This window comes from Streptomyces sp. NPDC037203, assembly GCF_055605065.1.
The window spans coordinates 1-111643 of record NZ_JBVJUC010000005.1 but is presented as its reverse complement, the minus strand read 5'-3'; the positions used below and the strand labels follow the sequence as shown (position 1 = coordinate 111643).

Here is a 111643-nt window from a genome sequence, read left to right as displayed (position 1 = left end):
AGCTGGGCGTAGCGGAAGCCGAAGCGCCCCTTGTCGCAGATCCACTCCTCGTTGACCTCGGGGTCGTTGGCCGCGAGCCGCCGCATGACCTTGCCGCGCCGGTGGTCGGTGCGGGTGGCGCAGCCGCCCGCGCAGTGCTCGCACACCGAGGGCGAGGAGACCAGGTCGAAGGGGCGGGAGCGGAAGCGGTACGCCGCCGAGGTGAGCGCTCCCACGGGGCAGATCTGGATGGTGTTCCCGGAGAAGTACGACTCGAAGGGGTCGCCTTCGCCGGTGCCGACCTGCTGGAGCGCGCCCCGCTCGATCAGCTCGATCATCGGGTCGCCCGCGATCTGGTTCGAGAAGCGGGTGCAGCGCGCGCACAGCACGCAGCGTTCGCGGTCCAGGAGCACCTGGGTGGAGATCGGGACCGGCTTCTCGTAGGTGCGCTTGCGGCCCTCGAAGCGGGAGTCCGCGTTGCCGTGCGACATGGCCTGGTTCTGCAGCGGGCACTCGCCGCCCTTGTCGCAGACCGGGCAGTCCAGCGGGTGGTTGATGAGCAGCAGCTCCATCACCCCGTGCTGGGCCTTCTCGGCGACCGGGGAGGTCAGCTGGGTGCGCACCACCATGCCGTCGGTGCAGGTGATGGTGCAGGAGGCCATCGGCTTGCGCTGGCCCTCCACCTCCACGATGCACTGCCGGCAGGCGCCGGCCGGGTCCAGCAGCGGGTGGTCGCAGAAGCGGGGGATCTCGATGCCGAGCTGTTCGGCGGCCCGGATGACCAGGGTGCCCTTGGGCACGCTGATCTCGATGCCGTCGATCGTCAGCGTGACGAGGTCTTCCGGCGGGAGGGCCGCCTCTCCGCCACCCGCGGGGGCGTTGGTGGTCACGGTCATGCGTTCACCTCCGGGCGGTCCGCCCAGGCCGTCGACTTGGCCGGGTCGAAGGGGCAGCCCCGGCCCGTGATGTGCTGCTCGTACTCCTCGCGGAAGTACTTCAGCGAGGAGAAGATCGGGGAGGCCGCGCCGTCGCCGAGGGCGCAGAAGGACTTGCCGTTGATGTTGTCGGCGATGTCCGCGAGCTTGTCCAGGTCGGACTTGGCTCCCTTGCCCGCCTCGATGTCCCGCAGCAACTGCACCAGCCAGTACGTCCCTTCGCGGCAGGGCGTGCACTTGCCGCAGGACTCGTGGGCGTAGAACTCGGTCCAGCGGGTGACCGCGCGGACCACGCAGGTGGTCTCGTCGAAGCACTGGAGGGCCTTGGTGCCGAGCATGGAGCCGGCGGCGCCGACGCCCTCGTAGTCGAGCGGCACATCCAGGTGTTCGGCGGTGAACATCGGCGTGGAGGAGCCGCCCGGCGTCCAGAACTTCAGCCGGTGCCCCGGCCGCATCCCGCCGCTCATCTCCAGGAGCTGGCGCAGGGTGACGCCGAGCGGGGCCTCGTACTGGCCGGGGCTCGCGACGTGGCCGCTGAGCGAGTAGAGCGTGAAGCCCGGCGACTTCTCGCTGCCCATCGCCCTGAACCACTCTTTCCCGTTCTTCAGGATCGCGGGAACCGAGGCGATGGACTCGACGTTGTTCACCACGGTGGGGCAGGCGTAGAGCCCCTCGACGGCGGGGAAGGGGGGACGCAGCCGCGGCTGGCCGCGGCGGCCTTCGAGCGAGTCGAGCAGCGCGGTCTCCTCGCCGCAGATGTACGCGCCGGCGCCGGCGTGCACGGTGACGTCGAGGTTCAGACCGCTGCCGAGGATGTTCTCGCCGAGGTACCCGGCCGCGTAGGCCTCGCGCACGGCCTCGTGCAAGCGGCGCAGGACCGGGACCACTTCACCCCGGAGGTAGATGAAGGCATGCGACGACCGGATGGCGTAGCACGCGATCACGATCCCCTCGATGAGGCTGTGCGGGTTCGCGTACAGGAGCGGGATGTCCTTGCAGGTGCCCGGCTCCGACTCGTCGGCGTTGACGACGAGATAGTGCGGCTTGCCGTCGCCCTGCGGGATGAACTGCCACTTCATGCCGGTCGGGAAGCCGGCGCCGCCGCGACCGCGCAGCCCGGATTCCTTGACGTAGGCGATCAGGTCGTCCGGTGGCATGGCGAGCGCCTTGCGCAGCCCCTCGTACCCCTCGTGCCGCCGGTAGACGTCCAGGGACCAGGAGCGGTCCTCGTCCCAGAAGGCCGACAGCACCGGTGCGAGCAGCTTCTCCGGGCTGGAGTCCTTGAGTTCTGCTGCCACGCTCATCACTCCCCCTCCTCGGCGGCGGGCCCTGCCGGGTGGGCGGGGTCGGAGGCCGACGTCTGGTGCGGCGCGTCATGGGAACTGAGGTGTTCGGCCGGCGACGGCTCGTGCACCGCGGTCCCCGCCTCGTCGTGCGGACCGCCGTCCCGTGGATGGACCACGCGCGCGGGCTCCGACTCGCCCTTGGCCAGGCGCAGTCCGACCAGCGAGGCGGGTCCGGCGCTGCCACCCTCCTCGACGGCTCCGGGCCGCGGGTCCGGGAAGCCGGCCAGGATGCGGGCGGTCTCCTTGAAGGTGCACAGCCGCGCCCCGCGGGTGGGCTGTACGGCCCGTCCGGCGCGCAGGTCGTCCACCAGGTGCCGGGCGCTGGTGGGCGTCTGGTTGTCGAAGAACTCCCAGTTGACCATCACGACCGGCGCGAAGTCGCAGGCCGCGTTGCACTCGATGTGCTCCAGGGTGACCTTGCCGTCCTCGGTGGTCTCCCCGTTGCCCACGCCCAGGTGTTCCTGGAGGGATTCGAAGATCGCGTCGCCGCCCATCACCGCGCACAGCGTGTTGGTGCACACCCCGACCTGGTAGTCGCCGGAGGGGCGGCGCCGGTACATGGTGTAGAAGGTGGCCACCGCGGTGACCTCGGCCGTGGTCAGGCCGAGCGTCTCCGCGCAGAAGCGCAATCCGGTGCGCGTGACATGGCCCTCCTCGGACTGCACGAGGTGGAGCAGCGGCAGCAGGGCGGAGCGGGAGTCCGGGTAGCGGGCGACGATCTCGCGCGCGTCGGCCGCCAGCCGCTCCCGTACGTCGTCCGGGTAGGCGGGCGCGGGCGGTTCGGGCATGCCCAGGCTGACGCCGCGCTCCGAAGAAGAGGTGGTCACCGGTCGACGCCTCCCATCACGGGGTCGATGGACGCGACGGCGACGATCACGTCGGCGACCTGGCCGCCCTCGCACATCGCCGCCATGGCCTGAAGATTGGTGAAGGACGGGTCGCGGAAGTGGACCCGGTAGGGGCGGGTGCCGCCGTCGGACACGGCGTGCACGCCGAGTTCGCCCTTGGGGGACTCGACGGCCGCGTACGCCTGGCCCGGCGGGACCCGGAAGCCCTCGGTGACCAGCTTGAAGTGGTGGATCAGGGCCTCCATGGAGGTGCCCATGATCTTCTTGATGTGGTCGAGGGAGTTGCCGAGTCCGTCCGGGCCGAGGGCCAGCTGGGCGGGCCAGGCGATCTTCTTGTCGGCGACCATGACCGGACCGGGCGCCAGCCGGTCCAGGCACTGTTCGATGATCCCGAGCGACTGGCGCATCTCCTCCAGGCGGATCAGGAAGCGGCCGTAGGCGTCGCAGCTGTCGGCGGTCGGGACCTCGAAGTCGTACGTCTCGTAGCCGCAGTACGGCTGGGCCTTGCGCAGGTCGTGCGGCAGGCCGGTGGCGCGCAGGATGGGGCCGGTGGCGCCGAGCGCCATGCAGCCGGCCAGGTCGAGGTAGCCGATGTCGCCCATGCGGGCCTTGAAGATGGGGTTCCCGGTGGCGAGCTTGTCGTACTCCGGGAGGTTGCGGCGCATCTTCTTGACGAACTCGCGGATCTGGTCGACCGCGCCGGGCGGCAGGTCCTGGGCGAGTCCGCCGGGGCGGATGTACGCGTGGTTCATCCGCAGGCCGGTGATCAGCTCGTAGAGGTCGAGAATCATTTCACGATCACGGAAGCCGTAGATCATGATCGTGGTCGCGCCCAGCTCCATGCCACCGGTGGCGATGCACACCAGGTGGGAGGAGAGCCGGTTCAGCTCCATCAGGAGCACCCGGATGATCTTGGCGCGGTCGGTGATGTCGTCCTCGATGCCGAGGAGTTTCTCGACGGCGAGGCAGTAGGCGGTCTCGTTGAAGAAGGACGTCAGGTAGTCCATGCGCGTGACGAAGGTGGTGCCCTGCGTCCACGTGCGGAATTCGAGGTTCTTCTCGATGCCGGTGTGCAGGTAGCCGATCCCGCAGCGGGCCTCGGTGACCGTCTCGCCGTCGATCTCCAGGATCAGCCGGAGCACCCCGTGGGTGGAGGGGTGCTGGGGACCCATGTTGACGACGATGCGCTCGTCGTCGGAGCGGGCCGCGGACTGGACGACCTCGTCCCAGTCGCCACCGGTGACCGTGTAGACGGTGCCCTCGGTGGTTTCGCGCGCCGATGCGGATTCAGTGCTCACGAGTACGACCTCCGCTGGTCCGGAGCCGGGATCTGGGCGCCCTTGTACTCGACGGGGATGCCGCCGAGCGGGTAGTCCTTGCGCTGCGGGTGGCCCTGCCAGTCGTCCGGCATCATGATCCGGGTCAGGGCCGGGTGGCCGTCGAAGACGATCCCGAAGAAGTCGTACGCCTCGCGTTCGTGCCAGTCGTTGGTGGGATAGACGGACACCAGGGACGGGATGCGCGGGTCGGCGTCGGGGGCGCTGACCTCCAGCCGGATCAGCCGGTTGTGGGTGATCGAGCGCAGGTGGTAGACGGCGTGCAGCTCGCGGCCCTTGTCTCCGGGGTAGTGCACCCCGCTCACCCCGGTGCACAGCTCGAAGCGCAGGGCGGGGTCGTCGCGCAGGGTGCGGGCGACGCGCAGCAGGTGCTCGCGCTCGATGTGGAGGGTGAGTTCGCCGCGGTCGACGACCGTCTTCTCGATCGCGTTGTCCGGTAGCAGGCCCTGTTCCTCCAGGGCGCCTTCCAGCTCGTCCGCGACCTCGTCGAACCAGCCGCCGTAGGGCCGGCTCGCGGGTCCGGGCAGCCGGACCGAGCGGACCAGGCCCCCGTAGCCGGAGGTGTCGCCGCCGTTGTTCGCGCCGAACATGCCGCGCTGGACGCGGATCTCCTCGCCGCCCCGGCCGCGCTGGCCGGGGAGGTTGGAGGCGGAGAGGTCCTTCTCGGGGTTCACCCCGTTCGCCCCGTCGCCGTGGGTGCCGTTCGCGTCGCTCACCGCAGCAGCCCCTTCATCTCGATGGTGGGCAGGGCCTTGAGCGCCGCCTCTTCCGCCTCGCGGGCCGCTTCCTCGGCGTTCACGCCGAGCTTGCCGGACTGGATCTTCTGGTGGAGCTTGAGGATCGCGTCCATCAGCATCTCGGGCCGGGGCGGGCAGCCGGGCAGGTAGATGTCGACCGGCACGATGTGGTCGACGCCCTGGACGATCGCGTAGTTGTTGAACATGCCGCCCGAGGAGGCGCAGACGCCCATGGAGATCACCCACTTGGGGTTGGGCATCTGGTCGTAGACCTGCCGCAGGACCGGCGCCATCTTCTGGCTGACCCGGCCGGCCACGATCATCAGGTCCGCCTGTCGGGGTGAGCCGCGGAACACCTCCATGCCGAAGCGCGCGAGGTCGTAGCGCCCGGCGCCGGTGGTCATCATCTCGATGGCGCAGCAGGCCAGGCCGAAGGTGGCCGGGAAGACGGATGCCTTGCGCACCCAGCCCGCGGCCTGTTCCACGGTGGTCAGCAGGAAGCCGCTCGGCAGCTTTTCTTCGAGTCCCATGTCTGTATTGGCCCCTCAGTCCCATTCCAGGCCGCCGCGCCGCCATACGTACGCGTACGCGACGAAGACGGTGAGCACGAAGAGGAGCATCTCCACGAGCCCGAAAAGCCCCAGGGCGTCGAAGGTGACGGCCCAGGGGTAGAGGAAGACGATCTCGATGTCGAAGACGATGAACAACATCGCCGTCAGGTAGTACTTGATGGGGAAGCGCCCGCCGCCGGCCGGCGTGGGGGTCGGCTCGATGCCGCACTCGTAGGCTTCGAGTTTGGCGCGGTTGTACCGCTTCGGACCGATCAGCGTGGCCATGACCACGGAGAAGATCGCAAAGCCTGCCCCGAGGGCTCCCAGTACGAGGATGGGCGCATACGCGTTCACCGCTCCTCGCTCCTCTCAGTCGGCACTGACTGCTGGCGGTTGGCTGGGCCGATGAAGATCGAGAACATGTGAAGCAGGTCACAAGCCCAACTGCTCCGCATCTTATGCCCGCCGATCTGTGATCTGCGACACGGGGTATTCCACAAGCTTTGTGATCTCCACCACCTGACGAACGATCATCAAGTCGGATGATGGCTGATCTTCATACACGAAGCGTTCAGTTGATCACTAGAAGTGACAATTTCGCCCGTCATCGCAGGCCAACGGGGGCGTCTCAATATCAAGAGAGTTCGCCTGCGTGCAAATTGGCGCTGGTCGCCCGATCTTGATAGAGGGCCGCGTTCACACCTCGGAGGGAGGCGGGAGGCGTGATGTGGACAGGGGTGGACACGTGTGCGCGCGTTCACGAGCCCCGCCCGCGCGGGACGCCGGTCCCCCGGTGACCGTTCCGTGACCTCCGTCACAACCACAGGCGCCTCTCAGGAACCGGGGTTGGCCAATCGCATCAACCGATGGTAGGCGCGGGGCAATTCGGACTTAATGATCAAAGACCGTGATCAAGCCCTTGATCACGGGCGTCCGCAATGTCCGTTACGGCGTCAATAAAGGGCGACACGCCCGAGGTTTGAGGTCTCGATTGAGCAACTGTGGCGCAGCACACGTTTCTTGAAGATATGGAGGAGCCCCTGATACCGGTTGTTCCCATGTCCCACACCGCTCACATACGCAGCCACCGGAAGCCCCGCCGCAGCGCGTCGTCCCTCGCGATGCGGACCGGAGTTGCCGGTGGCGTCCTCAGCACCCTGGCCGTCGCCGGGGCCGCCGGTTCGGCCAGCGCCGCCGAGCCGGTGACGCAGACCCTCGAACTGCCCACCCTGACGGCCGACCTGGCCACCCAGGCCGCCCAGTCCGCGGACGCCACCCAGCAGGCCGCGGCCAACTACCAGCTCCAGGCCGAGCGCGACGCGGCCGCCGCGAAGGCCGCGAAGCAGGCCAAGGCGGACCTCGCCGAGGCCAAGCAGAAGGCGGCCGAGGCCAAGAAGAAGGCCGAGGCGACCGCCCGCGAGGAGGCCGCCGCCCGCGCCTCGCGCGGCACGGCCCGTACGACCCTCGCCGCGAGCGACACCTCCGGCTCCACGGCCACGAGCACCGGCAGCAGCACCGGTTCCTCCACCGCCACCGGTTCCGCCGCGGCCGTCGTCAGCTTCGTCAAGTCGCAGCTGGGCAAGGCGTACGTCTCCGGCGCCACCGGCCCCTCCGCGTACGACTGCTCGGGCCTGGTGCAGACCGCCTTCAAGCAGGTCGGCGTGAGCCTGCCGCGCGTCTCCCAGGACCAGTCGACCGCCGGCACCCAGGTCTCGCTGAGCGACCTCCAGCCGGGCGACATCCTGTACTGGGGCAGCGCGGGCAGCGCGTACCACGTCGCGGTGTACGTGGGCGACGGCATGTTCGTCGGCGCGCAGAACCCGTCCTCCGGCGTCTCGGAGCACCCGCTGTCGTACGACGAGCCGACGGGTGCCGTGCGCGTACTCTGAGGTATCCCGTACCGTTTCGCATACTTGGGGCGCGTTTCGTGCCTCACGCAGGGCCGCAGCCGCTCGGGGGCAGCGGCCCTGCGGCGTCTCCTGGCATCCTCGGGGCGGACCGCCGTACGGCGGTTCCGTCCACGAGTGAAGGAGAAGACGCGATGCCACGCGTGTTCGTACAGGGCGCCCCTGTCGCCGAGTTCCCCCGGTACGCCCCCGAGGCCGGGCGCGGCGCGGTGCGCCGGGTGACCGAGGTCGGCGAGGCGGTGCTGCACAAGCCGTGCCGGGACGTCACGGAGTTCGGGCCCGACCTCGCCGCGCTCATCGACGACATGTTCCGCACGATGTACGTCGCCGAGGGCGCCGGGCTCGCGGCGAATCAGGTCGGTGTCGATCTGCGCCTCTTCGTGTACGACTGCCCCGACGACGACGGAAACCGGCATGTCGGACACATCGTCAACCCCGTGCTGGAAACGCCCCTCGGCGGGCGGCGGCTGCTGGACGAGGGCGAGGGGTGCCTGTCGGTGCCGGGCGCGGTGATGGCGCTGCCGCGGCCCGACCGGGCGGTCGTGCGCGGCCTGGACCGGGACGGGCGCCCGCTCACGGTGGAGGGCACGGGCTACTTCGCGCGCTGCCTCGCGCACGAGACGGATCACACCAACGGGTACATCTATCTCGACCGGTTGACCAAGCGGGAGAAAAAGGACGCCCTGCGGCAGATGGCGGACCGCCGCGACGAGGTGTACGCCCGCCGGTCCGCCAAAGAGGCCGCGCTCAGCGTCTGATCACGCCTTCGGGGTCACCTTCGTCAGGCCGTTGATGATCCGGTCCATCGCGTCGCCGCCGGTCGGGTCGGTCAGGTTGGCCAGGAGTTTGAGGGTGAACTTCATCAGAACCGGGTGGGTCAGGCCGCGCTGGGCGGCGATCTGCATGACCTTGGGGTTGCCGATGAGCTTCACGAAGGCGCGGCCGAGGTTGTAGTAGCCGCCGTAGGTGTCCTTCAGGACGCGCGGGTAGCGCTGGAGGGCGATCTCCCGCTGTGCCGGCGTCGCCCGCGCGTGCGCCTGGACGATGACGTCGGCGGCGATCTGGCCGGACTCCATGGCGTAGGCGATGCCCTCGCCGTTGAAGGGGTTCACCAGGCCGCCGGCGTCGCCGACCAGCAGCAGCCCCTTGGTGTAGTGCGGCTGGCGGTTGAAGGCCATCGGCAGCGCGGCACCGCGGATCGGCCCGGTCATGTTCTCGGGGGTGTAGCCCCAGTCCTCCGGCATGGACGCGCACCAGGCCTTGAGGATCTCCCGCCAGTCCAGTTCCTTGAAGGAGGCGGAGGTGTTGAGGACCCCGAGACCGACGTTGGACGTGCCGTCGCCCATGCCGAAGATCCAGCCGTAGCCGGGCAGCAGCCGCTCCTGCGCGCCGCGCCGGTCCCACAACTCCAGCCAGGACTCCAGGTAGTCGTCGTCATGGCGCGGCGAGGTGAAGTACGTGCGCACCGCGACGCCCATCGGGCGGTCCTCGCGGCGGTGCAGGCCCATCGCCAGGGACAGGCGCGTGGAGTTGCCGTCGGCCGCGACGACGAGCGGCGCGTGATACCTGGCCTCACGCTTCTCCTCGCCGACCTTGGCCGTCACGCCGGTGATGCGGCCGGTGCGCTCGTCCACGATCGGCCCGGAGACATTGCAGCGCTCGTACAGCCGCGCGCCCGCCTTCTGCGCGTTGCGGGCCAGGGTCTCGTCGAAGTCGTCGCGCTTGCGCACGAGTCCGTAGTTCGGGTAGGCCGCGAGATCCGGCCAGTCGAGCTGGAGCCGGGAACCGCCACCGATGATCCGCAGGCCCTTGTTGCGCAGCCAGCCGGCCTCCTCGGAGATGTCGATGCCCATCGCGACGAGCTGCTTGACCGCGCGGGGCGTGAGGCCGTCGCCGCACACCTTCTCGCGCGGGAACTCCGTCTTCTCCAGGAGCAGTACGTCGAGACCGGCCTTGGCCAGGTGGTACGCGGTCGCGGAGCCGGCTGGGCCCGCGCCCACGACGATCACATCGGCGGAGTGGTCGGAGAGGGGCTCGGTCACGGCGGGATCTCCCCAAGTTCGAAATCTGCGTGCCGACCGGCACTGGACATGGGCAGTCTATTCAGCGGAATAGATCACCCGGCTGAAGGGCTGCCCTGTGAACCGACCTCTGCCCGCGATCCGGCTGCGCGTCCCCACCCACGAGGACGCGATCAGCTGGCACCGCCTCTTCGCCGATCCCGAGGTGATGGAGTTCTTCCCCGGCGGCCCCGCCGCGCTGTCGGTGTACGAGGAACTCACCGCGCGCCAGCGGCGGCACGACGCGGAACTCGGCTACTGCCTCTGGACCGTCCTGGACGAGTCCGGCGAGGTCCTCGGCTTCACCGGCGCCCAGCCCTGGCCGCGCGACTGGGGCCCGGTGGGCGAGGTGGAGATCGGCTGGCGGCTCGGCCGGGCGCACTGGGGCAAGGGGTACGTCATCGCCGCCGCGCGGGAGGCCCTGCGGCGGGTGCGGGCGGCGGGGGTGCCGGGGGTGGTGGCGATCGTACGGCCGGGCAACGAGCGTTCCGTGTCGGTGGCCCGGCGGCTCGGCATGCGGTCCGCGGAGACCTACCGGCGCCCGAACCTGGACGAGGAGTCGCTCTGCTTCCGCCTGGACCTCGACTCCGGAGTCAGTGACGCAGCGTAGCCGTCTGTCACAGTACGACACCGAATCCTTCCGGCCGGAGGGCACCGGGGTTACCCTTCCAGTACCGCTGGGGGTGACATCTGTGCACACAACACCCAAAGCACCCGATGTGCGTGTGCCGCGGCTGGTCGGTCTGATGGCCGTGGACGCCCGCGAGACCGCACGGACCCGGGGGCTGTTCCTGACCGCGCCGGACCGCCCGGACTTCCACCGGGCGGTCGTGGACTACGTCGTACGCCAGTACCCGCCGCCCGGAGCGGAGGTGCCGGCGGACTCGGTGGTCTACGTGTGGTTCGACTTCGCGGACGGCGAGGGCGGCGGGGGCGTGCGCGAACCACGCGTCCCCCGGCCGCCGGCGGGCGGGCTCCAGCGGGAACTGCGGGAGGCGGGGGACGCGTTCGAGACGATCGGCCGGTGACACCCCGGCCGGGGCTCAGTCCTTGAAACCCCGGTGCAGGGCGACGACACCACCGGTGAGATTGCGCCAGGCGACCCTGGACCAGCCGGCCTTGCGCAGGTGCCCGGCGAGACCGGGCTGGTTCGGCCAGGCGCGGATGGACTCGGCGAGGTAGACGTACGCGTCCGGGTTCGAGGAGACCGCGCGGGCGACCGGGGGCAGGGCGCGCATCAGGTACTCGGTGTAGACGGTGCGGAAGGGCGCCCAGGTGGGGTGCGAGAACTCGCAGATGACGACGCGGCCGCCGGGCTTGGTGACGCGGTGCATCTCGCGCAGCGCGGCGTCGAAGTCCTGCACGTTGCGCAGGCCGAAGGAGATGGTCACGGCGTCGAAGGTGTCGTCCTTGAACGGCAGCTTCGTCGCGTCCCCCGCGGTGAACGGCAGCCAGGTGTGGCGCTTCTTGCCTACCTGGAGCATGCCGAGCGAGAAGTCGCAGGGCACGACGTAGGCGCCGGTGCGGGCGAAGGGGAGGGAGGAGGTGGCGGTGCCGGCGGCGAGGTCCAGGACCTTCTGCGCCGGGCGGGCGTCGACGGCCTGTGCGACTTCCTTGCGCCAGCGGCGGTCCTGCCCCAGGGACAGCACGTCGTTGGTCAGGTCGTACCGTTCCGCCACGTTGTCGAACATCGAGGCGACTTCGTGCGGCTGCTTGTCCAGGGATGCGCGGGTCACGTCATCATTGTCGCAGCCCGGCACCGCAGAGCTGCGGCGGGCTTGCGGATGACAGGCGCCGCTCGCCGCGAGGTGCCGCGCGGCTACCGGCGTCTGTAGAGCAGCCGGCCCCGGATGACCGTCGCCACACACGTCGACGCCCCCCGCGCCAGCAGCTCCTGCTCGTCCGCGACGTCGAACACGGCGAACGACGCGACCGACCCCCGCTCCCGGCGCGGCCGGACCTCCGGAGGAAGTCCGCACGCCGGCGGGTCCAGGGACGGCGCCCCTGCGGCCCGCCCGGACCGGGGCAGCACGTCGAGCCCGGTGCGCCGTACCGCGTCCAGCACGGCCGGCCGGCGCAGCGTGCCCGCCACCGCCACCGTCCCGTGCGCCAGCATCCGCTGCACCCCCCGCCGCGCGCTCCCGCCCCACCGGACGTCGTCCAGCGCGAGACGGGCGAGCGCGTCGCCGGACAGCGGCTCGGTGCCCAGCTCCCCGGCCTCGCGCGGGTCGGGGTGGTACGCCTCCTCCAGCAGCTCGGGGCCATGGAGGTTGACGAATCCGGGCGTGAGGATGCCGGGCCACCGCCGCACCCGCGCCCGCGGGCGGTCGTCGGCCAGCGCGTCCAACTCCCCCGTGCCGACGACCAGCTCCCCCTCGACGACGAGCGCGTGCCCCCTGGAGTCGGCGTGAATCGTCAGCACGGCGCGCTCAGTTGGCGGAGAGCAGCTTCAGCTCGGGATGCGCGGTGCCGCCCTCGATCGCCGTGGAGGAGATGTGCGAGACCACGCGGTCGTCCACGGGGTCGTTCGCCGGGTCCTCGTGCACGACCAGGTGCTCGTACGTCGTCGCGCGCTGCGCCGGCACCCGCCCCGCCTTGCGGATGAGGTCGATGATCTCCAGCCGGTTGGAGCGGTGCTTCGCGCCCGCCGAGGAGACCACGTTCTCCTCCAGCATGATCGAGCCGAGGTCGTCCGCGCCGTAGTGCAGGGACAGCTGGCCGACCTCCTTGCCCGTGGTGAGCCAGGAGCCCTGGATGTGCCGCACGTTGTCGAGGAACAGCCGGGCGATGGCGATCATCCGCAGGTACTCGAAGATCGTCGCCTGCGTACGGCCCTTGAGGTGGTTGTTCTCGGGCTGGTACGTGTACGGGATGAACGCGCGGAAGCCGCCCGTGCGGTCCTGTACGTCGCGGATCATCCGCAGGTGCTCGATGCGTTCGGCGTTGGTCTCGCCGGTGCCCATCAGCATGGTGGAGGTGGACTCCACGCCCAGGTTGTGCGCGGTCTCCATGATCTCCAGCCAGCGCTCGCCGCTCTCCTTGAGCGGGGCGATGGCCTTGCGCGGCCGCTCGGGCAGCAGCTCCGCGCCGGCTCCGGCGAAGGAGTCGAGACCGGCCGCGTGGATCCGGGTGATGGCCTCCTCGACCGACACCCCGCTGATCCGGGCCATGTGCTCGACCTCGGACGCGCCCAGCGAGTGGATCACAAGCTGCGGGAAGGCGTCCTTGATGGCCTTGAAGTGCTTCTCGTAGTACTCGACGCCGTAGTCCGGGTGGTGGCCGCCCTGGAACATGATCTGGGTGCCGCCCAGTTCGACGGTCTCCGCGCAGCGGCGCAGGATGTCGTCGAGGTCGCGGGTCCAGCCCTTGGCGGTGTCCTTGGGTGCCGCGTAGAACGCGCAGAACTTGCACGCCGTGACACACACGTTCGTGTAGTTGATGTTGCGCTCGATGATGTACGTCGCGATGTGCTCGATACCGGCGTATTCGCGGCGGCGTACGGCGTCGGCGGCGGCGCCCAGCGCGTGCAGCGGGGCGTCGCGGTAGAGGGCGACGGCCTCGTCGGGGGTGATCCGCCCACCGGCGGCCGCACGGTCGAGGACGGACTGGAGGTCGGCCTTCTCGGTCACCGGGGCGTCCCTTTCATAAGGGGATGATTCATGGCAGTGCGCGAAGCGCTCGTACAGGGTGGTGGGGGGAGACGGGTGGGCGGACCGGACCAGCCTACGACAGCGCCGTATACGCGCCGATCAGCACCCCGGCGAGGGTTCCGGCCAGCAGGAACGGACCGAACGCGACGCCCGTCTTCCGCGAGGCCCGCCGCACGGCGACGAGCGCGCCGCCGTACAGCGCGCCGGACAGGACCGCGGTGAACGAACCGAGCAGTACCGCGGGCCAGCCGTACCACCCGAGCGCGGCCCCCGCCGACAGGGCCAGCTTCGCGTCCCCGAAGCCCATTCCGGCCGGGTTGACCAGGTGCAGCACGGTGTACGCCGTGCCGAGGGCGAGGGCCCCGTACAGCGCGGTGGGCCAGTGCCCGGCGTGGCCGGGGAGGAGCGCGGCGATGCCCAGCAGCGCGAGGGTGGCGGCGGCGAGCGGCAGGGTCAGCACGTCGGGCAGCCGCCGCACCCGGAGGTCGATCACCCCCAGCAGCACCCCCGCCGGGGCGAGCAGCGACCAGACCGCCAGCTCGGGCCGGGGGCCGGTCGCGGCGGCGAGGGCGGCGCAGACCAGGGCGGTGAGGAGGGGAACACGGGAAAGACTGGGGAGACGGGGAAGACGGCGACCGGCCGCCGCCGCGCACCGCCCGCACGGCGTCCACCCCAGCCACCCCCGCACCGCGTGCCCGCCCTCGCACCGCGCCCGCCGGGGTTCGCCGTCCGGTACGGCCAGACGGTGGGCGGCGCGGGGCAGCAGCGCGCCGGCGAGCGCGCCCCACAGCAGGGCGCCGAGCGCGAGCAGCGCGGTCACTCCTCGTCCCCCGCGAGCGGCCGCACGGCCCCACCTCTCCCCCGTGGACCACGCGCAAGCGTAGTGATCACGGCTGGAGCAGTTCCACCTTCACGTCGGCCGGGAAGCCGGTCGTGGGGCCGATCCGGCGGGCGAACTCGGCGACGGCGTGCAGCTGCGGCTCGCCGAAGCTGAAGTCCAGGGTGGTGAAGTACTTCGCGAGGGTCTCCGCGTCGAACGCCTCCCAGTGGGCGGCCTGTTCCGCGACCTTTCCGACCTCCTCCAGGGAGATCTTCTTGGAGTCCAGGAACGCCTGGTGCACCTGGTGGGTGATGAGCGGCTCGCGCTCCAGGTAGTCCTTCCGGGCCGCCCACACCGCGAAGACGAACGGCAGGCCCGTCCACTCCTTCCACAGCGTGCCCAGGTCGTGCACGTCGAGGCCGTAGCGCGGGCCGTCGTGCAGGTTGGCGCGCAGGGCCGCGTCCCCGATCAGTACGGCGGCGTCGGCCTCCCGCATCATCAGGCCGAGGTCGGGCGGGCACGTGTAGTACTCCGGCTGGACCCCGAACCGCTCGGACAGCAGGAGCTGGGCGAGCCGGACGGAGGTGCGGGAGGTCGAGCCGAGGGCGACCTTCGCGCCGTCCAGCCGCTCCAGCGGGACCTGGGAGACGATCACGCAGGACATCACGGGGCCGTCGCAGCCGACGGCGATGTCCGGGAAGGCGACCAGGTCGTCCGAGTTCTTCAGGTACTCGACCAGGGTGACCGGGGCGACGTCGAGCTCCCCCCTGATCAACTGCTCGCTGAGCTTCTCCGGCGTGTCCTTGGTCAGCTGGAAGTCGAGGAGGGTGCCGGTTCTCGCGAGCCCCCAGTAGAGGGGCAGGCAGTTCAGGAACTGGATGTGGCCGACGCGCGGCCGGGTGCGAGAAATGTCCACATCGCGGGACTCTAGCCCTCGGCTGGTACGGTGCTCGGACCGGCCCCACCGTCAAACGGGTTACCGGCTTTCAAACATCCGGGTGAAGTGATCTTGCCCTCTATTGCTTTCGGCTGCCTGCATGCTAGGCTCGCCGCAAGTTGCAGTTTGGTTTCCCTTGCAGTACAGAGCCTGCGGAGCATGTGACCGCGGGCTCTCGTCGTTTTCAGACGAATGCAGTGGTGCAGCACGTTTTCGCACTTGCAGGTTCTGGAGCAGGGCAAACCCTTTTGAGCCCAAGGAGGGCTTATGGCTACCGGAACCGTTAAGTGGTTCAACGCCGAAAAGGGCTTTGGCTTCATCGCCCAGGAGGGCGGCGGCCCCGACGTCTTCGTTCACTACTCCGCGATCAACGCCACCGGCTTCCGCTCCCTCGAGGAGAACCAGCAGGTGTCCTTCGACGTGACGCAGGGCCCGAAGGGCCCGCAGGCGGAGAACGTCACCCCCGTCTGATCACTGCCTGATCGCAGAACCTGAGAGCAGTACCCAAGGAGCCCCGCGCCGTCCCCGGCGACGGGGCTCCTGCCTTGCCCACTACGTTCCCCGTCATGACCGCTCGCCGCGTTCGCGGAACGGGTGGGCCCCAAAGCCGCCGTCGCGGACCTCGGCTGCGGTCCCGGCGCCGTCACCGGGCATCTCGCCGCCCTGGGCCTGGACGCCCGGGGCCTGGACCTCCCGCTGCCCGACGGCGCCCTCGCCGGTGCCGTCTCCTGGTACTCCTCCATCCACACCCCCGACGAGCGGCTCCCGGACCTGTTCGCCGAGCTGTACCGCGTCCTGGCGCCCGGCGGGCGGCTGCTGCTGGCCTTCCAGAGCGGCGGGGAGCCGCGCAGGCCGGAGGACCCCTGGGGCCACCCGGTCCGCCTGGACTTCCGGCGCCGGCGGCCCGAGGACATGATCCCGCTGCTGGCGGACGCGGGGTTCACGCTCGTGTTCCGAGCCGTCCGCGAGCCCGACGACACCCTCGGCGCGGGTGTCGCCCCTGTCCCCCAGGGCTTCCTGGAAGTCGTGCGGCCCGGCTGACACCCGCCCGACACCCATGCTGAGCTGCGCGGCCGGGCGGTACTACCGACGGCCTCCCCGGACCGGGTACCAGGCGGGGACAGCTTGGGGACCGCTTGCCCCAAACATCGGTCGTGGCGTCGGGGAGAGCCCGGCGACCGGATCACGGTCCGTCTCTCACAAGGGGTTGCTCATGCGTTCCATCGCGCTGCGTACGAAGACGGTTCTGGTGGCCCTGGCCGGCGCGGGTGTCCTCGCCCTGGGTGCCGCCGCGGCGCTGCCCGCCACCGGGCTGCACCAGGCCGTCGTGCACGGCACCGGCAGCCACTCCGGATCCGTCCTGGCCGACGACCGCGGTCCGGGTGTCGTCCACTCCTGACGACCGGCCCGGCGCGGCTTCCCACCGCCGACGCGAGCTTCCCCCCACCGACGCGAGCATCCCCCCACGAGCACCGACGGCACCGGCCGGGTACCACGCCCACCGGTGCCGTCGCCGTATACGCCGGTACGGCGGGCCCGGCGGCCGGCCCTACAGCCGCCGTCCCGGCTCCGTGACCCCCATCGCGTCGTACAGCGCCCGCGCCCGCGCGTGGTGCAGCTCGGCCGTCTTCTCGTCGTCCAGGGCCCGCGCGGCCTGCGCCATCCCGTGCAGGGCGTGCGCGATCTCGATCCGGTACCCGTGCCGGGAGGCCAGTTCATGGGCCTGCCCGTGCAGTTCCATGGCCCGCTCGGGGGCCCCGCTGCGCAGGTGGACCATGCCGACCACGTTGGACACCGTCGCCTGCCGCAGCGCCGTGCCCTCCGCGGAGACCAGGTCGAGCGCCCGCTCGGCGTGCTCCGCGGCCGAGCGCACATCGCCGAGCCGCTGGCAGACCCGTGCCCAGTGGGCGAGGACCACCGCGACGTTGGCGGGCTGGCGGGACTCGTCGCACAGCTCCAGGGCCTGGGCGAGGCAGGCGCGGGCCCGTTCGTCCTCGCCGCTGCCGAGGTGGGCGAGGGCGAGGAAGGTCAGCGAGTGGATCTCGTTGCTGCGCTCGCCCAGGCGGCGGTTGAGCTCGGTGGCGCGGGCCGCGTTGCGGGCGCCCTCGGCGTGGTGCCCGGTCCAGATCTGCACGGTGGCGAGATTGACCAGCGCCTCCGCCTCCATCCGCGCCACGCCCAGTTCGCGGTGGAGCGCGATGCCCTCGTCCAGGTAGGCGCGGGCCTCCTCGAAGTTGCCGAGGGAGCCGTGCAGCAGCCCGAGCATGTCCAGGCACATCGCCTCGGAGCGCGGGTCGCTGCCGCGGGACAGCTCCAGCCCCTCCTGGGCGGTGGTGATGCCGTCCTGGAAGTCGCCGAGCCACCAGTGCGCCACGGCCAGGTTGCACAGGCTGATGCCGAGCAGTCCGGGGTCCTCCAGCTGGCGGCAGGCGGCCACCCCGATCCGGCCGACGACCCGGAACTCCTCGTACCGGCCGCGCAGGTCCAGGTAGAAGAGGAGGTTGCGGGCGAGCAGGGCGGCCGGGCGGTGCAGGCCCTGGGTGCCGGCCTGGGCGACCACCGCGAGCAGCGCCTCGTACTCCCGGTCGAACCAGCGCAGCGCCTGCTCCCCGTCGTCCAGCCGGGGCAGGGCCGGTTCGCCCGTGCCCGGCGCGTCGCTGTAGTGGTTGCGGCCGGGGAACAGGGTCTCGCAGGCCCGGTCGGTGCTCTGGATGTAGTACGCGACCAGGCGCTCGATGGCGGCCTCCTCGTCGTCCTCCACCTCCCGCACGCTGAGCGCGTACGTGCGCACCAGGTCGTGGAAGCCGTACAGCCCCGCCTCGTGCTGCTCCAGCAGATGGGCGTCGAGCAGGCACTCCAGCAGGTCCTCGGCGTCGTGGCCGTCGGTGCCGAGCAGAGCGGCGGCGGAGGGCACGTCGATGGCGCTGCCGGGGTGCAGCCCGAGCAGCCGGAAGGCGCCGCGCTGGTCCTCGTCCATCGCCTGGTACGACAGCCTGAGCGTGGCCTCGACGCTGCGTTCCCCGGCGCTCAGCTCGCGCAGCCGCCGGGTCTCGTCGGCGAGCCGGTCGACCAGGTACTGCACCGTCCAGCGGGGCCGGTTGCGCAGCCGGGCGGTGGTGATCCGCAAGGCGAGCGGCAGCCCGCCGCACAGCTGGGCCAGCCGGTCCACGGCCCGCGGTTCGGCGGCGGTGCGGTCGGCCCCCAGCATCCGGGTGAGCAGGGTGGCGCTGTCGCCGGCCGACAGCAGGCCAAGCGACAGCCACTCGGAGCCGTCGAGGTCGAGCATCCGCACCCGGCTGGTGACGATGGCGAGGCAGTCCTCGGAGGCCGGCAGCAGCGGCCACACCTGGGCGGCGTCGGCGGCGTTGTCCAGCAGGAGGAGCAGCTTCCGCTGGGCGGAAACGGTTCGCCAGAAGGTGGTGCGACGTTCCAGATCGTCCGGTATCCGATCGTCCGGAATGCCCAGTGTGTGGAGTAAGGAGTGCAGGACCGCCCCCGGCTCCTGGGCCTTCTCGCCGGGGCTGAAGCCGCGCAGGTCCACGAACAGCTGGCCGTCGGGGTACTCGGGGGCCAGCAGATGGGCGGCGTGCACCGCGAGCGCGGTCTTGCCGCTGCCGCCCATGCCGTCCACCCCGACGATCCGGGTGCCGCCGGTGGCCGGCGCGCAGCCCACGGTGACCAGCCGGGCCAGCTCCTCGTCCCGCCCGGTGAAGTCCGGCAGGTCGTAGGGCAGGGTGCACGGCGCGGGCTCGGTGCCGGAGCTCTGGGTGGTGTAGGGCGCGGGGACCAGCAGGGCGGCGCGGTCGGACACCGACTGCGGTACGCGGGCGGCGACTTCGGGGCTGTCGCGCAGGATCGCCTCGTAGAGCCGGGTGAGTTCGGCACCCGGATCGATGCCCAGCTCCTCCACCAGCAGGTCGCGCACCCGCCCGAACTCCTCCAGCGCCTCGGCCTGCCGCCCGGCCCGGTACAGCGCCAGCATCAGCCGTCCGCGCAGCGTCTCCCGCAGCGGGTGGGCGGTGACCAGCTCGCGCAGCGGGCCGATCAGTTCCGCGGACTGGCCCAGCTCAAGCTGGAGTTCGAAGTACTGCTCGGCGACCGCCATGTGGCGTTCTTCGAGCGCCGCGGAGGCCGCGCTGATCACGGAGCCGCCCGAGCCCGCCATCACCGGGCCCCGCCACAGCTCCAGGCAGGAGCGCAGATGCCCGACGGCGTCCTCGGGCCGGCCGGCCGCGACCGCCTGCCGGGCCTGCCTGGACCGCTCGGTGAACTCGTAGAGGTCCAGCTGGTTTTCGTCCAGCATGGCGCGGTACCCGGCGCCGTCGGTGACGATCAGCGCCGCGCCGTCCGGGATGTGGGTGCGCAGGGCGGCAACGCACTTGCGGATCTGGTGACTTGCCGTCTGCGGCGGCTCGTCGTCCCAGGCCGCGGCGATCAGCCGGGACATCGGCACCATGCGGCCGGGTTCGAGCAGCAGGGTGACCAGCACCCGTTCCTGGGTCGGACTGCCGAGCCTCAACCGGCGCTGCCCGCACCAGCCTTCGAGCGAGCCGAGGATGTTGAAGCGCACGACAGGACGACCGGATGCCGCCGATTCCACGAACCCGTCCCCTCCGCCCCGCCCCGCCGCCCGGCCCGAGATGTTCGGGACCACCCTAGGTTGTACCCGAACGGGCAACACGGAGGAGGCGATTCCGGCTACCTGGGGTCTTTCTCGGCCCTGGCGAACAGGCTAACCACCTCAAGCGATCTGGAGGAGGGTGGAACGCGCATCCCTCACGAGGGCAGGGTCATGACGCAAGATAGCGCTCTCAACGCGGCGCAGCGCGGGCGAGGGCTGGATGCCGAGTTCCTCGTCCAGCTGGCGGCGCATCCGGCGGAACACGTCGAGCGCGTCCGCCTGCCGGCCCGAGCAGTACAGAGCGATCATCAGCTGCTCGCAGAACCGCTCGCGCAGCGGGTAGTGGGTGTGCGCCTCGGCCAGCTCCGCGAGCACCGCCGCATGCCCTCCGAGCCGCAGTTCCGCGTCGAAACGCAGCTCCATGGCCCGCATCCGGTACTCCTCGTACCGGGCCCCGGCGAGCTGGCACAGGGGTCCGCCGGGGAACCCGCCGAACACCGGCCCCCGCCACAGCGCGAGCGCCCGGCCGAGCATCCGGGCGGTGCCCTCCGCGTCGTACGCGGACGCCGTTTCCGCCTCCCGTACGGTCCGTACGAACTCGGCGGCGTCCACCTCTCCCTCCTCCACGGTCAGCCGGTATCCGGAGGGATGAATCGTCACTCGGGATACCGGACGACCTGGTTCCAGGGCTTTCAGCTTGCGCCGGAGCCTGCTCACGTGCGCTTGGAGGGCGTTGGCCTGGTTGTCGGGTACGGCCTCACCCCACATCTCCTCGACCAGGCTCTCCCCGGAGACCGGCTGCCCCTCGCTGACCAGCAGCGTCTGTACGAGGGTGCGCTGGAGGTCGCCGCTGATCTCCGCCGGGCCGGACACGGTACGGACCTGTAGTGCCCCGAGGATCGAGAACTTCAGCATCCTTGCTCCGCCTCCTGTTGACGTCGCTGGCGTCGTCGTCCTTCTTCCGGCGACGTAGCAACAGTGGGGCGTGCCTCTACCGGTTCGATACCGATCCGGTCCCCGCGGCTGGAATCAGCCCGCACCGCCCGCGACCAGCTCGCCCAGCGAGGTCACCCGCTGGGCGGCGCGCGCCGGGGACTCGGCCTGCACCACGATGTATCCCGGCAGGCATCCGCCATGTACCGGCACGAACCGGACATCGGGCGGCGACTGCGGGGCGGTGGGCGGGCGGCTGGATTCCGCCGCCGCGGCGAATCGTTCCGGCCGCACCGCCTCCACGAGCTTTCCGGCCAGTACCCGGACGGCTCCGGCGGCGAGGTCGAATCCCCCGGCGACCCTGAGGAGTTCGGGGATCGGATCGTCCCCGAGCCCCGCCCGGCACCCGGTGATCACCGGTCCCTGCCGGGTCAGCGTGACCCCGGTGTGCGCGGGACCGTACTGGTACCCGGTCAGGTCGAGCAGGGCGGTCACCACGGCCCGTACCTCCGCCGCGGTGTCCTCCGTGAGCGGCGCCGGGGAGAGCAGGCCGTACGGCATCCGGGCCGTGATCCCCACGGTCTGGTGCATGCCGTGCACGCTCAGCGTCTCCACGGTCAGCCGGGGCGCGGCGGAGACCGCGCCGGGGTCCGGCGACAGCCGGTTGTCCCGGACCAGGCGCTGTACGGCGTCCTGGTCCGCCAGCAGCCGCAGGGCGCGCGCGGGGTTGACGAACAGCCCGGCCGCCGCGGCCTCCTTCAGGAGGGGCCGCAGCGCGGACTCGTCGTGCGTGTCGGCCCAGGCCGACCGCACTTGAACACCGGCCCGCTGCGCCTCCCGCAGGAGGCGCGCTTCCGGGTTCAGCAGGAAGATCCGGCTGACGTCGTTGTCTTCTTTCATACCTCTGCTCGGATGACGAAGTCGGCGAGGGTGGAACGGCAGGCTACGAGCGGGTGGTACCGATCCGGTCCCGGACGGTTCCCCGGCCATGGGTTGCGGGCATAACGCCCCGTACGCTACCGGTCCCCTCCCCTCGCCGACCCGTCAATGCCTCACCTCGCCGGTACGCGGGCAACTGTCAGAAAGGATGCCCAGGTTGCGGGGGTGACAGTGAGGTGGGCTGCGGGAGATTTGGAGTCGCGGATGTGGATGGCGGCGGGGTGCGCGGCGACCTCGACGCACTCACCGCCCTCGCCATCGCTGTAGCTCGACTTGTGCCAGTTGTAAGCGAGTTCGACGCACTCGCCGCCCTCACCACCGCTGTAGCTGGACTTGAACCAGGCCCGGCTGTCGGTGTTCATAGCTTCTCCACTTTCTCCGCGATCAGAGCGCGGGATTCCTTGGGAGTCAGTGCCATCGCGCGCATGATCCCATAGCGGTCCGCGATCTTCCGGACGTCGTCGCGGTTGATGATCAGCTGGGGATGACCTTGCGCTTCTAGATAGGCCACCTGCTCATGTCCCTTCGGGACCAAAAGGTTGAACGAGCTCCCCAGGCTGGGGTGTTCCTCAACTTTGGTCGGCATCACTTGGATCTCGACGTTCTGCCTCTCCCCGACAGCCAGCAGGCGGCGCAGCTGATCGGCGTGGACACGCGGCCCGCCAATCGGCCGGTCGAGCATCACCTCTTCCAGAACGTAGCTGACAATCGGCGCTGGCCAGCGCTCGAAGATCTGCTGGCGCGAGAGTCGGTCGGCCACCCGCTTCTCGATGATCTCCTCGCTGAGGAACGGCCGCCGCTTGGCGAACACAGCACGCGCGTAGTCCTCCGTCTGCAAGAGGCCCGGTACTGCCTGGTTCGCGTAGAAGTGCAGCTCCACCGCCTCCCTCTCCATCTCGGCCTGGCCCCGATACCAGTCCGGATGCCGGGTCCGCGCCCGGCGCATGGCCTCCTCCACGTCGGGGAGGACGGTGGTCAGCATCCCCTGGGCGTCGAGGATGGTGTCGGCCTTGACCAGGAACTCCGGCCTGGGGGTGCGTACGCCCCGCTCCATGGCCGAGATGTGGTCGGGGCCGTAGCCGACCCGGTTCCCGAACTCCGTCTGGCTGAGCCCCGCCCGCTCCCTCAGTAACTTCAGCTGCCTGCCCAGCGCGGTGAAGACACCGGCCGATCCGTTCTCCTGCGCAGGAGTGTCCGGCCGCCGCTCCTTCTCGTCTACCACTCCGTCCTCCGTTCATCCCGTACACGCGCCGACACGTGCCCGTACGACTACGCAGAGTCGCCGGGTATCTCCTGGTCAGCGTAGGGAGAACCGGCCACGCTCGGTGATGTGAATCTGGAAATCTCCACCCCCCTGAAAGAGTTGATCCAGCGCATGAGCGCCACCCCGCGCGGGGCGCGACTGGCCCGACGGCTCACCGGCACCTCGCTCGACACCTGGGGTTATCCCTATGACGGCGTACTGAACACCACCGCCCAGCTCCTCGCCTCGGAGCTGGCGACCAACGCCGTCGTCCACGGCCGGGTGCCGGGCCGGGACTTCGAGCTGCGGCTGACTCTGCTGCCGCATGAGGACACGCTGCGCATCGAGGTGAGCGATACGCGGGGCGACCGGCCCCTGCGCGTCCTGCGGGCGGCGCCGGGGGACGAGCACGGCCGGGGCCTGGTGGTCGTGGACGCGCTGGCCCGGACGTGGGGCGTGCGCGAACGCGTCGTGGGCAAGACGGTGTGGGCCGAGATCCCGCTCGCCGGGCCGCCCCGCTGAGACGGGCCCCCGCGGGCGCCGGTCGCCGTCCTGGTGGCGGCGGTCGCGGCGGTCCTCGCCGGCAGGGGCGTGGCCGGGTGCGGGCCTCGGGTGACGGGCGGGCGCCAAAACGGACGGTCGATGACGGCGGCGCCGAGGCAGCCGAGCGCGCCGACGCAGAAGGCGGTCCGGACGGCGTGGGCGATCTGCCAGCGGTCGCGGACGTCCGCCCAGTCCGCCGGGGGCGTCGACCGCGAACGTGACGACCGGGGACAGCACCGGCAGGACGAGCGGGTCCTGCCGGAGGCGGCGGCCCGGCAGGGAGGCGCCGCTCGGGCCCGGAACCGAACGGGCGGGTGGTGTGGGCGCGGGAGCGGGTGGACTACCGCGCGATGCTGGTCCAGGACCGCATCGGCGCCCTGACCGCCATGTACGACCGCAGGGCGGTCCAGCACGTCCCTGGCGGCGGCGAGGCCGTCGATGGCCTCCATCCCGGAGGCGGAGCGCTACGTGCGCAAGTACACCGTGTCCCACCCGGTCCCCGCCGGGGAACCACCCGCCCCGACAGCCGGAAACGGCCCACCGGGGCGGCGGCGGACGTCGTCGTCCGGCGCCGCCCCGGTGGTACAGGGGCCGGGTCAGCTGTGGTTGTAGGTGACCGAGAAGTTCTCGCCGCCGCTCAGCGCGGAGGTGGTCGCCTTGGTGGTGCTGCCCGACGCCATGTCGATCTTGTCCGGCGAGTAGTTGCCGATCGCCTGGCCGTTGGCGGTGGCGTTGGTGAAGCTCGCGGTGCCGAAGTTCGACAGCGGCAGCACACCGGTGGAGCTGGACGGCGCCTCGGCTATGACCTCGGCGGATGCGTTGGACAGACCGCTCTGCGTCTTGGTGGTGGTCTTCGTCCAGCCCTTGGTGGTGTCCTTCAGGGTGAGCGTGTACGTGGAGCCGCTGCGGGTGATCGTGGAGGTGAAGTGGTCGCCCGCGCTCACCGCGTTGCTGTAGTTGACGGGGTACGCCGGGTACATCTCGTACCAGGACGAGTACACCGCCTGGCCGCTGGAGCAGTCCGCCTCGGTGCCCGTCTGCTCCACGGAGTTGCTGCCGTCGCCGTCGATGCCGATCCAGAACGACGAGTACGTGGTCTTGCTGGTGCAGCTGACCGCCGGCTGCACCCAGCTCGCGGAGACACTGGTGAACGTCGTACCGGTCGCCGCGTAGCCGGCCCAGTTGGAGCTGGTGCTGTTCCTGATGCCACCGACCAGGTGGTGGCTGGTGATGTGACCGCTGACCGGGGTCATGCGCAGCGCCGGCGCGGCGACGGCGGCCGCGGGGGAGGTCGCCAGGGCCGACAGGACGGCGGCGGCGACGGCTGTGGCTGCGGTGAGGCGGATCGTGGCAGACATGCTGCTCCTTATCGCGGGTCTCGCGGTGCAGACGTGACTGGCGGCCACCAGTGGGGGGAACGTGCGCCCGTGGTTGTCAGTGTGCAGTCAACGCGTGTCCCGTTGTCACCCGGCATCCGGGTTTTCACAGCAAAGGTCCTGCCAAGAGCCTTCTACAAAAGGAGTGTTGAAGGAGAAACCGGCCAGGTGCGCCGGGGCACCGGGGCGTTCACACCCCGTCGTACAGCCCCTCCACCTCCCGGCGGAAGTCCGCGAGGATCCGCGCGCGCCGGAGCTTCATGGAGGGCGTGAGATGGCCGGCCTCCTCCGTGAAGTCGACGGGCAGGACGGTGAAGCGGCGGATGGACTCGGGGCGGGACACGAGCCGGTTGGCGTCGTCCACGGCACGCTGGAGCACGGCCCGCAACTCGGGGTCGTCCGCGACCAGTTCGGGCGGCACGGGGTGCTTCCCGTTCATCCGCCGCCAGTGCGTGACGCCCTCGGCGTCGAGGGTGAGCAGCGCCGCGACGTACGGGCGGTCGTCGCCGACCAGGATCACCTGGGAGATCAGCGGGTGCTGGCGCAGCCAGTTCTCCAGCGGGGCGGGGGCGACCGACTTGCCGCCGGAGGTGATGAGGAGTTCCTTCTTGCGGCCGGTGATGGTGAGGTAGCCGTCGTCGTCCAGCTCGCCCAAGTCCCCGGTGTGCAGCCAGCCTTCGCGGGTGGCGGGGACGACACCGCCGGCCTGCGGGTCCCAGTAGCCGCGCAGCACGTGATCGCCGCAGACCAGGATCTCCCCGTCGGCGGCGATCCGCACCCGCGTGCCGGGCAGCGGCCAGCCCACGGTGCCGGGACGGGGTTTGAGCGGGGGCGTGACGGTGGTCGCGCCGGTGGTCTCCGTGAGGCCGTACCCCTCGTAGATCTCGATGCCCGCACCGGCGTAGAACGCGGCCAGGCGGCGCCCGAGCGGGGAGCCGCCGCAGATGACGTGCCGGACCCGGCCGCCCAGCGCCGCGCGGATGCGGCGGTAGACGAGGGGGTCGTAGAAGCCGCGCTGGGTCTTCAGGGCGGTGCCGGGGCCGCCGCCGGTGCCGCTCCGGCGGGCCTGGACCGCCTCGCCGTAGCGCCGGGCGACGGCGGCGGCGCGGTCGAAGACGGCCCCCCGGCCACCCGACTGGGCCTGCGCGCGGGCCGAGTTGAAGACCTTCTCCAGCATGTAGGGGATGGTCAGCAGGGCGGTGGGCCGGAAGGCGGCGAGGTCGGGCAGCAGGTCCGCGGCCTTGAGGCTGGGCGCGTGCCCGAGGCGGACGCGGGCGCGGACGCAGGCGATGGCGACCATGCGCCCGAAGACGTGCGAGAGGGGGAGGAAGAGGAGGACGGACGGATCGTCGTCGTGCTGCCGGAAGACGGGGTGGAGGAGTTCGATCGCGTTGTCCACCTCGGCGAAGAAGTTGCCGTGCGTCAGGGCGCAGCCCTTGGGGCGGCCGGTGGTGCCGGAGGTGTAGACGAGGGTGGCCAGGGTGTCGGGCCCGAGCATGCCGCGCCGCACCCCGGTCTCGCCGTCCGGTACCGGCACCCCCGCGTCGGCCAGCCGCTCCACGTGCCCCTTGTCCATGACCCACAAGTGCCGCAGGTCCGGCAGGTGTTGCAGCTCGGGACCGAGCGCGGCGGCCTGCGCCGCGGTCTCGGTCACCAGGGCGACGGCGCCGGAGTCGTGCAGGATCCACCGGGTCTGGAAGACGGACGAGGTGGGGTAGACGGGGACGGTGACGAGGCCCGCGGCCCAGGCGGCGAAGTCGAGCAGCGTCCACTCGTACCTCGTGCGCGCCATGATCGCGATCCGGTCGCCGGGCGTCAGCCCCTCGGCGATCAGCCCCTTGGCGACGGCCAGCACCTCCCCGGCGAACCGCGCGGCGGTGACGTCCTCCCAGCGGCCGTCTGCGAGCCTGCGTCCGAGCACCACCGCGTCCGGGTCCCCGGCGGCGTTGTCGAACGGCAGGTCGGCCAGCGACCCGTGGGTCACCGGCGCCGCCACGGGCGGTACGACGGCCTCCCGTACGGCCCCGTCGAGGCGCCGGGTGCGGGGCGCGACGAGCAGCGGGCGGCCGTCGTAGTCGACGGCGCGGGCAGGGGAGTTGGCGGGGTGGGGGGACACGAGCGGCTCCTCGGGCGTGCGGCGAGGCGTTCACCGGCGGCCGGACGCGCGGCGAACGAGCTGGGGAGGTGTTACCGCCGGTCAGGCGAGTGATCGTACGGGCCCGTTGTGGGGGTCTCGTGCGGTTCCGGGGTTGGTCCGGGGACGGGGCTGTGCGGGGCTGTTGCAGCTTCCGGCACTGGCCCACCTCGACTTACCTGCGGTAACTTTACCGCCGGGCAAGCGATCCGTTCCCGTCTTCGGGGGGTTTGATGCCGACCGTCCTCGACAGGGCACCGGCGCTGGGGCCGCTGCTGCTGGCCGGCGCGGTGCGCTCGCTGGGCAAGCGGCCGTCGGCGGGGGCGCCGTACCCGGACACGCGGCTGGTGCTGCGCGGGGCGCGCGCGGAGGCGGACCGGCTGGCGCGGTACACCCGCCTGTGCGGTTTCCCCGCCGCCGGCACCCTCCCGCTCCCCTACCTCCATGTCCTCGCGTTCCCCCTGGCCATGCGGCTGCTCGGCGCACGGGACTTCCCGCTCCCGCTGCCGGGGCTGGTGCACACCTCGATCGCTCTCGTCCGGCACGCGCCGCTGCCCGCGCGGGAGTCGTACGAACTCACCGCACACGTCTCGGGGCTGGCCCCGCACCGGCGCGGTACGGAGGCGACGGTGGTGACGCGGGCGCGGCGGGCGGGGGCGCTGGTGTGGGAGTCGTCCAGCACGTATCTGTCCCGGCACCGGACGGGGGAGGACGGCACGCCCACGACCCGTCCGGCCCAGGCGGCTCCGCCCTCGGCGGACGCGGCTGCGCTCCCGGCCCTCGCGGAGTGGTCCCTGCCCGCGAACCTGGGCCGCGCCTACGCCGCCGTCTCGGGCGACCGCAACCCCATCCACCTCACCCGCCTCACCGCCCGCCCCTTCGGCTTCCGCCGCGCCATCGCGCACGGCATGTGGACGGCGGCACGGTGCGTGGCGGAGCACGGGGACGCCGACTCGGTACGGGTGGAGTTCCGGGCGCCGGTGCCGCTGCCGGGGGTGGTGCGGTACGGGGCGTCGCCGGAGGGCGACCGGTTCGAACTGCGGGGCGGGGACGGCCGGGTGCATGTGTCGGGGAGGGTGGGCGGGGTGCCGTAGGAGGGGGAAGGCCGGTCGGGGCGACCGGGGCTGGTCGGGGCCCGGCGGGGCCGGTCGGGGCGAGCGGTCAGAGGTGCCCCACGTACCCTCGTCCCCATGCTGCTAGCCGCCATCCCCTCCCCCTCGGTGAACGGTTTCCACCTGGGCCCCCTGTACATCCACGTCTACGGCCTGATGTACGTCGTGGGCATCGGCCTCGCCGTCCACCTCGGCCGGCGCCGCTGGCAGGCCGCGGGCGGCGATCCGGCGCTGGTGGAGGACGTCGCGATCTGGGGCGTGCCGTTCGGCATCCTCGGCGGCCGGATCTACTTCGACCTGACGACACCGGCGGCCATCCCCCCGCACTGGTGGGGCCCGCTGGCGGTGTGGGACGGCGGTCTGGGCATCTGGGGCGGCGTCGCCCTGGCCACGGCCGTCTGCGTATGGCGGCTGCGCCGGGCCGGCGCCTCGGTCCCCGGCATGATGGACGCGCTGGCCCCCTGCCTGCTGACCGCGCAGGCCATCGGCCGTATCGGCAACTACTTCAACCAGGAGCTGTTCGGCGGCCCGACCAGCCTCCCCTGGGGCCTGGAGATCGACCCCGCGCACCGCCCCGCGGGCTACCTCCAGGACGCCACCTTCCACCCCACCTTCCTCTACGAACTGATCTGGGACCTGCTCCTCGCGGCCGTCCTGATCCGCCTGGGCCGCGGCGGCAGGGTCCGCCCCGGCGGCCTGTTCCCGCTGTACGTCACCGGCTACTCCGCCTTCCGCATCTTCGAGGAGTCCCTGCGCGTCGACTACTCCCAGTACTTCCTGGGACTGCGCCTCAACTTCTACATCGCGGCCCTGGTGGCGCTCGCCGGCCTGGTGTGGTTCGTCCTGCTGCAACGCCGCAGGCCGCCGCGGGAGGCGGACACGGAGATCGCGGAGCCCGCGGGTGCCGGGGAGACCGGGGTCAGGGCCGGCTGAGCGGCGCCACGCCCGGCGGGGCCCAGCGGTTGCCGGACATCAGGTTGCCCAGGCCGGACCAGGCGAAGTCCATCAGGGTCTCGGAGGCTCGGGCGGCGGTGGCGGACGGGGTGGTGTTGGTCCAGTCGGCCAGGGATTCCGCCGCGCCGACCAGGGCGACGGCGAGGCCGGCGAGTTCGTGGGCCGAGAGGTCGCGGGAGTGCGGGGACTCCCGGACGGCCGCCGCGATCAGGCGGGTGACGAACGCGGTCATCTCCCCGCGCAGGGCGTCGGCCTCGGCGGCGAACCTCGGGCCGTGGGTGCGGGCCTGGAGGTGCAGGACCGTCCAGCCGTCGGGGTGCTCGGCGGTGTAGGCGAAGAACGCCCGGACACCGTCCCAGAGTTGGCGGTCGGCGGGCAGGCCGGGGCGGACCGCCGCGCGTACGGCCCGCGTCAGGGCGGCGGCCTCGCGGCGGATGCACGCGGTGAAGAGGTCGTCCTTGGAGTGGAGGTAGAGGTACACCAACGGCTTGGAGACGCCGGCGAGTTCGGCTATCTCGTCCATCGACGCGGCGGTGTATCCGTGCCGCGCGATGATCCGCACGGCGGCGTCGAGCATCTGCCGCTCGCGCTCCGCCCTCGGCATCCGTCTGGTCCTGCCGCCGCCCATGGGAGCAAGACTAGGGTCTGCCGGGACCGCGGCCCGTTCCTTTGACGATCCTCATATTCCCGGTGCCTGCTACGACGCCTGGCTCTGGGCCCGCGCGGTGTCGTCGGCGAAGTCCTCCTGGCTGCGGTTCGCCTCCAGGTTCGCCTTCATGCGGTCGACCCGGCCGACGACCTTCATCGAGGCCCGCTCCCGCTCCTTGCGCAGCACCACCCAGCTGATCGGCGCCGAGATGATCAGGGCGAGCAGGGCGATCCACAGGCCGTTGGACTTGCCGAAGCCGCGCGGGAAGATGCCGGAGTACACGGCTCCCCAGACGACCAGGAGGCAGCCCGCGAAGATACCGAGGCGCATCAGCGTGTAGCGGAGCATCTCAATCCACTCGTCCGATTCCAAAAGGGGTCATCGTCCAGTGAAGCACGCCTCATGGGCGATCATGCAGCGGGGTCGGCGGGCCGGGCGGTCACCCGAGCGGCAGCAGCATGAAGATCTCGTCGCGGTCGTCGCCGGGGGCGACGCGGACGGCACCGGGGACGCGGCCGACCTCCTTGTAGCCGCAGGAGCCGTAGAACCGCTCCAGCCCGTGGCCGCCCCGGCAGGACAGGCGGATCGCCTCGATGCCCTCGCTCGCGCGGGCCGCGTCCTCGGCGGCGGCCAGCAGAGCGCGGCCGTACCCCTTGCCCTGGTGGCGGGGGTGGACCATGACGGAGTACAGCGAGAGCCAGTGGGCGGCCAGGTGCTGCGGGTTCCCGGTGAGGAACGCGGCGGCGAGGATTCCGCCGCGCTCGTCCTGGCCGACGAGGAGCCGGGTACGGCCCTCGGCCATGTGGACGAGATGACGCACCAGCTCGGGCCGTATCTCCTCCCGGTCCACGGGAGCGACGAAGCCGACGGCACCGCCGGCGTTCGTCACGTCCGCCCAGAGATCGAGGAGGCCGTCGCGCAGGGCGGGGGTGAGGGGCGGTTCCAGGGTGAAAGTAAGGGCCACCGGGGCAGTGTAATCATTACCCCAGGGTGCGGGCGGCGACTTTCAGATCGGCGAGGAAGCCCTGGTAGGCGGCGTCGCGGTCGTCGGCGCGCAGCACGGACGACGGGTGGACGGTGGGGAGCAGGCGCTCGGGGCGGCCGTGGACGTCCCGCTCGACGACGGTGCCGCGGACCTGGCCGACCCGGAAGCCGGAGCCGAGGAGCGCCTTGCCCGCGGTGGCACCGAGGACGATGATCAGCTCGGGCTCCACGAGCGCGAGTTCCCGCGCGAGCCAGGGGGCGCAGGCGGTCATCTCCCTGAGGCTGGGGGCGCGGTGGATCCGCCGCTTGCGGGGCTCGGTCTGCGCGAACTTGAAGTGCTTGACCGCGTTGGTGACGTACGCCTGCGCCGGGTCGATGCCCGCCTCTTCGAGCGCCTTGTGCAGCAGGTGCCCGGCCGGCCCCACGAAGGGCCTGCCCTGCCGGTCCTCCTGGTCACCGGGCTGCTCCCCCACGAGCATCACCCGTGCGCCCTCGTCGCCCTCCCCGAACACCGTCTGCGTGGCGGGCCCGTGCAACGGACACCCCCGGCACCCGGCCGCCGCCTCCCGCAACACCCTGAGCCCCCCACGAGCCGGCACGAAGGGGGCGGCGGTGTAGGCGTCCTCGGGGGCGGGATCGGGGGTCATGCCCGCCGAGTACCCGGGCGGGCGGGGCGTCGAACGGCGGGGCCCCGCCCGCCCGGCCGGGTCAGAGGCGCATCGGCTGGGGGGAGTCCCGGCGGGTGGGGTCGGCGGCGGGGTACTCGCGGATGATCTCGTAGCGCGTGTTGCGCTCCACGGGGCGGAAGCCGGCGTCGCGGATCAGGTCCAGGAGGTCCTCGCGGGTCAGCTTGTTCGGGGTGCCGTAGTTGTCCGCGTCGTGGGTGATCTTGTACTCCACCACCGAGCCGTCCATGTCGTCCGCGCCGTGCTGGAGGGCCAGCTGCGCGGTCTGGACGCCGTGCATGACCCAGAACACCTTCACGTGCGGGACGTTGTCGAACAGCAGCCGGGAGACCGCGAAGGTCTTCAGCGCCTCCGCGCCCGTCGCCATCGTCGTCCGCGCCTGGAGCCGGTTGCGGACCTTGCCGTCCTTCATGTCCACGAAGTCGTGCTGGTAACGCAGCGGGATGAAGACCTGGAAGCCGCCGGTCTCGTCCTGGAGCTCGCGCAGGCGCAGGACGTGGTCCACCCGGTGGCGCGGCTCCTCGATGTGGCCGTACAGCATCGTGGCCGGGGTCTTCAGACCCTTCTCGTGCGCCAGCCGGTGGATCCGGGACCAGTCCTCCCAGTGCGTCCTGTGGTCCACGATGTGCTGGCGGACCTCCCAGTCGAAGATCTCCGCGCCGCCGCCGGTCAGCGACTCCAGCCCCGCGTCGATCAGCTCGTCCAGGATCTCGGAGGCCGTGAGACCGGAGATCGTCTCGAAGTGGTGGATCTCCGTCGCCGTGAACGCCTTGAGCGAGACGTTCGGCAGGGCCGCCTTCAGCTCGCGCAGCGACCGGGGGTAGTAGCGCCAGGGCAGGTTCGGGTGCAGGCCGTTGACGATGTGCAGCTCGGTGAGGTTCTCCGACTCCATCGCCTTCGCGAGCTTCACGGCCTCCTCGATCCGCATCGTGTACGCGTCCTTCTCCCCCGGCTTGCGCTGGAAGGAGCAGTACGCGCAGGAGGCCGTGCACACGTTCGTCATGTTCAGGTGCCGGTTGACGTTGAAGTGCACGACGTCGCCGTTCTTGCGCGTCCGCACCTCGTGCGCCAGACCGCCGAGCCAGGCCAGATCGTCCGACTCGTACAGCGCGATGCCGTCCTCGCGGGTCAGCCGCTCACCGGAGCGGACCTTCTCCTCCAGCGCGCGCTTGAGCCCGACGTCCATGCCAACACCTTTCTACGACAGCTCGGCCTACGGTATCCCTAGACCTCTTCGGGCAGTTCCCCGACCCGGTTCTCCCACTTCGTGGACAGCACGATGGTGGTACGGGTGCGCGAGACGCCCTTGGTCCCGCTGAGCCGGCGGATGATCCGCTCCAGGCCGTCCACGTCGGTCGCGCGCGCCTTGAGCATGAAGGAGTCGTCGCCGGCGATGAACCAGCAGTCCTCGATCTCCTTGAGGTCCCGCAGCCGCTGCGCCACGTCCTCGTGGTCGGCCGCGTCGGAGAGCGAGATGCCGATCAGAGCGGTGACGCCGAGGCCGAGGGAGGCCGCGTCGACCGTGGCGCGGTAGCCGGTGATCACACCGGCCGCCTCCAGCCGGTTGATGCGGTCGGTGACGCTGGGTCCCGACAGTCCGACGAGGCGCCCCAGCTCCGCGTAGGAGGCCCGGCCGTTCTCCCTCAGGGCCTGGATGAGCTGCCTGTCCACCGCGTCCATGCGATCGAAGCCTTCCGCTGAAGAGTTCTCGAGTGATGAGGGGTAGAGCGCTACTGCTGGGTGGTGCCGATGCCGGGTGCTGCCGCTGCCGAGTGCTGCCGGGTGCCGCTCACTGCCCGCTGCCGCCGCCCAGCTCACCCCGCCAGCGCCGGTACAGCCCGTGCGGGACGCCCGCCGCGTCCAGCACCCGCCCGGCGACGAAGTCCACCAGGTCCTGGATGTGCGTGGCACCCGCGTAGAAGGCGGGCGAGGCGGGGACGACCGAGGCGCCGGCGTCGTCCAGGGCGACGAGGTGGCGCAGGGTCTGGCCGTTCAGCGGGGTCTCCCGTACGGCGACGACGAGCCTCCGGCGCTCCTTCAGGGTGACGCTCGCCGTCCGCTGGAGCAGATCCTTGGACAGCCCCAGCGCGACCCCCGCCACACAGGCCGTGGAGGCGGGCACGATGAGCATGCCCTTCGCCGGGTACGACCCCGAGGACGGGCCCGCCGCGAGGTCGCCCGCGCTCCAGTACCGCACCCCGCTGACGTCCGTGTCGAAGGTCCCCGGCTTGCCGTCGGCGCCACGGGCCAGCCATTCCCGCAGGTCGTCCTGCCAGTGGGCGTCCCGGAACGAGATCCCCGTCTCGTCCAGCAGCGTCAGCCGGGAGGCCCGGCTGACCACCAGGTCCACGGCCTCCCCCGCCGCCAGCAAAGCGCGCAGCACGGCAGCCGCATACGGCGTCCCGGAAGCACCGGACACCCCCACGATCCAAGGCACGCGCCGCGTTTCTCCTGCGTTCACACCTTGAGCGTACCGGCGTGCCCGGCCGGGACCGGGCCGGGTGGGGGGCAAGCGGGGGGCGGGGACACCCGGTTCAGACGGTCAGGCCCCGCACCAGCAGGTCCAGCAGGGCACACACGAAAAGGGCGATCCCGATGAAACCGTTGACGCTGAAGAAGGCCCGGTTGAGCCGGGACAGGTCGTGCGGGCGCACGATCCGGTGCTCGTACAGGAACGCGCCGGCCACGATCACCAGGCCGAGCCAGAAGAAGACGCCCGCGTGGGTGGCGAGGGCGTACCAGACGAACAGCGCGGTGGTGACCGTGTGGCAGGCGCGGGCGCCCCGGATGGCGGCCGGGATGCCGAAGCGGGCCGGGACCGACTTCACTCCGATGGCGCGGTCGGTCTCCACGTCCTGGCAGGCGTAGATCAGGTCGAAGCCGCCGATCCAGACGCCGACGGCGAGGCCCAGGATCACCGCGTCCCAGGACCAGCTGCCGGAGATCGCCAGCCAGCCGCCGATGGGGCCCATGGCCTGGGCGATGCCCAGGATGGCCTGCGGGAAGTTCGTGAACCGCTTCCCGTAGGGGTAGACCACCATCGGGATCACCGCGAGGGGCGCGAGGGCCAGGCAGAGCGGGTTCAGGAGCGCCGCGGCGCCCAGGAAGACCACCAGCGCGACCAGCGCGCCGGTCCAGGCGTGCCGTACCGACATCGCGCCGGTCACCAGCTCGCGGTGGGCCGTGCGCGGGTTGCGGGCGTCGATCTCCCGGTCGATGATCCGGTTCACGGCCATCGCGAAGGTGCGCAGGCCGACCATGCAGACGGTGACCAGGAGCAGCCGGACCCAGTGGATGTTCCCGTCCAGCTCGTACATCGCCGTCAGGGCGGCGATGTAGGCGAAGGGGAGCGCGAAGACCGAGTGCTCGATCATCACCAGGCGCAGGAAGGCGCGCGTGCGGCCCGGCCGCGGGATCGTCGGGGCAGCGGTGCTCACAGTCCGTATTCCTTCCAGCGGCGGTCGACCAGGGCCGCCGTATCCGGGTCCGACAGGACCATCTCCGGCCACCCGCCGTCGCGCGTGTAGCCCTCCTCCGGCCATTTCCGGGTGGCGTCGATCCCGGCCTTGCCGCCCCAGAACTGCTGGTAGGAGGCGTGGTCGAGGTGGTCGACGGGGCCTTCCACGACCGTGAGGTCACGGGCGTAGTCGGTGTTGCCGAGGGCGCGCCAGGCGACCTCGTGCAGATCGTGGACGTCGCAGTCGGCGTCCACGACCACGATCAGCTTGGTGAGGGACATCATGTGCGCCCCCCAGACGGCGTGCATGACCTTCTGCGCGTGCTTCGGGTACTTCTTGTCGATCGAGACGATCGCGCAGTTGTGGAAGCCGCCGGCCTCGGGCAGGTGGTAGTCCACGATGTCCGGGATGATGATCTTCAGCAGGGGGAGGAAGAAGCGTTCCGTGGCGCGGCCGAGCGGGCCGTCCTCCGTGGGGGGCCGTCCCACCACGATCGACTGGAGCAGCGGGCGCTTGCGCATCGTCACGCAGTCGATCTTCAGCGCGGGGAACGGCTCCCGGGGGGTGTAGAAGCCGGTGTGGTCGCCGAAGGGGCCCTCGGGCAGCATCTCGCCCGGCTCCAGCCAGCCCTCCAGGACGACCTCGGCGTGGGCGGGGACCTGGAGCGGGACGGTCTTGCAGTCGACCATCTCGATCCGCTTGCCCGCGATGAACCCGGCGAACAGGTACTCGTCGATGTCGCCGGGCAGCGGCGCGGTGGAGGCGTAGGTGACGGCCGGGGGGCAGCCGAAGGCGATGGCCACGGGCAGCCGCTCGCCCCGGCGCGCGGCCACCTGGTAGTGGTTGCGGCTGTCCTTGTGGATCTGCCAGTGCATGCCGATGGTGCGCTTGTCGTGGCGCTGGAGGCGGTACAGGCCGAGGTTGCGGACGCCGCTCTCGGGGTCCTTGGTGTGGGTCAGGCCCAGGTTGAAGAAGGAGCCGCCGTCCTCGGGCCAGGTGAACAGCGCGGGGAGCCGGTCGAGGTCGACGTCGTCGCCGTGCAGCACGACCTCCTGCACGGGCGCTTCCTTGATCTTGCGCGGCGGCACGTGCGCCATCGCGCCCAGCTTGCCGAACGCCTCGCGCACGCCGACGAAGCCGTGCGGCAGCTCGGGGCGCAGCAGCCCGCCGATCTTCCCGGAGATCTCGTCGTACGACGTCAGGCCCAGCGCCTTCAGCAGGCGGCGGTCGGTGCCGAAGACGTTCATGGCCAGCGGCATCGCCGAGCCTTTGACGTTCTCGAACAGCAGCGCCGGGCCGCCGGACTTCTGCACCCGGTCGACGATCTCCCCGATTTCCAGGTAGGGGTCGACCTCGGCCTTGATGCGCTTGAGGTCTCCCTCGCGCTCCAGGGCCCGGAGCAGGGAGCGAAGATCGTCGTAAGCCATGCCTCCCAGTATCGGCCACCCGCCCCCCGGCCCCCGTCACCGGGCCCGGCCCTGGAGGAAGCGGGTGCACCCGTACCGCCATGGTCACTGTCCGTTAATCACTTCCCCGTTCGGCCTGCCACCCGTTCCGTTGAAATGGAACCGACGGGCATGTCTCCGCCGCCTCCCACGGCATTGCCTTGGAGGGGGGCCCTATTCAGCAGGGCCCCTTCTTCGATGGGAGACGCGTGCGAATCACTGACATCCAGCGCTGCGGGGTACGGCCGGGACGGCTCGTCGAGTGGACGCTGAGCCCGGCCACCGTGGCGGCGGCGACCCGGCTGCCGGAGGACTCCCGGCCGCCGGCCTACATCCAGGAGTCGCACATCCGGACCGCCAAGTGCGTACGGGACGACGGCCTGTTCGTGCCGACCTGGCTCGGCACCGCCTTCGACCTGCCGGGCCGGGCCGACCTCGACGCGCTCCAGGAGGCCCTGCGCTCCTGGACGCTGCGGCACGAGACGCTGCGCAGCGGCTTCCGCTGGGCCGGTGACGAACTGCGCCGGTTCACCCTCGACCCCGCCGATGTGTCCCTGCACCGGGAGGACGCCGGCGAGTTCACCGACGCGGACCGGCTCGTCGCCCATCTCCAGGACCGGTTCGACGCCGTCGCCGACGCCCTGCGCTGGCCGAACCTCATCTACACCGCCGTCGTCCGCGAGGACTCCACCAGCGTCTACATGGCCTTCGACCACAGCAATGTGGACGCCTACTCGCTGACCCGGATCGCCGCCGAGGTGCACGAGCTGTACACCGCGATCACGCAGGGGCGGCCGGCCGACTGTCCCGCGCCGGCCGCCAGTTACGTGGACTTCTGCGAGATCGAACGGGCCGACGCGGACCGGCTGGACGGCGGGCACGACATCGTGGCGCGCTGGCGGGAGTTCATCCGGCGCGGCGGCGGCACCCTGCCCGCCTTCCCGGTGGACCTCGGCCTCGCCCCCGGCGATCCGCTCCCCCGGCAGGCGATGCTGTGCGAGCCGCTCGCGGACGCGGAGGCGGCGGCCGCGTTCGAGGCGTACTGCCGGCCCTACGGCGGGGGCCTGGTCGGCGTGCTCGCGGCGACCGCGCTCAGCGTGCAGGAGCTGGGCGGGCAGTCGGTGTACCGGACGGTCGTCCCGTTCCACACCCGTGTGCGCTCGCGCTGGACCGACTCGGTGGGCTGGTACGTGGGCGGCGCCCCCATCGAGGTGCCGCTCACCGGCACCCGCGGCTTCCCGGACGTCCTGCGGGCCGTACGGGCGGAGCTGGGCGCGGCCCGCAAGCTGGCCCGGATGCCGCTGGCGCGGGTCCTCGCGCTGCTCGGCGCGGACTTCCGGCCCACCTCGCCCGACCTGTACTCGATCGTCTCCTACGTCGACACCCGCACGGTGCCCGGCGCCGACCGCTGGACGGACATGCGGGCGCACGCGCTGCTGCGGGTGTCGTACGGCGACCAGGTGTGCGTCTGGGTGAACCGGCAGCACGAGGGGCTGTGGCTGGCCAGCCGCTACCCGGACACCGACGTCGCCGCGAAGAACATGCGGCTGTACGTGGAGCGGCTGCGGGACCACATCGCCTCGGTGGGCCCCGGCCGGCTCTCCGCGGTCTCGTGAGCGCAGCGCGGTGCCGTGCGCACACATCGTTACCCAACCGGGCACCACTGGCCCTGGCACCGAGCAACTTCCCCTTCTTACACTGCTGTTGAGGGGGGAGATGTGGTGCACACACGGTTGCACGGACGGGGGGCACTCTTCGACGCGGATCCGGCCGGCCTGGCGCCACGCCTGGTGGGGCTGGTCCCCGGACACCACCGCGCCCATCCGCCGGAACACCCGGACGGGCCTCCGTTCGTGGTGCTCACCGGCGCTCGGGGGCTGGGCAAGAGCGCGGTGCTGGGCGCGCTGCGGGACGCCTACCAGGGGCATACGCCGGTCGCGCTGATCGACTGCGCGGCGCGCCAGTTCGCCGAGCCGCCCGGCGGCCGGCCCGCCGAGTCCTGGTCGCCGACGGCCCAGGCGCTGCTGGTGATCGCCGAGCAGCTGGCCGAGCCGGTGACCGGCGCCGGGCGGATCACCTTCCCGCGCCTGATGTCGGGCCTGGTCGCGGTGGCCGCGGGCGGCTGGGGCGACGCCGACTCGGAGCGCATCCGCCGGGAGGTCGAACGGATCCTGCTGCTGAACGAACGGGGCGCGAAATTCGGCGCGTTCGCCGGCAAGTGGGCGGGCAAGGTCGCGGCGAAGGTGGTCGCGGCCGCCACCGGCGCGGGCCCGCTGGTCTCGGGCGCCATCGAGGCCACCCTGGAGTCCGTCGCCGAGGGGTTCACCGGGCACCGGCAGCAGAAGGCGTCCGAGTGGTACCGGTCGTACCCGAACGCGGGCGGCAACGCGCAGCGCGGGCTGATCCTGCTGTCCCAGCACTTCCGGGACGGCGACGGCTCGCGCGAGCACGCGGAGCGGTACCTGGTGCGGGCCCTGCTGACCGACCTCGGCGAGGCGTACACCGGGTTCATGGCGAAGATGCAGCGCCTGGGCCGCCCCCTGGTGCTGCTCGACAACGCCCAGACGACGCCGGGCCCGGAGCTGACCGCGGCCGTGCTGCGCGACCGCGCCGAGGGCACCGGCGACCGGGTGGTGTTCGTGGCCGCCCGGCGCGGCGAGGGCCGCGCGGAGCTGCCCGGCGCCCGGCGCAGGCAGCTCGCGGAGGTCGCCCGGCGCACCGACTGGGCACCGGACGCGTCCCCCTCCTCGCGGGCGCTGCTGGTCGCGCTGCCGCCGCTGAGCGCGGACGACACCCTGCACATCGTCGGCGCGCTCTGCTCGGACACCGCCGTGCCCGCCCATCTCCCGGCTGCCGCCCACCGGTTGACGGGCGGCAACCCGCTGGGCGTGGTGCTGCTCGCCGGGGCGGCCGCGCAGCACCTGCCCGAGGTGACCTCGCTGGGCGGACTGCTCACCGCGGAGTTCCGGCCCGCCGAGGACCGGCCGGGCTCACCCGTCCACCAGGCGCTGCTGGACCGGCTGGTGCCGGCCGCCTACCTGGAGGAGCTGACCGTGCTGGCCGCCGCCCACGACCACGGCTCGGCGTGCGCGCTGGCCGCGGCGCTGCTCCCGGACACCTTCGGACCCGCCGACGTACGGGCCCTGCAGACGCTGCTCGCCGAGGAGGGGCTGCCCGTCGTGCCGGGCCAGTTCGTCGGCGACCCGTTCGTGCGGACGCTGCTGCTGCTGCGGCTGCATCTGCGCGACGCGGACCACGCGTCGTGGCGCCGGGCGCACGAGACGCTGATCGCGCACTACGCGGAGCCGGAGCAGGCGCCCTACCGGCTCCACCACGAACTCGCCCTCGGCGACGCCGAGTCGGCGGTGGCGCGGCTGCGGGACGACTTCGCGGGCGCCGACATCCGGGGGTGGCTGCGCACGCTGCGCTTCCTCGCGGCCGCGCCCTACTTCCACGCGCACGACGCCGAGGGCCACGACTTCGGCGGGCGCGGCGACCGGCGGGCCGCGGTCGCGCTCGGGGTGACGGACACCGGGTATCCGCTGCCCGAGGGCGTGGACGCCGTACTGCACCTGCGGGTGCGGCGGTTGCTGCACGCGCTGTGGGAGCTGACCGATCCGCTGGTGCTGCCGGACCCGAAGGTGTGCGACCGGCTCCGCTTCGAGCTGGAACAGCTGTCCAATCTGCGCCCCGCCGCGGGCGCGCTGCTGTGGCGGGCCTCTCGGGACTGGCCGGCCGCCGCGCTGGCCGGGCGTCCGATCCAGGGCCCGGACGATCCTGAGCACGACGGTCGCGGGGAGGCCTGATGGCGGGGGGCATGGGGACCTGGGTTCGCGAGCATGTGTGGGAGATCCCGCTGCGCCGGTATCTCTCCCTGCTGCTGGCCGCGGTCCTGGTGGCGGGCGGGGTCTTCGCGGTGCGCACCCTGATGCACGACGACCGGCGGTGCGCGCCGGGGGTGTCCCGCCCCGCGGGCAGCGACGAGTGCGTGGGCGTGGCGACCGGGGTGTACGACTTCGGGCAACCCCGGTTCCGGCAGGTGGTGGAGGCGATCGGCCGGGAGAACAGGAGCCTGGGAAGCGGCCGTTACGTGACGGTGGCGCTGATGCTTCCGTTCACCTCCACCTCGCCGACCAATCTGAACGACATCGAGCACCAGCTCCAGGGCGCCTATCTCGCGCAGTACTCGGCCAATCACGACTCCAACGGGCAGTCCCCGCAGATCCGGCTGCTGCTCGCCAACTCGGGCACCGGCAAGGACAGCTGGCGGCCGACGGTGGACCAGCTGGAGGCGATGACCCGGAGCGCGGACCGGCTGCGGGCGGTGACCGGCATAGGGCAGAGCACCGACCCCAACCAGGCGGCCGTGGCGGCGCTGACCAGGCTCGGTATACCGGTGATCGGCTCCTCCATCACCGCCGACGAGCTGGCCAACGGGCAGCGCGGCAGGAAGCAGGACCCCTACCCCGGCCTCGCGCGGGTGGCGCCGACCAACACCGACGAGGCCCGCGCGCTCGCCTCCTACACCAAGGCCAGGGCGAGCCGGGCGAACGAGGACAAGGCCATGCTGGTCTACGACAAGCCGGGCGACCCGTACACGAACTCGCTCAAGCAGTCGTTCGCCACGCTGATGAACGGCTCGCCGTACCAGCCCGTCCTGGAGCAGCCGTTCACCCCGCCCGCCGACCGCAGCCAGGAGGGCACCACCGCGAACACCTTCCGGCAGATCACCAACATCGTGTGCGACACCCCGCGGGACACCCGCACGATCCTGTTCGCGGGGCGGCACACCCAGCTGCGGCAGTTCGTCAACGCGCTGGGCGACCGCGGCTGCATGGACCGCTCCTTCCAGGTCCTCACCGGCGACGAGGCCTCCTACCTCACCTACGAGAAGCAGCTGAACCGGGACGCCCTGCGGCACAACCTCACCGTGCTGTTCACCTCCCTCGCCCACCCGGACGCCTGGCTGAGGAACCCCCCGAGGACGGGCGGCTCCACGGCCGACTACCAGAAGCTCCAGGGGCTGCTGAAGACCGCCGCGCACAAGCCGGCCGGACCGATCGGCCAGGTCGCGCTGGACGACGGCCAGCTGATCATCGGGTACGACGCGGTGCAGCTCGCGGTGCACGGCATCCGCGAGGCCGTGCCGGAGGGGCGCAGCATCCCGACCCTCCCGGACGTCGGCCTCCAGTGGCCGCAGGTCAAGGGCTCGCTGAAGGTGCCCGGGGCGAGCGGCTGGATCTGCCTGGACGAGCACGGCAACCCGTACGACAAGGCCGTCCCGATCGTGCGCCTGACCCCGGAGGGCGACTCGCAGTTCGTGCAGCTGGCCTGGCCGGAGGGGAAGCCGCCGGGCAAGGACTGCCTGCCGCCCGCGTGAGGGCCGGCTCCGGCTACGTCCGGGACGCCGCCCCCAACGCGACGATCAGTTGTTCGAATCTATGGCGCCAGTCCGTGTCCGAGGGGCCCTCGTCCTGGAACTCGTGGGTGAAGCGCAGCACGCACTCCGCCGTGCCGTCCCGCTCCAGGTGGAACCGCAGCCGACCGCCGCCGCCCTCGTCCAGGGTGTACTCGGCGACCCGGTCCACGTCCCAGGCGGTGACCCGGCCCGAGCCCAGGCCCCGCAGGGAGACCGCGCCGTCCAGACGCGGTTCGAGTACGCCGACGGCGGTGCACCACGCCCCGAGTCCCTCGGGGGTGGCCACCGCCGCCCAGACGTCTTCCATGGCCCTCGGGAGGCGCACCAGGAAGTGGAGTATGTGCGTGTTCCCGTGGGTCTGACTGGTGCCCTGTGCGATGGAACCGCTCATGACTCCAGTGTGGGCGAGCCTTCGCTCACACGCCCGCGTAGGAGTGCTTGCCGGTGACGAAGATGTTCACGCCGTAGAAGTTGAACAGCCAGCAGGCGAACGCGATCATCGCCAGGTAGGCGGCCTTGCGGCCCTTCCAGCCGGCCGTGGCGCGGGCGTGCAGGTAGCAGGCGTAGGCGACCCAGGTGATGAAGGACCAGGTCTCCTTCGGGTCCCAGTTCCAGTAGCGGCCCCAGGCGTCACCCGCCCAGATCGCGCCCGCGATGATCGTGAACGTCCACAGCGGGAAGACGGCCGCGTTGACCCGGTAGGCGAACTTGTCCAGGGAGGCCGAGGCGGGCAGCCGCTCCAGCACCGAGGTGGCGAAGGAGCCCGGCTTGATCCCGGCCTCCAGCTTGTTCTCGTACGAGTCCTTGAACAGGTACAGGATGGTGGCGACCGCGCCGACGTAGAACACCGCGCCGCAGAAGATCGCGGTGGAGACGTGGATGTACAGCCAGTACGAGTGCAGGGCCGGGACCAGCTGGTCACTGGCCGTGTAGAGCACGGTCACGGCGAGGCCGAGGAGCAGCAGCACCGTGGTGGTCAGGAACAGGCCCAGCCAGCGCACGTTCTTCTTCAGCGCCAGCAGCACCAGGTACAGGCCCACGGCCACCGTGGTGAAGGTGATGCTGAACTCGTACATGTTGCCCCAGGGCGCCCGCCGCACCGAGGCCGCGCGGGCGACCACACCGGCGAGCTGCACCAGGAAGGCCAGCACGGTCAGCGAGACCGCGATCCGGCCGTACATGTCGCCCTGGACGTCCCCGCCGTGGGCGCCGGGCCCGTCCGGCACGTCACGGGCGCCGGCCGCCGCGCGCACGACGACCTGCGGGCGCTCCAGTACGGCGGTGCCGCCGGCCTTCTTGACGGTGACGGCCGGGCCGGAGCGCTGCTTGCCCTCGGCGGTGAGCGCGTTGGCCGTCCGGGCCACCTTGCTCCGGCTGCCGAAGATCCACTCGGCGATATAGGCGAGGAAGGCCAGCGTGTACACGGTCATCGCGGAGTAGATGAGCGTGTTGCTCATGCTCGCGAGATGCTCGTTGGTCGCTGTGGCCAGCTCTGTTGCGGCGGCGAGAGTCACTTCTCAGCCCCTTCGGCAGATACGACGTGAGGGTCGGGGGAGGTTGCGGGGGCGTCGTCCGGGTCCGGAGCCCCCGGCGCCTGGTCGTAGAGGATCCCGGCGAGATCGCCCAGCTCCTCCGGCAGCTTGGCGGACTCGCTGCGGCCGAGCCCGGCCATCTCGACCACGGTCACACCGTCGGCACCGCGCACCGCCCGCACCCACACGCGGCGGCGCTGGATGAACAGGGACGCGGCCAGACCGAAGATCGCGGCGAGCGCGCCGGTCAGGGCCCAGACGCTGCCCGGCTCCTGGACGATCTCGAAACCGGCCCACTGCTTCACGTCCTTGTCGAACGTGATGGAGCCGGCGCCGTTCGGCAGCTGCATGGAGTCGCCGGGCTTGAGCAGCTTCTTCAGCAGCTGGCCCTTGCCGTCCTTGAACGCCTTCATGTGGCTCGTGTCGAGCTGGTAGACGCTCTGCGGGATGCCCGCGTCCACGCCCAGGTCACCGTGGTAGGCGTTGACCGCGAGCAGCGGGTTCAGCAGCGCCGGGAACTGCGACATCATCGTGCCGGACTTCGGGTCGAAGGTCGGCACGAAGAACGCCTGGAAGCCGAGCTGCTCGCTCTTGCCCTGCGGGTTCCGGTAGCCGTCCATCACCTTGACGACACCGTTGGAGGTGACGTTGCCGTCCAGCGGCAGCAGCGGCACCGCGTCGTGGTAGACGACGTCGCCCTTGCCGTCGCGGACCGTGACGACCGGGGCGTAGCCGTGGCTGACGAGGTAGACCTTGGAGTCGCCGATGTGCAGTGGCTGGTTGACCTTGATCGTGGTCGCCTTGCGCTTGCCGTACGCGCCGACGCTGTAGTCGATCTCCGCCTGGAAGGTGCGGGGCGTGCCCCGGTTGGGGCCGCTGGTCTCGTAGGTGCCGGTGAACTTCTTCAGGTCGAAGCTGAACGGCACCAGGTCGTCGCTCTGGAACAGGCTGCCCGACTTCATGTCGTCGTACATCGGCAGCGCGTTGGAGAAACCGTCGCCCTCCACCATCAGCTTGGTGCCGTCCGACTTGTACATCTGGCCCCAGGCGAAGGAGACCAGGAGCACGATCAGGGCGATGTGGAAGACCAGGTTGCCCAGTTCCCGCAGATAGCCCTTCTCGGCGGCGACCGCGTCACCCTCGGCGTGGGCACGGAAGCGGCGCCGCTTCAGCAGCCTGAGCGCGGCCTCGCGGACCTCCTCGGGCTCCGCCGTGGTACGCCACGTCGTGTACGCGGGCAGCCGGGTCAGCCGCTTGGGCGCGCCCGGCGGCCGGCCGCGCAGCTGCCCGATGAACTGCCAGGCGCGCGGCACGATGCAGCCGATGAGGGAGATGAACAGCAGGATGTAGATCGCGGAGAACCACACCGAGCTGTAGACGTGGAAGAGGCCGAGCCTGTCGTAGACCGGCGCGAGCGTCTTGTGCGCCTTCTGGAAGTCGGCGACCTTGTTGATGTCGGCGCCGGACTGCGGGATCAGCGAGCCGGGGATGGCGGCCAGCGACAGCAGCAGGAGCAGCAGCAGCGCGACCCGCATGGAGGTCAGCTGCCGCCAGAACCAGCGGATCCAGCCGACCACGCCCATGGCGGGCACGGCGGACAGCGACTCCTCGCGGGGTGCCGTGGACAGCTGGGACCCGGCGGCGCCGAGCCCCTCCTGGTCCTGGCCCTGGTCGGTTTCGGTCTTGCTCATCGATCAGATCCCCACAGTGAAGCCGGTGGACCAGGTCTGCATCTGCTGGACCAGGCTGTCCCAGGCGCCGGTCAGCAGCAGCACACCGGTCGCGATCATCATCGTGCCGCCGATGCGCATCACCCACACATAGTGGCGTTTGACCCAGCCGAACGCGCCGAGCGCCTTGCGGAAGGCCACGGCCGCCAGCACGAAGGGCACGCCGAGGCCCAGGCAGTAGGCGACCATCAGGACGGCTCCGCGCACCGCGCTCGACTCCGACATCGCCAGCATGTTCACCGAGGCGAGGGTCGGGCCGATGCAGGGCGTCCAGCCGATCCCGAACAGCGCGCCCACTATCGGCGCGCCGAGCAGCCCGGTCGAGGGCCGCTTGTGGAAGCGGAACTCCCGCTGGGTGAACCAGGGCATCAGGCCCATGAAGAACACACCCATGAGGATCATGAAGACGCCGAGCACCTTGGAGAGCGTGTCCTTGTGCTCCTGGAGGGTCCAGCCGAACTGGCCGAACAGCGCCCCGCCGGAGACGAACACGGCGCTGAAGCCGAGCACGAACAGGGCGGCGCCGGCCACCATGCGCCCGCGCCGGGCGTCGGCCAGGTCGGTGCCGACGACCCCGGTGACGTAGGAGAGGTAGCCCGGCACCAGCGGCAGGACGCAGGGCGAGAAGAAGGAGACGAGCCCGCCGAGCAGGGCGACGGGGAGGGCGACCAGCAGCGCTCCGTGGAGCACCGTCTGGTTCGCGGCCAGCGTCACGGTCGTACCCACGTCACTTCTCCGCGAGGACCGGCTTGAGCATCTTCAGCAGGGAGGTGTCGTCCAGCGCCTCCAGGGCTCGCGCGGCGACCCGTCCGTGCCGGTCGATGACGAGCGTGGAGGGGATCAGCTGGGGGTTCAGCGTGCCCTTCTTGAAGCGCAGCATGAGCTTGCCCGTGGGGTCGTACAGGTTCGGGTAGGTGATCCCGTGCGCCTTCTCGAAGTTGACCGCGGACGTCGTGCTGCTGTCGCGGGTGTTGACCCCGACGAACTGCACGCCCTTGCCCTGGTACGCCTTGGACACCTTGGCGAAGTACTGGGCCTCTTCGCGGCAGGGGCCGCACCAGGAGCCCCAGAAGTTCACGACGACGACCTTGCCCTTGTAGTCGGCCACGTCCGCCGTCTTGCCGTCGATGGTCGCCCCGGACAGGTCCGGGGCGGCGATGCGCTTGCTCACCGGCACGGTGGAGATGCCGTTGTTGCCGGTGACGAAGTTGGTGTTGCCGCCGCCGCCCGAGACGCCTCCCTTACCGCACGCGGTAAGGGACAGGGCCGCGGTGACGGCCACAGCGCTGAGCAGGACGACGCGGCTACGGGTACTCATGTGAAAAGTTTCGCATGTCGCCCCCCGCGTTCTCGCGCACCCCCCTGCGGGGCGGAAAACCGCATTTCAGGAGCTATTTACACGGGACATTCCGGGCGGCTGGCGGCGGGTGGCGACTCAGGCCATGAACGTCTTCCAGCCACCCGTGGGCTGGTGCCCGACGTCCAGCGTGCGCAGCTTCGCGAGCACCTCGGGCTTCTGGACGTCGATCCAGTCCGTGAACTCCTTGAAGGAGACCAGCCGCACGTCGGCGCCCTTGTCCCGCTGGGCCGCGATGTGCTTGAAGGCCTCCTCGACGGAGTCCATGTAGATGCCGCCGTTCCACTGCTCGAAGTGGTTGCCGATGAAGAACGGCGCCCGGTTGGTCTCGTAGGCCCGCTGGAAGCCGGCGATGTACGCCGCCGCGGACTGCTTGCGCCAGCCGGGGTAGTTGTAGGCGGGCGCCTTGGTGGAGTTCACGGACTGGTTGGCGAGCATGTTGTAGTCCATGGACAGCACCTCGAAGCTGCGGCCGGGGAACGGCACGGCCTGGAGCGGGTAGTCCCAGATCCCCTGCCGCTTCACCGGCCACACCTGGCGGCCGCCCGGCGAGGAGGCGTCGTAGCGCCAGCCCAGCTCGCGGGCGGTGGGCAGCAGGTTGTCCTGGCCCAGCAGGCAGGGGGTGCGGCCGCCGGCCAGCTCCTTGTCGTAGTCGAAGGGGAGCGCGGGCAGGTCGTGCCAGCCGGTGTTGGTCTTCCACTCCTTGACGAAGGACTTCGCCTGCTCGATCTCACTCTTCCACTGCTGTGGCGTCCACCACTTCACCGAGCCGTGCGTCTCGCCGCAGAAATGCCCGTTGAAGTGGGTGCCTATCTCGTGGCCCTCCAGCCACGCCCGGTGGACGTTGGTGAGGGTGGCCTTGATGTGCTCGTCGGTGAGGTAGCCGATGGCGGAGGCGCCGCGCGGGTTGTTCGGGGGCTCGTACATCCGCTTCTTCGACTCGGGCAGCAGGTAGAGGCCCGAGAGGAAGAAGGTCATGTGCGCGCCGTGCTCCTTGGCGAGGTCCAGGAAGCGCGGGAAGAGGCCGTTGCCGACCTCGCCGGCGCCGTCCCAGGAGAAGACGACGAACTGCGGCGGGGTCTGGCCCGGCTCCAGCGGCTCGGGCTTCGCGGAGCGGCCCGGCTGCTTGCCGGTGAAGGAGGTGGAGCCGTCGCCGATCAGCTTGGCCGGCCGGTCCTGGCCGCCCTGCGCCTGACGGGAACCGCCCGCCTGCCCGTCACCGTCCGAGGACTTGAGGCTTCCGCAGCCGGCCAGGGTGGCGGCGGCGGCCGCACCCGCGCCGAGGCCGAGCATTCCCCGGCGGGAGAGGTTCCGGGTGACGGTACGCATGAAAGATCCCCGATTCGTCGCGCGTGCTGGTGGTCACCCAGTCAGAGGGCGCGACGATCGGGGAGGTTCCGTTAATTAGTATGTTTTTCGCAATAGTCCCGGCAAAAGTGGTCTAAGCGACTTTTAACGGGCCGTCAGGTGACGGGGCATCGACCGGGGCCGGTGGGCCGGGCCGGGGCCTGCGGGCCGGGGCCCGTCAGGCGCCGAACGCCTTCCCGCCGCCCTTCTGCGGCTGGGCGCCGGCCCGCAGGTGCGCGGGGACGAGATCGATGGCGGGCTCGCTGTAGCCGACGGACACGATCTTGTCGCCGAGGTAGGTGAAGCTCGTCAGCGACGCGAGGGTGCACTGCCGCTTGCGCGGATCGTGCCACAGCCGCCGCCGCTCCACGTACGACCGGACGATCCACACCGGCAGCTGATGGCTGACCAGCACCGCCTCGTGCCCGCGCGCCTGGTCCTTGGCCGCGTTCAGCGCGCCCATCATCCGCACGACCTGGTCCACGTACGGCTCGCCCCAGGACGGCCGGAACGGGTTGACCAGGTGCTTCCAGTTCCCCGGCCGCTGGAGCGCGCCGTCGCCCACGCCGAAGGTCTTGCCCTGGAACACGTTCTCGGCCTCGATGAGCCGCTCGTCCGTGTCCAGGTCGAGACCGTGCGCCTTGGCGATCGGGGCGGCGGTCTCCTGCGCCCGCTCCAGCGGGGAGGCGCAGACATAGGTGATGTCGCGCGGGGCGAGGTGCTCCGCGACCCGGTCGGCCATCCTCCGGCCCAGCTCCGAGAGGTGGTAGCCGGGCAGCCGCCCGTACAGCACGCCCTCGGGGTTCTCCACCTCCCCGTGCCGCATGAGATGGACGACCGTGACGTCCTTGGCGCTGCCGCTCACACTGTTCCCGATGGTCACGCGGTGGCCTCCGCAGCCGCACGGGCCGCCGCCGGAAGGGCGTCGGCGATCTTCTCGAGGGCCCGCTCGTCGTGGGCCGTGGACACGAACCAGGACTCGAAGGACGACGGCGGCAGGTAGACGCCGTTCGACAGCATCGAGTGGAAGAACGCGGTGAAGCGGTACGACTCCTGCCGCTTGGCGTCCTCGTAGTTGCGCACCTGCCGGTCGGTGAAGAACACCGAGAACATGTTGGACGCGTTCTGCAGCCGGTGCGCCACGCCCTCCTTGCTCAGCGCCTCGGTGACCAGCGACTGGAGCTGCGCGGAGACCGCGTTCACGGTGCCGTACGCCGCCTCGTCGAGCAGCCGCAGCTGGGCGACGCCCGCGGCGGTGGCGACGGGGTTCCCGGAGAGGGTGCCGGCCTGGTACACGGGCCCGGCGGGCGCGAGGTACGCCATCACGTCCGCGCGTCCCCCGAACGCGGCGGCGGGGAAGCCGCCGCCCATCACCTTCCCGAAGGTCATCAGGTCGGGCTTGACCCCGTCGACGCCGTACCAGCCCGCGCGGCTGGTGCGGAAGCCGGTCATCACCTCGTCGGAGATGTAGAGGGCGCCGTTCTTGTGGCAGGCGTCCCTGAGGCCCTGGTTGAAACCGGGGGCCGGCGGCACGACGCCCATGTTGCCGGGCGAGGCCTCGGTGATCACGCAGGCGATTTCGCCGGGGTGGCGGTGGAACGCCTCCTGCACGGCTTCGAGGTCGTTGTACGGCAGCACGATCGTGTCACTCGCCTGGGCACCGGTGACGCCGGGCGTGTCGGGCAGCGCGAAGGTGGCGACGCCGGAGCCGGCGGCGGCCAGCAGGGCGTCCACATGGCCGTGGTAGCAGCCGGCGAACTTGATCACCTTGGTCCGCCCGGTGAACCCGCGGGCCAGCCGGATGGCGCTCATGGTCGCCTCGGTCCCGCTGCTGACCAGCCGGACCTGCTCCACGGGCTCGATCCGGGCGACGATCTCCTCGGCGAGCGCGACCTCGCCCTCGCCGGGCGTGCCGAAGCTCGTACCGCGGGCGACGGCGTCCTGGACGGCGGCGATGACCTCGGGGTGCGAGTGCCCGAGGATCATCGGACCCCAGGAGCACACCAGGTCGACGTACTCCCGTCCGTCGGCGTCGGTGAGGTAGGGGCCGTTGCCGGACACCATGAAACGGGGTGTGCCGCCGACGGCGCCGAAGGCGCGCACCGGGGAGTTCACGCCCCCCGGCGTGACCAGGGAGGCACGGTCGAAAAGTGCCTGCGAGACAGGCGCTTCGTAGGGATAGGGCGTTTCGCTCAGTGCACTCATGACGTGCGGCTTCTCCGGCTTCTCGGACTCCGGTTGCGGGGTGACCTCCTCAGGGTAGGCCGCCCGCCGGGAACGACGGCGGCCCGCCCGCGGTTCCGCGCCGCCGCGGTCCGCCATCTGCGAGACTGAGACCTGACACACACAGCTCCTGGGCACGGAAGGATCAGGGACCGGGCGGATCCCCGTGGACTGTTGTTCCACCGCACGTTTCGGCGGGCGGCCGTGGGGGAGGTCACTGACACGATGATCGGGTTGCGCGGCGGGGGCCACGCGTCCTAGAAAAGCAGTCGGGTGGAGATATGCATCGCGGTGGCGGACTGGGCGAGGGGACCGATGACCTCGGTCCTCGACGTGCCCGGCGGGGAAGGCACCGGCGCGAAGCGGAGGACACGACCGAAGCACGTAGAACACAGGGTGCACCGGGTGAGCCCGAACGGTACGACCGGCAAGGCGAACGCCTGCACGACCAGCAGGCCGAGCGAACCGCCGACAGAGCGAAGGACTTCCCGCGGGAGACACGCGGAGAACGCCCGGCGGAGTTCCCGAGCGAGGTGTGCGCCGAGCGGCCGATGGATCTCCCGAGGGACGCGCGGGGTGAACGGCCGGCGGACTTTCCGCGGGACGCCCCGAGAGACCTTCGGGGAGATGTACGCGGGGACGCTCAGGGCGACGTCCGGGGCGAGGTCCGCGGTGACTTCCGTGGGGACGCCCGCGGGGACTTTCGGGGGAACCTCTGGGGGCGGCTCCGGGGAGAGCGGCCGTACGGTCCCGCGCGCAACCCGGACGCTCCGGCGGACCTTCCGCGAGACGTGCCGCCGACTCCTGCCGCGGGCCTCCCACGAGAGGTGCCGCCGACTCCTCCCACGGGCCGGTCGGAGTTCGTCCGGGATGCTCCGTCGACCTCTCCTTCGACGCCGCCCACGGCGCCTCCCCCGGTCCACTCGGACTTCCCCCGCGAGCTGTCCCCGGACCTCCCCCCGGACTCTCCGGCGGAGCGGCACTCCGGCCGCTCCGGCGGCCGTCGGCGTGCCCCCCGCGCCGATCGCGCCGGCACCCTCGGGACGGGGAGCGGGAGTGGTGGCCGGGTGGGGGTGACGTACAAGTACTTCGGCGCACCGGACGGCGCGACCGCGGCCCGCGTCCCCATCTCGATGCGCCCCGAGGAACTCGGCGGCGACGAGCTGGGCATGAACGGCATGTTCACCAAGATCAAGCCGGAGACGATGGCCGCGATGGTCCTGACCGGCATCGAGGGCATCCCCCTGCACAAGGTCCCACCCCTCGAACTGGTCGTCCTGCACCCCGACTACGCGGTCGTCAGACTCCCGATGACCGTGGTCGACCCCCTGCGCGGCATCGGCGAGGAAGCCGTCGGCGCCGCGGCCTTCATCTGGTCCACGGTCCCGGACCGGGGCGGCCCGCGGGACGCGTTCAACGTGTACCGACTCCTCCACGAATGGCAGGACTTCAGCCACCGGCTGCACGAGGCGGGGCATCAGGCGTACTGCCTGGTTTGGCCCTGAGCCAAGGTCTCGTAGGGCTCGGGCGGGGTCTTCGGGTCCCGCCCTTCCCGCTCCTCCCGGCCTGCGTCAACGCCGGCGGCGCCCTCGGCTCCTTCCTCGCGCGACCGCGACCGCGCCTGCTCGCCGCCGCGCTCGAACTCGCCGGCGTACCCCTCCTGACCTGCGGTCGGGTCGGCCGCTCGGCCCTCTCGGCGACCCCGCGGGCACCCGCGCGGTCGTAGTACCCCGGTACCACCTCCCCACCACTGTTCGGCCCCCGGTACCACCGGATCCGGCGGATCTCGGGCCTAGCGTGGCGGAGAGGCGTCAGGCGTTCCGGACGCCGGAGTCCGAAAGAGAGAACACGAATGATCGAGGCTCAGCAGCTCACCAAGAGGTACGGGGAGAAGACGGCAGTCGACGGCCTTGGCTTCACGGTGAAACCAGGCGCGGTCACCGGATTCCTCGGTCCGAACGGCGCGGGCAAATCCACGACGATGCGCATGATCGTCGGTCTCGACGCGCCGACCAGCGGCACGGTCACGGTGAACGGACAGCGGTACGCCCGCCACCAGGCGCCGCTCCAGGAGGTCGGGGCGCTCCTGGAGGCGAAGTCGATCCATCCGGGCCGCTCGGCCTACAACCACCTGCGTGCGCTCGCGTTGACGCACGGCATTCCGCGGCGCCGGGTCGACGAGGTCGTCGAACTGGCCGGCCTCGGCAGCGTCGCGAAGAAGCGCGCCGGTGCCTTCTCGCTCGGCATGGGACAGCGGCTCGGCATCGCGGCGGCCCTGCTCGGTGATCCGCAGACCGTGATGCTGGACGAGCCCGTCAACGGGCTGGACCCCGAGGGCGTCCTCTGGATCCGCAACCTGCTCACCGCCCTCGCGGCCGAAGGACGCACGGTGTTCGTCTCCTCGCACCTGATGAGCGAGGTGTCGCTGGTGGCGGATCATCTGATCATCGTCGGGCGGGGACGGCTGCTGGCCGACACGACCGTCACCGACCTGGTGCGCGAGGCGGGCGGCGACACCGTGAAGGTCGCGACGGACGACCCCGCGCGGCTGCGGGACGTGCTGGCCGGGCCGGGAGTGGAGATCACCGGCCGCATCGGTTCCGAGGAGCTCCAGGTCACCGGGGTGTCCGCCCGCGAGATCGGGCTGACGGCCGCCAAGCACGGGATCCCGCTGTTCGAGCTGACCACGAAGGCCGTCTCGCTGGAGGAGGCATTCATGGAACTGACCAGGGACGCCGTGGAGTACCACGGCTCCACGACCGGCACCGAGACCTCCCGGAGCGCGGCATGAGCACCCTCACGGCAACACCCGAGACCCCCGAAGCCTCCCCGGCCGCTCCCGCCCGGCCCGCCTACCGGGTGACCGGACGGCGCGTGCTGGCCTCGGAGTGGGCCAAGCTCTGGAGCCTGCGCTCCACCTGGATCACCCTCGGCCTGGGCCTGGTGTTCCTCGTCGCCTTCGGCATCATCGCGGCGAGCCACTACAAGTCGAACCTCGGCTCCGGCCGGCACATGGACCGCGACTTCGCCACCGCCACGGCCGCGAGCCTGTCCCTCTTCGGCACGAACTTCGCGCAACTCGCCCTCGGGGTACTCGGCGTGCTGGTCACGGCGGGCGAGTACTCCACCGGCATGATCCGCTCCACCCTGGCCGCGGTGCCGCGCCGGCTGCCGGTGCTGTGGTCGAAGGCGGCGGCGTACGGACTGGTCGCCCTGGTGGTCGCCACCGCCGGCGCCTTCGTCGCGTTCCTCGTCGGCAGCCGGATCGTGTCGGGCACGCCCGCCGCCATGGGCCTCGGTCACGCCGGCGTCGTACGCAGCCTGCTGGGCGCCGGGCTGTACCTGGGCCTGGTCGGCGTGATCGGCACCGCTCTGGGCATGCTGCTGCGGTCGGTGGCCGGCGGCATCTCGGTGCTCGTGGGCGCCCTGATGCTCGTACCCGGACTGGTCTCCCTGCTGCCCGCCTCGTGGCAGGGTGACATCAATCCCTACCTGCCGAGCAACGCGGGCGAGTCGGTCTTCGCCCTGACCCACGACTCGACCACCCTGTCGCCGGGCGCCGGACTGCTGGTCTTCCTCGGCTGGACGGCACTGGCGCTGGCCGGCGCGGCGTACCGGCTGCTGCGCAGCGACGTCTGAGCCCGAGCCACCCGCATCATGGGCTGGTGACGTCCGTGACCTCCTCGACCACCGAAGATCTCAGCGCGATGGGGCCGCTGGTCGCCCGGCTCGGCCGGGTCGGCCAGCGGCTGCGGTATGCCGACCGCGCCCGGCCGTGGGTGCTGGACACCGCGGTGGTGGTGCTGGTCTTCCTGATGTTCTGCCTGCCGGACGTGCTGCACGCGGCCGGCACGATCAAGGGGGACGGAGACGGCGACGGCCCGCACCGCTTCCGCATGGCGTTCACCCGGTTGCCGGTGGCAGGGATGCTGGCCCTGCAGGCCGGGCTGGTACTTCCGCTGCTGTGGCGACGCCGTGCACCCGCGACGGCCTTCGGCGCGGTCACTGCGGTGTTCGTGCTCCAGTGGTCGCTCGGCGCGGCGCTCCGTGCGGACGTGGCTCTCTTCGTCGCCCTGTACAGCCTGGCCCTGCACGGACGGCTGCGGCAGCTGCCCTGGGCCTGCGCGGCGACAGCGGGCGCGCTCGGCTTGGTCGCGGCGACGGTGTCGGCGGCGATGTCGGTCTGGGACGCGCTGTTCTTCCTGCTGAGCACGGCGACCGCGGCCCTCGCGCTCGGTCTGATGATCCGCATCCGGCGGGCCCAGCTGGCCGGGCTGCGGGACCGCGCGGCACGGCTGGAGATCGAACGCGACCAGCGCGGCCGACTCGCCGTCGCGGCCGAGCGGACGCGGGTGGCCCGCGAGATGCACGACATCGTCGGCCACAACCTGTCCGTCATCATCACCCTCGCCGACGCGGGCGCCTACGCCACCGCCGCCGCCCCGGAGCGGGGTATGGAAGCCCTGCACCTCATCGGGGACACCGGTCGGCAGGCACTGAGCGAACTGCGCCGGGTACTCGGCGTGCTGCGCGAGGCGGACGGCCCGCGGGCCGAGCCGGAACTGACCCCGCAGCCCGGTCTCGCGGACATCGACGCGCTGTGCGAGGGGGTGCGCGCCGCCGGCCTGGAGGTCGTCTACCGTACGGCCGGTGACGTCGACGCGCTCGACAGCGGGGTGCAGCTCGCGGTCTACCGCATCGTGCAGGAAGCCCTGACCAACACCCTCAAACATGCCGGTGCGGGCGCCCGTGCGAACCTGGCGATCGCCATCGAGGACACGGGGGTGACCATCACCGTCCAGGACTCCGGGCCGGCCACACCGGCCGGGCGCCCCGGCGCGGCCAACGAGGAAGGACACGGCCTGGTGGGCATGCGGGAACGAGCGGCCCTCTACGGAGGGCACGTCAGCGCGGGCCCCGCCGGCACCGGCTGGACGGTGCGCGCCGCCCTCGACCTCGCCCCCGAGGGCGGTGCCCGATGACGACCGTGCTGATCGTGGACGACCAGCCGCTGCAGCGGTACGGCTTCCGGATGCTCCTCGACTCCGTACCCGAGACGGACGTGGTCGGCGAGGCCGCGCACGGAACCGAGGCCGTGCGCAAGGCCGCCGAACTCCGCCCCGATGTGGTCCTCATGGACGTGCGCATGCCGGGCATGGACGGTATCGAGGCCACACGCCGCATCGTCGCCACCGGCGACCGCTCCCGCGTCCTCGTCCTGACCACCTTCGACCTCGACGAGTACGTCTACGCGGCCCTGCGCGCCGGGGCCAGCGGTTTCCTGCTCAAGGACGCCCGCCCCGAGGATCTCCTCGCCGGAATCCGTGCGGTGGCCGCCGGCGACGCGGTCATCGCCCCCGCCCTCACCCGCCGCCTGCTGCACGAATTCGCCCGGCTCGTGCCACCCGGCGGCCTCGGCTGTGCCGGGGATCCGCGCCTGAACACCCTCACCGAGCGCGAACGCGAGATCCTCGTCGCCATCGGCAAGGGCTGGTCCAACGGCGAGATCGCCACGCATTTCGTGCTGTCCGAATCCACGGTGAAGACCCACGTCGGCCGCGTCCTCTCCAAAATCGGCGCCCGCGACCGCGTCCAGGCCGTCATCTTCGCCTACGACCACGGCCTGACCCGCCCTCAGCCCGGCTGAACCCGCGGCCCTGACACAGGGTGATCGGTGCCGCCCCCCCGGATGTCCCGGATGTCGCGGAGAGCGGGGCGATGTCCGTGCCGTCCGGTGCCCGAGAGCGCCGCGAGCGCCCGCCGGGCCGGATACGCTTGGGCCGCTGCGGCACCCTCCCAACTGATCCGCTCCCGCGGTGAGTCACGGCCTGCGGCGATCCAGACGTCTTTGGGCATGAGGATGAAGAACACGTGCTTATAGCGGGCCGATACAGGCTGCGGGACACCATCGGGCGGGGCGCGATGGGGGAGGTCTGGCGGGCCTTCGACGAGACGCTCGGCAGACCGGTCGCCGTGAAGCTGCTGCTCCCCCACGACTCCGACCCCACCGCGTCCTCGCGGTTCCGGCTGGAGGCGCAGACCGCGGGGCGCCTCAGCCATCCGAACGTCGTCGGCGTCCTGGACTTCGGCGAGTTCGAGGGCCGGCTGTTCCTGGTGATGGAGCTGGTCGACGGGGGCAGCCTCGACGGGCTGCTCAGCGCCTCCGGGCCGCTGCCCACCGAACGGGTGGCCCGCATCGCCGCGCAGGCCGCCACCGGGCTGGCCCTCGCGCACCGGCAGGGCATCGTGCACCGGGACATCAAGCCGGCCAACCTGCTGCTGGCCGCCGACGACACCCTGAAAATAGGCGACTTCGGCATCGCCCGCTTCTTCGACGACCCCAACTCCGCGCTCACCGCCACCGGTCAGATCGTCGGCACCAGCCTCTACCTCGCGCCCGAGCGTGCCCTGGGCCGCACCGCCGGACCGGCCTCCGACGTGTACTCCCTGGGCTGCGTGCTCTATCAACTCCTCACCGGCAGACCGCCGTTCCAGGCGGACAGCCCGCTCGCGGTGCTGCACCAGCACCTCGACGCCACCCCGGCCCCGCCCCGGCACCTGCGCACCGACCTCTCGCCCGCCTTCGAGAGCTATCTGCTCGGCCTGCTGGCGAAGGAGCCGGAGAGCAGACCCACGGCGGAGGAGGTGGCGGACTGGTTCGGGCGCGGATCCTGGCGCGGCGCGCCGGAACCGCTGCCGGTCGCGCACCAGGGGCACGGCCGGTCGAAGCCGCCGCTCGCCGCCGGCCCGCGCATCGCCGTCCCCGCACACCGCGCCGCCACCCCCGTGCGCCACGCGGCCGCCCCCGCACGCCGCACCGCCGCTCCGCCCGCCCGGCCCTCCTCCGACGGCGCCTTCGCCCCGGCGGGGGACACCGAGTGGCAGACGAGCGTGCACCGCGCCGCCAACCGCCGCCCGCGCCTGCCGTTGCTGCGCCGCTCCCGGCTGCTGGCCGTGCTGGGCGGCACCGGCCTCTTCGTCCTGGCGCTGCTCGCGGGCATGGCGTGGTTCTCGCCCAGCTGAGCGAGCGAGGAGAGGCGGGCCGGGGACGGTTCGAGGGGGTACGGCGGCTGCCCCGAGCCCGCTCGGCGCCCTCTCTCAGGGCCCCTTGAGGCCCTCGGCCCCCTCGGCACCGCTCCGCGAGGCCCTCGCCTCCGCCGCCCGTGCCAGCACCTCGTCCACCGACCACTGGTCATAGGCGTGCTCGCCGTAGCGCGCGGCGGTGATCCTGCCCCCGGCGTCGATCAGGAAGTCCGCGGGCAGGCCCAGCCGACCCCCGTGCGGCTGGGCCGCCGGTGCGTGTTCCCGGCCGCGTGGGATCGTCCATGCGCTGCGCAGCACCGCCCGCAGCACCGGGCCCCAGACCCGCGGGTCCAGCAGGGACCGCGGCGACGACTCCACGCCGAACTCGGCGTACAGCCGCTTGTCCGGGTCGGCGACGACCGGGAAGGGCAACTCGCCGACGTGCGGCCGCAGTTCTTCCTCGGATGAGTGGAAGAGGACCACCTCGCGGATGCCGGCCGCGCTCAGCTCCGCGTGCCGTCGTACGACCGACCGCAGATGCAGATTGCACACCGGGCAGCCGGCGAAGCGCCGGAACTGGAGGTGGGTCAGCCGGCCGGGATCGGGGTCGGGGAGATCGAGGGGCGGGCCCGTGACCGGGACAAGGGTGCGCGGGGTGACCGAGGCGCCGGGGGCAAGGCGCCCGCCGGGCAGGGACGTGGGCATCGACATCGGCCTCCTTGATAGGCGTATGCCGTACACCTACGAGTGTTAGGTGTATGCCGTACGCTGTCAAGCGCCATGCCCCGACCCCGCTCCCTGAGCCACGACCGACTGGCCGCCGCCGCGCTCGCCGTCCTCGACCGCGACGGTCTCGCCGCGCTGTCCATGCGCGCGGTCGCCGCGGAACTCGGCATGAGCACGATGGCGCTGTACCGGTACGTCCGCGACCGCGACGAACTGGAGCTGCTGGTCGTGGAGTTCGTGCTCTCGGCGGTCGACACCGGCGCGCCGGACGCCGGGCTGCCCTGGCGGGAGCGGATCGGGATTCTGGTGCGGCGGATGCGGGACACACTGAGCGCGCACCCTGCCGCCGTGCCGCTGACCATGACCCACCGGCACCACTCGCTCGCGCTGCTCCGCTGGTCGGAGACGGTCCTCACGGTGCTCACCGGCGCGGGCTTCGACGGCGAGGACCGGGTCATCGCCCTGCGCAGCCTGGTCGCCTACGTCAACGGCGCCCTGCAACTGGAGCACCTGGGCGCCCTCTCCGGCGCGGGCACGGCCGCCATCTCGGAGCTGTCCCGCGACGACTTCCCGCTGATGGCCGCCACCGGGCGCAGCGCCCGGCAGGTGGACCCGGAGCGGGCGTTCTTCGGCGGGCTGGCCGTCCTGCTGCGCGGACTGGACCACTGAGCCTTACGGCTCAGGCCGGCCGGAACCGGTCCGCCGGACCCGCCACCTCGCACGCCGTGGTGACGTCCCGCCTCGCACGCCGCGGTCACGTCCCGCCGCGTGCCCGCAAGCCGGGCGCCTGACGGCCCCGCTCAGCAGTACGGCGCCTGTCCCGTCAGCGACGCCGCCACCCTCGTCCACACCCCGAACTGCCGGTACAGCGAGGGGAGCCGGCCGGACGCCCGGATGGTGCGGGCGTCGTCCGCCGCGACTCCGGTCAGGCCGAGCAGGGTCGTGGCGACGGCGGTGGACTGCCAGCGGACGGCGAGGGTCGCCTCGGCCGCGGCGGGGGCCGGGCGGGGCGGGAGCGGGGTGAGGGCGGCCGCCACCGCGTCCTCGATCGCCTTGCGGGCCTCCGCCGCGGGGCGCAGCTCGGCGGCGAAGCGGTCATGGGCGTACTTCACCGGCACCGCGGCCACCGACGAATCCCACTCCGTCACCTCCGCGCACGCCGCGTCGTCACCCGTGAGGGTCACCACCGGCACGCCCAGGGCCGCCGCCGTGGCGTGGGCGAGGCCGATCTCGCCGACCGGCCGGCCGTCCAGCCACATGTCCTCGATCTCATGGCCCATGAAGCTGTGGCTGAGCACGCCCGGAACGCCGGCGCGGGCGTGGTAGCCGACGCAGACCATCGCGTCGTAGTCCTCCGTCAGCCCCTCCAGCATGCCCATCGGCTTGGGCTTGCCGCGCACCAGCCGGGCGGCGGGGTGCAGGTCGTCGGGGCGCAGGTTGCGCATCGGGCCGTGGGCGTCGTTCACGAGGACGTCGCGCGCGCCGGCCGCAAGCGCGCCGCGCACCGCCGCGTTCACGTCCTCCGCCATCATGGAGCGGCCCCGCTCGTAGTCCCGCCCCCGCGGCTGGACGTCGTCGGCGTCGACGAGGCCGGTGATGCCTTCCATGTCCGCGCTCACGTATACACGCATAGCATCGACCCTAATGGACCCTACGTATTGTAGGTTCCCAATCGGCCGCAGCCGCAAGGCCGTTCATACACCTGTTCCACCACGTCACCGGGGGATTCATGCAGGACACGGAGACGGCGCCCGGCGGCGAGGTCTGCGCGCGCAGCCTCGCGCCGACCCTCGCCGTACTCGTCGTCAGCCTCTTCGTCGCCGCCGTGGGGGTGTACGAGCTGTGCGGCTTCGGACTGCACAGCCTCGACCGGCGCCCGCATCTGTTCAGCGACGGGCTCGCCACCGGCGGGGTGATCGCCGCGGCGGTGGCCGCGGGGGCCGCGGTGGGGAACCTGGCGTGGATACTGACCTCCGCCCGGCGCGACTCGGAAAGGACCGGGTAAGAAGCGGCCCCGGTACGCTCCTGTCCTCAGACCGACACCGGCGCATATTTCCCTACTCGCTGTAGGGTCTCGCCGTAGTCCCCGTCCCCCCTCACCAAGGTGACCAGTCACCATGCCCGCTCCACAGCCGACCGAGTCGACCGTCCCCGCCCCGCACGCCCCCGCCGAGCGTGCCCCGCGCCGCCCGTTCCCGCCGATCGCGCCCAGCCCCCGGCTGCGTGCCGCGGCGGCCTCGGCCACGGTGTGGTACCTGCGGTTGATCGCCGTGCTCAACGTCCTCGCGGTCCTCTCCCTGCCGTTCCGCCAGGAGGTCCACGAGCACAACACCAGCAAGCTTTTCAACCAGGAGCACCCGCACCAGCACGTCGGCGCGTTCTTCACGCCGTACCTGGCCACCGGCGGTCTCGTCTCGGCCGCGCTCGCGATCTTCCTGATGCTGGTGATGCGGCGCCGCAAGCGCGCCGCCTGGCTGACCAACATCGCGCTGGCCGGGCCGCTGTTCGCGGTGTACGTCGTCGGGCTCATCACCCAGGACCGGTACGCCGACCACGTCTTCAACTGGGTCTCCGCCGGTCTGACCGGCCTGTTCCTGGCCGCCCTGCTGATCGGCAGGCGCGAGTTCAATGCGGTCGGCGACCCCTCCAACCCGAAGCTGGCGCTGGCCGTCGGCGCGGGCGGGCTGCTGGCCACCGGCGGCCTCGGCACCCTGCTGGTGCACGCCACCAACAAGCTGCCCGGCGCGGGCCTCACCGACGAGATCGTCTACACCTATCTGCGCGGCATCAGCGTCGGCGTGTTCGCCGACCGCATCGACCATGTGCACGCGCCCCGCTGGACCGACATCACCGTCAACGCCCTGCTCGCCGGCGCCTTCTGCCTCGTCCTGTACGCCTGCTTCCGCTCCCCGCGCGGCAAGCAGCTGCTCACCGCCGCCGACGAGGAGCGGCTGCGCGCCCTGCTCGACAAGCACGGCGCCCGCGACTCCCTCGGCTACTTCGCACTGCGCCGCGACAAGGCCGCCGTCTTCTCCCCCAGCGGCAAGGCGGCGATCACCTACCGCGTCGTCGGCGCCGTCTCCCTCGCCTCCGGCGACCCGATCGGCGACCCCGAGGCATGGCCCGGCGCCATCGACGCCTGGCTCGCCGAGGCCCGCAGGCACGCCTGGGTCCCGGCGGTCATGGGCGCGAGCGAGGAGGCCGGCACCGTCTACGCCCGGCACGGTCTGGACGCCCTCGAACTCGGTGACGAAGCCATCGTGGACATCGCCGACTTCACCCTCGAAGGGCGGCCCATGCGGGTGGTCCGCCAGGCCCACAACCGGGTCAAGCGGGCCGGCTACACCGTGCGCATCCGGCGCCACGAGGACATTCCGGCCGACGAGATGGCCGTCCTCATCGACCGCGCCGACCACTGGCGCGACGGCGCCACCGAGCGCGGCTTCTCCATGGCCCTGGGCCGCCTCGGCGATCCGGGGGACGGCCGCTGCGTGATGCTGGAGTGCCGCGACGGCGAAGGCCAGCCGCGCGCCCTGCTCAGCTTCGTGCCCTGGGGCGAGCACGGGCTCTCCCTGGACCTGATGCGCCGCGACCGCGACTGCGAGAACGGCCTGATGGAGTACATGGTCGTCGAACTCCTGCTGCGCGCGGGAGAGTTGGGGGTACGACGGGTCTCGCTGAACTTCGCCATGTTCCGCTCGGTCTTCGAACGCGGCGCCCGCCTCGGCGCCGGTCCGGTGCTGCGGCTGTGGCGCTCGGTCCTCACCTTCTTCTCCCGCTGGTGGCAGATCGAGTCCCTGTACCGGGCGAACGCGAAGTACCGGCCGGTGTGGGAGCCGCGGTTCCTCCTGTTCGCCAAGTCCAGCGACATCCCGCGCATCGGGCTGGCGAGCGCGCGGGCGGAGGGGTTCCTCACGCTGCCGGGGATGGGCGAGCGGTCGTAACCCCTCCCGCCCCCGGCCCGGTCAGCCCCCGCCGACCGTGAACCCGATCACCGCGCCCCCGCCCTCCCGGCGGTACGCGAACGGCGCTCCCCCGTGCGCCATCGCCACCTCGCGCACGATGGACAGCCCGAGCCCCGAGCCCGGCAGGGAGCGCGCGTCGGCGGCCCGGTAGAAGCGGTCGAAGATGCGGATCAGGTCGCCCTCCGCGATGCCCGGCCCCCGGTCCTGGACCTCCACCCGGACGGTTCCCGGCCGGGCCGGGCCCAGGACGTGGACCTCGATCGGCGCATGGCCCGCCCGGTCGAACTTGGCCGCGTTCTCCACCAGGTTGGAGATGGCCCGCTGGAGCATTCCGGGCCGCCCGTCGGTCGTCGTGTCGCCGCTCGCGCGCAGCACGATCTCCCGTCCGGTGCGCCGTGAGGCGAGCCCCACCACGTCCTCCGCGATATCGGCGAGATCCACCCGCTGCGGCGGCTCGGTGTCCGACTGCCCGGCGGCGAGATCGACCAGCTCGTTGACCAGGTCGGTGAGCTCCCGCGCCTCCTGGGTGAGGTCGGCGACCAGGTCGTCGCGGGTGCCCGGCGGCAGCTCGTCGATGCGGCGCAGCAGCGAGATGTTCGTGCGCAGCGAGGTGAGCGGTGTCCGCAGCTCGTGTCCCGCGTCCTGGACCAGGCGCCGCTGGTCCTCCTCCGACTGCGCGAGCCGCCCCAGCATCCGGTCGAAGGCCCGCCCGAGCCGCCCCACCTCGTCGAGGCCGGCCACCGGCACCTCGATGCCCAGGCGCCGGGTGCGGGCGACGTCCTCGGCGGCGGAGGTGAGCATCACCAGGCGCCGGGTGATCCGGCGGGCCAGCCACCAGCCGAACAGCCCGGCCGCGATCACCACGGCCGCCATCAGGATCAGCGTCCGCTGCTGGAGCGTGCGCAGCAGGTCCTCGGTGTCGCTGAACTCCTGCGCCACCTGCACCGCGCCCCGCCCGTCGCCGAGCGAGACGGTGGCGATGCGGTAGAGGTCGTCGCCGACCCGGACGTCCTTGTGCTCGACCGCCCTGCCGGCCGTCCGCGCGAGCGCCATCGCCCGGTCGTGGGAGGTCACGGGCAGCGACGGGTCGCCGTGGTCGACGATCTGCCCCTGCGCGCCGAGCACCTGCACATCGGTGCGGGCGGGCCGGACCAGGTCGTGGCCGGGCCGGGAGGAGGAGAAGTCCTCCGGCACCATCCGGTGCTGCCGCACCTCGTCCCGTACGTCCTGCACGACCTGGGCGAACACCGTCTGCTGGTCGACCCGGACCAGCCGGGCCGCGGAGCCGTACGACACGATGCCGACGAGGATCGCGACGGCCGCGGTGACGGCGGCGAAGGAGATGGCGAAGGTGGTGCGCAGGGAGACCAGCTTGGGCCGGCGCCGAGCGAGCGTGCGGCGCAGGCGGCCCACTCAGTCCTCCCGCAGCACGTAACCCACGCCCCGCACCGTGTGGATCAGCTGCGGGGCGCCGGGCTCGTCCAGTTTGCGGCGCAGATAGCCGACGTAGACGGCGAGGTTCTTGGAGCCGGGCCCGAAGTCGTAGCCCCAGATCCGGTCGTAGATCGTGGAGTGGTCGAGGACGATGCCGGCGTTGCGCACCAGCAGTTCGAGCAGCTCGAACTCGGTGCGGGTCAGCTCCAGTTCCCGCCTGCCGCGCCAGGCGCGGCGGGCCTGGAGGTCCATGCGGATGCCGGCGGCCTCGACCTGCCGGTCGGAGAGCTGGGGCTCGCCCCGGCCGCCGTCGCCGACCGGGCCCGCGGGGACCGGGCTGGTGCGGCGCAGCAGGGCGCGCAGCCGGGCGAAGACCTCCTCGACGTCGAAGGGCTTGACCACGTAGTCGTCGGCGCCGGCGTCCAGGCCCGCGATCCGGTCGGCGGTCTCCACGAGGGCGGTGAGCATGAGGATGGGCGTGCGGTCGCCCTCGGCGCGCAGCACCCGGCAGACCTGGAGGCCGTCGATGCCCGGCATCATCACGTCGAGCACGAGGACGTCCGGCGGGGTCTTGTGGGCCTGTGCGAGTGCCTCGACGCCGTCGGCCACCGCCATCACCTCGTAGCCTTCCAGGGTCAGGGCACGTTCGAGGGCGTGGCGGATGGCGCGGTCGTCTTCGGCGAGGAGCACAGTCTGGGGCACGGAACCAGTCTGCCAAGGCCTCCGGCGGTTCGGCGGAGGAGGCTGGGCCTACGATCACCCTTTTTACCGCGCTCTCACCGTGGAGCGGGCAACGGGTGCGGCTCGCCTACCGTCTTCTCACCGAACGGGGTGAGTGGGTCCTTTGGCGCCGCTCGCCGTCGGGTGCGGCTGGATCGTGGCTGGTCGCGGCCGCGCGGCGGAGTCGGACGCCGTCCCGGCCCGTGCCCCTCCGGGTGCCTGGAGCGCGGCGAGCTGCCGGGCGAAGGGCACCACCCGTGGCTCCTCCCGGCGCTCGGCCTTCTGCGGGGTCAGCGCGACCAGTTCCCGAGCCGCCCGGTCGATCCGTTCCGCCAGGCCCTGCGCTCCCCAGTCCTCCGAGGCGGCGTAGACGCCGGTCGGCAGGACCACGGCCCGCAGGTGGGAGAAGAGGGGGCGCAGGGCGTGGTCGAGGACCAGGGAGTGCCGGGCGGTGCCCCCGGTCGCCGCGATCAGCACCGGCTTGCCGGCCAGCGCGTCCCGGTCGAGCACGTCGAAGAAGGACTTGAACAGCCCGCTGTACGACGCGCCGAACACCGGCGTGACGACGACCAGCCCGTCGGCCCCCGTCACCGCGTCCTGCGCGGCGGCGAGCGCCTTGCCCGGAAAGCCGCTGGTGAGGTGGTGCGCGATCTCGACGGCCAGCTCGCGCAGCTCGATCACCCGCAGGTCCACGGGCGTCCGGTCCGCGACCGCGGCGGCGAGCCGGTCGGCCAGCAGCCGGGTGGACGAGGGGACGCTCAGTCCCGCCGATACGACGACGAGCTTCATGCGGCACTCTCCTGCTTCTCTCGCTTGCCGTCCTCTTCCTTCGCGGCCGACAGCGACCGGTGGGTCGGCGCCTTTGGGACCCCGGCCGGGCGGCCCTTCGCGAACTCCGCGCGCAGCACCGGCACGACCTCCTCGCCCAGCAGGTCCAGCTGCTCCAGGACGGTCTTCAGCGGCAGCCCGGCGTGATCCATCAGGAACAGCTGGCGCTGGTAGTCGCCGACGGTCTCGCGGAACGCCAGGGTCCGCTCGATCACCTGCTGCGGGGAGCCCACCGTGAGCGGGGTCTGCTCGGTGAAGTCCTCCAGCGAGGGGCCGTGTCCGTACACCGGGGCGTTGTCGAAGTACGGCCGGAACTCGCGCACGGCGTCCTGCGAGTTCCGGCGCATGAACGCCTGGCCGCCGAGGCCGACGATCGCCTGCTCGGGGCTGCCGTGGCCGTAGTGGGCGTAGCGCGCCCGGTACAGCTCGACCATCCGCCGGGTGTGCTCGGCCGGCCAGAAGATGTTGTTGTGGAAGAAGCCGTCGCCGTAGTACGCGGCCTGCTCGGCGATCTCCGGGGAGCGGATGGAGCCGTGCCAGACGAACGGCGGCACGCCGTCCAGGGGCCGCGGGGTGGAGGTGAAGCCCTGGAGCGGGGTGCGGAAGGTGCCCTCCCAGTCGACGACGTCCTCGCGCCACAGCCGGCGCAGCAGGGCGTAGTTCTCGATGGCGAGGTCGATGCCCCGGCGGATGTCCTTGCCGAACCAGGGGTAGACCGGGCCGGTGTTGCCGCGGCCCATCATCAGGTCGACGCGGCCGTCGGCCAGGTGCTGGAGCATCGCGTAGTCCTCCGCGATCTTCACCGGATCGTTGGTGGTGATCAGCGTGGTGGACGTGGAGAGGATCAGGTTCTCGGTGCGCGCGGCGATGTAGCCGAGCATCGTGGTCGGGGACGAGGGCACGAACGGCGGGTTGTGGTGCTCGCCGGTCGCGAAGACGTCCAGGCCGACCTCCTCGGCCTTCAGCGCGATGGCGACCATGGCCTTGATCCGCTCGCGCTCGGTCGGCGTCCGCCCCGTGGTGGGGTCCGGCGTGACGTCGCCGACCGTGAAGATCCCGAACTGCATGGCCGCTCACCTTCCAAATGGTTGATTGTTCAACTACATCGGGCCCAACGGTACCCCGCGCCCGGATATTCCGGCACCGGCCCCCCGCCATGCCAAGCTGCCGCCATGACGACGATCCTCCGTTCCGCCGCCCTCTTCGTCCTCGCCGCGATCTTCGAGATCGGCGGGGCCTGGCTCGTCTGGCAGGGGGTGCGGGAGCAGCGCGGCTGGCTGTGGGCGGCCGGCGGGGTGCTCGCGCTCGGGGCGTACGGGTTCGTCGCCACCTTCCAGCCGGACGCGCACTTCGGGCGCATCCTGGCGGCGTACGGCGGGATCTTCGTGGCGGGCTCGCTGCTGTGGGGCGTGATCGCGGACGGCTACCGGCCCGACCGCTGGGACATCGCCGGGGCGCTCGTCTGCCTCGGCGGAATGGCGCTGATCATGTGGGCCCCGAGGAACGGCGGCTGAGCCTCGCCTACATTGGACGGAGCCGACCGTCGCACCCGAGGAGCAGCCCATGGCCACGACCGCCCCGTCCGCCGCCTCCCGCATCGCCGTCGTCACCGGTGCGAGCAGCGGCATCGGCGCCTCGACGGCCCGGCAGCTCGCCGCCGCCGGCTACCGCGTGGTGCTCACCGCCCGCCGCAAGGACCGCATCGAGGCCCTGGCCGAGGAGATCAACGCGGCGGGTCACGCGGCGACGGCGTACCCGCTGGACGTGACGGACCGCGCGGCCGTGGACGAGTTCGCGACGGCCTTCACGACCATCGGCGTCCTGGTGAACAACGCGGGCGGCGCGCTCGGCGCCGACCCGGTGGCCACCGGCGACCCGGCCGACTGGCGCACGATGTACGAGACGAACGTCATCGGCACCCTGAACCTCACCCAGGCCCTGCTGCCCAAGCTGGAGGCGAGCGGCGACGGCGTCGTGGTCGTGGTCTCCTCCACCGCCGGACACGCGACGTACGAGGGCGGCGCGGGCTACGTCGCCGCCAAGCACGGCGCCCATGTACTCGCCGAGACCCTCCGCCTGGAGATCGTCGGCCGCCCGGTGCGCGTCGTGGAGATCGCGCCCGGCATGGTCAGGACCGAGGAGTTCGCCCTGACCCGCTTCGGCGGCGACGCGGACCGGGCGGAGAAGGTCTACGCGGGCGTGGCCGAGCCGCTGACCGCGGACGACGTGGCCGAGACGATCACCTGGGCGGTGACCCGGCCCAGCCACGTCAACATCGACCTCCTGGTGGTCCGCCCGCGTGCCCAGGCGTCCAATACGAAGGTCCACCGGGAGCTGTGATGGCCGAGGAGACCGCCGGCGCGCCCGCCCCCCTCACCCCCGGCGAGGAGTTCGACAAGCGCCGCCTCGCCCGGGAGAAGCGGGACGAGCGCAAGGTCTGGTACTTCCTCGCCTACTTCCTCTTCGGCATCCACCTCGTGGCGTTCGTCATGATCTACGCCGTGCGGCACGGCAAGTAGGCGCACCGGGTCAGCGGGCCGCCCGGCACGCCGGATCGTCCACGATCACCGCGTTCGCCGGGATGATCTCGACGTCGTCGTCGTCCTTCTGCCGCACGTACTTGGTGGTGGCGTACGCCCGCTTGCCCGCGCCGACGCACTTGGTGGCGAGGTTGCCGAACCCATCGGGGAAGTTGTAGACCTCGGCGGGCGAGTCCTCCCCGGCGCGGCCCGCCACCGGGGCGTCCGCCTTGCCGCGCTCCTCGTAGTGCTGCCGGGAGCAGCCGCTGAGCAGCAGCACCGCGCAGACGCCCGCCACGGCGAGGTGCGCGCTCAGCCGGCGCATGCCTTGTCCTCCACGATCTGCACGTTCGACGGCCCGCTGGCGTTCGTCGTCACATACGCCCGGAACCCGTGCCCCACGCACTTGGTGGCCAGGTTCCCGAAGCCGTCGGGCATGTTGTAGACCTCGGCGGGCGTGTTGTCCCCCGCCCGCCCCTGCACCGGCGCGTCGCCCTTGCCGCGTTCGTCGTTGTACTTCTGCGAGCAGCCCACCAGCAGGCCCGCCACGATCACCACCAGACCCGCGGCCCGGATCGCCCCGCCTCTGCGCACTCGGTTCATCGGCCGTCCCTCCCCAGAGAGTTCCCACGACACTGCTGCACGGTTGATGCCCGCGTCGATGCCCGCACCTGAGGACAGCGAAGGGGGCCGGAATGGTTCCGGCCCCCTTCCGCGTCCGCCGCCCTCAGCCCTTGACGCAGACGACCTGCTTCAGCTTCGCCACGACCTCCACCAGGTCCCGCTGCTGGTCGATGACCTGGTCGATGGACTTGTAGGCGCCCGGAATCTCGTCCACCACACCGGAGTCCTTGCGGCACTCCACGCCCCGCGTCTGCTCCTCCAGGTCCTTGGCGGTGTAGCGCCGCTTGGCCGCGTTGCGGCTCATGCGCCGGCCCGCGCCGTGCGAGGCGGAGTTGAAGGAGCTGTCGTTGCCCAGGCCCCTGACGATGTACGAGCCCGTGCCCATGGAGCCCGGAATGATGCCGAGGTCGCCGGAGCCGGCCCGGATCGCGCCCTTGCGGGTGACCAGCAGGTCCATGCCGTCGTAGCGCTCCTCGGCCACGTAGTTGTGGTGGCAGGAGATCTCCGGCTCGAACAGCGGCTTGGCCTTCTTGAACTCCTTGCGGATCACGTCCTTCAGGAGCGCCATCATCAGGGTGCGGTTGTATTTCGCGTACTCCTGCGCCCAGAACAGGTCGTTGCGGTACGCCGCCATCTGCGGGGTGTCCGCGACGAACACGGCCAGGTCGCGGTCGACCAGGCCCTGGTTGTGCGGGAGCTTCTGGGCCACGCCGATGTGGTGCTCGGCCAGCTCCTTGCCGATGTTGCGGGACCCGGAGTGGAGCATCAGCCAGACCGCGCCGGCGGTGTCGGTGCACACCTCCACGAAGTGGTTGCCGCTGCCGAGCGTGCCCATCTGCCTGGTGGCGCGCTCCTGGCGGAAGTGGACCGCCTCGGCGACCCCGCGGAACCGCCCCCAGAACTCGTCCCAGCCGCTGGTCGGCAGACCGTGGAAGCCGCCGGGGTCGACCGGGTCGTCATGCATGCCGCGGCCCACCGGGATCGCCTGCTCGATCTTCGAGCGCAGCCGGGACAGGTCGCCCGGCAGGTCGCCGGCGGTCAGCGAGGTCTTCACCGCGGACATCCCGCAGCCGATGTCCACCCCGACCGCGGCCGGGCACACCGCGTCCCGCATCGCGATCACGGAGCCGACCGTGGCGCCCTTGCCGTAATGCACGTCCGGCATCACGGCCAGGCCCTTGATCCACGGCAGCGTCGCCACGTTCTGGAGCTGGCGCAGGGCGCCGTCCTCGACCGTGGCCGGGTCGGCCCACATCCGGATCGGCACCCGCGCGCCCGGCATCTCCACGTACGACATGACTTCCTCGTCCCCCCGGACTCGACAACTGGAACAACAAGAGCGATAAGAAAAGCGATAAATGGCTTAAAAGCAGCAAAAAGGAAAAGCAGCGCCCAGCCTGGCGAAAGGGGACCCCGGACCGGCGTTCACCGCGGCGCGTGCGATACACATTGTCTCCAGGCCAGCCCCCGCCGCGGCAAGCGAATAACCAGCGGGGACACTGAGGCGACCATCGCGCGCATCCTCGGAGCGCAGCCGTCGGAAGGAGCCCGCCCGTGCAGCGGAAGGCGTACGTAACCGGCACCGCCGCCCTGCTCGCGGCGCTGCTCGCGGGCTGCTCCGGCGGCTCGGGCGGCGGCGGAGCGGCGGACGACGCCAACCCCGGCGACGCCGGAACCGCCGCCGCCGCGGCCCAGCCCGGCCGCTACCGCACCCTCCCCGAGCCCTGCGGCGCGGTGAGCCACGGCACCCTCGACGCGCTGCTGCCCGGCATCGGGCAGATCGCGGACCCCGACCAGCGGGACAAGGCGTACCAGGGCGAGGCGGAGCTGACGTACGACACCGACCGCAAGGTCGGCTGCCGCTGGAAGGTCCCTTCCGCCGACGCCACCGACCGCCTCTCGGTCGACCTGGAGCGCGTGGTGTCGTACGACAACACGGTCAGCGACGACGACCAGGCGCGGGAGCTGTTCGAGCAGAAGGAGTCGGCCGCCGGTCTGTCCGCCGCGAGCGACGCCCCGCCCTCGCCCAGCCAGAGTGACAGCCCCTCGCCCTCGGGCACCCCCTCGCCCGGCGACTCCCCGAGCGGCACCTCCTCCGCCTCGGACTCCCCCTCGGGCGCGCCGGGCGCCGATCTCCAGCCGCGCACCCTCTCCGACCTCGGCGACGAGGCGTACCTCGACGACAAGCTCGGCACGTCCGGTTCGACCGCCGCGCAGCGGACGGTGACTGTGGTGTTCCGCACGTCCAACGTCGTCGTCACCATCCAGTACGAGGAGCAGCCGATGGCCGCCGGCGCGGCTCCCGACAGCAAGGAAATGCAGGACAAGGCCCAGAAACTGGCCGCCAAGCTGGACGACGCGCTGGGCAGCTGATCCGCCCGCGCGGCCCGCGCGCGCCCGACCGCGAAGGTCCCGGACGGAAACCGCACAGCTCCTTCACCGCGTACGGTGGGGCCCCGCAGGAACCCGCACGAACACCGAGCGTCATGAGTGAAGGAACCATGCAGCGAGTCAAGCGAGACGACCGTGCCCGGCTGGAACAGCGAAACAGGCGTCTGCGCCGTGCCCTTGTCTGCGCGGCGGCACTCCCCGCGGTACTGATCACCGCGGCCTGCTCCTCGGACTCCGGCGATTCCAAGCCCAAGAGCAGCTCCACCAGCGCCTCCAGCCCGGCGGGCGACAGCGCCGCGCCGTCCGCCAGTTCCTCCCCGTCGGTGGCGCCCGCGGCGTACAAGACGCTGCCGGACGCCTGCAAGGCGCTGTCGGAGAAGACCCTGGGCGACATGGTGCCGAAGGCCGACAGCTCGGGCAAGAAGGGCAGTTCGGACGAACCGTCCTCGCGTGGCTCCTGCTCCTGGAGCAGCCTGAGCAACAACGGCGTCAAGGGCTCCCAGTTCCGCTGGCTGAACATCTCCCTGCTGCGCTTCGACTCCGACGCCACCCGCGGCGCGGCGAACACCCAGGCGCACGAGTACTTCGTCAACCAGGTCAAGGACGCCCAGTCGGTGAGCGGTGCGAAGAACGCCAAGGTCGCCTCGGTGTCCGGCACCGGCGACGAGGCGACGTCCGTACGCTACGACCTGCAGAAGAAGGAGGGTCTCTTCAAGCAGGAGACCCTGGTGGCGCGGGTGGAGAACGTCGTCGTCACCCTCGACTTCAACGGCGCGGGCCTCGCGGGCGACAAGACCCCGGACGCCGACGGCCTCGCCACGTCCGCGCAGAAGGCCCTCAAGGAGGCCGTGAACTCGGTTTCCTCGGCCAACAGCGGTTCCGCGTCCGGCGGTTCGTCCGGCGGCTCGTCCCCGAAGCCGTCCGGCACCCCCTCGTCGTCCGCGTCCGCCAAAAAGAGCTGACCGAACGGGCTTACGTCGACCGGCACCACGTGCGTCGTACGCGTGTGCCACCCTGTTGCGCGCAACAACAGGCAACGGGAGGGGAGTACGAGTGGCCGCGCCACCGCAGCTGACTCGGATGCACCGGATACTCATCGGCGTGGTCGTGGGCGGTGCCCTGATCATCGCGGGCATCGGCTTCGCCGGTTCGTACGCGGCCGTCCGCGAGCTGGCCCTGAAAAAGGGCTTCGGGAACTTCGCCTATGTGTTCCCGGTCGGCATCGACGCGGGTATCTGCGTCCTGCTGTCCCTGGACCTGCTGCTGACCTGGATCCGCATCCCCTTCCCGCTGCTGCGCCAGGCCGCCTGGCTGCTGACGGCGGCGACGATCGCCTTCAACGGCGCCACCGCCTGGCCCGACCCGCTCGGCGTCGGCATGCACGCGGTGATCCCGATCCTGTTCGTCGTCGCCGTCGAGGCGGCCCGGCACGCCGTCGGCCGGATCGCGGACATCACGGCCGACAAGCACATGGAGGGCGTCCGGCTCACCCGCTGGCTGCTCTCCCCGCTGCCCACGTTCCTGCTGTGGCGCCGCATGAAGCTCTGGGAGCTGCGCTCCTACGAGCAGGTGATCAAGCTGGAGCAGGAACGTCTCGTCTACCAGGCCCGCCTGCGCTCCCGCTTCGGCCGCGCCTGGCGCCGCAAGGCCCCGGTGGAGTCCCTGATGCCGCTGCGCCTGGCGCGCTACGGCGTCCCGCTCGCCGAGACCGCCCCGTCCGGCCTGCTGGCGGCGGGCATCGAGCCGGTGCTCCTGTCCCCGGCCGCCCCGGCACCGGCACTGACCGCGGGGACCGCGGCGGCACCGGCGGCGGACGCGGTACCGGTGGCGGCGGGGACCGTACCGGCGCCGGCCGCCGCCGCGGAACCGGCCGCCCGGCCGGCCGCCACCGGCCCGGCACCCGCCCCCGCGACCACCGCCGTGCCCACCGCCCAGGCCGCCGCGCCCCACCCCGCCCCGGCCCCGGCCCCGGAGGAGGCGAGCCCCTGGTTCCAGGCGCCGCGGGAGGTCGAGTACCACGGCGGCTACGACCCCTCCTTCGAGCCGCCCCCGGACCCCCAGTACGACCCCGAGGAGCAGTACGAGGACTGGTACGAGGGCCAGCCCCCGGAGCGCTTCCAGCAGCCCTCCGCCGAGGAGACCGGCAGCTTCCCCATCCCGGTGGGCCCGCACCGCACCCGCGAACTGGGCGAGGGCGGCGGCACCCCCGCCGCCGAACCGGACGAGGACGCCTTCTACCAGGTCTTCCGGCAGTCGATAGACGGCAGTTACCCCACGCCCCACATCCTGGGCGAGAACATCCAGGCGACCTACGGCACCCAGCTCAGCCCCGCCGAGCTGAAGTCCCTCGCCGCCCGCTTCCAGCAGCGCCACTCGGCGGAGCTGGAGGAGGACCACATCGCCTGACACACGAGTGAGGGGCCCTCCCGCCGGAGGGCCCCTCACTCATCCGCGGATCACTGGCCGAGCAGCGTCCGCACCCGCTCCTGTCCCACCGCGAGCAGCAGCGTGGGCAGCCGGGGACCGGTGTCCCGGCCCACCAGCAGCTGGTACAGCAGCGCGAAGAACGTCCGCTGGGCGGCCTTGATCTCCGGCGGCAGCTCCTTGGGCGTCGCATCCGCCGAGAACCCGGCCTGCACCTTCGGCACGCCGTAGACGAGGTGCGTCAGGCCGTCCAGCGACCAGTGCTCGGCGAGACCGTCGAGCAGCAGCCGCAGCGACCGCTGGGACGCCTCGTCCAGCGACTTCAGCAGCTCGGCGTCCGGCTCCTCGCGCACGATGGTCCGCTGGTCGGCGGGCACGTGCGTGTTGATCCAGGCCTCGGCCTTGTCGTACCGCGGCCGGGCCTGCGCCAGCGAGGACAGCGGGCGCTGCGGATCCAGCTCGGACAGGATCCGCAGGGCCTGGTCCTCGTGCCCGGCCGTGATGTCGGCGACGGACGCCAGCGTGCGGTACGGCAGCGGGCGCGGCGTCTTCGGCAGCTCGCCGGCCGCCGTGCCGACCGCGCGGGTGTACGCGGCCACGTCACCCGGCAGCGCGGATCCGTCGGCGACCTTGGCGGCGAGCTTGTCCCACTCGTCGTAGAGCCGCTGGATCTCCTGGTCGAAGGCGATCTTGAAGGACTGGTTGGGCCGGCGGCGGGCGTACAGCCAGCGCAGCAGCTGCGGCTCCATGATCTTCAGCGCGTCCGCCGGGGTGGGCACGCCGCCGCGCGAGGACGACATCTTGGCCATGCCGGAGATGCCGACGAACGCGTACATCGGGCCGATGGGCTGCTCGCCGCCGAAGATGCCGACGATCTGCCCGCCCACCTGGAAGGACGACCCCGGAGAGGAGTGGTCGACCCCGCTCGGCTCGAAGATCACGCCCTCGTAGGCCCAGCGCATCGGCCAGTCGACCTTCCAGACCAGCTTGCCGCGGTTGAACTCGCTCAGCCGGACGGTCTCCGTGAACCCGCACTCGTTGCAGGTGTACGACAGCTCGGTGGTGTCGTCGTCGTACGAGGTGACCGTCGTCAGGTCCTTCTCGCAGTTGCCGCAGTACGGCTTGTACGGGAAGTACCCGGCGCCGCCCGCGGAGCCGTCGTCCTCGGCCGCGGCGCCGGAGCCCTCCTCGGCCTCCAGCTCCGCCTCGTCCACGGCCTTCTGCTGCTGCTTCTTGACCTTGGGCTTGGTGCGGTACTGGGCGAGGATCGCGTCGATGTCGCCGCGGTGCCGCATCGCGTGCAGGATCTGCTCGCGGTAGACGCCCGAGGTGTACTGCGCGGTCTGGCTGATGCCGTCGAACTCGACGCCCATCTCGGCCAGCGACTCGACCATCGCGGCCTTGAAGTGCTCCGCCCAGTTCGGGTACGACGAACCCTTCGGAGCCGGCACCGAGGTCAGCGGCTTGCCGATGTGCTCGGCCCAGGACTCGTCCACGCCCGCGATGCCCGCGGGTACCTTGCGGTAACGGTCGTAGTCGTCCCAGGAGATCAGGTGCCGGACCTGGTGCCCGCGGCGGCGGATCTCGTCGGCGACCAGGTGCGGGGTCATGACCTCGCGCAGGTTGCCCAGGTGGATGGGGCCCGACGGGGAGAGTCCGGACGCGACGACGACCGGTTTGCCCGGGGCCCGGCGCTCCGACTCCTCGATGACCTCATCCGCGAAACGGGAGACCCAGTCGGTGGTCTCGGTGCTCTGAGCCACGATCGGCACGTCCTTCTTTCTCCATCGGGCAGCCGTGACGGTCGCACGGCTGACCGCTCCATTGTCCCAGGCGGGACCACTTCCGCGAAAACGCCTTTTCAACGCGTGGGACGCGCTCACCGGGCCCCCCGTTCACCGGCGGACCGGAAAATTCGTTTGGGCCCCCGTGGGATACTGGGCGTGACGATCCATCCCCACGAGGAGAACGGCACCTCACCTATGGCCTCGGTCACGTCCCTCAGCGACTCCGTCCGGCAGCAGCTCGCGTCCGCCCTCACGGCCACCCTGCCGGAGGCCGCCGGCGCGGACCCGCTGCTGCGACGAAGCGACCGGGCCGACTTCCAGGCCAACGGCATCCTGGCCCTCGCCAAGAAGGCGAAGGCGAACCCGCGGGAGCTCGCCACGCAGGTCGTGTCACGGGTGACCACGGACGCGGTGATCGAGGACGTCGAGGTCTCGGGCCCCGGCTTCCTCAACATCACCATCGCCGACCGGGCGATCACCGGGAACCTCGCCGCGCGGTACGCGGACGAGACCGGCCGCCTCGGCGTGCCGTACGCCCCCGCGCCGGGCACCACGGTGATCGACTACGCCCAGCCGAACGTGGCCAAGGAGATGCACGTCGGCCACCTGCGCTCCGCGGTGATCGGCGACTCCGTCGTCCAGCTGCTGGAGTTCACCGGCGAGACCGTGATCCGCCGCCACCACATCGGCGACTGGGGCACCCAGTTCGGCATGCTCATCCAGTACCTGGACGAGCACCCGCACGAGCTGGACCACAAGGCGTCCACCGAGGACACCGCGGCCTCCGGCGAGGAGGCGATGTCCAACCTGGACCGCCTCTACAAGACCGCGCGCAAACTCTTCGACTCCGACGAGGAGTTCAAGACCCGCGCGCGCCGCCGGGTGGTCGACCTCCAGGCCGGCGACCCGCACACCCTCGCCATCTGGCAGAAGTTCGTGGACGAGTCGAAGATCTACTTCTTCTCCGTCTTCGAGAAGCTGGACATGGAGATCCGGGACGCGGACATCGTCGGCGAGTCGGGGTACAACGACATGCTGGCGGAGACCTGCCGCCTCCTGGAGGAGTCCGGCGTCGCGGTCCGCTCCGAGGGCGCGCTGTGCGTCTTCTTCGACGACATCAAGGGCCCCGAGGGCAACCCGGTCCCGCTGATCGTCCAGAAGTCCGACGGGGGTTACGGCTACGCGGCCACCGACCTCTCCGCGATCCGCGACCGCGTCTTCAACCTCAAGGCCGACACCCTGCTGTACGTGGTGGACGCCCGCCAGGCCCTGCACTTCCGCATGGTCTTCGAGACCGCGCGCCGGGCCGGCTGGCTGAACGACGACGTGACCGCCGTCCAGCTCGCCTTCGGCACGGTGCTGGGCAAGGACGGCAAGCCGTTCAAGACGCGTGCGGGCGAGACGGTCCGCCTGGTCGACCTCCTCGACGAGGCCATCGACCGCGCCTCGGCCGTGGTCCGCGAGAAGGCCCAGGACCTCTCGGAGGAGGAGATCGCCGAGCGCGGCGCCCAGGTGGGCATCGGCGCGGTGAAGTACGCGGACCTGTCGACGTCGGCGAACCGCGACTACAAGTTCGACCTGGACCAGATGGTCTCGCTCAACGGCGACACGTCCGTCTACCTCCAGTACGCCTACGCCCGTATCCGGTCCATCCTCCGCAAGGCCGGCGACACCCGCCCCGCCGCGCACCCGGAGCTGGAGCTGCACGAAGCCGAGCGCGCGCTGGGTCTGCACGCGGACGCCTTCGCGGAGCTGGTGGCGGAGGCGGCCGCCGAGTACGCCCCGCACAAGCTGGCCGCGTACCTGTACCAGCTGGCCTCGCTCTACACGACCTTCTACGACAAGTGCCCGGTCCTGAAGGCCGAGAGCCCGGAGCAGGTGGAGAACCGCCTCTTCCTGTGCGACGTGACGGCCCGCACCCTCCACCGGGGCATGGCCCTGCTGGGCATCAGGACCCCGGAGAAGCTCTGACCGCCGGGCCCGCGTTCCGCTGAAGTGCGCCCCTGGTCGCGCGGCGCGTCCCGCGCGACCAGGTGTACCCGTACATCCAGGACCGTGGCTGTCCTGATCGCGTCGTAGCGTCTTTTCCATGACCACCCGGACGACTCCCGCGATCCGCTGTGCCGCCGTCACCTTCGACTGCGCCGACCCCGCCGAACTCGCCCGCTTCTACGGAAAGTTGCTGGGGTACCCCATCCTCTTCTCCACCGACGGCTTCATCCTGCTCGGCACCGAGGGCGCCCCCGGCCTCGGCTTCACCCGCGTCCCCGACTACCGCCCGCCCACCTGGCCGGATTCGGCCCGGGGCAAGCAGGCCCAGATCGAGCTGGGCGTGGACGACCTGGACGCCGCCGAGCGGCGTGCCGTCGAACTCGGCGCCGCCAAGCCTAAGTTCCAGCCGGGCGAGAAGCGCTGGACCGTGCTCCTGGACCCGGCCGGGCACCCGTTCTGCGTGACGACCCTCGCCTAGGGCCTCGCGCCGGTCGTTGTCAGACCCTCCCCCTACAGTCACTCCCATGGCGACTCTTCCCAACCCGCTGCCCCGGCTGGCCACCGATCCCAGCGGCCGCAGCCTGGGGCTCCGACTGCCGCCCGGCAGGCTGCTCGACACGACCGACGACGGCCCCCACCACGAGCCGCTGCTCTGGCTCGCGGACAAGCCGGCCGCCCCCGGCACCTGGGCCGCCCTCGGCACCCCGGCGGCACGCGCCGGGCTGCTGCCGGTGCTGGTGGAGACGGGCGGCCCCGAAGGCGGGCCCGACGAGTGGGAGTTGATACCGGACGACATGTCCTATCCGGGGGACCACGACCCGGAGGAGGTCCTCGCCGAGTACTGGGAGGGCGACGGGGAGGGCGGGGAGAGCGGCGACATGCTGGAGCCGTTCGGCCCTCAGTGGCCCGGTACCGCCCCCGCCAGGAGGTTCGGCATCGACCCGGCCACGTGCGCGGCGCGGGCCGCCGACGAACTCGCCGGTGACGAGCGCCAGTCCGTGTTCCCGGCCCCCCGCCTCGCTCTCGTGCCCGCGCGCCGCTCCGCCGACATCCCGGCCGCGATCGGCTGGACCGGCCCGCTGAACCACGAGAACGACGTGGCCCGGCTCTGCGCGGTCCTGCGCTCCTGGGAGGACCGCTTCGGCATACGGGTCGTCGCGCTCGGCCTCGACGCCCTGCTGCTGTCCGTGGCCGCTCCGCCGGCCGACCAGACCGAGGCCGAGGCGGTGGCGGCGGAGCACTTCGCGTTCTGCCCCGACACCATCGCGCAGGGCACGGGCTCCCTGCGCGCCTACGCCAAGGAGCTGATCGGCGAGACCACATGGTTCTTCTGGTGGGACTGAGCCGCCGGTGACGGTGGCTGCCGGTGACGGCGGCCACCGGTGACCACGCCCGCCGGTGGCTACTGCGCGGGCGCCCACTTCTCGCCGCCCAGCGGGAAGGCGTAGGCGGGGCGCCCGTTGCTGCCGCTGGTGCGGAAGGGCCGGCCCTTGTCGCCGATCTCCAGGGTGCCGTGCCGCCCACCACTGGACCAGGACAGCTCCAGATACCAACTGACGTCGTACGCCGACGCGTTCGCCGTGACGTAGAAGACCTCGGGGTCGGACTCGCTCACGCTGAGCGGGAAGCCGCGCTGCCCGGCCACCGGCTGCACGGCCGGCCGCAGGGCGTCCAGGGCGACGGTGAAGGAATGCGTGGGCACCCCGCCCCCGCAGCCGACGCCGGGGTAGCCCATGGCGTAGTCGTTCCAGGCGAGCGGCGCGCGCTTGCCCGCCATCCGCACCGACATCCCCTCCAGGACCACGGTCTGCTTGCCGCTGCCCTGCACGGTGAGCGTGACGAACTGCTCGCCCGCCGAGACCGCCTGGTGCACCGCCACCCACGCGGGCGCGTCGTTCTCGACCGGCGGCGGGGAGACGTCCGCGGGCGGGCGGTCGATCAAGTAGTGCTGGGAGCAGGGGCTTTCCCAGGAGTACGGGTGGGTGGTGATCGCGAGGGGGGCCGCCGTGGACTCCGCCCCGTCGGCGCTCGCCCCGCCCGGCGGTCCGCTCGGGGCGGTGTCCGGGCCCTCGGTGCTCCCCCGTACGGCGGAGGGCGAGGGGTGCCCGGCGGATCCCGAGGGGGAGGGCGAGGGGCGGTGCCGGGGGCCGGTCCCGGTGCCGGGCGCCGGTGCGCGGTCGGAGACGGTGGCCCCGGTGGAGGCCGCGCCCTGCTCATGGCTCCCCCCGCCGGGCAGCCCGAACGCGAGGGCCACGGCACCCAGGACGGCGGCTCCGGCGAGGGCGGCGATCAGGGCGGAGCGGCGGGGACCGAGGCGGCCGCGGGGAACAGCGGTATCCGGGTCGGGGGTTGGCGCCGGTTCCGGCGTCGCCCCCGCTACCGGCTCCGGCGTCGGCGCGGGACCGCTGCCCTCGGCCACGGTGTCCCCCGAGACCGCCGCCCCGGAGGCGACTGCCGCCTCGCCGGACGCCTCCGCGCCCCCGGCCCCTCCGCTCACCGCGCCCGCGGGGGCCTTCTGGCCGGTGTCCTCGGCGCCCGTCCCGGCGACCTCCTCACCCGGCCCCCCGGCGGCCTCCCCGACCGCCCCCGCGGCCGCCGCCTTCCTCCCCCGCTCCGCGTCCGCCAGCACCCAGCTCCGGTGCAGGGCCACGAGTTCCGCCGGGGACGCCCCGCAGAGCCGCGCCATCCGTTCCACCGGGGCGTAGTCCGTCGGTACGGCCTCCCCGTTGCAGTAGCGGTGCAGCGTGGACGTGCTCATGTGGAGCCGCTTGGCGAGCATGCCGTAGCTGTGCCCGGAGCGGTTCTTCAACTCCCGCAGCCGCTCGGCGAATCCGGTCCCCCCGGTGCTGTCCGACACGGTCCTTCCCCTCCCCCTGTCCCGTTCCCCCGTTCCAGGGGAGGGGCGTTCTTGCAGGTCATCGCCTGTCTGGTCGTTCCAGCGTCCCGGATCGGCGGCCGGGGCTGGCGGGCGGGACGAAACGGCCCGCAGGCTGTGGACATCCAAGCACTCCACGCCCCGGAAGCGAGAAGCGCCATGCGCAACCGCCGTACCCACCGCACCCGTACCCCCCTGCTCGCCGCGGCCACCGCCGCCCTCGCCGCCCTCGCCCTGACGGCGTGCGACAACGGCACCGGCACCCAGGACGAGGGCGCCGCCCGGCACACCCCGTCGGCGAGCGCCAGCACCGGGGCCTCCTCCGGCACGCGGTCCTCCGCCGACGCGAAGGCACCGCAGGGATCGACCGGCTCCGCAGCCAAGGGCACGCAGACCTCGGCCGACACCCACCGGAGCGGCGGCACCCGAGGAACCCACGCCTCCGGCGGCTCCGGCGGTTCCCAGGCCGCGGGCAACCCGTGGGACCCCGAGAACCGCGTCCTGTGCAACGGCTCCGACACCAAGGTCACCGCCCGGGTGCTGTCCCGCCCGCTCAACCACATGCTGCTCACGGTCAAGAACACCGGCTCGAAGTACTGCGACCTGACGTACTACCCGGTGCTCCGCTTCGACGGGATGCAGTGGGCGCCCGGCGCCGACGAGTCGACCCAGCCGCAGGCGGTCACCACCCTCGCGCCCGGCGAGTCCGGCTACGCGGGCGTGCTGCTGTCCGCCGCCGACGGCAGCGGCGACGGCGGGCAGACCGGCCACCAGCTGACCGTGTACTTCCAGGGCAGGACGCCGCACAGCGACGGCGGCGCCACGGCGAACGTCGCCCTGCCCGCGAAGGGCGTCTACTACGACAGCACGCTGAAGGTCACCTACTGGGTGTCGGACCCGTCCGACATCGCGAGCTGGTGACCGGAACTCCCCGCGGAGCGACGGCCTAGTAGGCGACGGAGATGTGCTGCCGTGGATGCGCGTCCCGCTCGATCTCGTCCACGACCGCCAGCGCGAAGTCGGCGCCGGAGATCTCCGACCTCCCCTGCTCGTCCAGCAGGGCGACCTCCCCGCCGACGCGGTACGTCCCGGTCCGCTCGCCCGCGGCCCAGGCGCCGTAGCCGCCCGCGGGCGAGATCAGCGTCCAGTCGAGCGAGCCGGGCGCGGCGGTGGCGAGCCAGTCGCGGACCGCGTCCATCTCGCGCGCCTCGGCCCGGAACTGCTCGGGCAGCTCCCCCTCGGCGAACCGGGGCGCGCCCGGCGCGGGACGCAGCGAGGAGAAGCCACCGATCACGATCAGCCGGGCGCCGGCGGCGTCCGCCGCGGCGGCGATGTCCCGGTACAGGCCGGGCAGCCGGCCCACCAGGTCGCCGCGCGGCGACAGGGCCGCGACCACCGTGTCCCGGCCGGGAACCTGCCGCGCCGCGTCCTCGGCCGCACCCTGGGTGTACGCCACCCCGTCGACCGGCGTCCTGGGCGCGGAGCGCGCGTACGACGTCACCTGGTGGCCCCGTGCGACGGCCTCGGCGGCGATGTGGGAGCCGGTGTAGCCGGTCCCGCCGATGATCAGGATCTTGCGCACGCCGACTCCCGCCGGTCGGGTCAGCGCCAGCCGAGCGCCGGCGCGACATGGGTGAGGATGTTCTCCAGGACGTGACTGTTGTAGTCCACGCCGAGCTGGTTCGGCACGGTCAGCAGCAGCGTGTCGGCCTCGGCGATCGCCTCGTCCCCGGCCAGCTGCTCGATCAGGGCGCCGGGCTCGGCGGCGTACGTGCGGCCGAAGATCGCACGGGTGTCGGCGTCGAGGTAGCCGATGCTGTCGCGGCTGTCGCCGTCGCGGCCGAAGTAGGCGCGGTCGCGGTCGTCGGTGAGCGCGAAGATGCTGCGCGAGACGGAGACCCTGGGCTCGCGCTCCCAGCCCGCCTCGCCCCAGGCCTTGCGGAAGGCCCGGATCTGCGCCGCCTGCTGTACGTGGAAGGGCGCGCCGCCCTCGTCGTCCTTGACGGTGGAACTCATGAGGTTCATGCCGAGCCCGGCGGCCCAGGCGGCGGTGGCGTTGGAGCCCGCACCCCACCAGATGCGCTCGCGCAGCCCCGCGGAGTACGGCTCGATGCGCAGCGGGCCCGGCGGGTTGGCGAACATCGGGCGCGGGTTCGGCTCGGCGAAGCCCTTGCCCTGGAGCACCGTCAGCAGCACCTCGGTGTGCGTGCGGGCCATGTCGGCGTCGGTCTTGCCCTCGCCGGGCGCGTATCCGAAGTACCGCCAGCCGTCGACCACCTGCTCCGGTGACCCGCGGCTGACGCCGAGCTGGAGCCGGCCGCCGGAGATGAGGTCGGCGGCGCCCGCGTCCTCGGCCATGTACATGGGGTTCTCGTAGCGCATGTCGATCACGCCGGTGCCGATCTCGATGCGCGAGGTCTTCGCGCCGATCGCGGAGAGCAGCGGGAAGGGCGAGGCGAGCTGGCGGGCGAAGTGGTGCACCCGGAAGTACGCCCCGTCGGCGCCCAGCTCCTCGGCGGCCACGGCGAGGTCGATGGACTGGAGCAGCGTGTCCGAGGCGCTGCGGGTCCGCGAGTGCGGGCCGTCGCCCCAGTGGCCGAAGGAGAGGAAGCCGATGCGTTTCATACCGCCGTGAACAGCGGACCGAACTGATTGATTCCTCAACTACTGCTCGGCCCGCCCGCGCTCCCGCCGCTCCGGGGCAGCTCCAGCCCGCTCCCCCGCTCCCCGGTTCAGCGCAGCTTCTGCGCCACCTCGGTCGCCCAGTACGTGAGGATGTTCCGCGCCCCGGCCCGCTTGATCCCCGTCAGGGTCTCGAAGATGGCCCGGTCCCGCTCGATCCAGCCCTTCTCGGCCGCGGCCTCGATCATCGCGTACTCGCCGGAGATCTGGTATGCGGCGACCGGCACGTCCACCGCGTCCGCGACCCGCGCGAGGATGTCGAGGTACGGACCGGCCGGCTTGACCATCACCATGTCCGCGCCCTCGGCGAGGTCCAGCTCCAACTCCCGCAGCGACTCGCGCCAGTTGGCCGGGTCCTGCTGGTACGTCTTGCGGTCCCCCTGGAGCGAGGAGGCGACGGCCTCGCGGAAGGGCCCGTAGAACGCGGAGGAGTACTTCGCGGTGTAGGCGAGGATCGCCACGTCCTCGCGGTCGATCTGGTCGAGCGCGTCGCGGACGACGCCGATCTGGCCGTCCATCATCCCGCTGGGGCCGACCACATGGGCGCCGGCGTCGGCCTGCACCTGGGCCATCTCGGCGTACCGCTCCAGGGTGGCGTCGTTGTCGACCCGGCCCTCGGCGTCCAGCACCCCGCAGTGCCCGTGGTCGGTGAACTCGTCCAGGCACAGGTCGGACATGACGAGGAGGTCGTCGCCGACCTCGGCGCGTACGTCGCGCAGCGCGACCTGGAGGATGCCCTCCGGGTCGGTACCGGCCGTTCCCCGGGCGTCCTTCTTGCCGTCCTCCGGGACGCCGAACAGCATGATCCCGGAGATCCCGGCCTCGACGGCCTCCGCCGCGGCCTTCTTCAGGCTGTCGCGGGAGTGCTGGACGACGCCGGGCATCGCGGCGATCGGCACGGGCTCGCCGACGCCCTCGCGGACGAACGCGGGCAGGATCAGGTCGGCGGGGTGCAGACGCGTCTCGGCGACCATCCGCCGCATGACGGGCGAGGTCCGCAGCCGGCGGGGACGCGCACCGGGGAAAGATCCGTACTTCGTCATGCCTTCTACGCTACGCCCGCCCGCTCCCCCTCCTTACCGACGCCCTGTCGGCCCCGCCGCCCGGCATTGAGGGGCAAACCGGAACCCCGATACCGAGTCTTTGCGCCTCCCTGGCCATCTCTGGATCCGGCCGCCTCCCCAGCGTTCTACGCGCGTGGTGTCATGCACCCGACACCCCTCCCCTGCCTCCCAGAAGGAGTCACGCAATGCTGCGGAAGGCCCTCACCCGCGCTGCCGTCACCCTCGCCGCCGGCACCGCCGTCGCCCTCGCCGCCGTCCCCGCGAACGCGGCGACGTACTCGGCGTTCGCCTTCTCCCGGGCCGGCACCGGCCAGCCGGCGATCTACGACTTCATCAACTCGGCCACCAGCAAGCTCGACATGACGATGTACGAGCTGGAGGACACCACGGCCGTCAACGACCTGGTCGCGCTGGAGCAGAAGGGCGTCACCGTCCGGGTCGTCCTGGACCGGCAGCACAAGAGCGAGGACAACGCGGCGTACACGACGCTGGCGAACGCGGGCGTGGGCGTCGTCTGGTCCTCGTCGGCCTTCACCTACACCCACCAGAAGACGATCACGGTGGACGGCACCAAGTCCCTGGTCCTGACCGGCAATCTGACCTCGCAGTACTACACGACCAGCCGGGACTACGGCGTCTTCACCGACGACACCCGCGACGTCGCCGCCATCGAGAAGGTCTTCGACGCCGACTACGCCGGCACCTCGGTCACCCCCACCGACGGCGACCACCTCCTGTGGTCCCCCACCGACTCGCGCAGCCGTCTGGTGTCCTTCGTCAACGCCGCGACCAAGACGCTCGACGTGCAGGAACTGGAGTTCAGCGACAGCACGGTCGTCAACGCGATCGTGGCCCGCGCCAAGGCGGGCGTCAAGGTCCGCGTCGTCCTCGAAGACCCCTCCAGCTACGCCTCCGAGGTCTCCGCGATCAAGGCCGCGGGCGGCACGGTGGTCGGCTACTCCGACCCGAACGGCTTCTACATCCACGCCAAGGCCATGGTCGCCGACTACGGCCTGTCCACCCAGGCGGTGGAGGCCGGTTCTATGAACATCAGCAGCAACTCCCTGAGCAACAACCGGGAGTTGGGCATCATCCTGACCGGCACGGGCGTGGCCCAGCCGGTGGCGCAGACCATCGAGACGACATTCGCCAGCGACTACGCGGGCGGCACGGCCGCGTAACGCCGAGCCCCCACCCAGTCCCCCGGCCCGGCCGGGCAGGCTCCGGCCGCCCGCGCCGGGTCCCACTTCGTCCAGGCCGTTTACATACGATTTACGCGCCCCTATCCTCCGAAATGGGAGCGCTCCCAGACCGCTCGCGCTTCCTGCTTGTCATGCCCATGTCCGCCTTTCGCGCCCGCGGGCGCCGATCTCCGAAAGGTCTCCCCCATGACCAGACGACGCAGCAGGACGGCGGCACTGCTGGCCGCGCTCGCCGCCACGATCTCCGCCTTAGGGCTGGTCCTCCTCGGCTCGGGAACCGCGTCGGCCCACGGCGTCGCCATGTTCCCCGGCTCGCGCACCTACCTCTGCTACAAGGACGCCATCACCAGCAGCGGCGCGGTCGACCCGACCAACCCGGCCTGTGCGGCGGCCATCGCGCAGAGCGGGCCGTCCTCGCTCTACAACTGGTTCGCGGTGCTGGACTCCAACGCCGGCGGCAAGGGCCAGGGTTATGTCCCGGACGGCACGATCTGTAGCGCGGGCAACAAGTCGCCGTACGACTTCAGCGGCTACAACCTGGCCCGCGACGACTGGCCGAAGACCCATCTGACCTCGGGCTCCACCATCCAGCTCCAGTACAGCAACTGGGCGGCGCACCCCGGTGACTTCCGGGTCTACTTCACCAAGCAGGGCTGGTCGCCGACGACCCCGCTCGCCTGGTCGGACCTCCAGCTCGCCTCGACGGTCACCAACCCGCCCGCGTCCGGCTCGCCCGGCACGGACGGCGGTCACTACTACTGGAACCAGGCGCTGCCGTCGGGCCGTTCGGGCGACGCGCTGATGTTCATCCAGTGGGTGCGCTCGGACAGCAACGAGAACTTCTTCTCCTGCTCCGACATCGTCTTCGACGGCGGCCACGGCGAGGTGACGGGCATCCGCGACAGCGGCACGACGACGCCGACCCCGCCGCCCACCGGCGGCACCGGCTCCTGCATGGCCACGTACAGCGTGGACAACTCCTGGAGCGGCGGCTTCCAGGCCACGGTCACCGTGATGAACCACGGCACCGCCCCGCTCCACGGCTGGCACGTCGGCTGGACGCCGGGCAGCGGCACGACGATCAACAGCGTATGGAGCGGCGTCCTCTCCACGGCCTCGGGCGGCACGGTGACGGTCGCCGACGCCGCCTACAACGCCACGATCCCGGCGGACAGCAGCACGACCTTCGGCTTCACCGCGACATCCTCCTCCGGCGACAACCTCCCCGCGGGCCCCCTCACCTGCACGACTCCGTAATCGATCCGGCCGCCTGCGGACATCCCCAGGCGGCCCACCCGGCTGGGCCGACAGCAACGGCATCCGACTCTCTATGGCTTGAGCGGCCCGACCGCCCGGACACGGGACGGCGATCAGGCGTGGGTGGGTGTCCGTGCCAGGGCGTGTGCGGTACGGGCAATGAGACGCGCGGCCTGGTCGACCTCCGTGGCCGTGGTGGTGCGGCCGACGCTGAAGCGGAGAGTCGCGCGGGCCTGTGCGCGGCTGAGGCCGATCGCGGTGAGGACGTGGGAGGGTTCACCGCTTCCGGTGTTGCAGGCGGATCCCGTGGACGCGGCGATACCAGGCAGGCGGTCGAGAAGGTCGGCGGCCTCGATGCCGGGGAGGGTGAGGCTGAGGTTTCCGGGCAGCCGCCGGTGTGGATGTCCGTTGACGCCTGCGCCCGGTATCGCCGCCAGGAGATGGTCCTGAAGCCGGTCACGCAGGGCCCGGATGCGGGTCGGGGGCGGCACGGCGTCGGTCGTGACGAGGTGGGCCGCGGCGCCGAAGCCCACGATCGCGGGGACATTGGGGGTTCCTGCCCGTAATCCGCGTTCTTGTCCGCCGCCGGTCTGCTGAGCCGTGATCCGGAGACCACCACGGATGTAGAGGGCACCTATGCCCTTGGGCCCGTGGAGTTTGTGCGCGGACAAGGAGGCGAGGTCGACGCCGAGTTCGTCGACGTCCAACAGGCCGTAGCCGGCGCTCTGGGCGGCATCGGTGTGCAGCACGATGCCCCGCGGTGCGGTGATCTCCGCAATGGCCGCGAGGCGTTGGAGGGTGCCGATCTCGTTGTTGGCGTGCATCACCGAAACCAGCACGGTGTGCGGGGTGAGGGCGGCGGCGATGTCGGCGGGGTGGACACGTCCGTGCCGGTCCACGCCGACGCGGGTGAGCGTGTATCCGTGGTGGTCGACCAACCGTCGGCAGGCGGCGAGGACGGCCTTGTGCTCGATCGCGGTGGTGACGAGATGACCGCCGTGCGGGCGGGCGGCCAAGGCGGCACCCACGATCGCGAGGTGGTCGGCCTCGGTGGCGCCGGAGGTGAACACGATCTCCAGCTCGCTCTTGGCGCCGACCAGATCGGCGACACGGCGACGAGCAGAGCGCACGGCGCGCGCCGCCACCCGCCCGTAGGCATGCGGACTCGACGGATTGCCGAACTCGCACGTGAGGAACGGCAGCATCTCGCGGAGCACCCGTTCGTCAAGCGGCGTGGTGGCCTGATGGTCGAGGTAGATCGGCGCGGTGGTCATGCGGCCCGTTCCTCACGGTCGGCGGCGGCCGGTGCGGCCGTGGCGTACTTGTGTTCTCCGTCGACCAGGTCCCAGTAGACGGAGCGGTGGTCGTCGAAGACGGAGAACGCCGTGGCCAGGCAGTGCCAGTTCCGGTTCGGCTGGGCCAGGGCAAGAAAGAAGGCGTCCTCGAACAGTCGACGGACGCGACGGGCCAGGGCCTCGCGGGTCGACTGCGGGGCGAACAGCTGAAGGAAGCCGCGCTCGCGCAGCCATGCCTCGGCATGGCCGGCACTCGCGCCACCGTGCACATGCCCGCCGTCGGCGAGGGTCTGGGTGGCCAGCCGCTCCAGGCGGCGCCGGCGCCGGGCGTCCTCGCCGCCGGGGCACAAATCCTCGGTGATCTGCCACTCGTCCCAGCGGGGCGACCGATAGTGGCTCCAGTCGACGTCCTCGAGGTGGATGGTGACCTGCGGCGGTAGCTCGCCTCGGGTCAGGTCCGCGACGTCGTAGCCGGGGCCGAGGGCCTCCAGCGTGAGCAGACCGGGCCGCCCCGGCGCCGGCCGGTCCATCCGCATCAGCACCGTGAGGCGATTGGTGAAGCGGTTCGTGGGCTCGGCGAGGATCACGGCACGCCCGTCGGCCAGCAGCCCGGCCGCGCGCGGAGGGATATCCGCGACGGGAAAGGTGTTGCCGCCGCGGTAGTACTGCTTCCTCTCCACTCCGCCGTCGGAGCGGATCATCAGGTTCTCGGTGCCCGTGGCGGCGGCGAGGGCGTGGGCGGCCGTACGGACCGCGGCCGGGTTGTGTCCGGGTTCGAGAAGACAGGCATTCAGGACGGGCAGCTTCAGCGAGCGCAGCAGAGCCATGGTCTGCCATTTGGGCCAGCGCCGGTCCTTGGCCGCGTCCGCCAGCTCGGCCGGGGTGAGTGCGTGTAGCGGGCGGGGCAGGGATATCGCCATCGCGTCGTCTCCCCCTCCGGCGTCAGGCGGCGTCCCCGAGGTACAGATCCGCGGAGAGCTCGGCGAACGTGCGTTCGCGGTAGGCGGTGAAGGGATGGTCGCGCCAGTCGAAGCGTTCTCCGACACCGAGTTGCTGCGCGCAGACGCGGCGTACGAACTGGCGGGCGAAACCCCCCGAGGGCCAGTAGTAGTGCTCGCCGGGCCTGGGCGAGAGGTAGAGGTAGGAACTGTCGGCCGCTGCCGGGAGTTCCCACATCGAAGTGAGCCGACGGCCGGGGCCGCCGGTCTTCTCGTATGCGGCGGTGACGGCGTCCGGCTCCCGGACGGGGATCAGGTGCAGATGGCAGTGGCTGCAACAGGAAGCCCCGAGTTCGCAGTCGCGGGGGCCGTGTTCGGCCAGGATGACCGGCCCGTAACGGGCCTGGATCAGCGTGCGCATCTCTTCCGTCTCCGCGGCGACCCGCCTCAGCCCGTCCGGCGTGATGTCGGCTGCGGCGTCCAGGTGCTCCAGGGGCATGAACAGGCAGTAACCCGGCGTGAAAGCACCGACGGTGGGCAGTAACACCCAGCCGCCCGTGGTCTCGGTGATGATCCGTGTCGTGCTTCCCTGTGCGGTGAACTCGACGCAGAACTGGCAGTCCATCAGGGTCACCTCCGGTTCGGGCCGACGGCGAACTCGTCGGCGTATCGGCTTCTCAGGTCGGCCTCACGGCCGTAGAACGGGTGGGGCACGACATCGTCGGCGTGTTGGCCGTCGAGGGCGAAGAGGAGCAGTCGGGCCAATGGCATGCCGTGGTGCAGTCGCAGGGTGGCGGGCCCGGTGTTCACGAGTTCCAGCGCCAGGTGCCCGCTCCAGCCGGGCAGGACGAAGGGGCTGGTGATGTGAACGGCCAGACCGACGCGGGCCAGATGGCTCAGCCCGCCGATCATCCCCATCACCCCTGCGCCGAGCCGAAGCGGCTCCGCGACCGCTCCCAGCAGTAATTCGCCGGGCAGCACGTCGTACGTGTTCCACTCGGTCACCGGCTCGCCGTAGAGCCCATTGATGCTGGATTGCTCGGCGAGGTCGATCACCGAAGTGCCGGGCGCCACGAGTGGCTGCAGTGGCGATCCGAGGCTCAGCAAAAGGCCGTCGCCACGGAGTTGTCCGGTCCAGTCCACCGCGCCCCGTGCGATCGACTCGGTGATCGACTCGGCTGCGAGCATGGCTCACCCCCAGGATGTGGACAGCACTGCGGGTTTCGCCTTTCCGGTCGAAGGCGTCTGCTGAAATGTTGCCAGGAACAGTCCGCGATATCCCTATGTCCGATCGGACATTTAAAGGTTTTCTCGGGATGAAATGCGGAGAAGTTCAGTTCCGCTGGCCATGCGAACAATGCAAGCTGGTTCTTGCCGCGTCAGGGAGGGGGCGTCATGGTGCCGTCGTTACCGTCCGGTCCGCTGAGGGTGCCGGGACCGGAGGGGTTTCGTGTCGATCTGCTGGCGTGCTCCCCCCACTTGCTGGACCTGACCTGGGACCAGATGCGGACGTTGATCGTCGTCCGCGAGACGGGTACCGCACTGGCCGCGGCGAAGGTGCTCGGGCGCGAGCAGTCCAGCGTCCAGAAGCAGTTGGACATCCTCAACCGCAATTTTCAGGCGCTGACCGGCGAGTTGCTGGTGGTCAAGCAGGGACGGGGCAAGGACTTCCTCTTCACTCCCACCGGGCTGGAGGTCGTCGAGCGGGCGCGGGCGACCTTCGCGGCGTGGCTGCACGGAATCGCCGATTCCCGTCGGCGGCTCGGTTCGACGCTCACCGTGGGGACGACCGAATTCACCCTCGGTTTCCTGGGCCGGGTGTGGGAACGCGTCGCCCCGCAGTTACTGGAGCGGGAGATCGAACTGAAGGTCGTGCACGTACGGACCCGCGACTTCTGGAAACGGCTGGACTCCAATCAGGTCGACCTGCTGTGCGGCGGTCTGGCGGCCGACGCCGCGGCCGACCATGTCGCGCCCGACTACGACTTCCTCGAATGGCACCGCGAGGGCCTGGCGCTGCTGACGAACCTGCCGGTGCGCGAGCTCGCCGCCAGGACCATCGGCGTCGACCGGTTGCGGAGCCTCCCCCTGGTCATACCCTCCCGCGGAGTGATCACCGACTTCGTCGAGCGTTGGTACGGTCCGGACTTCCGGTCCCAGTTGCAGATCACCGCCGAGATCGACGACATCTACTACGGACTCGCTCTGCTGCGCTCGCGCATGACCTACGGGTGCATGCTGTGCGCCCGCTCCATAGGCGAGGCCGCCGTCGACGGACGCCTGCCCACCAGCGAGGACTTCCGGCTCATCGACTTCGCCGACGACTTCGACCCCATGCTCCAGCTGATCTCGGGTGTCTTCGCCCGCAAAGGCGAACGCGAGGCATACGACGCCTCTCACCCACTGAACATCCTGTGGGACGCCTTCCGTGACGAGGCCGCCTCCGGAAGACCCCTGCCACTGTGACCTCAAGGACGCCCCGTGCTACTGGCCTCGGTCAACCTCAACAAACGTCTCGGCTCCCCCGCCGCCCGTTCCAGACTCGCCACCTGGCTGCGCGAACACGGCGTCAAGGCGGTGCTCGCCCAGGAGCCGTTCAAACCCGCCGACCGGATTCCGCCGGTGCCCGCGGGCTACGCCTTCGTCGGCGGCGACGGGCACCTGGCCCTGTGGATCAGCGAAGACCTCGCCCTTCCCACCGTGTCCTCACCCGGCACGTGGGTCCAGCGGATCGAGTTGGATTGGCTGGTCGTCCTCCACGTCCATCTCGACTCCTATACAGGCGCCTCCCGAACCGCCCAACTCGCCGAGCTGGCCTCGATGACGGCCGCCGAGGCAGGCCGGCCGCTGCTGGTCTGCGGCGACTTCAACCTTGCTCCCCGACCCGAGGACGGCCTGTCCGGCGGGGAGACCAGCGACTTCACGACCAAGGCCGAACGACGCATGCTGCGGCAGCTGATGCAAGGAGTCGATCTGGTGGACGCTACCGCCGACACCGCGCCTGCCTTCACCTACGAGCGCGTCTACTTCGGCAAGCCCAGCCGCTTTCGCTCCGACCTCGCCCTGCTCAACGACCATCTGGCAGCGACCACCACGGTCGTACCGGACGCGACGGTGCGGATCGGGCCGCAGGCGTTCACCGACCACTCCGCGCTGCTGATCGACGTGCCTGTCACCCTCCAGGGCAGGGAGCCGGAGGACGTGCTCTTCCCCGTGAGCGAGATCACCGGGAAGATCTGCACGGCCACGGTCAGAACGCGTTACCAGCCCCATAAGACCGCGATGAACCGGCGCGGCCCTTCTCCTGCCGCACGGGCCGTGACCGGCCACCTGACCAGTCCGCTCGACGTCAAGAGCGTCCTGGACCATGGCTGCGGCTACGGAGCCGATGTCGCCCACTACCGCTCATCGGGCCTGGACACCGAGGGCTTCGACCCCCACGAGGGATTCGGCTGGCCGCGTCCCCGGCGGACCGGCTTCGACCTTGTCACCTCGATGTTCGTCCTCAATGTGCTGCCCGACCCCTGGCAGCGGATCCAGGCACTCGAAGACGCGGCGTCCTTCGCGCGCCCCGGTGGACATGTCGTCGTGGTCACCCGGTCACCGGAGGAGATCACCAAAGCGGCCGCGGACGGCGGCTGGACGCCGCACCACGACGGCTTCTGGTCGAGCCGGAGCAAGGGCACCTTCCAGCGCGGCATCTCCCCGGACGAGATCGTCGCCCTCGCCCGCCGGGCCGGCCTCGTGCCCGCTGCCGAGGCCCCCGTGCTGCCTCTGCCCGGCGTCTGCCATGCCGTACTGACCAGGACCGGAACGTGAGGTCCCGTGGAGATCGGCCGGACGGCCTCCGGTCAGTGGTTGCCCGTCCAGACGATCCGGTCGGAGAAGTCGCCGCGCTCGGCCGTCTTCGCCGCGCGGATCTTCTCCAACTGGTCCTCGCCGACTCCCAGGTCCGCGGCCAGGGCATGGACCACTTCCAGCACGTCCGCCAGCTCCTCCGGTGCCGCGTCGTCGTCCGCCGCGAGGAACTCGGCGACCTCCTCACCGAGCTTGTCCCGCAGCCGGCTGCGGTATTCGCCCCGGCCCGCGGTGTAGAAGACCGGCTCGGTCCCGCCGTCGCGAATGATCTGCGGAATCCGGTTCCGCACCAACTTCCCGTGCCTGCTGTAGGAGTTCACCCGTGCCCTCCTGCGCATGTCCGTGAGGCGAGCGCCGAATGCCGCCCCTTCATGCCGCCGCAGCCTAGGGAAGTCGCCTCACGACTGGCTATGTGCCCCCCGGTTCCCACCCGTTCGGACGGCACCTCTCACCGTGACGGGTGGAACGCCGGTCCGAGCGGAGCGAACACGCACTCGGCCCACACCGTCTTGCACGGCACCGGGCCCTGGCGGACGCCCCAGCGGGTGGACAGGGTGTCGACCAGGAGCAGGCCGTAGCCGGATTCGGAGGGGGTGGGGACGCGGACCGGGAGGCAGTCCGCGCGGGTGTCCGTGACCTCGATGCGCAGGAGGCCCGGAGCCGGCAGCAGCAGGCTCAGGCGGAAGCTGCGGCCCGGTACCCGGCCGTGCAGCGCGGCGTTCGCCGCCAGTTCGGCCACGATCAGGCCCGCCGGGTCCAGCGGGACCCCCCATGACTCCAGTTGCTCGACCGCGAGGAGCCGGGCCAGGCGGGCGCCCCAGCGGGTGGCGGACAGCGGCACGGAGAACTGGCGCGGTGACTTTTGCGCCAGCGTGGTCTGCTGGGTTTCCTGATTCACATCACGCAGCGTGGCCGTTCCTGCGTAGCCTGTGAATATCGATGGCCCGTGCGACCAGTGCCTGTCCGTGAGTTGTCCGGTTCCGTCCGGGCTGTACGGCGTGACCGGAGGCGCGCGTCCGTGGTTGGGCCCGGCAGGAAGCGACGGGAGGGCGGCGGACGTGAGCGACTGGGACGCGGAACTGGGGGACGAGGAGGCCGGGGCCGTCATTCGCACGGTGGCCCGGCAACTGAAGCTGTGGCGCGAGGCGGCGGGCCTCACCCAGGCGGAGTTCGGCACGCTGATCGGGTACGGGGAGGAACTGGTCTCCTCGGTGGAGCGGAGGCGGCGGATCCCCCGTCCCGAGTATCTCGACGCGGCGGACGAGGCGTTGCGGGCCGAGGGCAGGATCTCCGCGATGAAGACGGACCTGGAGGAGGTCCGCTATCCCAAGAAGGTACGGGACGTAAAGCGTCTTGAGGCCGAGGCGGTGGTGATCAGTTCCTACAACAACTCCGTTGTGGACGGACTCCTCCAGACCCGAGACTACGCGCGGGCCGTCCTCGGATCTCGACGGCCGCCGTTCACAGTGGACGAGTTGGAGCGGCAAGTGGCCGCGAGGCTGGCTCGCCAGGAGATCATCAACCCCACGACGGCCGAGCCACTCTTCAGCTTCGTGCTGTGCGAGTCGACGCTACGACGGCTGATCGGGGGCAAGATGGTCATGCGGGGACAGCTCGAACGACTGTTGGAGGTAGCCCAGTTGCCCAACGTCGACCTGCAAGTCCTTCCCCTGGGCAGCGAGGAAAACTCGGGCCTCGACGGCCTGTTCCGGCTGCTCAAGCTCAAGGACGGGACCAACGTAGGGCTCAGCGAAGCGCCGCTCGTCAGCCGTGTCTTCTGCAACCCCAAGGAGACCACTGCCCTCGATATGCGCTATGGGATTATCCGAGCGCAGGCTCTCACGCCACGGGAGTCATTGGCCCTGATCGACAAAGCACTTGGAGAAACATGAGCCTCAAGCCCAGCCCCGAGCTGGAGTGGATCAAGAGCAGCTACAGCACGTCCGACGGCCCGTCCTGCGTCGAAGTAGCCACCATCCCGGACCACATCCTCGTCCGCGACTCCAAGAACCCCACCGGCCCCCGCCTCGCCCTCACCCCCACCACCTGGGCGAGCTTCCTGCCGTACGCGTCGAAGCACTGACGGGGGAAAAGCCGCCCGCCCACCCGTCAGCCGAGAGCTTCGGGTGGGCGGGCGGACCGGTTCACGTCGTCGAGCGGCGGCGCCGTGCTCCCGGTCGGCGTTCGCTCGGGCGGGTCACCGGGTCCCCCGACTCCAGTGCCGCGTCGCGGCGCTTCGTGCCGAAGGCGGCCAGCGCCTCGGCCAGTTTGGCGACCGAGGGCTCCGGGGCCATGACGTCGACGCGCAGGCCGTGTTCCTCGGCCGTCTTCGCCGTCGCGGGGCCGATGCAGGCGATCACCGTCACGTTGTGCGGCTTGCCCGCGATGCCGACCAGGTTGCGGACCGTGGAGGACGAGGTGAACAGGACCGCGTCGAAGCCGCCGCCCTTGATCGCCTCGCGGGTCTCGGCCGGCGGGGGCGAGGCGCGCACCGTGCGGTAGGCGGTGACGTCGTCCACCTCCCAGCCCAGCTCGATCAGCCCGGCCACCAGGGTCTCCGTGGCGATGTCGGCGCGGGGCAGGAAGACACGGTCGATCGGGTCGAAGACCGGGTCGTACGGCGGCCAGTCCTCCAGGAGACCCGCGGCCGACTGCTCGCCGCTCGGCACCAGGTCCGGCTTCACGCCGAAGGCGATCAGCGCGCGAGCCGTCTGCTCGCCCACCGCAGCCACCTTGATACCCGCAAAAGCCCGAGCGTCAAGGCCGTACTCCTCGAACTTCTCCCGCACCGCCTTCACCGCGTTGACCGACGTGAAGGCGATCCACTCGTAGCGGCCGGTGACCAGGCCCTTGACCGCGCGCTCCATCTGCTGGGGCGTGCGCGGCGGCTCCACCGCGATGGTGGGGACCTCGTGCGGCACCGCACCGTAGGAACGCAGCTGCTCGGAGAGCGACGCCGACTGCTCCTTCGTACGCGGCACGAGCACCTTCCAGCCGAACAGCGGCTTGGACTCGAACCACGACAGCTGGTCGCGCCGCGCGGCGGCCGAGCGCTCGCCGACCACGGCTATCACCGGGCGGCCGCCGTCCGGCGAGGGCAGCACCTTCGCCTGCTTCAGCGTCTGCGCGATGGTGCCCAGCGTGGCCGACCAGGTGCGCTGGCGGGTCGTCGTACCGGCGACGGTGACCGTCAGCGGGGTGTCCGGCTTGCGGCCGGCCGAGACCAGCTCGCCCGCCGCGGCGGCCACCGCGTCCAGGGTCGTGGAGACGACCACCGTGCCGTCGGAGGCACCGACCTCGGTCCAGCAGCGGTCGGAGGCGGTACGGGCGTCCACGAACCGGACGTCCGCGCCGTCCGCGTCCCGCAGCGGCACACCGGCGTACGCCGGGACGCCGACCGCGGCCGCGACACCGGGTACGACCTCGAAGGGCACCCCGGCCGCGGCGCACGCGAGCATCTCCTCGGCGGCGTCCGTGTCGAGTCCGGGGTCGCCCGGAACCGCACGCACCACCCGCCTGCCGCCCCGCGCGGCCTCCATGACAAGATGAACGGCATCCCGGGCAGGAGACGGGGCAGCGGCGGTGGTTGACGTGCCGTCAACGACCGTGAGCTGCGGCGTGCCCGGTGGCGACGTGGACAGGTCCCCGTCGGTGTGCACGACGGAGACGCCCTGCCGCGCGTGCGTCCGGATCACATCGAGCACCTCGGGCTCGGCGATCAGGACGTCCGCGTTCGACAGTGCCTCCACGGCGCGCAGAGTCAGCAGTCCCGGATCTCCGGGTCCGGCACCGAGGAAGGTGACGTGCCCGTGTTCCGGACCGGCGGCAGGAAGGGCGGTGGGGCTCAATGTGCTCGCTCCCCCATCAGACCGGCCGCGCCCTGGGCGAGCATCTCGGTGGCGAGGTCGCTACCGAGTGCCAGCGCACCCTCGTGCGTCTGGGGCACGGAACCGGTGGTGGACAACTGCACCATGCGGGTGCCGTCGGTGGTCCCGACGACGGCGCGCAGGCGCATTTCCTTGACAATCTGCCCGCCCCCCAACAAGTCGGCCAGCGCACCCACAGGTGCGCTGCAACCGGCCTCCAGGGCGGCGAGCAGTGACCGCTCGGCGGTCACGGCGGCCCGCGTGAACGGGTCGTCGAGCTCGCCGAGCGCCGCGATCAGGTCAGCGCGCTGGGCCGCGCACTCGATCGCCAGTGCCCCCTGGCCGGGGGCGGGCAGAACCGTGTCGACCGACAGGAAGTCGGTCACCTCTTCGATGCGGCCGATCCGGTTGAGTCCGGCGGCGGCCAGGACGACCGCGTCGAGCTCGCCGTCGTGGACGTACCGGATGCGGGTGTCCACGTTGCCGCGGATCGGGACCGTCTCTATGTCCAGTCCGTGGCCGCGGGCGTACGCGTTCAGCTGTGCCATGCGGCGCGGGGAGCCGGTGCCTATGCGGGCGCCGCGCGGCAGGTCGGTGAACTTCAGGGCGTCGCGCGCCACGATCACGTCCCGCGGGTCCTCGCGCACCGGCAGGGCGGCCAGGACCAGTTCCTCGGGCTGGGCCGTGGGGAGGTCCTTGAGCGAGTGGACGGCGAAGTCGACCTCACCGCGCAGCAGCGCGTCGCGCAGCGCCGTGACGAACACGCCGGTGCCGCCGATCTGCGCGAGGTGCTCGCGGGAGGTGTCGCCGTACGTCGTGATCTCGACCAGCTCGACCGGACGCCCGGTCACCCGGCGGACGGCCTCCGCCACCTGGCCGGACTGGGCCATGGCGAGCTTGCTCCGCCTGGTCCCCAGTCGCAGTGCCTTGTCACTCATGCCGGTCGGTCCTTCGTTTCTGTGCTGTCCTCGGCCCGCGAGACGGAGGCGACCGTCTCGGGATCGAGGTCGAACAGGGTGCGCAGCGCGTCCGCGTACCCGGTGCCACCGGGCTCGGCCGCGAGCTGCTTGACCCGCACGGTCGGCGCGTGCAGCAGCTTGTCGACGACCCGGTGCACGGCCTGGCGGATCTCCCCGCGCTGGCGTTCGTCCAGGTCGGGCAGGCGGCCGTGGAGCCGCGCGATCTCGGCGGCGACGACGTCCGCGGCCATGGTGCGCAGTGCGACCACGGTCGGCGTGATGTGCGCCGCCCGCATGGCCGCCCCGAAGGCCGCGACCTCGTCGGAGACGATACGCCGAACCTGGTCCACGTCGGCCGCCATCGGCGCGTCCGCGGAGGCCTCGGCCAGCGACTCGATGTCCACCAGGCGCACCCCGGCCAGGCGGTGCACGGCGGCGTCGATGTCGCGGGGCATGGCCAGGTCGAGGAGGAAGACGACGGGCGCGGGACGCTCGGCGACCGGCTCGGGTCGGCGCCGCTCGGGGATCCGGCCCGCGCTGGCGGCGGTCGCGGCGAGCGCGGTGATCAGCTCGGCGTCGGCCCCGGCGGACTCGTTGGTACGACCACCCGCCGGGCGCGTGCCGCCACCGGCGGCCCAGGCCGCGTGCTGTTCCAGGGTGGCCGCGTCCATGCCGGCCACGGCCGCCTCGCCCATGACGGAGAAGCCGGGCTGGGCGGCGGCGAGGTCGAGGGGGCAGTTCTCGTCGGCGGCGGGCTGCGGAGCCTCGGGCTGCACGGCCGGGGGACCGGGCTCGGTGACGGCCGGCTGCCCGGTGCGGCCCTCGACCGCCTGCGCGACCGCCTCCGCCGTGAGCACCAGGCCCGTCGCCCCGGTACAGGAGACGACGACGTCGGCACGTGTCAGCTCGTCCGGCACGGCGTCCATCCGTACCGCACGGGCGGTCACCGCGTGGTCGTCGGCCTCCCGGAGGATCTCGGCGAGGCGCTCGGCCCGGTCGAAGGTGCGGTTGGCGACGACGATCTCGGTGACCCCGGTCCGCGCGAGCGTGGCGGCGGCCAGCGAGGACATCGAACCGGCGCCGATCACCAGCGCCCGGCGGCCGGCCGCCCAGCGCCGCACCTCGCCGCCCGCGGCCAGCTGCTCCAGGCCGAAGGTGACCAGGGACTGGCCCGCGCGGTCGATGCCGGTCTCGGAATGGGCGCGCTTGCCGACCCGCAGGGCCTGCTGGAACAGGTCGTTCAGCAGCTTGCCGGCGGTGTGCAGCTCCTGGGCGCGGGCCAGGGAGTCCTTGATCTGGCCGAGGATCTGGCCCTCGCCGACCACCATGGAGTCCAGGCCGCAGGCCACCGAGAAGAGGTGGTGGGCGGCCCGGTCCTCGTAGTGGACGTACAGGTAGGGGGTCAGTTCCTCGAGGCCGACGCCGCTGTGCTGGGCGAGCAGCGTGGACAGCTCGGCGACACCGGCGTGGAACTTGTCCACGTCCGCGTACAGCTCGATGCGGTTGCAGGTGGCGAGCACCGCGGCCTCGGTGGCGGGCTCGGCGGCGACCGTGTCGTGCAGCAGCTTGGTCTGGGCGTCCGCGTTCAGCGCCGCCCGCTCCAGCACGCTGACCGGGGCACTGCGGTGGCTCAGGCCGACGACGAGGAGGCTCATGCGGGCATCACGGCGGGTACGTCCCCGTCGGGTCCCTGGTCGGCGTCGTCGCGGGGGGTGACGGCGGCGGGCAGGGCGCCGTCACCGGCCGCGGTCTCCTCGCCGGACTTGCGCTGCTCGTGGAAAGCGAGGATCTGGAGCTCGATCGACAGGTCGACCTTGCGCACGTCGACGCCGTCCGGCACGGACAGCACGGTCGGCGCGAAGTTCAGGATGGAGGTGACTCCGGCGGCCACGAGCCGGTCGCAGACCTGCTGGGCGGCGCCGGCCGGGGTGGCGATGACGCCGATGGAGACCCGGTCGTCCTTGATGATCTTCTCGAGGTCGTCGGTGTGCTGCACCGGGATGCCCGCGACCGGTTTGCCGGTCAGGGCCGGGTCCGCGTCTATCAGCGCGGCCACGCGGAAACCGCGGGAGGCGAACCCGCCGTAGTTGGCGAGGGCGGCGCCGAGGTTGCCGATGCCGACGATGACAACCGGCCAGTCCTGGGTGAGGCCGAGTTCACGGGAGATCTGGTAGACGAGATACTCCACGTCGTAGCCGACACCGCGCGTTCCGTAGGAGCCCAGGTACGAGAAGTCCTTGCGCAGCTTGGCGGAGTTGACCCCCGCGGCCGCGGCCAGCTCCTCGGAGGAGACCGTGGGCACCGAGCGCTCGGACAGCGCGGTCAGGGCTCGGAGGTACAGCGGAAGCCTGGCGACGGTGGCCTCGGGAATCCCTCGGCTGCGGGTCGCCGGTCGGTGTGTTCGGCCAGTTGCCACGGTGCTCCTGATGGTAGAGCGGGGCTGCGGGCGGCCATACGTCCCCGGACCGCCCCGTCGACAGCAGGCTATGTCTTTGTGAACGCGTGCACAAAGATGGTGTCCGATTTGCCCGGCAGAAGTGACCGGGGTCACGCATCTTTCGCGCCGTTGGCGGGAACCAGCGGGCACACACCCGTGCGCCTTCGTTACTGGGGGCAAAACCGCACACGCTCCTCACGAATCCCGCCCCCGAGACCAAACCGCCCATAGATCCTAAGCGACTTTCGGGACGCTTTGGACTACTCGGTCAGTATCCGGGCCACTCGATCGGCGTCCGGGCTACTCGGTCAGCGCCCTGCGGAGCCGGCCGGCGTCCACACGCCAGAAGGTGTGCTGCTCGCCGTCCACCAGGACGACGGGGATCTGCTCCCAGTACCGGTCGTACAGCGCCTTGTCCCCGGTGATGTCCTTCCGGTCCCAGGGCACCCCGAGTTCCCCGCAGACCTTCTCGATCACGGCCTGGGCGTCGTCGCACAGATGGCAGCCGGGCTTGCGGATCAGGGTGACCAGCCGCTCGCCGGGCGCCCGCTCCGCGTTCTTGTCGCCGTTGCGTCGGAAGAGTGGACTCATACCGGCCATTCTCGCGCGCGGCGCCGGCGCACCCGGTCCGGCCCTCGCCTCACCCGGAGTTCACGGTGTTCGAACCTTCCGGCTCCGGAAGCGCCGAACGGACTGGCTATGCTCACGACATGGCCGCTCTCGGATGGCTCACTCCCCGTAGGCGCTCCGCCACGGCGCGGAGCGTGTTGGCAGGCGAGGCCTCGGCGGAGGCCGCCCGCAAGTCCTCCAAGGAGGCACAGCAGACCGCGCGGGCCGAAGCGGAGGAACCGGTTTTCCCGGTGATCGGCGACACCAGCGCGGCCGCCTTCTTCGACCTCGACAACACGGTGATGCAGGGCGCCGCGATCTTCCACTTCGGGCGCGGCCTGTACAAGCGGAAGTTCTTCGAGACCCGCGACCTGGCCCGCTTCGCCTGGCAGCAGGCGTGGTTCCGGCTGGCCGGGGTCGAGGACCCCGAGCACATGCAGGACGCCCGCGACTCGGCGCTGTCCATCGTCAAGGGCCACCGCGTCGTCGAACTCCAGACCATCGGCGAGGAGATCTACGACGAGTACATGGCCGACCGCATCTGGCCGGGCACCCGCGCGCTCGCCCAGGCCCACCTGGACGCCGGGCAGAAGGTGTGGCTGGTCACGGCGGCCCCGGTGGAGATCGCCACGGTGATCGCGCGCCGGCTGGGTCTGACCGGTGCGCTCGGGACGGTCGCGGAGTCGGTGGACGGCATCTACACCGGCCGGCTGGTCGGCGAGCCGCTGCACGGGCCCGCCAAGGCGGAGGCGGTGCGGGCGCTGGCCGCGGCGGAGGGGCTGGACCTCGCCCGCTGCGCGGCGTACAGCGACAGCCACAACGACATCCCGATGCTGTCCCTCGTCGGCCACCCCTACGCCATCAACCCGGACGCGAAGCTGCGCAAGCACGCGCGGGAGAAGGACTGGCGGCTCCGGGACTACCGCACCGGGCGCAAGGCGGCGAAGGTGGGGATCCCGGCGGCGGCGGGCGTCGGAGCGGTTGCCGGTGGCACCGCGGCGGCGATCGCCCTGAGCCGCCGGCGCCGGTAGATCCTGCCCGGCGGGCCTCACCGCAGGGGGCCACGCGGCCGGAATTATGCCGCGGCCATTTCAAGATGTCCTGGAGTTCACCGAAACACGCCCTTTTTCGGTCAAGAAGTGATCAGGTTGCGGAACGGGGTAGGGCAACAATCGGTTACAGATGCGACGCAATCGGTGATTTGAGCAACTCGGTGTAGCAGGGCCTGCACGAAGCGTTATTCTCCTCAGACGCAAACCGGTACCCCTCCGTCGCTACGACGGGTGAACGGTTCCGCACTGCACGTGATGAAAGCTCTGCCTCTGGGAGTCCCGTGTACCCACACGTCGGGGTTGACGCCTCGGGCCTGGCTACGCTGCGCGCAACTGTCGCAACGGTCAAAGAGACGCTGCGCGGCCTCGTCCCCACCGCGCTCACCGTCCCTGCCTTCGCCATCGCCACGCCCACGGGCCCGTGCTACGCACTGGCCGACGGCGGCGCCGCCGTCGCCAGACGCGGGCGCCCCGCCGGTGCCAGCGGCAGCGCCACCGCCCGCCGCCCGGCCGCCGACAGCGACAGCGCCCGGATGATGGACCTGGTCGAGCGCGCCCAGGCGGGCGAGGCCGAGGCCTTCGGACGGCTGTACGACCAGTACAGCGACACCGTCTACCGGTACATCTACTACCGGGTGGGCGGCCGCGCCACGGCCGAGGACCTGACCAGCGAGACCTTTCTGCGCGCCCTGCGCCGGATCGGCACCTTCACCTGGCAGGGCCGCGACTTCGGCGCCTGGCTGGTGACGATCGCCCGCAACCTGGTCGCCGACCACTTCAAGTCCAGCCGCTTCCGCCTGGAGGTCACCACCGGCGAGATGCTCGACGCCAACGAGGTCGAGCGCTCCCCCGAGGACTCCGTCCTGGAGTCCCTGTCGAACGCCGCGCTCCTGGACGCCGTACGGCGCCTCAACCCGCAGCAGCAGGAGTGCGTGACGCTCCGTTTCCTCCAGGGCCTCTCGGTCGCGGAGACCGCACGGGTCATGGGCAAGAACGAGGGCGCGATCAAGACCCTCCAGTACCGCGCCGTCCGCACCCTCGCCCGGCTGCTGCCGGACGACGCCCGCTGAAAGCGCCCACCCCCGGCCCGCCGCTTCGGGCGACCGCCAACTCACCTTCCGTAAAGGCACGTTGACTTTCCGTACGGATCAAACAGCGTCCGTAACCCAAGTGCCGCACCAGTCGTTGAGCGGGATACAGGCTCCCTGTGGTCACCTCCCGGCCGGACCATCGCCCGATCGGGTGGCACGGCCGGGGGCGTGCAACCCTCAGGACCCCCTGGGGAGTCGACCGTCATGACGAGAGGAGGTGCCGCCAGTGATCGCGAACGTATCGGCGCACCGGCGGGCGAACGCCTTCGCCCAGGCCCTGGAGGAGCAGTCCGACCGGGACACGGCGGCCGAGCAGTCCGACGAACCGGCGGGTTCCCCGCCGACCACCGAGGAACTGACCGAGCGGGGCCGCCTGCTGGCCCTCGCGGACGGACTCGGCGCGCTGCCCAGGCCGCAGCTCGATCCCGACGTCAAGGTCGTCCAGCGCGCACAGCTGGTGGCCGCGATGGAGGCCATGCTCCAGGAGGGGACCGGGGCGGCGGCGGAGCCGACCGTACCGGGTCAGCGCAAGGCCAAGGGCGCGCACCGGGCGAGCCCGCTGGGCAAGCTCCGGCCGCGCACCAGGCTGACCAAGGGCCTCGCGGCCGGCGGACTCAGCGTGGGCGTGGCCGCGGGAGCCTTCGGCGGCGTCGCCGCCGCCAGCTCCCACGCCCTGCCCGGCGACTCGCTGTACGGACTCAAGCGCGGCATCGAGGACTTCAAGCTCGACTATCTGAGCAACGGCGAGGACCAGCGCGGCCAGGTCTACCTCGACCAGGCGTCCACCCGGCTCGGCGAGGCCCGCCGGCTGATGGAGCGGGGCCGCGGCGGCCACCTCGACCACGAGTCCATCGGCGAGATCCGCCGCACCCTGTCCGGGATGCAGCACGACGTCACCGAGGGCCACCGGCTGCTGCACGCGGCCTATGAGGCCGATCCGGACCAGTTGGGCCCGATCCAGGCGCTGTCCGCGTTCTCCCGGAACCACCGCGAGGCGTGGAGCGCGCTCAGCGACAAGCTGCCGGTGCAGCTCGGGGACGTCAAACAGCAGGTGTCGTCGGTGTTCGACGCCATAGACCAGGAAGTCGCCCCGCTCCAGTCCCTGCTGCCGCAGCAGCCCTCGCCGGGCGGCGACGGCACGCACCGGGGCTCCGGCCCGGCGTCCCCCGGCACCCACCGGTCGGTCCCGCCGCACCACAGCGCCCCGTCCGCCGGCCACACCAGCACCGAGCACCCGACCGGCAAGGCCAGCGACAGCACCGACGACGGTCTGCTCGGCGGCAGCACCGGCGGTCTGCTCGACCCGCCGAAGTCCGGCGGCGACAGCGGCACCCCGTCCACCACCAAACCCCCGGCCACCGCCCCCGACGTCACCCTCCCGCCACTCCTGCCGGGCCTCCTGCCCGGCCTGGGGATCGACAACGACCAGGCGAACTAGGGAAGTACGACGGCGATGGCGCCCCCACCCGAGCGGGGACGCCATCGCCGTCGTACCGCGGGCTAGAAGAACACCGAGCGGCGCTGGACCAGCAGTTTGTACAAGGTGTGCTGGATCTGTTCGCGTACCTGGTCGGTGAGGTTGAACATCAGCATCGGATCCTCGGCCGCTTCCGGCGGATACCCGTCCGTCGGGATCGGCTCACCGAACTGGATCGTCCACTTCGTCGGCAGCGGCACCGCACCCAGCGGCCCGAGCCAGGGAAACGTCGGAGTCAGCGGGAAGTACGGAATGCCCAGCACCCGCGCGAGCGTCTTCGCGTTGCCGATCATCGGATAGATCTCCTCCGCCCCGACGATCGAGCACGGCACGATCGGCACCCCCTGCCGCATCGCCGTCGACACGAACCCGCCCCGCCCGAACCGCTGGAGCTTGTACCGCTCGCTGAAGGGCTTCCCGATGCCCTTGAACCCCTCGGGCATCACCCCCACCAGCTCGCCCTGCTCCAGCAGCCGTTCCGCGTCCTCCGCGCACGCCAGGGTGTGCCCGAGCTTGCGCGCCAGCTCGTTGACCACCGGCAGCACGAACACCAGGTCCGCCGCGAGCAGCCGCAGATGCCGGTCGGCGGGATGGTGGTCGTGCACCGCGACCTGCATCATCAGCCCGTCCAGCGGCAGCGTCCCGGAGTGGTTGGCGACGATCAGCGCCCCTCCCTTGTCCGGGATGTTCTCGACGCCCTTCACCTCGACCCGGAAGTACTTCTCGTACACCGGCCGCAGCAGCGACATCAGGACCTGGTCGGTCAGCTCCGCGTCGTACCCGAAGTCGTCGACCTCGTACTCTCCGGTCAGCCGGCGCCGCAGGAACGACAGCCCGGCCGCCAGCCGCCGCTCCAGACCGCCCTCGTCGGCGGGTACGGGCTCCACCGGCCGCTCGTCCCCGCCCACCGGCCCGTCCTCGTCCACCGGCCCCCGCCCCGGCAGCCGCTGCACCTCGCCCAGCTCACCGGCCCCGGCGTCGCCGCGAGAGCCGCGCCGGCCGCCCGCGCCCCGCCGTCTCCCGGACCGCTGGGGACCACTGCCGCTCCCGCTCCCCCGCGACCGGTCGTCGTCGAAGGGAATCACCTTGGCGTCCGCCATCGTTACCGCGCTCCTCGGTTGGCGCTAGAGCCTCTCGTTCGGATCCCGCCGGGCCCGGGGCCGCTACGTCGTGGGCCGGCCGCCGCCCGGCAGGGCGAGCGCGGCCATCCGGTCGACGGCTCCCGCGACGGCCTCCGGCGGCAGCAGCCCGGCGCCCTGGCCGCGGGCGAAGTCCGCGAACGCCTCCGCCGTCGTGTAGCGGGGCGTGAACCCCAGCGTCTCGCGCATCTGGCCGGTGTCCACGACCCGCCCGTGGGTCAGCAGCCGGATCTGCTCCGGTGAGAAGTCCGTCATACCCAGCGTACGGACCAGGGAGCCGGCCCAGGTGACCGCGGGCAGCAGCAGCGGCACGGTCGGCCGCCCGAGCCGCCGGGAGCACTGCGAGAGCAGCAGCACCCCGTCCCCGGCGATGTTGAAGGTGCCGCTGTTGAGGGTGCCCCGGCGCGGTTCGCGCGAGGCGAGCCGCAGCACCTCCACCACGTCGTCCTCGTGTACGAACTGGAGCCGCGGGTCGTAGCCGAACACGGTCGGCAGCACCGGCAGCGCGAAGTACGAGGCGAGCGGGGTGTCCGCGGACGGGCCGAGGATGTTGGCGAACCGCAGCACGCACACGGCCACATCGGGCCGCCGCCGCGCGAACCCCCGCACATACCCCTCGACCTCGACGGTGTCCTTCGCGAACCCGCCGCTGGGCAGCGACTTGGCCGGGGTGGTCTCCGTGAACACGGCCGGATCGCGCGGCGCGGAGCCGTACACATTGGTACTGGACTTGATCACCAGCCGCTGGACCGCCGGCGACTTCTGGCAGGCGCCGAGCAGTTGCATGGTGCCGATGACATTGGTCTCTTTCACCGTGGCCCGGTTGCCGCCGCCGAGCGCGGTGCCCGTGACATCGAGGTGGACGACGGTGTCGGCGCCGGTCTCGGCGAGCACGCGGGCTATGGTCGGCTGCCGGATGTCGGCCTGGATGAAGTCGGCCCCGCCGAGCTGGTGCGCGGGCGGCACCGCGTCCACCGCGATCACCCGCTCGACCTCCGGGTCCCGCTGGATCCGCCGCACGAACCGGCCGCCCAGCTGCCGGGCGACCCCGGTGACGAGCACGACCTTGCCCAAGATCAGCGCCTTCCTTCCCAGGGGTCTCGCGTTCCGCGTTCCCCGTGGGGGCCAACTTAGCGGGTGGATGTCGCGCTGTGATGACTGCCCGATGCGCGAGGTGACGGAAATTCCCCGACTGGAGTCGGCCGGATCGCGGCCGGATCGCCGGGGATACACCTGTGGCCCCCCATCCTTGTCGATGGGGGGCCACAGGTCACGCTCTCGCGCCGGCCGCTTACTTCTTGTTGCGGCGCTGGACGCGCGTGCGCTTGAGCAGCTTGCGGTGCTTCTTCTTGGCCATCCGCTTGCGCCGCTTCTTGATAACAGAGCCCACGACTACCCTCGCTCACTTCTCATCACTCGGTTGTTTGGGCGCCATGGGCCCACACGACCTACGAGGGGCTAGCCTACCCAACCGAGCGCTGAGGTCGTAATCGAGGGTCTCCGGGATCCCCCGGAGGGGGTCGTCAGGTCGTCTCCACCCCCACATAGCTGTCGCGGAGGTACTCGTGGACCGCTTGCTCGGGGACGCGGAAGGACCGCCCCACCCGGATCGCGGGCAGATGACCGCTGTGCACCAGGCGGTACACGGTCATCTTCGACACTCGCATCACCGTGGCGACCTCCGCCACGGTCAGGAACTGAACCTCGTTCAGAGGCCTCTCGTCAGCTGCGGCCATGACACACCTGCACCTTCCGCACTCGACGGCCACCGGCTTCCCCTTCCGGTGACTCTTCGTCGCTGCGTGCTCACTCCCCAGACTAGGGGCGGGTGATGCGAGTGGGGAAGAGGTGCACCCATCGGCGGCCTACTGTGACAGACACGCGCGTTTGAGCACGTAGCGGGTGAGTGGCAGGTAGTGACTAGACCGGACTCCGTCGTCCAGGGGTACGACGACGCGGACGGCGCCCTCCGCCTGGCCGACGAACGGCGCGGGGTCGTCGGAGTCGGCCGGCCCGATCGCCTCGAACCCCAGCTGACCTGCGCCGCAGAGCCAGCCGTGGTCGCCGATGACCAGCTCGGGCAGCGGTCCGCCGGCGGCCGCGGCGGCCTCCAGCGCGACCCGGACCGGCAGCGGCGAATGGCAGTGCGCGCCAGGCTCACCACCGGGGCGCCCGCCCTCGGTTTCCCGCACCAACGCGACGCGTCGTACGTAGTCGATGCGGTGTGTGCGTAGACCGAACTGGGTCAATATGTCGACACAGCGACCCTGCGCGGGGGTGAGGACCTCACATCCCGCCGCCGAGAGGGCGTCCGCGAGGACGGCGTAGAAACCGAGCAGCGAGCGGGGGTGCCCGGTGCCGAGCAGGACCGGTGCGTGCCGCCGCGCGACCGCCGCGAGCCGTTCCGCGAAGGCGTCCAGCGCGGCGAGCGTCAGCGCCGGATCGATCACATCCGGCCCCGAGCGGTGCCGGGGATCGGCCGAAACACCACACCTGCACGCCATCAGCGCGAGCAACTCCGGCTCGCCCCAGCCCCCGCGCGGGTCGATCCCGAGCAGCACCCGCGGATCGCGGACCGCGAACTGACGGTACCTCCGCAGACTGCGCTCCCGAGACGTTCCGACGACTCCGGCCAGCCGGGCGGCGGACAGGTAGGCCAACACGCCAGCGATAGTGGCCGATCGACCCACCCCGTAAGGGGAATTCCGGGGGTTTTGCGCACGGTTGGCGTAACGGCCCCCCAGCGCGTTCCCAGGGCCTTTCCAGGGCTTTTCCAGGGCCTTTCTAGGGGAGCAGGCCCCGGAGCGGGAAGGCGGCGCGGCGGGTGGCCAGGACGGACTGGTCGAGGCGGTCCGCGGGGTCGTAGCCCGCTTCCCAGGAGGACCAGGAGACCGGCCAGCGGCCGTCCGTCATCCGCTGCGGCGCCAGCTCCCGCGTCCGCGCGTACACCTCCTGGCGCCAGCCCTCGGGGATCACCGTCTCCGGCGGCACCGGCCGTCCCGCCGCGATCGCCGCGAGATGCGTCCAGGAGCGGGGTACGACGTCCACCACCGCGTAACCGCCCCCGCCCAGCGCGACCCACTTCCCGTCCGCGTACTCGTGCGCCAGCTCGTGGCACGCCAGCTGCACCGCCCGCTGCGCGTCCAGCGAGACCGCGAGATGCGCGAGCGGGTCCTCGGCGTGCGTGTCGGCCCCGTGCTGGGAGACCAGCACCTGCGGCCGGAACTCCGCGAGCAGCTCCGGCACCACCGCGTGGAACGCCCGTACCCACCCCGCGTCCCCCGTCCCGGCCGGCAGCGGCAGGTTCACCGCCGCCCCCTCCCCCGCCCCGGCGCCGGTCTCCTGCGGCCACCCGGACTGCGGGAACAACGTACGGGGATGCTCGTGCACCGAGATCGTCAGCACCCGCGGATCCTCCCAGAACGCGGCCTGCACCCCGTCCCCGTGGTGCACGTCCACGTCCACGTACGCGACCCGCTCCACGCCCAGCTCCAGCAGCCGCGCGATGGCGAGCGCCGCGTCGTTGTACACGCAGAACCCGGACGCGGCCCCCGGCATCGCGTGGTGCAGCCCGCCGGTGAAGTTCACGGCGTGCAGCGCTTCCCCCCGCCACACCGCCTCCGCCGCCGCCACCGACTGCCCCGCGATCAGCGCGGACACCTCGTGCATCCCGGCGAACGCGGGATCGTCCAGCGTCCCGAGCCCGTACGAGCCGTCCGCCGCCGCGGGGTCCGCCGACGCGGCCCGCACCGCCTCGATGTAGTCGTCCCGGTGGACCAGGCGCAGCGTGGACCGCCCGGCCGGCTTCGCCGCGACGATCTCCAGCTCCCGGTCGACCCCCAGGGCGCCGATCAGCTTCCGGGTCAGCGCCAGCCGCACCGGGTCCATCGGATGACCGGGGCCGAAGTCATAGCCCGTTACTGCCTCGTCCCACATCAGCTGTGCGCGGCCGCTCATACCCGCCACCGTATCGGCCCCCGCTCGTCGCGAACGACCTGGCGTACCCGAGCGTCACCAGTACCAGCACCATCGGCAGGAGCATCGCCCCGCGATAGCTCCAGGCGTCCCCCACCGCCCCCACCAACGGCGATCCGACCAGGAAACCGACGTAGTTGAAGATGTTCAGGCGCGCCACGGCCGCGTCCGACGCGCCGGGGAACAGCCGCCCCGCCGCCGCGAAGGTCTGCGGCACCAGCACGCACAGCCCGAGCCCCAGCAGCGTGAACCCGAGCATCCCCACCCACGCGCCGGGCGCTGCGGCCACCACCGCGAACCCGCCGGCGGCCACCAGCGCCCCGAGCCGTACGACCGCCGCCGCGCCGAACCGCCGTACCCCGAAGTCCCCCAGGGTCCGCCCGGCCAGCGTGGTCACCATGTACACGTTGTACGGCACCGTCGCCAGCTGCTCCGAGCTGCCCAGCACGTCCTTCAGGTATTTCGCGCTCCAGTTGGAGACCGTCGAGTCCCCGATGTATGCGAAGGTCATCACCAGGCACAGCGGCAGCAGCAGCCGGAAGACCACGCCTCCGCCGCCGCTCCCCGGCGCCACCGGCGCCGCCGCCTCCCCGTCGACGTACCACCGGCTGCCCACCAGCGTCGCCGGCAGCAGGACCGCCACCACCGGCAGGTACGACACCCACAGCGCGAGCTGCCAGTGCGCCCCGGCCCACGCCAGCGAGGCCCCGACGATGCCGCCCAGGCTGTACGCGGCGTGGAAGCTGAGCATGATGCTGCGCCCGTACGACCGCTGGAGGCTGACCCCCAGCATGTTCATCGAGGCGTCCAGCATCCCCACCGACAGCCCGAACACGGCCAGCGCGACCGCCACCGCGGCCAGTTGCCCCCGCCCGCCCGCGCCCGCGGCCAGCAGCGCGAGCAGCACCACCGGCTGGGACCAGCGCAGCAGCCTGCTGGGCCGTACCCGCTTGACCAGCTGCTCGGTGGTGACACTGCCGACGCCCGCGAGGACCGGCACGGCGGCCAGAAAGACCGGCAGCAGGGCATCGGAGATGCCGTACCGGTCCTGGATGGCGGGAATGCGCGTCACCAGCAGGGCGAACGTGGCGCCCTGCGCGAAGAACGCGAACGCCAGCGAGGCCCTACCGCGCCGCAGCAGTTCAGTCATGGCGGCGAGCGTAGGGCCCCGGCTTACTTGTGGGTAGACATCGCCAAAGGTGAATTACCTTCAGTTTCCGCGGTGTTGGAGCCGGCGGCGACCTCGGTCTCCAGCAGGTGCTCCATCGGGCCCGCGCCCCGCACCCCGCTGATCCGGAAGGCGACCACCATCGTGCCGATCAGGACGACGGTGCCGAGCCAGACCATGGTGTCCACGGGGACGGTGTACGCGCCGACGACGCGGGCGACGCACTCGGCGAGCAGCGCCACGCCCCAGACGACGGAGAACGTCCGCTCGTACCGCCGGAAGTCCGCGGAGCGCACCGAACTCCCGCCGGTCAGCCGCTGCCAGGCGGCCTCCTTCGCCGCGTCGCCCCTGACCAGGAAGGGCATCACCGCGGTGGTCATCATCGGCCGGCCGAGCCGGACCGAGAGCAGGATGCCGATGCCGACGGTGCTGCTGACCGCGCTGTCCTTGGCGAGCATCAGCCGCGGGTCCCCGGCGACCGAACTCACCACCAGGGAGATGACGTTGACGGCGAGGATCAGCAGGGCGAGCCCGTTGGCCCGGCGCTCGCGCACCAGGCTCCACGCGGTCCGCAGTGCCGGCACCACGCTGCTCCAGGCGAGCGCCGCGAACGTGCTCGCGCCGAAGCCGTCCTTGAGGAGGTAGTACGCCCCGAGGGGCACGGCCACATCGATGACGAGCGGCCTGAGGTTGTCCGGCATGCTCGGGTTCTGCTGCGTGTTCCGGCTGTGGTTCCCCGTGTTCTTCGTCATGCCCTCAGCCTCCCGCCCGGCGGGGGTCCCCGGTAGAAACGTTCGTCCGGACGACGGCATGACAGATGTCAGGCACCGGCGGATGCCACCGGTCATGGTGCGGCTCACAGCAGCAGGTCGGGCAACTCCCCCATGGTGGCGAACAGTTGGGTAACGCCGGTGAGCCGCCCGGCCGGAGTCATCGCGGTGAACCCGTACACGTCCATCCCGGCCGCCAGGGCCGCCTGGACGCCCAGTGGGGAGTCCTCCACGACCGCGCACCGCTCGGGGGCGACGCCCATCCGCTCGGCCGCGTACAGGAAGAGGTCGGGCGCGGGCTTGCCCTTGCCGACGTCCTGCGAGCTGAAGATCCGCTCCTCGGGAAACCACCGGTCGAGTCCGGTGGCGCGGTGTCCCACCCTGATCCGCTCATGGCTCCCGGAGGAGGCCACGCAGTACGGCACTCCGTCCGCGGCCAGCTTCCCCAGCACCTCGGCCGCGCCCGGCACGGGCTTGAGCTCACGCTCGAACGCGGCGAAGACGCGCGCGTGGAAGACGTCGTCGAAGTCGGCCGGCAGCCGCCGCCCGGTGCGCTCCAGGACGAGGTCGTGGACCCGGTGCAGCGCCGCGCCCATGTAGTCGCGCAGGGAGTCCTCGTACGACGTCGGGACGCCCAGCTCCGTCAGGTACGCCGCCAGGTGCCGGTTGGAGATCGGCTCGCTGTCGACCAGGACGCCGTCGTTGTCGAAGATGATGAGGTCATAGCGCATGCCCCCACCCTAAGAGCCGCCGTCCAGGCCCCCCTCGCGGAGCTGCCGCAGGATCGCGTCCCAGAACCGGGCCCGCTCGTGCAGCGCCTCGTGCACCGCGTAGGTGCACTCCTCCCATTTGCGGGGATCGTCACCGCACAGGTCCACCAGCATGCGCATGGCCATGGGGGTGTGTTCGTCGGCGTCGACCTCGATGTGCCGGTGGAGGTAGTCCTTGAACCGGGTGAGGCTTCCGTCAGGGTCCTCGATGCGGACGACCTGCCCGAACATCTCCGGGATCAGGTCCTCGCGCCCGAAGGCGAACACCGCTCCCTGCACATGGACCGGGGCGGTCTCGACGACGTGCCAGGTCGCGCCGACGAAGTCCCGCACCGGGAGCGGTGCCCCGGCGTCCACGAGGGCCTTGGGGACGGGGGTGCCGGACCGGATCAGGTCCAGGAAGGCGTCCAGCGGTCCGGGGTCGGCGCCGGCGTCGTCCATCGCCGCCCGGTACAGCTCGAAGTGGGAGGTGAATCCCTCGCCCAGTTCGTCGCTCTCCTCCACCAGCGTGATCTCGTTGATCAGCCGGCGGGAGGCGACCGGGCCCCGAGGCACCCACGGCACGCTGGTGCAGGTCAACTGCCGCTGAAGACTCTTCAGCAGGGACATGAAGTCCCATACGGCGAAGACGTGGTGCTCCATGAACACCGCGACGTCCCGGCGGCTGCGGAAGCTCGTGTAGAGGGGGTGGGCGGTCACCTCGGTGCGGATGTCCGCGATGTGCTCCTTGAGGGTGCGGACGCCGGGATGCTCGACGGAGGACTTGTAACGGGACATCGTCATGAGCTGGTAACGCGGCGAACTCCGCCGAGGACACTGCCTCGCGGACAACCGCTCCGGAACGCAGAAAACCCCCGCACCATACGGTGCGGGGGTTCCCCGGAATAATTGTTCGGCGGCGTCCTACTCTCCCACAGGGTCCCCCCTGCAGTAC

112 protein-coding genes and 2 pseudogenes (1 of these 114 cut by a window edge) are annotated in these 111643 nt (G+C 71.5%); 42 read left to right on the top strand and 72 right to left on the bottom strand.

Translation table 11 applies throughout. From position 1 onward, the window contains the following. The 7 genes in view from ACZ7EC_RS16495 to ACZ7EC_RS16465 are tightly spaced (at most 15 nt apart) and all read right to left on the bottom strand, a layout consistent with a single transcriptional unit that may run on beyond the window. On the bottom strand, nt 1–875 hold the 5' end (the start) of the coding sequence (locus ACZ7EC_RS16495; protein ID WP_471063090.1) for an NADH-quinone oxidoreductase subunit G. The gene continues 1630 nt to the left of window position 1, outside the view; 875 of the gene's 2505 nt are visible here — the first part of the coding sequence; its start codon is at nt 873–875; its stop codon lies off the left edge, out of view. Then, nucleotides 872–2221 carry an NADH-quinone oxidoreductase subunit NuoF gene (nuoF, locus tag ACZ7EC_RS16490; protein ID WP_471063088.1) on the bottom strand — a complete coding sequence of 450 codons (1350 nt, stop codon included), beginning with the start codon at nt 2219–2221 and terminating at the stop codon, nt 872–874. The genes ACZ7EC_RS16495 and nuoF overlap by 4 nt, the downstream gene beginning before the upstream one ends. Next, nucleotides 2218–3087, bottom strand: coding sequence for an NADH-quinone oxidoreductase subunit NuoE (nuoE, locus tag ACZ7EC_RS16485; RefSeq protein ID WP_471063087.1), 870 nt, complete (start codon nt 3085–3087; stop codon nt 2218–2220). The genes nuoF and nuoE overlap by 4 nt, the downstream gene beginning before the upstream one ends. Continuing rightward, nucleotides 3084–4406 (bottom strand): NADH-quinone oxidoreductase subunit D, encoded by a 1323-nt coding sequence (locus ACZ7EC_RS16480; protein ID WP_471063085.1) that lies wholly within the window; start codon nt 4404–4406, stop codon nt 3084–3086. Before ACZ7EC_RS16480 ends, nuoE begins: the two co-directional genes overlap by 4 nt. Next, nucleotides 4403–5161, bottom strand: coding sequence for an NADH-quinone oxidoreductase subunit C (locus ACZ7EC_RS16475; protein ID WP_471063083.1), 759 nt, complete (start codon nt 5159–5161; stop codon nt 4403–4405). The genes ACZ7EC_RS16480 and ACZ7EC_RS16475 overlap by 4 nt, the downstream gene beginning before the upstream one ends. Continuing rightward, nucleotides 5158–5712, bottom strand: a complete 555-nt coding sequence (locus ACZ7EC_RS16470; RefSeq protein ID WP_397984596.1) for a NuoB/complex I 20 kDa subunit family protein — start codon at nt 5710–5712, stop codon at nt 5158–5160. Before ACZ7EC_RS16470 ends, ACZ7EC_RS16475 begins: the two co-directional genes overlap by 4 nt. Nucleotides 5713–5727: 15 nt before the next feature. Then, a complete protein-coding gene (locus tag ACZ7EC_RS16465; protein ID WP_030494815.1) occupies nt 5728–6087 on the bottom strand; it encodes an NADH-quinone oxidoreductase subunit A in 360 nt (119 codons plus the stop codon). Nucleotides 6088–6791: 704 nt separating this feature from the next. Here ACZ7EC_RS16465 and ACZ7EC_RS16460 point away from each other — a divergent pair. Continuing rightward, entirely contained in the window at nt 6792–7622 is an 831-nt protein-coding gene (locus tag ACZ7EC_RS16460; RefSeq protein WP_471063081.1) for a C40 family peptidase, read from the top strand. A gap of 152 nt (nt 7623–7774) precedes the next feature. Then, entirely contained in the window at nt 7775–8398 is a 624-nt protein-coding gene (gene def, locus ACZ7EC_RS16455; RefSeq protein WP_471063080.1) for a peptide deformylase, read from the top strand. Here the strand turns inward: def and ACZ7EC_RS16450 are convergent, their stop codons facing one another. Continuing rightward, nucleotides 8399–9682: a geranylgeranyl reductase family protein gene (locus tag ACZ7EC_RS16450; RefSeq protein ID WP_471063078.1), complete on the bottom strand. Its 1284-nt coding sequence runs from the start codon at nt 9680–9682 to the stop codon at nt 8399–8401. It abuts the gene before it with no gap. A 97-nt stretch (nt 9683–9779) separates the two neighbouring features. Here ACZ7EC_RS16450 and ACZ7EC_RS16445 point away from each other — a divergent pair, with 97 nt between their 5' ends. Together ACZ7EC_RS16445 and ACZ7EC_RS16440 are read left to right on the top strand one after the other, a co-directional pair. Beyond that, a complete protein-coding gene (locus ACZ7EC_RS16445; protein ID WP_471063076.1) occupies nt 9780–10310 on the top strand; it encodes a GNAT family N-acetyltransferase in 531 nt (176 codons plus the stop codon). 109 nt (nt 10311–10419) lie between these two features. After that, on the top strand, nt 10420–10728 hold the full coding sequence (locus tag ACZ7EC_RS16440; protein ID WP_471063610.1) for a PASTA domain-containing protein: 309 nt from the start codon (nt 10420–10422) through the stop codon (nt 10726–10728). Nucleotides 10729–10743: 15 nt separating this feature from the next. On the opposite strand, the gene ACZ7EC_RS16435 is transcribed toward ACZ7EC_RS16440, so the two are convergent. The 5 genes from ACZ7EC_RS16435 to ACZ7EC_RS16415 form a co-directional block, all read right to left on the bottom strand. Further along, on the bottom strand, nt 10744–11436 hold the full coding sequence (locus ACZ7EC_RS16435; RefSeq protein WP_471063074.1) for a demethylmenaquinone methyltransferase: 693 nt from the start codon (nt 11434–11436) through the stop codon (nt 10744–10746). 83 nt (nt 11437–11519) lie between these two features. Beyond that, the gene (locus tag ACZ7EC_RS16430) at nt 11520–12122 is read right to left on the bottom strand and encodes a hypothetical protein (RefSeq protein WP_471063072.1); all 603 of its coding nucleotides are present in this window, start codon (nt 12120–12122) and stop codon (nt 11520–11522) included. Between the two features lie 7 nt (nt 12123–12129). Then, entirely contained in the window at nt 12130–13329 is a 1200-nt protein-coding gene (gene mqnC / locus ACZ7EC_RS16425) for a cyclic dehypoxanthinyl futalosine synthase (protein WP_471063070.1), read from the bottom strand. Between the two features lie 94 nt (nt 13330–13423). Further along, a complete protein-coding gene (locus tag ACZ7EC_RS16420) occupies nt 13424–14170 on the bottom strand; it encodes a prepilin peptidase (RefSeq protein ID WP_471063068.1) in 747 nt (248 codons plus the stop codon). Nucleotides 14171–14237: 67 nt separating this feature from the next. Continuing rightward, the gene (locus tag ACZ7EC_RS16415) at nt 14238–15086 is read right to left on the bottom strand and encodes a menaquinone biosynthetic enzyme MqnA/MqnD family protein (RefSeq protein WP_471063067.1); all 849 of its coding nucleotides are present in this window, start codon (nt 15084–15086) and stop codon (nt 14238–14240) included. Between the two features lie 288 nt (nt 15087–15374). On the opposite strand from ACZ7EC_RS16415, the gene ACZ7EC_RS16410 reads away from it, so the two are divergent. The 3 genes and pseudogenes from ACZ7EC_RS16410 (at nt 15375) to ACZ7EC_RS16400 (ending at nt 16506) form a co-directional block, all read left to right on the top strand. After that, nucleotides 15375–15578: a cold-shock protein gene (locus ACZ7EC_RS16410; RefSeq protein WP_004984723.1), complete on the top strand. Its 204-nt coding sequence runs from the start codon at nt 15375–15377 to the stop codon at nt 15576–15578. Nucleotides 15579–15680: 102 nt separating this feature from the next. Beyond that, nucleotides 15681–16148: pseudogene (locus tag ACZ7EC_RS16405) on the top strand (class I SAM-dependent methyltransferase); the annotation flags it as partial. A 172-nt stretch (nt 16149–16320) separates the two neighbouring features. Then, nucleotides 16321–16506 (top strand): hypothetical protein, encoded by a 186-nt coding sequence (locus tag ACZ7EC_RS16400; protein ID WP_471063065.1) that lies wholly within the window; start codon nt 16321–16323, stop codon nt 16504–16506. 150 nt (nt 16507–16656) lie between these two features. On the opposite strand, the gene ACZ7EC_RS16395 is transcribed toward ACZ7EC_RS16400, so the two are convergent. From ACZ7EC_RS16395 to ACZ7EC_RS16375, 5 genes are all read right to left on the bottom strand, one after another. After that, the gene (locus ACZ7EC_RS16395) at nt 16657–19677 is read right to left on the bottom strand and encodes an AfsR/SARP family transcriptional regulator (protein WP_471063063.1); all 3021 of its coding nucleotides are present in this window, start codon (nt 19675–19677) and stop codon (nt 16657–16659) included. Nucleotides 19678–19848: 171 nt separating this feature from the next. Beyond that, nucleotides 19849–20643: an AfsR/SARP family transcriptional regulator gene (locus tag ACZ7EC_RS16390; protein WP_471063061.1), complete on the bottom strand. Its 795-nt coding sequence runs from the start codon at nt 20641–20643 to the stop codon at nt 19849–19851. Nucleotides 20644–20757: 114 nt separating this feature from the next. Then, on the bottom strand, nt 20758–21561 hold the full coding sequence (locus ACZ7EC_RS16385) for an ATP-grasp domain-containing protein (protein WP_471063059.1): 804 nt from the start codon (nt 21559–21561) through the stop codon (nt 20758–20760). 152 nt (nt 21562–21713) lie between these two features. Then, nucleotides 21714–21962, bottom strand: a complete 249-nt coding sequence (locus tag ACZ7EC_RS16380) for a DUF397 domain-containing protein (protein WP_471063057.1) — start codon at nt 21960–21962, stop codon at nt 21714–21716. Continuing rightward, the gene (locus tag ACZ7EC_RS16375) at nt 21959–22822 is read right to left on the bottom strand and encodes a helix-turn-helix domain-containing protein (protein WP_471063055.1); all 864 of its coding nucleotides are present in this window, start codon (nt 22820–22822) and stop codon (nt 21959–21961) included. The genes ACZ7EC_RS16380 and ACZ7EC_RS16375 overlap by 4 nt, the downstream gene beginning before the upstream one ends. Before the next feature lie 108 nt (nt 22823–22930). Here ACZ7EC_RS16375 and ACZ7EC_RS16370 point away from each other — a divergent pair, with 108 nt between their 5' ends. Together ACZ7EC_RS16370 and ACZ7EC_RS16365 are read left to right on the top strand one after the other, a co-directional pair. Continuing rightward, nucleotides 22931–23365, top strand: coding sequence for an ATP-binding protein (locus ACZ7EC_RS16370; RefSeq protein ID WP_471063053.1), 435 nt, complete (start codon nt 22931–22933; stop codon nt 23363–23365). A gap of 323 nt (nt 23366–23688) precedes the next feature. Then, nucleotides 23689–23784, top strand: a pseudogene (locus ACZ7EC_RS16365) (glycosyltransferase family 2 protein); the annotation flags it as partial. A gap of 198 nt (nt 23785–23982) precedes the next feature. On the opposite strand, the gene ACZ7EC_RS16360 reads toward ACZ7EC_RS16365, so the two are convergent. Continuing rightward, complete coding sequence (locus ACZ7EC_RS16360; protein WP_471063051.1) at nt 23983–24744, bottom strand: G1 family glutamic endopeptidase; 762 nt, start codon at nt 24742–24744, stop codon at nt 23983–23985. Nucleotides 24745–24952: 208 nt separating this feature from the next. After that, a complete protein-coding gene (locus tag ACZ7EC_RS16355; RefSeq protein WP_471063049.1) occupies nt 24953–26878 on the bottom strand; it encodes an AMP-dependent synthetase/ligase in 1926 nt (641 codons plus the stop codon). Nucleotides 26879–27129: 251 nt separating this feature from the next. On the opposite strand from ACZ7EC_RS16355, the gene ACZ7EC_RS16350 reads away from it, so the two are divergent. Beyond that, entirely contained in the window at nt 27130–27990 is an 861-nt protein-coding gene (locus tag ACZ7EC_RS16350; protein WP_471063048.1) for a MaoC/PaaZ C-terminal domain-containing protein, read from the top strand. A gap of 96 nt (nt 27991–28086) precedes the next feature. Continuing rightward, entirely contained in the window at nt 28087–28941 is an 855-nt protein-coding gene (lgt, locus tag ACZ7EC_RS16345) for a prolipoprotein diacylglyceryl transferase (protein ID WP_471063046.1), read from the top strand. On the opposite strand, the gene ACZ7EC_RS16340 is transcribed toward lgt, so the two are convergent. From ACZ7EC_RS16340 to ACZ7EC_RS16300, 9 genes are all read right to left on the bottom strand, one after another. After that, on the bottom strand, nt 28928–29590 hold the full coding sequence (locus ACZ7EC_RS16340) for a TetR/AcrR family transcriptional regulator (protein WP_471063044.1): 663 nt from the start codon (nt 29588–29590) through the stop codon (nt 28928–28930). The two genes, lgt and ACZ7EC_RS16340, sit on opposite strands and share 14 nt — an antisense overlap. Nucleotides 29591–29659: 69 nt before the next feature. Continuing rightward, entirely contained in the window at nt 29660–29959 is a 300-nt protein-coding gene (locus tag ACZ7EC_RS16335) for a DUF4229 domain-containing protein (RefSeq protein ID WP_471063039.1), read from the bottom strand. A 91-nt stretch (nt 29960–30050) separates the two neighbouring features. Further along, nucleotides 30051–30575, bottom strand: a complete 525-nt coding sequence (locus tag ACZ7EC_RS16330) for a GNAT family N-acetyltransferase (protein ID WP_471063038.1) — start codon at nt 30573–30575, stop codon at nt 30051–30053. A 16-nt stretch (nt 30576–30591) separates the two neighbouring features. Then, nucleotides 30592–31242 (bottom strand): UdgX family uracil-DNA binding protein, encoded by a 651-nt coding sequence (locus ACZ7EC_RS16325; RefSeq protein WP_471063036.1) that lies wholly within the window; start codon nt 31240–31242, stop codon nt 30592–30594. A gap of 61 nt (nt 31243–31303) precedes the next feature. Continuing rightward, entirely contained in the window at nt 31304–32467 is a 1164-nt protein-coding gene (gene mqnE, locus ACZ7EC_RS16320) for an aminofutalosine synthase MqnE (RefSeq protein ID WP_471063035.1), read from the bottom strand. Between the two features lie 38 nt (nt 32468–32505). Beyond that, nucleotides 32506–32961 carry an Lrp/AsnC family transcriptional regulator gene (locus tag ACZ7EC_RS16315; protein WP_397984626.1) on the bottom strand — a complete coding sequence of 152 codons (456 nt, stop codon included), beginning with the start codon at nt 32959–32961 and terminating at the stop codon, nt 32506–32508. Nucleotides 32962–33070: 109 nt separating this feature from the next. Then, complete coding sequence (locus ACZ7EC_RS16310; protein ID WP_471063608.1) at nt 33071–33718, bottom strand: UbiX family flavin prenyltransferase; 648 nt, start codon at nt 33716–33718, stop codon at nt 33071–33073. 97 nt (nt 33719–33815) lie between these two features. Further along, complete coding sequence (gene mqnP, locus ACZ7EC_RS16305; RefSeq protein WP_471063033.1) at nt 33816–34718, bottom strand: menaquinone biosynthesis prenyltransferase MqnP; 903 nt, start codon at nt 34716–34718, stop codon at nt 33816–33818. Next, nucleotides 34715–36166 carry a menaquinone biosynthesis decarboxylase gene (locus tag ACZ7EC_RS16300; RefSeq protein WP_471063031.1) on the bottom strand — a complete coding sequence of 484 codons (1452 nt, stop codon included), beginning with the start codon at nt 36164–36166 and terminating at the stop codon, nt 34715–34717. The genes mqnP and ACZ7EC_RS16300 overlap by 4 nt, the downstream gene beginning before the upstream one ends. 227 nt (nt 36167–36393) lie before the next feature. Between ACZ7EC_RS16300 and ACZ7EC_RS16295 the strand changes: the two genes are divergently transcribed. The 3 genes from ACZ7EC_RS16295 (at nt 36394) to ACZ7EC_RS16285 (ending at nt 41564) form a co-directional block, all read left to right on the top strand. Then, entirely contained in the window at nt 36394–37800 is a 1407-nt protein-coding gene (locus ACZ7EC_RS16295) for a condensation domain-containing protein (protein WP_471063029.1), read from the top strand. Nucleotides 37801–37905: 105 nt separating this feature from the next. Beyond that, nucleotides 37906–39990 carry a hypothetical protein gene (locus ACZ7EC_RS16290; RefSeq protein WP_471063027.1) on the top strand — a complete coding sequence of 695 codons (2085 nt, stop codon included), beginning with the start codon at nt 37906–37908 and terminating at the stop codon, nt 39988–39990. An 11-nt stretch (nt 39991–40001) separates the two neighbouring features. Then, entirely contained in the window at nt 40002–41564 is a 1563-nt protein-coding gene (locus tag ACZ7EC_RS16285) for an ABC transporter substrate-binding protein (protein WP_471063025.1), read from the top strand. A gap of 13 nt (nt 41565–41577) precedes the next feature. Here the strand turns inward: ACZ7EC_RS16285 and ACZ7EC_RS16280 are convergent, their stop codons facing one another. From ACZ7EC_RS16280 to hemL, 8 genes are all read right to left on the bottom strand, one after another. Continuing rightward, on the bottom strand, nt 41578–41994 hold the full coding sequence (locus ACZ7EC_RS16280) for an SRPBCC family protein (protein ID WP_471063023.1): 417 nt from the start codon (nt 41992–41994) through the stop codon (nt 41578–41580). A gap of 25 nt (nt 41995–42019) precedes the next feature. Further along, nucleotides 42020–43117 carry a c-type cytochrome biogenesis protein CcsB gene (gene ccsB / locus ACZ7EC_RS16275; RefSeq protein WP_471063021.1) on the bottom strand — a complete coding sequence of 366 codons (1098 nt, stop codon included), beginning with the start codon at nt 43115–43117 and terminating at the stop codon, nt 42020–42022. Continuing rightward, nucleotides 43114–44826, bottom strand: coding sequence for a cytochrome c biogenesis protein ResB (gene resB, locus ACZ7EC_RS16270; RefSeq protein ID WP_471063019.1), 1713 nt, complete (start codon nt 44824–44826; stop codon nt 43114–43116). The genes ccsB and resB overlap by 4 nt, the downstream gene beginning before the upstream one ends. Nucleotides 44827–44829: 3 nt before the next feature. Continuing rightward, complete coding sequence (locus tag ACZ7EC_RS16265) at nt 44830–45591, bottom strand: cytochrome c biogenesis CcdA family protein (RefSeq protein ID WP_471063017.1); 762 nt, start codon at nt 45589–45591, stop codon at nt 44830–44832. 1 nt (nt 45592) lies between these two features. Then, entirely contained in the window at nt 45593–46183 is a 591-nt protein-coding gene (locus tag ACZ7EC_RS16260) for a TlpA family protein disulfide reductase (protein ID WP_471063015.1), read from the bottom strand. Nucleotides 46184–46300: 117 nt separating this feature from the next. Next, nucleotides 46301–47551, bottom strand: a complete 1251-nt coding sequence (locus tag ACZ7EC_RS16255) for a polysaccharide deacetylase family protein (RefSeq protein ID WP_471063013.1) — start codon at nt 47549–47551, stop codon at nt 46301–46303. A 196-nt stretch (nt 47552–47747) separates the two neighbouring features. Continuing rightward, the gene (locus ACZ7EC_RS16250; protein ID WP_471063606.1) at nt 47748–48395 is read right to left on the bottom strand and encodes a histidine phosphatase family protein; all 648 of its coding nucleotides are present in this window, start codon (nt 48393–48395) and stop codon (nt 47748–47750) included. A gap of 53 nt (nt 48396–48448) precedes the next feature. Further along, nucleotides 48449–49765: a glutamate-1-semialdehyde 2,1-aminomutase gene (gene hemL / locus ACZ7EC_RS16245; protein WP_471063604.1), complete on the bottom strand. Its 1317-nt coding sequence runs from the start codon at nt 49763–49765 to the stop codon at nt 48449–48451. 1094 nt (nt 49766–50859) lie between these two features. Between hemL and ACZ7EC_RS16240 the strand changes: the two genes are divergently transcribed. From ACZ7EC_RS16240 to ACZ7EC_RS16215, 6 genes are all read left to right on the top strand, one after another. After that, nucleotides 50860–51297: a hypothetical protein gene (locus ACZ7EC_RS16240; protein ID WP_471063011.1), complete on the top strand. Its 438-nt coding sequence runs from the start codon at nt 50860–50862 to the stop codon at nt 51295–51297. A 347-nt stretch (nt 51298–51644) separates the two neighbouring features. Further along, the gene (locus ACZ7EC_RS16235; protein ID WP_471063009.1) at nt 51645–52583 is read left to right on the top strand and encodes an ATP-binding cassette domain-containing protein; all 939 of its coding nucleotides are present in this window, start codon (nt 51645–51647) and stop codon (nt 52581–52583) included. Beyond that, on the top strand, nt 52580–53431 hold the full coding sequence (locus ACZ7EC_RS16230; RefSeq protein ID WP_471063007.1) for an ABC transporter permease: 852 nt from the start codon (nt 52580–52582) through the stop codon (nt 53429–53431). Before ACZ7EC_RS16235 ends, ACZ7EC_RS16230 begins: the two co-directional genes overlap by 4 nt. A gap of 68 nt (nt 53432–53499) precedes the next feature. Beyond that, nucleotides 53500–54774, top strand: a complete 1275-nt coding sequence (locus ACZ7EC_RS16225; protein WP_471063602.1) for a sensor histidine kinase — start codon at nt 53500–53502, stop codon at nt 54772–54774. After that, nucleotides 54771–55439, top strand: a complete 669-nt coding sequence (locus tag ACZ7EC_RS16220; protein WP_471063005.1) for a response regulator — start codon at nt 54771–54773, stop codon at nt 55437–55439. Before ACZ7EC_RS16225 ends, ACZ7EC_RS16220 begins: the two co-directional genes overlap by 4 nt. A gap of 224 nt (nt 55440–55663) precedes the next feature. After that, nucleotides 55664–56815: a serine/threonine-protein kinase gene (locus tag ACZ7EC_RS16215; RefSeq protein ID WP_471063003.1), complete on the top strand. Its 1152-nt coding sequence runs from the start codon at nt 55664–55666 to the stop codon at nt 56813–56815. Nucleotides 56816–56890: 75 nt separating this feature from the next. On the opposite strand, the gene ACZ7EC_RS16210 is transcribed toward ACZ7EC_RS16215, so the two are convergent. Then, nucleotides 56891–57526, bottom strand: coding sequence for a peroxiredoxin-like family protein (locus tag ACZ7EC_RS16210; protein ID WP_471063001.1), 636 nt, complete (start codon nt 57524–57526; stop codon nt 56891–56893). 69 nt (nt 57527–57595) lie between these two features. On the opposite strand from ACZ7EC_RS16210, the gene ACZ7EC_RS16205 reads away from it, so the two are divergent. Beyond that, nucleotides 57596–58210, top strand: a complete 615-nt coding sequence (locus tag ACZ7EC_RS16205; RefSeq protein WP_471062999.1) for a TetR/AcrR family transcriptional regulator C-terminal domain-containing protein — start codon at nt 57596–57598, stop codon at nt 58208–58210. 131 nt (nt 58211–58341) lie between these two features. Here the strand turns inward: ACZ7EC_RS16205 and ACZ7EC_RS16200 are convergent, their stop codons facing one another. Beyond that, nucleotides 58342–59172, bottom strand: a complete 831-nt coding sequence (locus ACZ7EC_RS16200) for a M55 family metallopeptidase (protein ID WP_471062998.1) — start codon at nt 59170–59172, stop codon at nt 58342–58344. Between the two features lie 98 nt (nt 59173–59270). Between ACZ7EC_RS16200 and ACZ7EC_RS16195 the strand changes: the two genes are divergently transcribed. Both ACZ7EC_RS16195 and ACZ7EC_RS16190 read left to right on the top strand, forming a co-directional pair. Beyond that, entirely contained in the window at nt 59271–59546 is a 276-nt protein-coding gene (locus ACZ7EC_RS16195) for a hypothetical protein (RefSeq protein WP_471062996.1), read from the top strand. 112 nt (nt 59547–59658) lie between these two features. Then, a complete protein-coding gene (locus ACZ7EC_RS16190; RefSeq protein WP_471062994.1) occupies nt 59659–61485 on the top strand; it encodes a phosphatidylglycerol lysyltransferase domain-containing protein in 1827 nt (608 codons plus the stop codon). A gap of 21 nt (nt 61486–61506) precedes the next feature. Here ACZ7EC_RS16190 and ACZ7EC_RS16185 read toward each other — a convergent pair whose 3' ends face one another. The 4 genes from ACZ7EC_RS16185 to ACZ7EC_RS16170 form a co-directional block, all read right to left on the bottom strand. After that, nucleotides 61507–62919: a sensor histidine kinase gene (locus tag ACZ7EC_RS16185; RefSeq protein ID WP_471062992.1), complete on the bottom strand. Its 1413-nt coding sequence runs from the start codon at nt 62917–62919 to the stop codon at nt 61507–61509. After that, nucleotides 62920–63630, bottom strand: coding sequence for a response regulator transcription factor (locus ACZ7EC_RS16180; protein WP_471063600.1), 711 nt, complete (start codon nt 63628–63630; stop codon nt 62920–62922). Nucleotides 63631–63759: 129 nt separating this feature from the next. Continuing rightward, complete coding sequence (locus ACZ7EC_RS16175; RefSeq protein WP_471062990.1) at nt 63760–64449, bottom strand: FMN reductase; 690 nt, start codon at nt 64447–64449, stop codon at nt 63760–63762. Beyond that, complete coding sequence (locus tag ACZ7EC_RS16170) at nt 64446–65555, bottom strand: LLM class flavin-dependent oxidoreductase (protein ID WP_471062988.1); 1110 nt, start codon at nt 65553–65555, stop codon at nt 64446–64448. The genes ACZ7EC_RS16175 and ACZ7EC_RS16170 overlap by 4 nt, the downstream gene beginning before the upstream one ends. 105 nt (nt 65556–65660) lie before the next feature. Here ACZ7EC_RS16170 and ACZ7EC_RS16165 point away from each other — a divergent pair, with 105 nt between their 5' ends. The 3 genes from ACZ7EC_RS16165 to ACZ7EC_RS16155 are packed head-to-tail and all read left to right on the top strand — an operon-like array spanning nt 65661 to nt 67007. After that, nucleotides 65661–66002, top strand: coding sequence for a YnfA family protein (locus tag ACZ7EC_RS16165; protein ID WP_397984651.1), 342 nt, complete (start codon nt 65661–65663; stop codon nt 66000–66002). Nucleotides 66003–66051: 49 nt separating this feature from the next. After that, nucleotides 66052–66828 (top strand): SDR family NAD(P)-dependent oxidoreductase, encoded by a 777-nt coding sequence (locus ACZ7EC_RS16160; RefSeq protein WP_471062986.1) that lies wholly within the window; start codon nt 66052–66054, stop codon nt 66826–66828. Further along, the gene (locus ACZ7EC_RS16155) at nt 66828–67007 is read left to right on the top strand and encodes a hypothetical protein (protein WP_471062984.1); all 180 of its coding nucleotides are present in this window, start codon (nt 66828–66830) and stop codon (nt 67005–67007) included. The genes ACZ7EC_RS16160 and ACZ7EC_RS16155 overlap by 1 nt, the downstream gene beginning before the upstream one ends. Before the next feature lie 10 nt (nt 67008–67017). On the opposite strand, the gene ACZ7EC_RS16150 is transcribed toward ACZ7EC_RS16155, so the two are convergent. The 3 genes from ACZ7EC_RS16150 to ACZ7EC_RS16140 form a co-directional block, all read right to left on the bottom strand. Then, nucleotides 67018–67332, bottom strand: coding sequence for a hypothetical protein (locus ACZ7EC_RS16150; protein ID WP_471062983.1), 315 nt, complete (start codon nt 67330–67332; stop codon nt 67018–67020). Beyond that, nucleotides 67320–67610: a hypothetical protein gene (locus ACZ7EC_RS16145; protein ID WP_471062981.1), complete on the bottom strand. Its 291-nt coding sequence runs from the start codon at nt 67608–67610 to the stop codon at nt 67320–67322. Before ACZ7EC_RS16145 ends, ACZ7EC_RS16150 begins: the two co-directional genes overlap by 13 nt. Before the next feature lie 124 nt (nt 67611–67734). Beyond that, on the bottom strand, nt 67735–68928 hold the full coding sequence (locus tag ACZ7EC_RS16140; RefSeq protein WP_471062979.1) for an RtcB family protein: 1194 nt from the start codon (nt 68926–68928) through the stop codon (nt 67735–67737). 257 nt (nt 68929–69185) lie between these two features. Between ACZ7EC_RS16140 and ACZ7EC_RS16135 the strand changes: the two genes are divergently transcribed. The 3 genes from ACZ7EC_RS16135 (at nt 69186) to ACZ7EC_RS16125 (ending at nt 72428) form a co-directional block, all read left to right on the top strand. Then, nucleotides 69186–70004, top strand: coding sequence for a DUF3558 domain-containing protein (locus tag ACZ7EC_RS16135; RefSeq protein WP_471062977.1), 819 nt, complete (start codon nt 69186–69188; stop codon nt 70002–70004). A 128-nt stretch (nt 70005–70132) separates the two neighbouring features. Further along, nucleotides 70133–70984 carry a DUF3558 domain-containing protein gene (locus ACZ7EC_RS16130; RefSeq protein WP_471062976.1) on the top strand — a complete coding sequence of 284 codons (852 nt, stop codon included), beginning with the start codon at nt 70133–70135 and terminating at the stop codon, nt 70982–70984. A 118-nt stretch (nt 70985–71102) separates the two neighbouring features. After that, the gene (locus ACZ7EC_RS16125; RefSeq protein ID WP_471062974.1) at nt 71103–72428 is read left to right on the top strand and encodes a DUF2637 domain-containing protein; all 1326 of its coding nucleotides are present in this window, start codon (nt 71103–71105) and stop codon (nt 72426–72428) included. Between the two features lie 50 nt (nt 72429–72478). Here ACZ7EC_RS16125 and lysS read toward each other — a convergent pair whose 3' ends face one another. Then, on the bottom strand, nt 72479–74218 hold the full coding sequence (lysS, locus tag ACZ7EC_RS16120; RefSeq protein WP_471062972.1) for a lysine--tRNA ligase: 1740 nt from the start codon (nt 74216–74218) through the stop codon (nt 72479–72481). 210 nt (nt 74219–74428) lie between these two features. On the opposite strand from lysS, the gene argS reads away from it, so the two are divergent. From argS to ACZ7EC_RS16105, 3 genes are all read left to right on the top strand, one after another. Further along, nucleotides 74429–76204, top strand: a complete 1776-nt coding sequence (gene argS, locus ACZ7EC_RS16115) for an arginine--tRNA ligase (protein ID WP_471063598.1) — start codon at nt 74429–74431, stop codon at nt 76202–76204. A gap of 118 nt (nt 76205–76322) precedes the next feature. After that, nucleotides 76323–76703 (top strand): VOC family protein, encoded by a 381-nt coding sequence (locus ACZ7EC_RS16110; RefSeq protein ID WP_471062970.1) that lies wholly within the window; start codon nt 76323–76325, stop codon nt 76701–76703. A gap of 46 nt (nt 76704–76749) precedes the next feature. Beyond that, a complete protein-coding gene (locus ACZ7EC_RS16105) occupies nt 76750–77568 on the top strand; it encodes a DUF4253 domain-containing protein (protein ID WP_471062968.1) in 819 nt (272 codons plus the stop codon). Nucleotides 77569–77627: 59 nt separating this feature from the next. Here the strand turns inward: ACZ7EC_RS16105 and ACZ7EC_RS16100 are convergent, their stop codons facing one another. Then, on the bottom strand, nt 77628–79082 hold the full coding sequence (locus ACZ7EC_RS16100) for a helix-turn-helix domain-containing protein (protein ID WP_471062966.1): 1455 nt from the start codon (nt 79080–79082) through the stop codon (nt 77628–77630). A 177-nt stretch (nt 79083–79259) separates the two neighbouring features. On the opposite strand from ACZ7EC_RS16100, the gene ACZ7EC_RS16095 reads away from it, so the two are divergent. Beyond that, nucleotides 79260–80021 carry a DUF4232 domain-containing protein gene (locus tag ACZ7EC_RS16095; RefSeq protein WP_471062965.1) on the top strand — a complete coding sequence of 254 codons (762 nt, stop codon included), beginning with the start codon at nt 79260–79262 and terminating at the stop codon, nt 80019–80021. Between the two features lie 25 nt (nt 80022–80046). Here the strand turns inward: ACZ7EC_RS16095 and ACZ7EC_RS16090 are convergent, their stop codons facing one another. From ACZ7EC_RS16090 to hemB, 3 genes are all read right to left on the bottom strand, one after another. Next, nucleotides 80047–80682 carry an NAD(P)-dependent oxidoreductase gene (locus ACZ7EC_RS16090; RefSeq protein WP_471062963.1) on the bottom strand — a complete coding sequence of 212 codons (636 nt, stop codon included), beginning with the start codon at nt 80680–80682 and terminating at the stop codon, nt 80047–80049. 20 nt (nt 80683–80702) lie between these two features. Then, nucleotides 80703–81725: an LLM class flavin-dependent oxidoreductase gene (locus tag ACZ7EC_RS16085; protein WP_471062961.1), complete on the bottom strand. Its 1023-nt coding sequence runs from the start codon at nt 81723–81725 to the stop codon at nt 80703–80705. Nucleotides 81726–81832: 107 nt separating this feature from the next. After that, a complete protein-coding gene (gene hemB, locus ACZ7EC_RS16080) occupies nt 81833–82825 on the bottom strand; it encodes a porphobilinogen synthase (RefSeq protein ID WP_471062959.1) in 993 nt (330 codons plus the stop codon). A 206-nt stretch (nt 82826–83031) separates the two neighbouring features. Here hemB and ACZ7EC_RS16075 point away from each other — a divergent pair, with 206 nt between their 5' ends. Together ACZ7EC_RS16075 and ACZ7EC_RS16070 are read left to right on the top strand one after the other, a co-directional pair. Continuing rightward, on the top strand, nt 83032–84027 hold the full coding sequence (locus tag ACZ7EC_RS16075) for a phospholipase D-like domain-containing protein (protein ID WP_471062957.1): 996 nt from the start codon (nt 83032–83034) through the stop codon (nt 84025–84027). A gap of 207 nt (nt 84028–84234) precedes the next feature. Then, entirely contained in the window at nt 84235–85305 is a 1071-nt protein-coding gene (locus ACZ7EC_RS16070; protein WP_471062955.1) for a lytic polysaccharide monooxygenase auxiliary activity family 9 protein, read from the top strand. A gap of 113 nt (nt 85306–85418) precedes the next feature. Here ACZ7EC_RS16070 and ACZ7EC_RS16065 read toward each other — a convergent pair whose 3' ends face one another. The 4 genes from ACZ7EC_RS16065 to ACZ7EC_RS16050 are packed head-to-tail and all read right to left on the bottom strand — an operon-like array spanning nt 85419 to nt 88726. Continuing rightward, nucleotides 85419–86579 carry a cysteine desulfurase family protein gene (locus ACZ7EC_RS16065; protein ID WP_471062953.1) on the bottom strand — a complete coding sequence of 387 codons (1161 nt, stop codon included), beginning with the start codon at nt 86577–86579 and terminating at the stop codon, nt 85419–85421. Beyond that, nucleotides 86576–87520 carry a hypothetical protein gene (locus ACZ7EC_RS16060; protein WP_471062951.1) on the bottom strand — a complete coding sequence of 315 codons (945 nt, stop codon included), beginning with the start codon at nt 87518–87520 and terminating at the stop codon, nt 86576–86578. The genes ACZ7EC_RS16065 and ACZ7EC_RS16060 overlap by 4 nt, the downstream gene beginning before the upstream one ends. Nucleotides 87521–87542: 22 nt before the next feature. After that, the gene (locus ACZ7EC_RS16055; protein WP_471062950.1) at nt 87543–88163 is read right to left on the bottom strand and encodes a hypothetical protein; all 621 of its coding nucleotides are present in this window, start codon (nt 88161–88163) and stop codon (nt 87543–87545) included. Nucleotides 88164–88168: 5 nt separating this feature from the next. Next, complete coding sequence (locus ACZ7EC_RS16050; RefSeq protein WP_471062948.1) at nt 88169–88726, bottom strand: dCTP deaminase; 558 nt, start codon at nt 88724–88726, stop codon at nt 88169–88171. A gap of 207 nt (nt 88727–88933) precedes the next feature. Here ACZ7EC_RS16050 and ACZ7EC_RS16045 point away from each other — a divergent pair, with 207 nt between their 5' ends. Then, nucleotides 88934–90004: a LysR family transcriptional regulator gene (locus ACZ7EC_RS16045; protein ID WP_471062947.1), complete on the top strand. Its 1071-nt coding sequence runs from the start codon at nt 88934–88936 to the stop codon at nt 90002–90004. Between the two features lie 15 nt (nt 90005–90019). Continuing rightward, complete coding sequence (locus tag ACZ7EC_RS16040) at nt 90020–91357, top strand: methyltransferase domain-containing protein (RefSeq protein ID WP_471062945.1); 1338 nt, start codon at nt 90020–90022, stop codon at nt 91355–91357. Nucleotides 91358–91389: 32 nt separating this feature from the next. Here the strand turns inward: ACZ7EC_RS16040 and ACZ7EC_RS16035 are convergent, their stop codons facing one another. Both ACZ7EC_RS16035 and ACZ7EC_RS16030 read right to left on the bottom strand, forming a co-directional pair. Continuing rightward, entirely contained in the window at nt 91390–91716 is a 327-nt protein-coding gene (locus tag ACZ7EC_RS16035; RefSeq protein ID WP_471062944.1) for a nucleoside triphosphate pyrophosphohydrolase, read from the bottom strand. Nucleotides 91717–91844: 128 nt separating this feature from the next. Beyond that, nucleotides 91845–92303, bottom strand: a complete 459-nt coding sequence (locus ACZ7EC_RS16030) for an ATP-binding protein (protein ID WP_471063597.1) — start codon at nt 92301–92303, stop codon at nt 91845–91847. 151 nt (nt 92304–92454) lie between these two features. Here ACZ7EC_RS16030 and ACZ7EC_RS16025 point away from each other — a divergent pair, with 151 nt between their 5' ends. Both ACZ7EC_RS16025 and ACZ7EC_RS16020 read left to right on the top strand, forming a co-directional pair. Then, nucleotides 92455–93288 carry a DUF5753 domain-containing protein gene (locus ACZ7EC_RS16025; RefSeq protein WP_471062942.1) on the top strand — a complete coding sequence of 278 codons (834 nt, stop codon included), beginning with the start codon at nt 92455–92457 and terminating at the stop codon, nt 93286–93288. Next, a complete protein-coding gene (locus ACZ7EC_RS16020) occupies nt 93285–93479 on the top strand; it encodes a DUF397 domain-containing protein (protein ID WP_471062940.1) in 195 nt (64 codons plus the stop codon). Before ACZ7EC_RS16025 ends, ACZ7EC_RS16020 begins: the two co-directional genes overlap by 4 nt. 61 nt (nt 93480–93540) lie before the next feature. Here the strand turns inward: ACZ7EC_RS16020 and ACZ7EC_RS16015 are convergent, their stop codons facing one another. From ACZ7EC_RS16015 to ACZ7EC_RS15995, 5 genes are all read right to left on the bottom strand, one after another. Beyond that, nucleotides 93541–95244: a bifunctional uroporphyrinogen-III C-methyltransferase/uroporphyrinogen-III synthase gene (locus tag ACZ7EC_RS16015; RefSeq protein ID WP_397984672.1), complete on the bottom strand. Its 1704-nt coding sequence runs from the start codon at nt 95242–95244 to the stop codon at nt 93541–93543. Continuing rightward, nucleotides 95241–96200, bottom strand: coding sequence for a hydroxymethylbilane synthase (gene hemC, locus ACZ7EC_RS16010; RefSeq protein ID WP_471062938.1), 960 nt, complete (start codon nt 96198–96200; stop codon nt 95241–95243). Before hemC ends, ACZ7EC_RS16015 begins: the two co-directional genes overlap by 4 nt. Beyond that, nucleotides 96197–97876 carry a glutamyl-tRNA reductase gene (locus ACZ7EC_RS16005; protein WP_471062936.1) on the bottom strand — a complete coding sequence of 560 codons (1680 nt, stop codon included), beginning with the start codon at nt 97874–97876 and terminating at the stop codon, nt 96197–96199. The genes hemC and ACZ7EC_RS16005 overlap by 4 nt, the downstream gene beginning before the upstream one ends. Then, nucleotides 97873–98637, bottom strand: a complete 765-nt coding sequence (locus ACZ7EC_RS16000) for a redox-sensing transcriptional repressor Rex (RefSeq protein WP_397984675.1) — start codon at nt 98635–98637, stop codon at nt 97873–97875. The genes ACZ7EC_RS16005 and ACZ7EC_RS16000 overlap by 4 nt, the downstream gene beginning before the upstream one ends. 321 nt (nt 98638–98958) lie before the next feature. Beyond that, nucleotides 98959–99258 carry a glutaredoxin family protein gene (locus ACZ7EC_RS15995; protein WP_471062933.1) on the bottom strand — a complete coding sequence of 100 codons (300 nt, stop codon included), beginning with the start codon at nt 99256–99258 and terminating at the stop codon, nt 98959–98961. 110 nt (nt 99259–99368) lie between these two features. Here ACZ7EC_RS15995 and ACZ7EC_RS15990 point away from each other — a divergent pair, with 110 nt between their 5' ends. The 3 genes from ACZ7EC_RS15990 to ACZ7EC_RS15980 all read left to right on the top strand — a co-directional run bounded on the left by ACZ7EC_RS15990 (nt 99369) and on the right by ACZ7EC_RS15980 (nt 102848). Then, nucleotides 99369–100298 (top strand): HAD family hydrolase, encoded by a 930-nt coding sequence (locus tag ACZ7EC_RS15990; RefSeq protein WP_471062931.1) that lies wholly within the window; start codon nt 99369–99371, stop codon nt 100296–100298. Between the two features lie 302 nt (nt 100299–100600). Continuing rightward, on the top strand, nt 100601–101389 hold the full coding sequence (locus tag ACZ7EC_RS15985) for an ECF subfamily RNA polymerase sigma factor, BldN family (RefSeq protein WP_471062930.1): 789 nt from the start codon (nt 100601–100603) through the stop codon (nt 101387–101389). 247 nt (nt 101390–101636) lie between these two features. Next, entirely contained in the window at nt 101637–102848 is a 1212-nt protein-coding gene (locus ACZ7EC_RS15980) for a DUF5667 domain-containing protein (RefSeq protein WP_471062928.1), read from the top strand. 62 nt (nt 102849–102910) lie between these two features. On the opposite strand, the gene ACZ7EC_RS15975 is transcribed toward ACZ7EC_RS15980, so the two are convergent. The 10 genes from ACZ7EC_RS15975 to ACZ7EC_RS15930 all read right to left on the bottom strand — a co-directional run bounded on the left by ACZ7EC_RS15975 (nt 102911) and on the right by ACZ7EC_RS15930 (nt 111492). After that, nucleotides 102911–103987 carry a lysophospholipid acyltransferase family protein gene (locus ACZ7EC_RS15975; protein ID WP_471062926.1) on the bottom strand — a complete coding sequence of 359 codons (1077 nt, stop codon included), beginning with the start codon at nt 103985–103987 and terminating at the stop codon, nt 102911–102913. A gap of 63 nt (nt 103988–104050) precedes the next feature. Beyond that, on the bottom strand, nt 104051–105100 hold the full coding sequence (locus tag ACZ7EC_RS15970) for an NAD-dependent epimerase/dehydratase family protein (protein ID WP_471062925.1): 1050 nt from the start codon (nt 105098–105100) through the stop codon (nt 104051–104053). A 217-nt stretch (nt 105101–105317) separates the two neighbouring features. After that, a complete protein-coding gene (locus tag ACZ7EC_RS15965; protein WP_003948845.1) occupies nt 105318–105416 on the bottom strand; it encodes a 30S ribosomal protein bS22 in 99 nt (32 codons plus the stop codon). A 133-nt stretch (nt 105417–105549) separates the two neighbouring features. Next, a complete protein-coding gene (locus ACZ7EC_RS15960; protein WP_471062923.1) occupies nt 105550–105762 on the bottom strand; it encodes a helix-turn-helix domain-containing protein in 213 nt (70 codons plus the stop codon). A 129-nt stretch (nt 105763–105891) separates the two neighbouring features. Continuing rightward, entirely contained in the window at nt 105892–106698 is an 807-nt protein-coding gene (locus ACZ7EC_RS15955) for a phosphatase (RefSeq protein WP_471063595.1), read from the bottom strand. Between the two features lie 112 nt (nt 106699–106810). Next, nucleotides 106811–107983, bottom strand: coding sequence for an acetoin utilization protein AcuC (locus tag ACZ7EC_RS15950; protein WP_471062921.1), 1173 nt, complete (start codon nt 107981–107983; stop codon nt 106811–106813). Continuing rightward, nucleotides 107934–109151, bottom strand: a complete 1218-nt coding sequence (locus tag ACZ7EC_RS15945) for an MFS transporter (RefSeq protein WP_471062919.1) — start codon at nt 109149–109151, stop codon at nt 107934–107936. The genes ACZ7EC_RS15950 and ACZ7EC_RS15945 overlap by 50 nt, the downstream gene beginning before the upstream one ends. A gap of 23 nt (nt 109152–109174) precedes the next feature. Beyond that, on the bottom strand, nt 109175–109921 hold the full coding sequence (locus tag ACZ7EC_RS15940; protein WP_471062917.1) for a VC0807 family protein: 747 nt from the start codon (nt 109919–109921) through the stop codon (nt 109175–109177). Between the two features lie 104 nt (nt 109922–110025). After that, a complete protein-coding gene (locus ACZ7EC_RS15935; protein ID WP_471062915.1) occupies nt 110026–110670 on the bottom strand; it encodes an HAD family hydrolase in 645 nt (214 codons plus the stop codon). A 9-nt stretch (nt 110671–110679) separates the two neighbouring features. Then, nucleotides 110680–111492: a DUF3050 domain-containing protein gene (locus ACZ7EC_RS15930; protein WP_471062913.1), complete on the bottom strand. Its 813-nt coding sequence runs from the start codon at nt 111490–111492 to the stop codon at nt 110680–110682. Between the last annotated feature and the right edge of the window lie 151 nt (nt 111493–111643).

Coding starts and splice junctions, on each gene's coding strand:
- ACZ7EC_RS16230 (WP_471063007.1), top strand. CDS start 52,580: ATGAGCACCCTCACGGCAACACCCGAGACCCCCGAAGCCTCCCCGGCC.
- ACZ7EC_RS15935 (WP_471062915.1), bottom strand. CDS start 110,670: ATGCGCTATGACCTCATCATCTTCGACAACGACGGCGTCCTGGTCGAC.
- ACZ7EC_RS16350 (WP_471063048.1), top strand. CDS start 27,130: ATGCCGACCGTCCTCGACAGGGCACCGGCGCTGGGGCCGCTGCTGCTG.
- ACZ7EC_RS16190 (WP_471062994.1), top strand. CDS start 59,659: ATGCCCGCTCCACAGCCGACCGAGTCGACCGTCCCCGCCCCGCACGCC.
- ACZ7EC_RS15945 (WP_471062919.1), bottom strand. CDS start 109,151: ATGACTGAACTGCTGCGGCGCGGTAGGGCCTCGCTGGCGTTCGCGTTC.
- ACZ7EC_RS16470 (WP_397984596.1), bottom strand. CDS start 5,712: ATGGGACTCGAAGAAAAGCTGCCGAGCGGCTTCCTGCTGACCACCGTG.
- resB (WP_471063019.1), bottom strand. CDS start 44,826: ATGAGCAAGACCGAAACCGACCAGGGCCAGGACCAGGAGGGGCTCGGC.
- ACZ7EC_RS16325 (WP_471063036.1), bottom strand. CDS start 31,242: ATGACCCCCGATCCCGCCCCCGAGGACGCCTACACCGCCGCCCCCTTC.
- ACZ7EC_RS16140 (WP_471062979.1), bottom strand. CDS start 68,928: ATGTCGTACGTGGAGATGCCGGGCGCGCGGGTGCCGATCCGGATGTGG.
- ACZ7EC_RS15940 (WP_471062917.1), bottom strand. CDS start 109,921: ATGACGAAGAACACGGGGAACCACAGCCGGAACACGCAGCAGAACCCG.
- ACZ7EC_RS16050 (WP_471062948.1), bottom strand. CDS start 88,726: ATGCTCGCAGCCGAGTCGATCACCGAGTCGATCGCACGGGGCGCGGTG.
- ACZ7EC_RS16335 (WP_471063039.1), bottom strand. CDS start 29,959: ATGCTCCGCTACACGCTGATGCGCCTCGGTATCTTCGCGGGCTGCCTC.
- ACZ7EC_RS16410 (WP_004984723.1), top strand. CDS start 15,375: ATGGCTACCGGAACCGTTAAGTGGTTCAACGCCGAAAAGGGCTTTGGC.
- ACZ7EC_RS15950 (WP_471062921.1), bottom strand. CDS start 107,983: ATGAGCGGCCGCGCACAGCTGATGTGGGACGAGGCAGTAACGGGCTAT.
- ACZ7EC_RS16105 (WP_471062968.1), top strand. CDS start 76,750: ATGGCGACTCTTCCCAACCCGCTGCCCCGGCTGGCCACCGATCCCAGC.
- ACZ7EC_RS16150 (WP_471062983.1), bottom strand. CDS start 67,332: ATGCGCCGGCTGAGCGCGCACCTCGCCGTGGCGGGCGTCTGCGCGGTG.
- ACZ7EC_RS16195 (WP_471062996.1), top strand. CDS start 59,271: ATGCAGGACACGGAGACGGCGCCCGGCGGCGAGGTCTGCGCGCGCAGC.
- ACZ7EC_RS16155 (WP_471062984.1), top strand. CDS start 66,828: ATGGCCGAGGAGACCGCCGGCGCGCCCGCCCCCCTCACCCCCGGCGAG.
- ACZ7EC_RS16045 (WP_471062947.1), top strand. CDS start 88,934: ATGGTGCCGTCGTTACCGTCCGGTCCGCTGAGGGTGCCGGGACCGGAG.
- ACZ7EC_RS16385 (WP_471063059.1), bottom strand. CDS start 21,561: ATGAAAGAAGACAACGACGTCAGCCGGATCTTCCTGCTGAACCCGGAA.
- ACZ7EC_RS16075 (WP_471062957.1), top strand. CDS start 83,032: ATGCTGCGGAAGGCCCTCACCCGCGCTGCCGTCACCCTCGCCGCCGGC.
- ACZ7EC_RS16060 (WP_471062951.1), bottom strand. CDS start 87,520: ATGGCGATATCCCTGCCCCGCCCGCTACACGCACTCACCCCGGCCGAG.
- ACZ7EC_RS16070 (WP_471062955.1), top strand. CDS start 84,235: ATGACCAGACGACGCAGCAGGACGGCGGCACTGCTGGCCGCGCTCGCC.
- ACZ7EC_RS16235 (WP_471063009.1), top strand. CDS start 51,645: ATGATCGAGGCTCAGCAGCTCACCAAGAGGTACGGGGAGAAGACGGCA.
- argS (WP_471063598.1), top strand. CDS start 74,429: ATGGCCTCGGTCACGTCCCTCAGCGACTCCGTCCGGCAGCAGCTCGCG.
- ACZ7EC_RS16145 (WP_471062981.1), bottom strand. CDS start 67,610: ATGAACCGAGTGCGCAGAGGCGGGGCGATCCGGGCCGCGGGTCTGGTG.
- ACZ7EC_RS16220 (WP_471063005.1), top strand. CDS start 54,771: ATGACGACCGTGCTGATCGTGGACGACCAGCCGCTGCAGCGGTACGGC.
- ACZ7EC_RS16400 (WP_471063065.1), top strand. CDS start 16,321: ATGCGTTCCATCGCGCTGCGTACGAAGACGGTTCTGGTGGCCCTGGCC.
- ACZ7EC_RS16390 (WP_471063061.1), bottom strand. CDS start 20,643: ATGCTGAAGTTCTCGATCCTCGGGGCACTACAGGTCCGTACCGTGTCC.
- ACZ7EC_RS16340 (WP_471063044.1), bottom strand. CDS start 29,590: ATGGGCGGCGGCAGGACCAGACGGATGCCGAGGGCGGAGCGCGAGCGG.
- ACZ7EC_RS16380 (WP_471063057.1), bottom strand. CDS start 21,962: ATGAACACCGACAGCCGGGCCTGGTTCAAGTCCAGCTACAGCGGTGGT.
- ACZ7EC_RS16055 (WP_471062950.1), bottom strand. CDS start 88,163: ATGGACTGCCAGTTCTGCGTCGAGTTCACCGCACAGGGAAGCACGACA.
- ACZ7EC_RS16020 (WP_471062940.1), top strand. CDS start 93,285: ATGAGCCTCAAGCCCAGCCCCGAGCTGGAGTGGATCAAGAGCAGCTAC.
- ACZ7EC_RS16165 (WP_397984651.1), top strand. CDS start 65,661: ATGACGACGATCCTCCGTTCCGCCGCCCTCTTCGTCCTCGCCGCGATC.
- ACZ7EC_RS16280 (WP_471063023.1), bottom strand. CDS start 41,994: ATGAGCGGTTCCATCGCACAGGGCACCAGTCAGACCCACGGGAACACG.
- ACZ7EC_RS16225 (WP_471063602.1), top strand. CDS start 53,500: ATGGGGCCGCTGGTCGCCCGGCTCGGCCGGGTCGGCCAGCGGCTGCGG.
- ACZ7EC_RS15960 (WP_471062923.1), bottom strand. CDS start 105,762: ATGGCCGCAGCTGACGAGAGGCCTCTGAACGAGGTTCAGTTCCTGACC.
- hemC (WP_471062938.1), bottom strand. CDS start 96,200: ATGAGTGACAAGGCACTGCGACTGGGGACCAGGCGGAGCAAGCTCGCC.
- ACZ7EC_RS16285 (WP_471063025.1), top strand. CDS start 40,002: ATGGGGACCTGGGTTCGCGAGCATGTGTGGGAGATCCCGCTGCGCCGG.
- ACZ7EC_RS16130 (WP_471062976.1), top strand. CDS start 70,133: ATGCAGCGAGTCAAGCGAGACGACCGTGCCCGGCTGGAACAGCGAAAC.
- ACZ7EC_RS16250 (WP_471063606.1), bottom strand. CDS start 48,395: ATGCGGCACGGGGAGGTGGAGAACCCCGAGGGCGTGCTGTACGGGCGG.
- mqnE (WP_471063035.1), bottom strand. CDS start 32,467: ATGGACGTCGGGCTCAAGCGCGCGCTGGAGGAGAAGGTCCGCTCCGGT.
- lgt (WP_471063046.1), top strand. CDS start 28,087: ATGCTGCTAGCCGCCATCCCCTCCCCCTCGGTGAACGGTTTCCACCTG.
- ACZ7EC_RS16005 (WP_471062936.1), bottom strand. CDS start 97,876: ATGAGCCTCCTCGTCGTCGGCCTGAGCCACCGCAGTGCCCCGGTCAGC.
- ACZ7EC_RS15990 (WP_471062931.1), top strand. CDS start 99,369: ATGGCCGCTCTCGGATGGCTCACTCCCCGTAGGCGCTCCGCCACGGCG.
- ACZ7EC_RS16065 (WP_471062953.1), bottom strand. CDS start 86,579: ATGACCACCGCGCCGATCTACCTCGACCATCAGGCCACCACGCCGCTT.
- ACZ7EC_RS16255 (WP_471063013.1), bottom strand. CDS start 47,551: ATGCGTACCGTCACCCGGAACCTCTCCCGCCGGGGAATGCTCGGCCTC.
- ACZ7EC_RS16205 (WP_471062999.1), top strand. CDS start 57,596: ATGCCCCGACCCCGCTCCCTGAGCCACGACCGACTGGCCGCCGCCGCG.
- ACZ7EC_RS16095 (WP_471062965.1), top strand. CDS start 79,260: ATGCGCAACCGCCGTACCCACCGCACCCGTACCCCCCTGCTCGCCGCG.
- ACZ7EC_RS16170 (WP_471062988.1), bottom strand. CDS start 65,555: ATGCAGTTCGGGATCTTCACGGTCGGCGACGTCACGCCGGACCCCACC.
- ACZ7EC_RS16210 (WP_471063001.1), bottom strand. CDS start 57,526: ATGTCGATGCCCACGTCCCTGCCCGGCGGGCGCCTTGCCCCCGGCGCC.
- ACZ7EC_RS16085 (WP_471062961.1), bottom strand. CDS start 81,725: ATGAAACGCATCGGCTTCCTCTCCTTCGGCCACTGGGGCGACGGCCCG.
- ACZ7EC_RS16175 (WP_471062990.1), bottom strand. CDS start 64,449: ATGAAGCTCGTCGTCGTATCGGCGGGACTGAGCGTCCCCTCGTCCACC.
- ACZ7EC_RS16110 (WP_471062970.1), top strand. CDS start 76,323: ATGACCACCCGGACGACTCCCGCGATCCGCTGTGCCGCCGTCACCTTC.
- ACZ7EC_RS16160 (WP_471062986.1), top strand. CDS start 66,052: ATGGCCACGACCGCCCCGTCCGCCGCCTCCCGCATCGCCGTCGTCACC.
- ACZ7EC_RS16360 (WP_471063051.1), bottom strand. CDS start 24,744: ATGTCTGCCACGATCCGCCTCACCGCAGCCACAGCCGTCGCCGCCGCC.
- ACZ7EC_RS15975 (WP_471062926.1), bottom strand. CDS start 103,987: ATGGCGGACGCCAAGGTGATTCCCTTCGACGACGACCGGTCGCGGGGG.
- ACZ7EC_RS15930 (WP_471062913.1), bottom strand. CDS start 111,492: ATGACGATGTCCCGTTACAAGTCCTCCGTCGAGCATCCCGGCGTCCGC.
- ACZ7EC_RS16125 (WP_471062974.1), top strand. CDS start 71,103: ATGCACCGGATACTCATCGGCGTGGTCGTGGGCGGTGCCCTGATCATC.
- ACZ7EC_RS16315 (WP_397984626.1), bottom strand. CDS start 32,961: ATGGACGCGGTGGACAGGCAGCTCATCCAGGCCCTGAGGGAGAACGGC.
- ACZ7EC_RS15995 (WP_471062933.1), bottom strand. CDS start 99,258: ATGGCCGGTATGAGTCCACTCTTCCGACGCAACGGCGACAAGAACGCG.
- hemB (WP_471062959.1), bottom strand. CDS start 82,825: ATGACGAAGTACGGATCTTTCCCCGGTGCGCGTCCCCGCCGGCTGCGG.
- ACZ7EC_RS16200 (WP_471062998.1), bottom strand. CDS start 59,172: ATGCGTGTATACGTGAGCGCGGACATGGAAGGCATCACCGGCCTCGTC.
- ACZ7EC_RS16460 (WP_471063081.1), top strand. CDS start 6,792: ATGTCCCACACCGCTCACATACGCAGCCACCGGAAGCCCCGCCGCAGC.
- ACZ7EC_RS16300 (WP_471063031.1), bottom strand. CDS start 36,166: ATGGCTTACGACGATCTTCGCTCCCTGCTCCGGGCCCTGGAGCGCGAG.
- def (WP_471063080.1), top strand. CDS start 7,775: ATGCCACGCGTGTTCGTACAGGGCGCCCCTGTCGCCGAGTTCCCCCGG.
- ACZ7EC_RS16260 (WP_471063015.1), bottom strand. CDS start 46,183: ATGAGTACCCGTAGCCGCGTCGTCCTGCTCAGCGCTGTGGCCGTCACC.